Origin of the sequence: Pseudomonas sp. MD330_10, assembly GCF_042610415.1 — a bacterium.
In the GTDB taxonomy this organism is placed as follows: Bacteria; Pseudomonadota; Gammaproteobacteria; order Pseudomonadales; family Pseudomonadaceae; genus Aquipseudomonas; species Aquipseudomonas rhodesiae.
On record NZ_JBHGZU010000005.1, the window covers coordinates 233,437 to 348,779 of the forward strand.

The following is a 115,343-nucleotide window of genomic DNA, read 5'->3' on the forward strand; positions in this document are numbered from 1 at the left end:
TGCTGGTGAGTGCGAGCATTCTGGTGAGTTCTCTTTCATCACGCCTGGGCATCCCGATTCTGGTGATTATCCTGGCCGTGGGCATGGTCGCCGGCGTCGACGGCGGCGGCATCATCTTCGACAACTATCCGACCGCCTACCTGGTGGGCAACCTCGCATTGGCCGTGATCCTGCTCGACGGCGGCTTGCGAACCCGAGTGGCGAGTTTCCGCGTGGCGCTGTGGCCGGCCTTGTCGCTGGCCACGGTGGGGGTGTTGATTACCACCGGCCTCACCGGCATGGCGGCGGCCTGGCTGTTCAACCTCAACATTATCCAAGGCTTGCTGATCGGCGCGATTGTCGGCTCCACGGACGCCGCGGCGGTGTTCTCGCTGCTGGGCGGCAAGGGTTTGAACGAACGGGTCAGCGCCAGTCTGGAAATCGAATCCGGCAGCAACGACCCGATGGCGGTGTTTCTCACTGTCACCCTGATCGACATGCTCGCCAGTGGCCAGACCGGCCTGCACTGGAGCCTACTGACCCACCTGGTGCGCGAATTCGGCATCGGCGGCCTGGTCGGATTGGGCGGCGGCTGGCTGATGTTGCAGATGGTCAATCGCATCAACCTGGCCACTGGCCTCTATCCGATTCTGGTGATCGCCGGCGGCCTGTTCGTCTTTGCCCTGACCAACGCCTTCCACGGCAGCGGCTTCCTCGCCGTGTACCTGTGCGGCCTGGTGATCGGCAACCGCCCGGTGCGCAGCCGTCACGGCATCTTGCATATGCTCGATGGCATGGCTTGGCTGGCGCAGATCGGCATGTTCCTGGTGCTGGGCCTGCTGGTCACGCCCCACGATCTGCTGCCCATCGCCCTGCCGGCCCTGGGCCTGGCGCTGTGGATGATCCTCCTCGCGCGACCGTTGTCGGTGATGGTCGGCCTGCTGCCCTTCAAGGCCTTCCACGGCCGTGAAAAAGCCTTTATCGCCTGGGTCGGCCTGCGCGGCGCGGTGCCGATCATTCTGGCGGTGTTCCCGTTGATGGCTGGCCTGCCCCATGCCCAGCTGTATTTCAACCTGGCGTTCTTTATCGTGCTGGTGTCGCTGCTGGTACAGGGCACGAGCCTGCCGTGGGTGGCCAAGCTGCTTAAAGTCACAGTGCCGCCGGACCCGGCGCCGATCTCCCGCGCGGCGCTGGAAGTGCATGTCACCAGCGAGTGGGAGCTGTTCGTCTACCGCCTGGGCGCGGAGAAATGGTGCATCGGCGCGGCCCTGCGCGAGCTGAAAATGCCCGAAGGCACGCGCATCGCCGCCCTGTTTCGTGGCCAGCAACTGCTCCATCCGTCGGGTAGTACGGTGCTGGAAGTCGATGATCTGCTCTGCGTAATCGGCCACGAACACAACCTGCCGGCCCTGGGCAAGCTGTTCAGCCAGGCGCCGCAGCGTGGTCTGGACCTGCGCTTCTTCGGCGATTTCGTGTTGGAAGGCGACGCCCAGCTAGGCGCGGTGTCGGCGCTGTATGGCCTCAAGCTCGAAGGTATCGACCCGGATACGCCGCTGAGCCAGTTCATCACCCAAAAGGTCGGGGGCGCCCCGGTGGTGGGCGACCAGGTGGAGTGGAACAACACCATCTGGACCGTCGCGGTCATGGACGGGAACAAGATCGGCAAAGTGGGCGTCAGATTCCCCGAAGGAAGTCGCCCGGGCCCCGGACTCTTCCTCTAAACTGCGGGGCGACAACGCCCCCGATTCTTCACTAGCTCGACCGGTCTCTATGCCAATCCTGCGCTCTTTTCTCGCCACTGCCCTGCTGGGTCTGACCCTTTGCGTCGGTAATGTTTACGCCGCCGACCCGCCCAGCGCCGACGCCATCCAGCAATCCCTGGACAAGCTGCCCGACCGCAAACTGCCCGACGCCGATATGAAGGCGCTGCAGACCATCCTGCAGCAAACCCTCACGTATCTGAGCAACAAGCAGGATTACGAGCAACGCCTGGTCGATCTCAAGCGCCAGCTGGACGACGCCCCGCGCCAGACCAGCGAAAACCAGCGCGAGCTGACACGGCTCAAGGCCACCAAAATCATTCCCGTGGCCCAGCGTTATGCCAGCCTGCCGATCCCGCAGTTGGAACAGCTGCTGGTGCAGCGCAGCACTCAGCAAGGCGACCTGCAAAAAGAACTGGCCGACGCCAACAGCCTGACCATCGCCGCCCAAACCCGCCCAGAGCGCGCCCAGACCGAAATCAGCAGCAGCCAGACGCGCATCCAGCAGATCAACGCCACCCTCAAGTCCGGCAAGGACAACGGCAAAGCCCTGAGCAGCGACCAACGCAATCAGTTGAACGCTGAATTGGCGGCCCTGAATGCACTGATCCCGCTGCGTCGTCAGGAACTGGCGGGCAACAGTCAGTTGCAAGACCTGGGCAACAGCCAGCACGACCTGATCCAAGAAAAGACCGCGCGCCTGGAACAGGAAATCCAGGACCTGCAAACCCTGATCAATCAGAAGCGTCTGGCCCAGAGCCAGCAGACGGTGACCCAACAGTCCATCGAGGCGCAGAAAGCCGGCGGCAGCAGCCTGCTGGCCACGGAAAGCGCAGCCAACCTGAAGCTGTCCGACTACCTGCTCAAAAGCACCGACCGTCTCAACGACCTGACGCAGAAAAACCTGCAAACCAAGCAACAGCTGGACGCCGTCACTCAGAGCGATTCAGCACTGGACGAGCAGATCAACGTGCTCAAGGGCAGCCTGCTGCTGTCCAAGATTCTCTACAAACAGAAACAAGCCCTGCCGCGTCTCACGGTGGACCGCGACCTGGCGGACGATATCGCCAACATTCGGCTGTACCAGTTTGAGGTCAACCAGCAGCGCGAGCTGATCAGCTCCCCCAGCGCTTATGTGGATAACCTGCTGGCCAACCAGCCCCCGGACGACGTGACTCCGCAACTGCGGCGCACCCTGCTGGAACTGGCGATCACCCGCAGCGACTTGCTTGAACGCCTGAGCCGCGAGTTGAGCGCGTTGCTGAACGAATCCATCACCCTGCAACTGAACCAGAAACAACTGCTCAGCACCGCCACCACCCTGCGCGCGACGCTGGACGAGCAGATGTTCTGGATTCCCAGCAACAAGCCGCTGGACACCGAGTGGCTGGAAACCGTACCGGCGCACCTGAGCAAGCAAATCACCACCCTGCCATGGGCGTCCAGCGTCAGCGAATTGTATGACGGCCTGACCCAGCGCCCGCTGCTGTTCCTGCCGCTGCTGCTGTTGATCGGCGCGCTGCTGTGGCGCCGCAAGGCTCTGTATCAGCGCCTGAATAAGGTCCATCTGGACATCGGCCACTTCAAGCGCGACAGCCAGTGGCATACGCCGCAGGCCATTTTGATCAATATTTTGCTGGCAATGCCGGTGTCCCTGGGCCTGGCCTTGTGCGGCTACGCGCTGCAGATCGACGCACGCGGGCAGAACGCCAACCTGGGCTCGGCCCTGCTGCAATTGGCCCAGGCGTGGTTGGTTTTCTACACCGCTTACCGGATTCTCGCGCCCGGCGGCGTGGCGGAACTGCATTTCCGCTGGGAAAAACCCCAGGTCGAATTCCTCCAGGGCTGGGTGCGCAAACTCGGTCTAGTGGTATTGGCCCTGGTGGCCGTGGTCGCTATCGCCGAGCACCAACCGGCGGCGCTGGCCGACGACGTGCTGGGCATCGGCGTGGTGCTGACCTGCTACGCGCTGATGGCCTGGCTGCTGGGTCGCCTGCTGCTCAACAGCCCCACCCATGAAAAGGCATCGTTGTTTCGCAAAGCCGTGGGCCTGTTGTTTACCGCGCTGCCTATCGCACTGTTTATCGCGGTGTGCTTCGGCTACTACTACACCGCCCTCAAACTCAGCGACCGCTTGATCAATACCCTGTACCTGCTGATGTTCTGGCTGGTGATCGAAGCCACCTTCGTCCGCGGCCTCGGCGTGGCGGCCCGTCGCCTGGCCTACTCCCGCGCCCTGGCCAAACGTCAGGCGGCCAAAGAGGCCGGCGATGGCGAAGCGGTGATCGAAGAGCCGACGCTGGATATCGAACAGGTCAACGAACAGTCCATGCGCCTGATCCGCCTGGCCCTGCTCGGCGGCTTTATTGCGGCGTTGTACTGGGTGTGGTCGGACCTGATCTCGGTATTTTCCTACCTGGACAACGTTACCCTGTACGAATACACCAGCGGCACCGGTGCGAATATCAGCATGGTGCCTATCAGCATCGGCGATTTGCTCGGCGCGCTGATCATCATCGGCATCACCTTCGCCCTGGCGCGCAACCTGCCCGGCCTGCTGGAAGTGTTGGTGCTGTCCAAACTGGATCTGGCCCAGGGCAGCGCCTACGCCACCACTACCTTGCTGTCCTACATCATTGCCGGCGTGGGCTTTGTCTCGACCCTGTCTACCCTCGGCGTGAGCTGGGACAAGTTGCAATGGCTGGTGGCGGCGCTGTCGGTGGGGTTGGGCTTCGGTATGCAGGAGATCTTCGCCAACTTTATCTCCGGCATCATGATTCTGTTCGAACGCCCGGTGCGTATCGGCGACACCATCACCATCGGCAACCTGTCGGGCACGGTGAGCAAGATCCGCATCCGCGCCACAACCATCACCGACTTCGATCGCAAGGACATCATTGTCCCGAACAAAACCTTCATCACCGGGCAACTGATCAACTGGTCGCTGACCGACACCATCACCCGCGTGACCTTGAAACTGGGGGTGGACTACGGCTCCGACCTGGACCTGGTGAAGGAATTGTTACTCAAGGCCGCCAGGGAAAACCCACGGGTTCTGAAAGATCCGGAACCCCACGTGTACTTCCTCAACTTCGGCGAAAGCACCCTGGACCACGAACTGCGCATGCATGTGCGCGACCTGGGCGACCGCAACCCGGTGCTGGACGAGGTCAACCGCTACATCAACCGCGAATTCAAGAAACAGCACATCAACATCTCGTTCCGGCAGATGGAGGTGTACCTCAAGAATATGCACGGCCAGGAGTACAAACTGGTGCCGGTGGAAGACGAGCGTAAGACCATCGTCGGCGCGCAACCGAGCACGGATGCCCCCGAGCCGCCCGCCGGCAAAGTCGTCGATGCACCGGAACCGCCGCCAAGCAAACTCGACTAAACCCTCTATCCCCAGCAGAATGCTCGGACATTCTGCTGGAGATGGCCGGTGAAAGCCCTCGACGACCTGACCTTCGACAACCGCTTCGCACGCCTGGGCGACGCGTTTTCAACCCACGTTCTGCCCGAACCTCTCGACAAGCCGCGCCTGGTAGTGGCCAGTCCTGGGGCCATGGCCTTGCTCGATCTCGACCCATCGGTGGCCGACACGCCGCTGTTCGCCGAGCTGTTTGGCGGCCACAAACTGTGGGCCGAAGCAGAGCCGCGGGCGATGGTGTATTCCGGCCATCAGTTCGGCGGCTACAGCCCACAACTGGGCGATGGCCGCGGCTTGCTGCTGGGCGAGGCATACAACGCCGCCGGCGAGCACTGGGACCTGCACCTCAAAGGTGCGGGAATGACACCTTACTCACGCATGGGCGATGGCCGCGCGGTTTTGCGCTCGTCGATCCGTGAGTTTCTGGCATCCGAGGCGCTGCACGCGCTGGGCATCCCCAGCAGCCGCGCGCTGTGCGTGATCGGCTCCGACACACCGGTATGGCGCGAGAAACAGGAGCGCGGCGCCATGCTGCTGCGCCTGGCGCCGAGCCATATCCGCTTCGGGCATTTCGAATATTTCTATTACACCCAAAAGTCCGAGCAGTTGGCGCAACTGGCCGAGCACGTACTCAACCTGCACTACCCCGAATGCCGCGAACAGCCGGAGCCGTACCTGGCGATGTTCCGCGAAATCGTCGAGCGCAACGCCGAACTGATCGCTAAATGGCAGGCCTATGGTTTCTGCCACGGGGTGATGAACACTGACAATATGTCGATCCTGGGCATTACCTTCGACTTCGGGCCGTTTGCGTTTCTGGATGATTTCGACGCGCACTTCATCTGCAACCATTCCGACCATGAAGGGCGCTATTCCTTCAGCAACCAGGTGCCGATTGGCCAGTGGAACCTCAGCGCGCTGGCCCAGGCGCTCACGCCGTTTATCAGCGTCGATGCCTTGAAGGAAACGCTGGGTTTATTCCTGCCGCTGTACCAAGCCCATTACCTGGACTTGATGCGCCGCCGCCTGGGCCTTACCACGGCCGAAGAGGCTGACCAGAAACTGGTGGAACGCCTGCTGCAACTGATGCAGAACAGTGGCGTGGACTACACCTTGTTCTTCCGCCGCCTGGGGGATGAACCGGCCGCGCTGGCCGTGAGCCGCTTGCGTGATGACTTTGTCGACCTGGCCGGGTTCGATGCCTGGGCCAAGCTGTACACAGCGCGGATCACACGGGACGGCGACTACACCGAAGAACAACGCCGCGAACGCATGCACGCGGTCAACCCGCTGTACATCCTGCGTAACTACCTCGCACAAAACGCCATTACCGCCGCCGAGTCAGGCGATTACAGCGAAGTGCGGCGGCTACATGAGGTGCTGAGCCAGCCGTTCGAGGTGCAGGCAGGCATGGAACAGTACGCGCAACGGCCTCCGGATTGGGGCAAACACCTGGAAATCAGTTGCTCGTCGTGAAATCGAGAGGTAGCCCGCTGCTGGCTACCTTGATAAACACCGGCGGCGGCGCCAAATAGAATCCATTGGCCATCCCAGGAGCCCATCATGTCCGAACCTCTTGTCATCCCTTGCCCCCATTGCAACGGCCTCAACCGCATCCCCGGCGAACGCCTGGGGGATGCGCCCAAATGCGGGCGTTGCAAGCAACCCGTATTGCTGAACAAGCCGTTTGAGTTGAAGCAAGGCGACTACGCCAGCCAGATCAAGGGCGATCTGCCGCTGTTGGTAGACGTGTGGGCCGACTGGTGCGGGCCATGCAAGTCGTTTGCGCCGGTGTTTGAACAAGCAGCCGGTCAGCTGGAAGGCAAGTGCCGCCTGGCCAAGCTCGACAGCGAGGCCAACCAGCAGTTGTCAGCGCAATTGGGGATTCGCTCGATCCCCAGCTTGATCCTGTTCAAGAACGGCCGCGAAGTGGCGCGCCAGAGCGGTGCGTTTCCGCTGCCGCAATTGATGAGCTGGTTGCGTAGCCAGGGGATATAACCGCACCGAGACAATGCTGGACGCCGTGGGTGGGGGGCAACCCCCCTCCCACCTTGGATCTGTGTGGCGCTTGAAGGTCAGGCGTTTTCCAGCAGGTTATGCAGTTCCACAAATTGCTGAGTCAGCTTATGCCGTGGGTCCAGGTGGATCAGCGGGCGACTTTCCTGGTGCGACTCGCGCATGCGTACCGAACTGGCCAGGTACACCGGCAGCACCGGCAGGCCTTCGGCGATCAACTCGTCGAGCATCTGTTGCGGCAAGCTGGCGCGGGCCTGGAATTGGTTGACCACAATGCCTTCTACTTCCAGCCCTTCGTTATGGTCTTCTTTCAACTCTTCGATTTCCGCCAACAGACCATACAGCGCCTGGCGCGAGAAACTGTCGCAATCGAAGGGGATCAATACGCGATCAGCGGCAATCAGCGCCGAAACCGCATAAAAATTCAAGGCTGGCGGGGTATCGAGGTAAATGCGGTCGTAATCGCCGTCCAGCTCGTCCAGCAGTTTTCGCAATTTATTGATCTTGTGCTTGGCTTCGAGCTTGGGCTGCAGGTCCGCCAACTCGGCGGTGGCAGTGATCACATGCAGGTTATCGAAGGGCGTTTCGTAGATATCCACCTTGTTCTTCTTGGAAAACGGTCCGGAAGACAGGGTTTGCTTGAAAAAATCGGCGATTCCCATGGGGATATCGTCCCCAGTCAGGCCGGTCAGGTACTGGGTAGAGTTGGCTTGTGCATCCAGGTCAACCAACAGGGTTCGATAGCCTTCGCTGGCGCTGACCGCCGCCAGGTTGCAGGCGATGCTGGATTTGCCCACGCCGCCTTTCTGATTGAACACCACACGCCGCATGGAAAAACCTCCGTGTATCAATGAATGTCCGAGTGTAGAGGGCAAAAGCGCCTGTTAGCTACCTCGTTCATCCATGCACTGCTGCATCGACCGAAAGCCGTAGTACGTCACACACGAAGGTTTAGGAAGGGTCCGACAGCCCAACTAGCGCCTGGGTAACGGACAATCTGCAAATCTTTCCCACGATTTTGTAATCGGCCTTGAACAATTTTTTACCAATGTTTGCTAGAACCCCACGGCACCCGGATAATGCGCGCCATTCGGCGCTTGCTGCCTGTCCCGGTATTCGGGGCCAAATGCCGCACATGGAAGCCCGCAGGGGCGGGATAACTTCTCAGTGATCAATTTCAACATCGCCCAATGGCGCGCCTGGGCCCCTGGCCTGGAGAGTGCGGACGACTGGCACGCGTGGTGCCAGGCCCCGGTGTTGCTGCCTGAAAGCGAAGCTTCTCCCGATGTGTCATTTCTGCCCGCAATACAACGTCGGCGTTTGAGCCGTCTGGCGCGCATGGCGTTCAGTGTGGGCTGGCCGCTGGCCGAGGGCCTTCAAGACCTGCCGCTGGTGTTCATTTCGCGCCACGGCGAAACCCCGCGCACCCTCGATATCCTCAGCGACCTGGCCCACGAACAACCGCTGTCGCCGACCCAGTTCAGCCTATCGGTGCACAACGCCGTGATCGGCCTGTGGTCGATCCTGCGCAATGAAACCAGCGAAATGACCGCCCTCGCTGCCGCCGGCGACGGCCTGGAACACGGTCTGCTCGAAGCCGCCGCGCTGCTCCAGGAAGGCGCGCCGGCGGTGCTGCTGGTGATCACCGAAGAACAACCGCCCGCCGCCTATACCAGTTGGATCCATGACGTGCCGTTTCCATATGCACTCGGCCTGTTGCTCACCCCAGGCGACGAGTGGCAACTGGAACTCACCACCGGCACTGTCCAAGCCACTCAAACCCAGTGGCCCCACGCCCTGAACCTGCTGCGCGCCCTGCTCACCGACCAGGGTGCCTGCCAACATGCCTGGAAGAACCGCGTATGGAATTGGCAACGCAAGCCATGACCAACAAGCCCCGGGACGCCTACTACTGGCGCCTGTTCGCCACCGCTGCCAGCTTCGTGCTGTTCGGTTTCGGTGGGTTGTGCTTGCGCCTGCTGGTGTTCCCCCTGCTCAGTTGCCTGCCAGGCAGTGCGGCCCGGCATCGAGGGCGCGCGCGGCACACCATCAGTTGGTTGTTCTGGTTCTTTATTCGCCTGATGCAACGCGCGGGCGTGCTGACTTATAGCGTCGAAGGCGCGGAAAAACTCGGCCGTCCCGGCCAGATGATTATTGCCAACCACCCGTCGCTGATCGATGTGGTGTTTCTGATCGGTCTGGTGCGCCAGGCCAATTGCGTGGTCAAGCAGAGCCTGTGGCAGAACCCCTTCACCCGCGGGCCGGTGCGCGACGCCGGCTATATCAGCAACGACGGCAGCGCCGAAATGCTCGATGCCGCCGCCGCTGCCCTGCAAAGCGGGCAAACCCTGATCATCTTTCCCGAAGGCACCCGCACCACTCCCGGTGCCGCGCCGGCCTTTCATCGCGGGGGCGCCGCCATTGCATTGCGAGGTGCGACAATCATCACCCCCGTTGTGATCAAGGTCAGCCCCACCACCCTGACCAAGGCCGAACCCTGGTATCGCATTCCTAAACGCCGCGTGCACTTCAGTTTGCGGGTTGGCGCCGATATAGAACCACAGGCGTTCGCTGCACTGGGCCCCGCGCCCCAGGCTTCACGCAAGCTCAACGATTACCTGCACCACTATTTCATTAAGGAGCTCGCCGAAGATGAGCGACAAACAACGCCTTGAGCACGACATAAAGACGCTGATCATCGAGGCCCTGGGCCTGGAAGACATCGGCGCGGACGATATCCCCAGCGACCAGATCCTGTTCGGCGAAGGCTTGGGCCTGGATTCGGTGGACGCCCTGGAACTGGGCCTGGCCATCCAGAAAAAGTACGGCATCAAGATCGACGCCGACGCCAAGGACACTCGCAACCACTTCACCAACGTGGCCAGCCTTGCGGCGTTCGTCACGGCCCGCCAGGCAGCTTGAGACCGGACCATGCAAACTCGTGACGATATTTTCAACACCCTGCGCGATGCCTTGGTGGAACTGTTCGAATTGGAACCTGAACGCGTGACCCTCGACGCCAACCTGTACCAGGACCTGGAAATCGACAGCATCGATGCGGTGGACCTGATCGACCATATCAAGCGCCAGACCGGCAAGAAGATTGCTGCCGAGGAATTCAAGGCCGTGCGCACCGTGAACGATGTGGTTGAGGCGGTGTACCGTCTGGTCCAACCAGCCGCATGAGCCGGCTGATCGGCCTTGGCCTGTTGCTGGCGGGGCTGCTGTACCCCTTCGCGGTGTATTACGGCACCGAGCATTTTGCGCCGTGGCAATTCGGCCTGCTGCTGGGCAGCCTATGGCTGTTGCGGGCGCTCACCGCTGCGCGGCGCCCTGGCAGCCGTTGGATGGCGGTGGCGGTGATCGTGTTCTGCCTGTTGCTGGCCTGGTTCGACAACCCGCAGCTGCTGCGCTGGTACCCGAGCCTGGTCAGCGCGTTCATGCTCACGCTGTTCGGCTTGAGCCTGAAATACGGCCCACCGATTGTTGAGCGCCTGGCGCGGATGACGGAACCGCAACTGCCCCCCGAGGCAATTGTGTACACGCGCCAGGTCACGGTGGTCTGGAGTGTTTTCTTCTTAGCTAACGGCCTGCTCGCGGCCGCCCTCACCTTGTGGGCACCGCTGAGCTGGTGGACGTTGTACAACGGCCTGATCGCCTACGGGCTGATGGGGCTGCTGTTTGCCGTGGAATGGCTGGTACGACAAAGGGTGCGGGGCCGCGTATGAATTGGTTGAACCTTGAGCATCTGTTGCTTGAGCCGGTGGCGCAGCGTTCGGTGTGCGCAGGCCTGAATCACGCCCAACTGTGGGACCAGGCCTTGCGCCTGGGCGCCGGGCTGCAACGCCGTGGCATCCAACGCGTGGCCGTGCACCTGGAAGATGCCGGCCTGCTGGCAATCGCCTTGCTGGGCGCCTGGCGTGCCGGGGCCAGCGTGTTGCTGCCCGCCGACCTGCAACCCCAAACCCGTCAACGCTGGGCCGACACCGTCGACGCCTGGCTGACCGAGGCCGCGGACCTCGACGCCTTGTATCAGGCCGCCCTGAGCCCGTCCGCGCTGGACCTGGACACCTGCCAATTGAGCCTGTGCACCTCCGGCTCCAGCGGCGAACCCAAGCGCATCGACAAGACCCTGCGCCAGTTGGCCAACGAAGTGCAGGCCCTGGAAACCTTGTGGGGCGCCGACCTCGACGGTGCCTGCATCGTCGGCAGTGTCGCCACGCAGCATATCTACGGCTTGCTGTTCCGCGTGTTGTGGCCGCTGTGCGCCGGTCGCACATTTGTACGTCAACAACTGGCCTTCCCCGAAGATTTGCAGCGCGCCAGCCGCGAACACGCCCGGTTCGCCTGGGTGGCCAGCCCGGCGCTGCTCAAGCGCATGGGCGACAACCTCGATTGGCCGGCATTGAGCCAAGTGGCGCGGGTGTTCTCATCCGGCGGTGCGCTGCCGGTGGAAGCCGCCAGCAGTCTGTATGAACGCCTGCAACAATGGCCCACTGAAATCCTCGGCAGTTCGGAAACCGGCGGCATCGCCTGGCGCCAGGGCAATCAACCTTGGCAGCCGTTTGCCGATGTGCACCTGAGCCAGGATGCCGACGGCGCCCTGCGCATCGCGTCGCCGTACCTGCCCCCTGGGCATATCGAGCAGACCGCCGACGCCGCACGCCTGCATGCCGATGGCCGCTTCGAGCTGCTGGGACGTCTGGACCGCATCGTCAAGCTGGAAGAAAAACGTATCTCCCTGCCCATGCTCGAACAGGCCTTGATGACCCATCCATGGGTCGCCGAAACGCGATTGGGCGTGGTTCAGGAAAGCCGCGCGTCCCTCGGCGCGCTGGTGGTGCTGAGCGCCGCCGGCCTGCATGCATTGCGCAATCAGGGCCGGCGCAGCGTTACCCAGACCCTGCGACAGCACTTGAGCCAACATTGCGAAGCCCTGGCCCTGCCACGCCGCTGGCGCCTGCTGAGTCAATTGCCACTCAACGCCCAAGGCAAACTGCCCCAGGCCGACGTGGCGGCGCTGCTCATGGCGCCACGGCCCAAGGCGCCGCAGGTGTTGGAACAGGTTGAAGCTAACGGCGAGTGGACACTGCAACTGAGCGTGCCGCCGGACCTAGCCTATTTCAGCGGGCATTTCCCGGTCACTCCGGTATTGCCGGGAGTGGTGCAGGTGGAGTGGGCATTCAACCTCGGCCAACAACTGCTGGATTTGCCGACGACCTTTGCCGGCATGGAAGTGCTCAAGTTCCAGCAACTGATACGCCCGGGCGACCGGATCGAACTGCACCTGCGCTTCGACGCAGAGCGCGGCAAGCTGTATTTCGCCTACCGCAACGGCATCGCGGCCTGTTCCAGCGGCCGCATCCAACTGGAAGCCGCCCATGCATAAGCCCTGCGCCCTGATCCCGGTCTATAACCACGAAGCCGCCGTGCCCGCCGTGGTCCATAGCCTGTTGAAAAGCGGCCTGCCGTGCCTGTTGGTGGACGATGGCAGCAGCCCGGCCTGCGCAGCGGTGCTGGCGCAGTTGGCCACTCTGGACAACGTCAGCCTGGTCACCCTGCCCCACAACCAGGGCAAGGGCGGTGCGGTGATGGCCGGTTTTCGTGAGGCCGCACGCCAGGGCTTTACCCATGCCTTGCAGGTCGATGCCGACGGCCAGCACGACCTGCGCGAAGTCGAGACCTTTATCGACGCCTCCCGCCGCCAGCCCGACGCGCTGATCTGCGGCTACCCCGAATACGACGACAGCGTGCCCAAAGGCCGCCTGTACGCTCGCTACCTGACCCATGTGTGGGTGTGGATCAACACCCTGTCGCTGCAGATCCGCGACTCGATGTGCGGCTTTCGCGTGTACCCGCTGGCCCCGGTGTTGGCACTGATGGACTCGGCCTACATCGGCACGCGCATGGACTTCGACTCGGACATCCTGGTACGCCTGGCCTGGCGCAACCAACCAATGCGCTGGCTGCCCACCCAAGTCCACTACCCGGCCGATGGACTGTCGCACTTCCGGCTGTTCCACGACAACGTGCGCATCAGCGCCATGCACACGCGTTTGTTCTTCGGCATGCTGGTGCGCGCGCCGATGATCCTGTGGCGGCGGTGGCAGGCATGAGCGACAGCACCAAGCACTGGGCCGACCGCGAAGAACGCGGCAGCTACTGGCTGATGAAACTCACCGCGTTCGCCGCCAAAGTGCTGGGCCGGCGCCTGCTGAGCCCGGTGCTGTACGGCATCGTGTTGTACTTCTTCGTGTTCGGCCGCACCGCGCGCCAGAGCGCCTGGCAGTACCAGCAACGCCTGGCCGAGTGGAGCGGGCGCGATGAACTGCGCCCCTCCCATAGAAAAGTCTTCGGCCAGTTCATGGCCTTCGCCGACGCCCTGCTCGACAAGCTCGATGTGTGGAACGGCAAGCTGCGCATCGAACAAATCGACATCGACGACCCGGCCAAGCTACGCGGGCAATTGCGCGGCGAGCGCGGGCAGATGCTGGTGGGGGCGCACCTGGGCAATCTGGAAGTGTGCCGCGCCCTGGCGGAAATCGGCGAACAAGTGACCATGAACGTGCTGGTACACACCAAGCACGCCGAACGTTTCAACCGTTTGCTGGGCGAAGCCGGCGCGACCCATTTGCGCCTGATCCAGGTCAGCGAGCTGGACCCGGCCACCATGCTGTTGCTCAGCCAGCGCCTGGACGAAGGCGAATGGCTGGCAATTGCCGGCGACCGCGTGCCGCTGCACGGCGGGCGCACGGTGCGCGTGGATTTCCTCGGGCATGCCGCCGCATTTCCCCAGGGCCCTTGGCTCTTGGCCGGCCTGCTCAACTGCCCGGTGAACCTGCTGATGTGCCTCAAGCACAATGGCCGTTATCGCCTGACCATCGAGCCGTTCGCGCCATTGATCGAATGGAAACGCAGCACCCGCGAGCAGGTCATCGCCCAGTGGACCTCACGCTACGCCGCGCGCCTGGCCGATTTCTGTCTGGAAGCGCCCCAACAATGGTTCAACTTTTACCCTTTCTGGAAGACCGATGACGACGCATCTTGAGCCGGTAACCTTTGGCGAACGCCCCCTGCGCATCGAAGACGTGCTGGCCCTGGCCAACCGTCAGGTGCCTACCCAGTTGCAAGGCGACGCGGCCTATCGCCAGCGCATCGCCAAGGGCGCGCAGTTCCTCGACTCGCTGCTGGACAAGGAAGGCGTGATCTACGGCGTGACCACCGGCTACGGCGACTCTTGCGTGGTGGCGGTACCGTTGCAGCATGTCGAAGCCCTGCCCCGTCACCTGTACACCTTTCACGGCTGCGGCTTGGGCAAATTGCTCGACGCCCAGGCCACCCGTGCGGTGCTGGCCGCGCGCTTGCAGTCGCTGTGCCACGGCGTGTCCGGGGTGCGCGTTGAACTGCTGGAGCGCCTGCAAGCGTTTCTGGAACACGACGTACTGCCGCTGATCCCGGAAGAAGGCTCGGTGGGCGCCAGCGGCGACCTGACGCCGCTGTCCTATGTGGCGGCGACGCTGTCCGGCGAGCGTGAGGTGCTGTTCCGTGGCGAGCGCCGCGCGGCCGCCGATGTGCATCGCGAACTGGGCTGGCAGCCGCTGGTGCTGCGCCCCAAGGAAGCCCTGGCCTTGATGAACGGCACCGCCGTAATGACCGGCCTGGCGTGCCTGGCGTTTGCCCGCGCCGACTATCTGCTGCAACTGGCCACGCGCATTACCGCGCTGAACGTGGTGGCGCTGCAAGGTAACCCCGAGCACTTTGACGAACGCCTGTTCGCCGCCAAGCCGCACCCCGGTCAGATGCAAGTCGCCGCGTGGTTGCGCCAGGACTTGGCCATCGACGCACCGACCGCGCCGCTGCATCGCCTGCAGGATCGCTACTCGCTGCGCTGCGCGCCCCATGTGCTTGGGGTGCTGGCCGACAGCCTGGGCTGGTTGCGCGGGTTTATCGAGACCGAGCTCAATAGCGCTAACGACAACCCGATCATCGACGCCGAAGAAGAACGCGTGCTGCACGGCGGGCACTTCTACGGCGGGCATATCGCTTTTGCCATGGACAGCCTCAAGACCCTGGTGGCCAACGTCGCCGACCTGCTCGACCGCCAACTCGCCCTGCTGGTGGATGTGCGCTACAACCACGGCCTGCCGAGCAACCTGTCCGGCGCGCCGGCGGATCGCGCCATGATCAACCACGGCTTCAAGGCGGTGCAGATCGGCACCAGCGCCTGGACCGCCGAAGCGCTGAAAAACACCATGCCGGCCAGCGTGTTCTCACGTTCCACCGAATGCCACAACCAAGACAAAGTCAGCATGGGCACCATCGCCGCCCGCGATGCGATCCGCGTGCTGGAGCTGACCGAGCAGGTTGCCGCCGCCACCCTGCTGGCCGCCAATCAAGGCGTGTGGCTGCGTGCCCAGGCCGACGATGCCCGCCAGCTGCCACCGGCCCTGGCGGCCATGCACGCGGAACTGGCCAAGGACTTCCCGCCGGTGATCGAAGACCGCGCTCTGGAAGGCGAGCTGCGCCTGTGTCTGCAACGCATCGCCGAACAACACTGGAGGCTGCATGCGTAGTCAGGGCGTGTTGCACTGCGACACCGAGATCCTCGTGCCGTTTTTCGATGTCGACACCATGCACGTGGTGTGGCACGGGCACTACGTGAAATACCTGGAAGTGGCACGCTGCGCGCTGCTGGACAAGATCGGTCACAACTACACGCACATGCTCGACTCGGGCTATGCCTGGCCGGTCATCGACATGCAGCTGCGCTATGTGCGCGGGGCGGTGTTCGGCCAGACCCTCAACGTGCGCGCCAGCCTGGTGGAGTGGGAGAACCGCTTGAAGGTCAATTACCTGATCACCGACCGGGCTAGCGGCGAGCGCCTGACCCGCGCCAGCACCGTACAGGTGGCGGTAGAAATCGCCACTCGCGAGATGCAGCTGGCGTCCCCCAAAGTCTTCACCGACGCCGTCGACAGGGCCTTGTCATGAAACTGATCACCTTCCTTGGCGCGTTGCTGCTGTCGCTTCAAGCCCACGCCTTCGACCTGCAACAACTCAGCGATCAGTTGGCCAAGCCCTCGGTGGTCCAAGGCAGCTTTATCCAGGAAAAACACCTGCGCGCCCTGCCGCAGCCATTGGTCAGCAAAGGCACCTTCGTCCTGGCCAAGGACCACGGCCTGCTGTGGCTGCTCAAGACGCCGCTGCAACAGGATTACCGCATCAGCGCCCAAGGCATCGCCCGCCGTGATGCCAATGGCTGGCAGCTGCTGCCGAACAAGAGCGCCGGCGCCGAGCAGAATCGCTTGTTCCTCGCCGTGCTACAGGGCGACAGCAGCGGCCTGCAACGGGACTTCGAGCTGCACCTTCAAGGCGAGGCCACGCAATGGACGCTGACCTTGATCCCACGCTCGCTGCTGCTCAAGCAGGTGTTCAACCAGATCAACATCAATGGCGGCGCGCTGGTGCAGACCATCGAATTGCTGGAAACCCAGGGCGACAGCACCGTACTGCGCATGCAGGACAGCCGCGCCGACCTTCCCCTCAGCGATGCGCAGCAGCATGACTTTGCTCTGTGAGCGCCAGTTGCCGCGCCTGTTCCTGATCCTGCTGGTGGCCGTGCTGGCCCTGGCCGGCTGGCAGTGGCGTCATGGCGCGCCGCTGTCGGCCAACCTGATGGAGCTGGTGCCCGGCAGCACGCCGGATGCCCTGGAACTGCAAGCCGAGCAGCGCATGCAGGAGCCGCTGAACCGCGAGATGCTGGTGCTGGTGGGCCACACCGACCGCCCGCAGGCGGTGGCCGTGGCCCGGCAATTGGGCGAGCGCTGGCAGGCCAGCGGCCTGTTTGAAACAGTGCAGTGGAACCTGCAAGCCGACCTGCCGGCGCTGCGCGAGCAACTGCTGCGCGGGCGCCTGGCGATGCTGTCGGGCAAAGACCGCGAACAGTTGATCGAACACCCCGACGCCTTCATTCAGCAGCGGGTGCAGGCGCTGTTCGACCCCTTCACCGGGTTCAGCCTGGTGCCCAGCCAGGAGGATTGGCTGGGCCTGACCGGACGCATACAGAACAGCCAGCCGCAACGTGGCTCGGTGCAACTGGACATCGGCAGCGGCGCGCTGATTGCCGATGCCGACGGCAAGAGCTGGGTGCTGCTGCGCGCGCGCACCACCGGCAACGCCTTCGACATGCACCTGCCACTGCGCGTGGCGGACCTGCTCCAAGCCAGCCGCGCCGAGGCCGGCGAGCATGGCGCGCAATTGCTCGCCGCCAGCGGCCTGTTGTACGCCGCCAACGGTCAGCAACAGGCCACTCGCGAAATCACCTGGGTCGGCGGCGGTGCGACCGTGGGCATCCTGTTGCTGCTGTTGCTGGCGTTCCGGCGTTGGCGCGTGCTGCTGGCATTCGTGCCGGTACTGGTGGGGATGTTGTTCGGCGCGGTGGCGTGTGTGGCGCTGTTCGACCATATGCATGTGATGACGTTGGTGCTGGGTTCCAGCCTGATCGGCGTGGCCGTGGATTACCCGCTGCACTACCTGTCCAAAAGCTGGAGCCTGCAACCGTGGCGCAGTTGGCCGGCGCTGCGCCTGACGCTACCGGGGCTGAGCCTGAGCCTGGCGACCAGTTGCATCGGCTACCTGGCGCTGGCCTGGACACCGTTCCCGGCACTGACCCAGATCGCCGTGTTCTCCGCCGCCGGGCTGGTGGGTGCCTACCTGTCGGCGGTGTGCCTGTTGCCGGCGCTGCTCAATGGCGTCGAACTGCGCCCGGCGCAATGGCCGCTGCGCATCGCCGAACGCCTGTGGCAACTGCGCGTTGCCTTGCTCAAGCGTGTCCCGAGTGCCGTATTGCTGGCACTGGTGCTGCTGTTTTGCGCGGGCGGCCTGTGGCAGCTGAACACCAAGAACGACATTCGCCAATGGATCGGCGCGCCGCCGCAGTTGCTCCAGGAGGCCCAGGCCGTGGCGCGCATCACCGGGTTCCAGCCCACCAGCCAGTTCTTTCTGGTGCGCGCGCCGGATCAACCCCAGTTGCTGGAGCGCCTGGACACGCTGGGCCAGCGCCTGGATCAACTGGTGAACATGAACAAACTGCAAGGCTACCTGGCCCTCAACCAATTGGTCAGTCGCCCCGCCGAGCAACAGCAAGTGCGTGACGCGTTGAACCGCCTGCCGCAGCATTGGCAGCCGCTGCTGGACCTCGGCGTTCCCGCCAGTGCCCTGCACGCCGAAATCGCGCAATTGCAGGCCCTGCCCACCGAAGATATCGATGCCGCCTTAGCGGGCCCGCTGGCCGAACCCTGGCGCACCCTGTGGCTGGGCCCGGTGGACGGCGGTGTGGCGGCGATGGTCAGCCTGCAAGGCTTGAACAACCCGGCGTTGCTGCACGCGCAGGCGGCGGACCTGCCAGGCGTGCAACTGGTGGATCGCCTGGGCGACTTGAATCGGGTGTTCGCCGCCACGCAGATCAGCGCCGCTGAATTGAAACTGCTGTCGTGCGGGTTGATCGTCATCCTGCTGATCGTGCCATTTGGCCTCGGCGGTGCGTTGCGTATCGTCGCGCTGCCATTGCTCGCCGCGCTGTGCAGCCTGGCCAGCCTCGGTTGGCTGGGCCAGCCGTTGACGTTGTTCAGCCTGTTCGGCCTGCTGCTGGTGACGGCGATCAGTGTCGACTACGCGATCCTGATGCGCGAACAGATCGGCGGCGCTGCGGTCAGCCTGTTAGGAACACTGCTGGCGGCGCTGACGACATGGTTGTCGTTCGGCCTGCTGGCAGTGTCGAGTACACCCGCAGTCAGTAATTTCGGTCTATCGGTCAGCCTGGGCCTGGCGTTCAGCTTTATGCTGGCGCCCTGGGCCGGCCAGCAGAAACATGCCTTATGAATGTGATTATCGCCAATGCGGCAAGGAGCCCTCGTGCCCACAGTTGAAATGGAACGCCGCCAGGTCGTGGTGATCGGTGCCGGCCCATCAGGTGCCATCGCCGCCGCGCTGCTCAAGCGCAAAGGGCATGATGTATTGATCATCGAGCGCCAGCATTTTCCACGGTTCTCGATCGGCGAAAGCCTGCTGTCCCACTGCATCGATTTCATCGAAGAAGCCGGCATGCTGGACGCTGTGCAGGCCGCCGGTTTCCAACTGAAAACCGGCGCCGCGTTCGCCTGGGGCGAGCGCTACAGCGCGTTCGATTTCAGTGACACCTTCAGCGACGGCAAGCCCACCACGTTCCAGGTGCAACGCGGCGAGTTCGACAAATTGCTGGCCGACCAGGCCGCGCTGCAAGGCGTGGACATCCGCTACGGCGAAACCATCGTCGGCGTGGATTTCAAAGGCGAATGCCGCTACCTGCATGTGCGCCGCGAGAACGGCAGCGAGTATCACCTCAAGGCCAAGTTCGTGCTCGATGCCAGCGGCTACGGCCGCGTGCTGCCACGCCTGCTGGACCTGGAAGCGCCGTCGAATTTCCCGGTGCGCCAAGCGGTGTTTACCCACATCGAGGATCGCATCGAACATCCAGGCTTCGACCGCACCAAAATCCTCGTCACCACCCATCCCACCCAGCGCGATATCTGGTTCTGGACCATTCCCTTCAGCAACGGCCGTTGCTCGGTGGGCGTGGTCGCGGCCAAGGAACATTTCGACGGCCGTGGCGATGACCTCGACGCCTGCCTGCGCGGCTTTATCGCCGAAACCCCAAGCCTGGCCGGCGTGCTGCAAAACGCCGTGTGGGACACGCCGGCGCGCACCATTGGCGGCTATTCGGCGAACGTCACGACCTTGCACGGCCCAGGCTTCGCGCTCTTGGGCAATGCGGCGGAATTCCTCGACCCGGTGTTCTCCTCCGGCGTGACCATCGCCATGCGTTCGGCCAGCATGGCCGCCGGCGTGCTACACCGCCAGTTGAGCGGCGAGGCAGTGGATTGGCAGACCGAATTCGCCGCGCCCCTCAAGCGCGGTGTCGACACCTTCCGCTGCTACGTCGAAGGCTGGTACGCCGGGACGTTCCAGGACGTTATTTTCCATCCGGGCAGTGCCCCGGAGATTCGCCGTATGATCAGCTCGATCCTCGCCGGCTATGCGTGGGACGAGCGCAACCCGTTCGTCAGCGAGCCCAAGCGACGTTTGCGGATGTTGTCGGAAATCTGTGCGAGTGAGCCGGTATGAGCACGCAATACCTGAGCAAAAACTACGTCGAGGAAACCCGCTTCGGCCTGTGGTTCCTGCGCAGCCACACCTGGCAGCACCACGTGCTGCGCGTGGCAATCAACGACCTGCGCGGCCTGTTCAGCGAGCCGCTGCCCCAGGCGCCGGTACTGCTGGACGCCGGTTGCGGCCAGGGCAAGTCGTTCACCCTGCTACAACAAGCATTCGCGCCGGCACGCCTGATCGGCCTGGATGCCGACCCTCACAGTTTGCAGATGAGCCAGGCCGAGGCCGAGCGCCAGGGTTTGAGCGTCGAGCTGATCGGCAGCGATTGCGCCACCCTCGATGTGGCGGACAACAGCGTCGACCTACTGTTCTGCCACCAGACCTTCCACCATCTGGTGGAACAGCAGCGTGCGCTGCAAGAGTTCTATCGCGTGCTCAAACCCGGCGGCTACCTGCTGTTTGCCGAGTCCACCGAAGCCTATATCGACACCTGGGTGATCCGCTGGCTGTTCCGCCACCCCATGCACGTGCAGAAAAGCGCCGAAGGGTATCTGGCGATGCTGCGCGAGCAAGGCTTTGAGTTCGGCCCGCAGAATGTCTCGTACCCGTACCTGTGGTGGAGCCGTTCGAAGGATTTCGGCCTGCTCGAACGCCTGCGCCTGCGCCGACCGAAACCGGTGGGCCAGCGCGAAGAAACCCTGGTCAACTGCGTGGCACGCAAACCCTTGGCGAGCGTCGTACCATGATCCGCGCACTGTTGATCGGCTGTCTGTTGCTGCTCAGCGCCTGCGCCAGCCAGCCACCGCTGCCCGCCACCACCCCGAGCTTGCCGCTGCCGCTGCAACTGCATGTGCAGCGCCTGGCGGATGGCCAGAGCCAGGATTGGCTGCTGGTGGTGCAACGCGAAGGCGGCGCGATTCGCTGGTCGATGATGGATCCGCTGGGCATCCCCCAAGCCCGGCAGAAACTGGTCGATGGCCAGTGGCAGGCCGATGGCTTGCTGCCGCCCAACCCCCAGGCCCGCGAGTTGTTCGCCGCGCTGTTGTTTGCCCTGACGTCGGCCGATGACGTGCGCGCGCTGTACCCCAGCGCCCAGGCACGCGACCTGACCCGCACCCTGCCGGGTCATTGGCAAATCATCTACCAGTCTTCAGAGGTGTTCAGCGTGAACATCGTCGGACAGCCCTTGAGCTACCGCATCACGCCGCTGGGTACCGCACGATGAGCGCGTACTTGAACGCCCTCGGCGTGATCTGCGCCCTTGGCCGTGGCCAGGCTGAGGTCAGCCGCCGCCTGTTCGCCGGTGACTGCTCGGGTATGCGCGCCGAAAGCGGCTGGGTGCCCGAACGCGTGTTGCCAGTGGGCGGCGTGCAGGGCGAGCTGGCGAGTATCCCGCCTGAGCTGGGCCAGCAAAGCAGTCGCAACAATCAACTGTTGCTGGAAGCGGCGCTGCAAATCGAAGAAGAGATCCGCCAGGCGATCCACACCTACGGCGCATCGCGAGTAGGCGTGGTGCTCGGCACCAGCACTTCGGGCATCGACGAAGCCAGTCGCGGCATTGCCGAGTACCTGCGCGACAACCGCTTCCCCGGCACCTATGACTATCAGCAACAAGAACTCAGCGCCCCGGCCAATTTCCTTGCCGACTGGTTGCAACTGAGCGGCCCGGCCTATGTGATTTCCACCGCTTGTACTTCCAGCGCCCGTGCGCTGATGAGTGCCCGGCGCCTGTTGGACCTGAGCCTGTGCGATGCGGTGATCTGCGGCGGCGTGGACAGCCTGTGCAAGCTGACCCTCAACGGCTTCAGCGCGCTGGAGGCGGTATCCGACACGCGCTGCAACCCGTTTTCGCGCAACCGCGACGGCATCAATATCGGCGAAGCGGCGGTGTTGTTTCTGATGAGCAGGCAACCGGCGCCCATCGCCCTGTTGGGCAGCGGCGCCAGTTGCGATGCGCACCATATCTCCGCGCCGGAGCCGAGCGGCAAAGGCGCGCTCCAGGCGATGCGCAAGGCACTGGCCTGCGCGAAACTGGCGCCGGAGCAGATCGGCTATCTGAACCTGCACGGCACGGCTACCCAACATAACGACGCCATGGAAAGCCTGGCGGTCGCCAGCCTGTTCCCCGACGGCGTGAGCTGCTCATCGACCAAACCCATGAGCGGCCATACCCTGGGTGCCGCTGGGGCGCTGGAAGCGGCGTTCTGCTGGCTGAGCCTGCGCCACGGCCAGGTGCCGCCCCATGTGTGGGACGGCGAGGCCGACCCTGCGCTCCCCGCCTTGCAGTGGGCACGGGTCGGCGAACCCTTGAAAAACACGCGCCTGATGAGCAACTCGTTTGCCTTCGGCGGTAACAACGTCAGCCTGATTATCGGAGAGGCCCCATGATCGATTGGCCACTCGCCGAACTGATCCCCCACGCGGGCGACATGATCCTGATCGACCAGGTGCTGTCGTTCGACGACGAACAGATTCATACCCGCGCCACCGTCAAGCCCGGCGGCCTGTTCAACCGCCCTGACGGCAGCCTGCCGGCCTGGGTCGGTATCGAGCTGATGGCGCAGAGCGTGGCCGCCTATGCCGGCTGCCATGCCCGCCGCAAAGGCGAGCCGGTGGCGCTGGGCTTCCTGCTCGGCACGCGTAAGTTCGAGTGCAACGTCGAGCACTTCCCGGCTGGTGCCGAGCTGAGCATCCACGGCCTGCGCTCCCTGGAAGACGACAATGGCATGGGTGTGTTCGAATGCCACCTGCGCGGCGACGGGTTCCACGCCAGCGCGCGCTTGAACGTATTTCGACCGCCCCAGGCGGCCGCCTATTTAGATGAATCGAAGGACGAAACGCCATGACTGAATCCGTACTGGTCACCGGCTCCAGCCGTGGCATCGGCCGCGCCATTGCCCTGCGCCTGGCCCAGGCGGGCCACGACATTGTGCTGCACTGCCGCAGCGGCCGCGCCGAGGCGGATGCGGTGCAGGTGGAGATCCAGGCCCTGGGCCGTCAGGCGCGGGTGCTGCAATTCGACGTGGCGGATCGCGCCAGCTGCAAGCACATCCTTGAAGCCGATGTGGAGCAACACGGCGCCTATTACGGCGTGGTGCTCAACGCCGGCCTGACCCGCGACGGCGCGTTCCCGGCCTTGTCGGAGGACGATTGGGATGTGGTGATGCGCACCAATCTGGACGGTTTCTACAATGTGCTGCACCCGGTGATGATGCCGATGATCCGTCGTCGCGCGGCCGGGCGCATCGTGTGCATTACCTCGGTATCGGGGCTGATCGGCAACCGCGGGCAGGTCAACTACAGCGCTTCGAAAGCCGGCCTGATCGGCGCGGCCAAGGCCCTGGCCATCGAGCTGGGCAAGCGCAAGATCACGGTCAACTGCGTCGCGCCGGGGTTGATCGACACGGCCATGCTGGACGAAAACGTACCCGTCGAGGAACTGATGAAAATGATCCCGGCACAGCGCATGGGCACCCCGGAAGAAGTCGCCGGGGCGGTGAACTTCCTGATGTCCGCCGAGGCCGGTTACATCACCCGCCAGGTGCTGGCGGTGAATGGGGGCCTGTGCTGATGAAGCGTGTCGTCGTCACCGGCATGGCCGGCGTGACCTCCCTGGGCAGCGACTGGCCGACCATCTCGGCCAACTTCCGCGCCAACCGCAGCGGTATCCGGCGCATGGACGAATGGGACCGTTTCACCGAACTGAACACGCGTCTGGCCGGGCCCATCGACGATTTCGTGGTGCCCTCACACTGGACGCGCAAGCAACTGCGCAGCATGGGCCGCGTCTCGCGCCTGGCGGTGTGGGCTGCGGAGCAGGCGTTGCAGGATGCCGGTTTGCTCGGGGATGAGTCGATCAAGGACGGGCGCATGGGCGTGGCCTGTGGTTCGTCCACCGGCAGCACCGATGAGATCAAAGCCTTTGGCAATATGCTGCTCAACTCGGTGGCCGAGGGGCTGAACGCCAACTCCTATGTGCGCATGATGCCGCACACCACCGCGGCCAATATCAGCATCTTTTTTGGTCTGACCGGGCGCTTGATTCCCACTTCGAGCGCCTGCACCAGTGGCAGCCAGGGCATCGGCTACGCGTACGAGGCCATCAAGTTCGGGCGCCTGCCGTTGATGCTCGCCGGCGGCGCCGAAGAACTGTGCCCCACCGAAGCCATGGTGTTTGACGCGCTCTACGCCACCAGCCTGAAAAACGACGCACCGCAAACCAGCCCACGCCCCTATGACAGCGGCCGCGACGGCCTGGTGATCGGTGAAGGCGGCGGCATGCTGGTGCTGGAAGAACTGGAACATGCGCTGGCGCGCGGTGCGCATATCCATGCGGAAATCGTCGGTTTCGGCAGCAACGCCGACGGCCAGCACACCACCCGCCCGGAACAGAAAACCATGCGCCGCGCCATGGAACTGGCCCTGGAAGACGCCGGCCTGGCACCGGCCGCCATCGGTTATGTGAACGGCCATGGCACCGCCACCGACCAGGGCGACATCGCCGAGACCCTGGCCACCAGCAGCCTGTTCGGCAGCCGCATGCCTATCAGTTCGCAAAAGAGCTTCCTGGGCCACACCCTCGGCGCGTGCGGCGCGTTGGAGTCGTGGTTCAGCATCGAAATGATGAACCGCGACCAGTACGTGCACACCTTCAACCTCGACACCGTCGACCCGCAGTGCGGCGAACTGGACTACCTGCAAGGTGGCTTTCGCCAGATGCACCACGACTACGTGATGAATAACAATTTCGCCTTTGGCGGCGTCAATACGTCGCTGATCTTTCGCCGCTGGTCCTGATTTTTAATCGATTGGAGAAAACGGAATGTCTTCCTTGCTACGCGCCACCTTCATCACGTTGGCCCTGCTGACCGCCGCCGGTTGCACCAGCAAACCGGTGCTCAACCCTCACAGTGAGCTACCGGCAGGTACTCAGGTCAGCGAAGAGAAAATGAAGCAGGTGATCGTCAACGCCTTGCAGAAACGCGAATGGACCGTGCAACGCCTGAGCCCGCAACTGGTGCAGGCCGAAATCACCGTGCGCGGCCAGTACCACGCTGAAATCGACATCCGCTACACCCGCAGCAGCTACGCCATCACCTACCGCGACAGCCGCGACCTGGGCTACAAGGACGGCAAGATCCATCGCAACTACAACCGTTGGGTGAACAACCTGGATAACGACATCAAGGCAGGCTTGCGCAGCAATGGTGTGAGTGGCGAGGCAGGGTCGGCGGCGCAGTTGTTTGAGCAGACCGGCACCTCAAAGTAGAACTGAGGCCAAGCACTACCCCCTTCGATGGTCGGCCCATCTTATGTGGTGATAAGCCGAGCATTTTTGCAGCGGCCCCTTTTTCAACCGATGCCGTTCAACTGGCACATGGGATGGGGGCGGCGGCCCAGCCCAGCGCGGGGCAAGCCCGCTCACCACAACAACCGGACTCACCGTAGGAAGCCTCACCTATGTAGTAAGACAACCTTGTGGTGAGGCAACCTATGTAGTGAGACAACCTCTGTGGTGAGCGAGCTTGCCTCGCGCTGGGGCGCGCAGCGGCCCCTTTTCGGGCGGCTCGACGATTACTGCGTGGCCTTGCGCGTGAGCAATTCCACGAATGCCTTGCCCATTGGCGTTTGTGCGCTCTTGCGTTGCACCAGCCACACTGACGTCACCGCCTCCGGGTCCAGCAAGGTGCGATACACCACGCCATCGATGCGGATGCGCTGATACGACGCCGGCAGTACCGACACGCCTAACCCCGCCGCCACCAACCCGATAATCGTCATGGCCTCACCCGCTTCCTGAGCGAAGCGCGGGCTGAAGCCTGCGTCGCGGGCCAGGTTGAGCAGTTGGGCGTATAGGCCACTGCCGTAACTGCGTGGGAAAAACACAAACGGTTCTTCCGCCAATTGCGCCAGGTGCAAACCACGCTCGGAGCCTTGCGCCAGGGGGTGGCCGGCGCTTAGCACGGCCACCAGCGGTTCTCGCATCAGCTCGATCACAGCCAACGAATCCGGCAAAGGCAACGGTCGCATCAGCCCGACCTGAATCGACTCATCCACCAGCGACTCGGCCACCTCGGTGCTGCTCATTTCCTGCAGGTTGAGGTGAACCGCTGGGAACGCCTGACGGAACGCAAAGATGGCTTGGGGAATGCTGGCATTGAACGGCGCCGATGACGTGAAGCCAATCTTCAATTCCCCCAGTTCGCCCAGCTGCGCACGCCGCGCCACGTCCGCGGCTTTGTCGACCTGGGCCAACACAAGGCGTGCCTCTTGCAGAAACAGGCGCCCGGCCTCGCTCAGCTCGACCCGACGATTGGTACGCTCGAACAACCGCGCCCCCACCTCATGCTCCAATGCCTGGATCTGCTGGCTCAGGGGCGGTTGCGAGATGCCCAGCACCTGCGCGGCGCGGCCGAAGTGCAATTCTTCGGCGACCGCGATGAAGTACCGCAGATGTCGCAATTCCATGCCTACCTCATTAGGTCGTTTAAGCTATCAAACAGGTCGAACAATATATTGGAAAGAATCATTAGCCAGCTATATTCTTTTTTCCATTGCCCGCCCTGGCAGGCTTTTGCTCCCCCGAGGTTCCTGTGAAATCTGCTGTTGCGCCACTGGCTCATGATCTTCCACCCACCGCCTTGGATGAGGTGGTGGCTCAACTCAACTACGAGTACATCGAAAAAGGCACACCGCTGTTCATGCGCACGGTACTCGCGCTGTTCTCCGGCGGCTTCGCCACGTTTGCCCTGCTGTATTGCGTACAACCGATGATGCCGGCGCTGTCCCATGAATTCTCCATCAATGCGGCGCAGAGCAGCCTGGTGCTGTCGGTTTCCACGGCGATGCTGGCGCTGGGGCTGCTGATCACCGGGCCGATTTCCGACACCCTGGGGCGTAAACCGGTGATGGTGGCCGCGTTGTTCTGTGCCGCGTTTGCCACCATCGCCAGCGGCCTGATGCCGTCCTGGGAAGGCATCCTATTGATGCGCGCGCTGGTGGGGCTGTCGCTCAGTGGCTTGGCGGCCGTGGCCATGACGTATTTGAGCGAAGAGATTCACCCTCAACACATCGGTCTGGCCATGGGTTTGTATATCGGCGGCAACGCGATCGGGGGCATGAGCGGGCGGTTGATCATCGGCGTGTTAATCGATTTCGTCAGTTGGCACACCGCGATGCTGATCATCGGCGCCCTGGCGCTGATCGCCGCGACGGTGTTCTGGAAAATCCTGCCTGAATCGCGCAATTTCCGCCCCCGTAGTTTGCGGCCGCGCAGCCTGTTGGAAGGCTTCGTCATGCACTTCAAGGATGCCGGCCTGCCATGGCTGTTCCTTGAAGCCTTTCTGCTGATGGGCGCGTTCGTGACGCTGTTCAACTACATCGGCTATCGCTTGCTGGCCGATCCGTACGACCTGAGCCAGGCCGTGGTGGGTCTGCTGTCGCTGGTGTACCTCTCGGGCATCTACAGCTCGGCGAAGATCGGCTCGCTGGCCGACCGCCTCGGACGCCGGCGCGTGCTGTGGGCCACCATCCTGGTGATGCTCGGCGGCATGGCCATGACCCTGCTATCGCCGTTATGGCTGGTGGTGCCGGGCATGTTGGTGTTCACCTTTGGCTTCTTCGGTGCCCACTCGGTGGCCAGCAGTTGGATCGGCCGCCGGGCCACCAAGGCTAAGGGCCAGGCTTCCTCGCTGTACCTGTTCTGCTACTACGCCGGCTCCAGTATCGCCGGCACGGCAGGCGGGTTCTTCTGGCACTTTGCCGGTTGGAATGGCATCGGCGCGTTTATCCTGACCTTGCTGACCGGGGCGTTGCTGGTGGCGTTGAGGCTGGCCAAGTTACCGCCGCTGGCTTCGGCCTGAGGCACCTTCGGCTGCGTAAACGACATCCGCGCCATTACCCGTTTACCGCGACGCTCATGCATCACCACCGCGCCGATATGCAGCACCAGCATCAGCAATAACGCCACGCACGACAGCACATGCACGCGGGTGTAGAGAGCGATGCGCGCCGCGTCGCTCTCAAAAGGCGCAATGGACATCAGGTTAAAGAGATTGATCGGGCGGTCCATCATCAGCACACCCGTCGCCAACACCACGGCCAGCACCAGGTACATAGCCTTGTGCACCAGCAACGCCAGGTACTCCTGCACCGTGCGTTTGCTTGAAAAATCCAGGCCGTGGCTGAAAGAGCAGAACACCCGCAACACGAAGATCGGGATATAGGCGGTGGTCAACGACACATTGAAGAACGCGACCCACGCCTTGATCGACGCCGGCACACCGAACACGGCGACGAAAAAACCGGATAACAATGCCCACAGAATGATGACGGCCGAAATCCAATGCAGGAGTTTCTGGCCCGTTGAATACGCTGAAGTGTTCATCCTGATATCACCTGACAATAAACGCCAATCACTGGCGAGCTGAAGAGTCGGGTAGGATTTTTACCGAGGCAGTTACCGAAGGCTGTAGGAGAAATCCCAACCTCGGCAGCGTACCAAGGCAGGACTTAACAAACGCTGAAGCGCAACGAGCCGCCCTCTGCCAGACAGAGGGCGGCTCGCTTGAGGCGGGATGTTACTGGTGGTATTGCGCGGACAGCTCGTGCACTGCTTGCAGGAAAGCGCCGGCGTGGTCCGGGTTTACCTCCGGGGTGATGCCGTGGCCCAGGTTGAACACATGCCCGGTGCCTTTGCCGTAGCTGGCCAGGATACGGCCGACTTCGGCGCGGATCGCTTCCGGCTTGGCGTACAGCACGGTCGGGTCCATGTTGCCTTGCAGCGCGACCTTATCGCCGACCCGGCGGCGGGCGTCGCCTATATCACAGGTCCAATCCAGGCCCAGGGCGTCCGCGCCAGCATCGGCGATGCTTTCCAGCCACAGGCCGCCGTTCTTGGTGAACAGAATCACCGGCACCTTGCGGCCTTCGTGTTCACGGATCAGGCCGCTGACGATTTTGCGCATGTAGGCCAGGGAAAACTCCTGGTAAGCCGCAGCGGACAGGTTGCCGCCCCAGGTATCGAAAATCTGCACCGCTTGCGCACCGGCCATGATCTGGCCGTTGAGGTAAGACGTCACCGACTGGGCCAGCTTGTCCAGCAGCAGGTGCATGGCTTGTGGGTTGTCGTAGAGCATGGCCTTGGTCTTGCGGAAGTCTTTAGACGAGCCACCTTCGACCATGTAGGTCGCCAGGGTCCACGGGCTGCCGGAGAAGCCGATCAGCGGCACGCGGCCGTTAAGCTCGCGGCGGATGGTGCTGACCGCGTCCATCACATAGCCCAGGTCTTTGTGCGGATCGGGAATCGGCAGGGCTTCGATGTCGGCCAGGGTGCTGACGACTTTCTTGAAACGCGGGCCTTCGCCGGTCTCGAAGTACAGGCCTTGGCCCATGGCATCGGGGATGGTGAGGATATCGGAGAACAGAATGGCCGCGTCTAGTTGTGGATAGCGGTCCAGCGGCTGCATCGTGACTTCGCAGGCGAACGCCGGGTTCATGCACAGGCTCATGAAGTCGCCGGCGTGGGCGCGGCTGGCGCGGTATTCCGGCAGATAGCGCCCGGCTTGACGCATCATCCATACCGGGGTGACGTCTACGGGCTGCTTGAGCAGGGCACGAAGGAAACGGTCGTTCTTGAGGGCAGTCATGTCGGCATCCGCAAAAAAAGTGCGGGCATTTTCTCAGAGCGCGACACAAAAGGCACGGCAAGAGCGGTGCCTTTTGTCTATCGGGTTGATTTACGACAATATCTGGAACCTATGTGGGAGGGGGCTTGCCCCCGATTGCAGTGTGTCAGCCAATGAATCTGGTGACCGTTCACCGCAGATCAAAGGGGCTGCTTCGCAGCCCGGCGCGGGACAAGCCCGCTCACCACAGCAAGCCCCCTCCCACCTTTTGATCCCATTTCAACCCGGGATCGGGGTCAGACTTGCAGGTAGTCCAGGATGCCTTCGGCGGCATTACGGCCTTCGAAGATCGCCGTCACCACCAGGTCGGACCCACGCACCATGTCGCCACCGGCGAAGATCTTCGGGTTGCTGGTCTGGTGCTTATACTGGCCTTGTTCCGGGGCGACGACGCGGCCCTGGCTGTCGGTCTGGATCTGGAACTGCTCGAACCACGGCGCCGGGCTTGGACGGAAACCGAAGGCGATGACCACGGCGTCAGCCGGGATGATCTCTTCGGAACCCGGAATCGGCTCGGGGCTGCGACGGCCACGGGCATCCGGTTCGCCGAGACGAGTCTCGACCACCTTGACGCCCTCGACGCGGTCTTCACCGACGATGGCGATCGGCTGGCGGTTGTAGAGGAATTTCACGCCTTCTTCCTTGGCGTTCTTCACCTCTTTGCGCGATCCCGGCATGTTGGCTTCGTCGCGACGATACGCACAGGTCACCGACTTGGCGCCCTGGCGGATCGAGGTGCGGTTGCAGTCCATCGCCGTGTCGCCACCGCCGAGTACCACGACCTTCTTGCCTTTCATGTCGACGAAGTCTTCCGGCGACTTTTCAAAGCCCAGGTTGCGATTGACGTTGGCGATCAAGAAGTCGAGCGCGTCGTACACGCCCGGCAGGTCCTCACCGGCAAAACCGCCCTTCATGTAGGTGTAGGTGCCCATGCCCATGAACACCGCATCGTATTCGGCGAGCAGTTGCTCCATGGTCACGTCTTTGCCGACTTCGGTGTTCAGGCGGAACTCAATGCCCATGCCGGTGAACACTTCGCGCCGGTTGCTCAGTACGGTTTTTTCCAGCTTGAACTCGGGGATGCCGAAGGTCAGCAGGCCGCCGATTTCCGGGTTCTTGTCGAACACAACCGGGGTCACGCCGCCACGCACCAGCACGTCGGCACAACCCAGGCCCGCCGGGCCCGCGCCGATGATCGCCACGCGCTTGCCGGTCGGCTTGACCTTGGACATGTCCGGGCGCCAGCCCATGGCAAAGGCGGTGTCGGTGATGTACTTCTCCACCGAACCGATGGTCACCGCGCCGAAACCGTCGTTAAGGGTGCAGGCACCCTCGCACAGACGATCCTGTGGGCACACCCGGCCGCACACTTCCGGCAAGGTGTTGGTCTGGTGCGACAGTTCGGCGGCAGCGAGGATGTTGCCCTCGGCCACCAACTTCAGCCAGTTGGGAATGAAGTTGTGCACCGGGCACTTCCATTCGCAATACGGGTTACCGCAGCCCAGGCAACGGTGGGCCTGTTCGGCCGAGTGCTGGGGTTTGAAGGGTTCGTAGATTTCCACGAACTCTTTCTTGCGTTGACGCAACAGTTTCTTCTTCGGATCTTTGCGCCCGACATCGATGAACTGGAAGTCGTTATTCAGACGTTCAGCCATGTTAAAACCTCATCAAACTCTTCAGGCGCATATCACTGCGGGTTGGCACGGATGCTGGAAAGCAACGATTTCAGGTTGGCAGCCTTGGGCTTGACCAGCCAGAAACGACGCAGGTAATCATCGAGATTCTCGGCGAGGTTGCGACCCCATTCGCTGCCGGTTTCCTCGACGTACTCGTCCAGCACATGCTGCAAGTGGTTCCGGTAGGATTCCATGGCTTCGCCGCTGATCCGCTGGATCTCGACCAACTCGTGGTTGACCTTGTCGACGAAGGTGTTGTCCTGATCTAGCACGTAGGCGAAACCGCCGGTCATGCCCGAACCGAAGTTGTAACCGGTCTTGCCCAGTACCGCGACAAAGCCCCCGGTCATGTACTCGCAGCAGTGATCGCCAGTACCTTCCACCACCGTGTGGGCACCGGAGTTACGCACGGCAAAACGCTCACCGGCCGTACCGGCGGCGAACAGCTTGCCGCCCGTGGCGCCGTACAAGCAGGTGTTGCCGATGATGGCACTGTCCTGGGTCTTGTAGATGCTGCCCTTAGGCGGAACGATGACCAGCTTGCCGCCGGTCATGCCCTTACCCACGTAGTCGTTGGCATCGCCTTCCAGGTACATATGCAGGCCGCCGGCGTTCCACACGCCGAAGCTTTGGCCCGCCGTACCCTTGAAACGGAAGGTGATCGGCGCTTTCGCCATACCCTGGTTGCCGTGCTTGCGCGCGATTTCGCCGGAGATGCGCGCGCCGATGGAACGGTCGCAGTTGCAAATATCCAGGGCGAATTCGCCACCGCTGGCGTCGTTGATCGACGATGCGGCCATCTCCACCATTTTCTCGGCCAGCAGGCCCTTGTCGAACGGCGGGTTGCGGTCGACGCCGCAGAACTGCGGTTTGTCGGCCGGGATGTGATCGCTGCCCAACAGCGGCGTGAGGTCCAGGTGCTGTTGCTTAGCGGTCTGGCCTTCAAGCACGTCCAGCAGATCGGTACGGCCAATCAGTTCTTCCAGCGAGCGCACGCCCAGCTTGGCCAGCCACTCCCGGGTCTCTTCGGCAACGTAGGTGAAAAAGTTCACCACCATGTCGACGGTGCCGATGTAGTGATCCTTGCGCAGCTTCTCGTTCTGAGTGGCGACGCCGGTGGCGCAGTTGTTCAGGTGGCAGATACGCAAGTATTTGCAGCCCAGGGCGATCATCGGCGCGGTGCCGAAGCCGAAGCTCTCGGCGCCGAGAATCGCGGCCTTGATCACGTCCAGGCCGGTTTTCAGGCCGCCGTCGGTCTGCACCCGCACTTTGCCACGCAGGTCGTTGCCGCGCAGGGTCTGGTGGGTTTCGGCCAGGCCTAGTTCCCACGGCGCGCCGGCGTACTTGATGGAGGTCAGCGGCGATGCGCCGGTGCCGCCGTCGTAGCCGGAGATGGTGATCAGGTCGGCATAGGCTTTGGCCACACCGGCGGCGATGGTGCCCACGCCGGCTTCCGCCACCAGTTTCACCGAGACCAGCGCCTGCGGGTTGACTTGTTTGAGGTCGAAAATCAGCTGCGACAAATCCTCGATCGAGTAGATGTCGTGGTGCGGCGGCGGCGAAATCAGGGTTACGCCAGGCACCGCATAACGCAGCTTAGCGATCAGACCGTTGACCTTACCGCCCGGCAACTGGCCGCCCTCACCGGGCTTGGCGCCCTGGGCGACTTTGATCTGCAGCACTTCGGCGTTGACCAGGTATTCCGGGGTCACACCGAAACGGCCAGTGGCGACCTGCTTGATTTTCGAGCTCTTGATGGTGCCGTAGCGTGCCGGGTCTTCGCCGCCTTCGCCGGAGTTGGAACGCGCACCCAGGCGGTTCATGGCTTCGGCCAGGGCTTCGTGGGCTTCGGGCGACAAGGCGCCGAGGGAAATACCCGCAGAGTCGAAGCGCTTGAGGATCGACTCCAGCGGTTCGACCTCGCTGATGTCCATCGGCGTGTCCAGTGTCTTGACCTTGAGCAAGTCGCGGATCATCGACACCGGGCGGTTATCCACCAGGCTCGTGTATTCCTTGAATTTGGCGTAGTCGCCCTGTTGCACAGCGGCTTGCAGGGTGCTGACCACATCCGGGTTGTAGGCGTGGTATTCGCCACCGTGTACGAACTTGAGCAGGCCGCCTTGCTGGATCGGCTTGCGTGCGCTCCAGGCTTCGGCCGCCAGGGCTTTCTGCTCGGCTTCGATGTCGACGAAACGCGCGCCCTTGATGCGGCTCGGCACGCCACGGAAGCTCAGTTCGCAGACTTCTTCGGACAGGCCGATGGCCTCGAACAGTTGCGCACCGCGATAAGAGGTCACGGTGGAGATGCCCATCTTCGACAGGATCTTCAGCAAGCCCTTGGTGATGCCCTTGCGGTAGTTCTTGAACACCTCATAGAGGTCGCCCAGTACTTCACCGGTACGGATCAGGTCACCTAGCACTTCGTAGGCCAGGAACGGGTAAACCGCCGAGGCGCCGAAGCCGATCAACACCGCAAAATGATGCGGGTCGCGAGCGGTGGCGGTTTCCACAAGAATGTTGGAGTCGCAACGCAGGCCTTTTTCGGTCAGACGGTGGTGCACCGCACCGGTGGCCAGCGAAGCATGGATCGGCAACTTGCCTGGGGCGATATGGCGGTCGGTCAGCACGATCTGGGTACGACCGGCGCGCACGGCTTCTTCAGCCTGGTCGGCGACATTGCGCACGGCGGCTTCGAGGCCGAGGCTCTCGTCGTAGTTCAGGTCGATGATCTGGCGGTCGAAGCCTGGGCGATCCAGGGTCATCAGCGAGCGCCACTTGGCCGGGGAAATGACCGGCGAGCTGAGGATCACGCGAGAGGCGTGCTCAGGCGACTCCTGGAAGATGTTGCGCTCGGCACCGAGGCACACTTCCAGGGACATCACGATGGCTTCACGCAGCGGGTCGATCGGTGGGTTGGTCACCTGGGCGAACTGCTGGCGGAAATAGTCGTACGGCGTGCGCACGCGCTGGGACAGCACGGCCATCGGCGTGTCGTCGCCCATGGAGCCGACCGCCTCGTAGCCTTGCTCACCGAGCGGACGCAGCACCTGGTCGCGCTCTTCGAACGTGACCTGGTACATCTTCATGTACTGCTTGAGCTGGTCGATGTCGTAGAAGGCCGAACCGTGGTCGTTGTCTTCCATGGTCGCCTGGATGCGCAGGGCGTTCTTGCGCAGCCATTGCTTGTACGGATGCCGAGACTTCAAGCGGTTGTCGATAGCGTCGGTGTCGAGGATCTGCCCGGTTTCGGTGTCCACGGCCAGGATCTGGCCAGGGCCTACGCGGCCTTTGGCGATCACGTCTTCAGGCTTGTAGTCCCATACGCCGATCTCCGACGCCAGGGTAATAAAACCGTTGGTGGTGGTGACCCAACGCGCCGGGCGCAGACCGTTACGGTCGAGCAGGCACACCGCATAGCGACCGTCGGTCATCACCACGCCGGCCGGGCCGTCCCACGGTTCCATGTGCATCGAGTTGTACTCGTAGAATGCACGCAGATCCGGGTCCATGGTCTCGACGTTCTGCCACGCAGGCGGAATGATCATGCGTACGCCACGGAACAGGTCGATGCCGCCGGTGACCATCAGTTCGAGCATGTTGTCCATGCTGGAGGAGTCGGAACCCACGCGATTGACCAGCGGGCCGAGTTCTTCCAGGTCCATCAGGTCGTTGGCGAACTTGGTGCGACGGGCCACGGCCCAGTTGCGGTTGCCGGTAATGGTGTTGATCTCGCCGTTGTGGGCGAGAAAGCGGAATGGCTGGGCCAGCGGCCATTTCGGCAGGGTGTTGGTGGAGAAGCGCTGGTGGAACACGCAGATCGCGGTTTGCAGGCGCTCATCGCTCAGGTCCGGATAGAAGGCGGTGAGGTCCGCCGGCATCATCAGGCCTTTGTAAATGATGGTCTTGTGGGAAAAGCTGCAGATGTAGTGGTCAGTGTCGGCAGCATTGGCCACGGACGAGCGACGACGGGAAGTGAACAGCTTGATCGCCATGTCCTGGTCGCTCAGGCCATCGCCGGCGATGAACACCTGTTCGATCTGCGGCAGACGCTCCAGGGCCAGACGGCCAAGTACGCTGGTATCGATCGGCACTTTGCGCCAGCCGACCAGTTGCAGACCGGCGGCGACGATTTCGCGGTTCATGTTTTCGCGAGCGGCTTCGGCTTTGACCGGGTCCTGGTTGAAGAACACCATGCCCACCGCGTATTGCTTGGGCAGATCGACTGCGAAATGCTCTTTGGCGACAGCGCGCAGGAACTGGTCGGGCTTTTGAATCAGCAAGCCACAACCGTCACCGGTCTTGCCGTCGGCGTTGATCCCACCACGGTGGGTCATGCAGGTCAGGGCCTCGATGGCCGTTTGCAGAAGGGTATGACTGGGCTCGCCCTGCATATGGGCTATCAGGCCGAATCCGCAGTTATCCTTGAATTCATCGGGTTGGTACAGACCTGCTTTCATAGACACTTTCTCACCAGGCTGCCTCTTATACCGAGGCAAATTTCTTTTCAATTCAACCGGTTACCTTCCACGCCGAACGTACGCCGGCTTAGCGGGGGCAAAAGGGAGGTCATTGTACACACCGACACAGACGCTCACAAATTTAGCGACGAAATGTCGCAAATCTATGTCGCATTTATGAAAGGTTTAAAGCGATATGCTGTGCTAGTCAAAACTTTTTTAATTCTGACCGCTACGACTCAAAAGCTACTGTGACGCAGACACCACAAAGCGCGCGGTCCCTAGAGACTGCACGCCATGCGATTTTTTTTGAGGTGCCGGGAGGGCGGCCTGGGTAAGGCCGCCGGATCTTCAGCGAGTTGCTGCCAGTTCTTGTTGAACGCTGGCAACAGTGCGAGGCCAAGGTTTACCAGCCTGAACCTTCGCTGGCAAGGCTTTGATGGCAGAATCAGCTGCCGCACGGCTGGAGAAGTTGCCGTAGGTGATCACGTAGAGAGGCTTGCCGTTGAGCACTTTCTTGAAATAACGGTACTCGCCGCCCTGCTCTTTGACGAACGCTTGGGCATTGGCTTCGGAGCTGGTGCCGAGGATCTGCACCACGAAATTGCCGCTCGGTTGGCTGGCGTACCAGCTGCTGCCGGCGGTGCCGGCCTTGGCCACGGTAGCGGCCGGCTTTTCAGCAGGCTTGGTCACTGGCGCCGGTTTGGCAGCTGGTGCTGGAGTGGGCACTGCGACCACAGGCTTGGTGACCGGTGCAGGTTTGGCGGTAGCGACAGTCGGCGCTGGGTTCGCCGCAGGCTGACCCGCAGGCACGCCTGCAGGCGGTGCGGTGGTGGTCACGGTCGGCGGCGTGGCGCTGGAGCCTTCCACCGGCACGCCGTCGTCGCCTTCGGAAATGCCGCCGGCCTCTTCGGCGAGCGGGCCACGCATCACCGGCTGGCCCACCATCGGCAGATTGGTCGGCTGACCAGAGTTGGCGAACTCCACATTCGGCGTTGGCTTGCCCAGCGGCAATTGCGCCTGCTCGGCAGGCGTGCCGGCAGTAGTAGGTGCCTTGCTGCGACCCGGGATCAACCAGGCGGCGGCAACGGCGACCACGACCACTGCGGAAATGGCCAGTACGTGCTTCTTCGGCATAGTGAACCCCATCTTTGGACGCTTGACCGCAGAGCGGCTGGCAATCATGGCTTCGATCATGGCATCGCGGGCAACCTGGTTGATGTTGCCAGGCCAGCCGCCTGCGCTTTCGTGAATATCAGAGATCTGCGCAGCGGAGAAAAGTTCGATGCCGGCCCCCGCGCCTTCGAGGCGCTGAGCCAGGTATTCGCGGGTCTCTTCTTCTTCGTAGGGCTGCAATTCGATAACGTGGAACAGCTCCTGATCGCCGCTGATCTGCTCAAGATCGGCGATCAACGAAGACTCACCAAACAGGAACACATGAGGGCGTCCCTCCGGCGTGCCCGCGGCCAGCGCCAGCAGGGCTTCCAGTGCCGACTCGTCGAGCTGCTCGGCATCGTCCACCAGCAGATAGACTTCCTGCCCGGTCAGACCCAACTGCACCACCTGCTTGAGGATTCCGTTCGGCTCGGCAGTGGACACGTCCAGCGCCTGGGCTACCTGGCTCAGAACACCGGCCGCATCGGTGGCACCACGGGCCGACACCACCACGCTCTGCACCGATTGCTTATTGGTACTGGCTACCAGAGCCTGGCGCAGCAAGGTCTTGCCGCTGCCCAAGGGACCGGTCACTACCAGCAGCAGTTGGCTATAGCGCGCGAGATGGTGAAGCTGTCCCAGCACCGGCTTGCGCTGGGCCGGGAAAAATTTGAAACCAGGCACCCGTGGAGCGAAAGGGTCGTGGCTTAACTGGTAATGGCCGAGGAACGCCTCGTCGGCATGCAAACTAGTCATGAGAATCTTATTAACCTTTAAGCTGGGCCAGGGCGCGGTAATCCGCTCCCAGCGTGGCCTGTAAAATCTCTTTCGGATAATCGTCGGTCACTACGGCTTCGCCCATGCGGCGCAGCAGCACCAGTCGCAGTCGACCGTCGATCACTTTCTTGTCTATCGCCATATGTTCGAGGAAGTCCGCCTCGGTCATCTCCTGCGGCGGAATGACCGGCAAACCAGCACGCTGGAACAGGCGGATACCGCGATCGCGCTCGTCGGCGCTGATCCAACCCAGGCGGTGTGACATTTCCATGGCCATCACCGTGCCGGCCGCCACCGCCTCGCCATGCAACCACACACCATAGCCCATGTGGGTTTCGATCGCATGCCCAAAGGTGTGGCCCAGGTTCAGGGTGGCCCGTACGCCGGATTCGCGTTCGTCGGCGTTCACCACCAGCGCCTTGGCCGCGCAAGAGCGGGAAATCGCTTCGGTGAGCGCCACCTGATCGAGACCGCGCAAGGCGTCCATGTGCTCTTCCAGCCAAGTCAGGAAGGGCTCATCGCAGATCAGCCCGTACTTGATGACTTCCGCCAGACCCGCCGACAACTCACGCGGTGGCAGGGTGTTGAGGGTGGCGGTGTCGATCAGCACAGCATTGGGCTGATAGAACGCGCCGACCATGTTCTTGCCCAGCGGATGGTTGATGCCGGTCTTGCCGCCCACCGACGAATCGACCTGGGACAACAGGGTGGTTGGCACCTGGATAAAGTCCACGCCGCGCTGGTAGCAGGCGGCGGCAAAACCGGCCATATCGCCGATCACGCCACCGCCGAGGGCGACCACCGTGGTACGCCGGTCATGGCGCGCCGTCAGCAGGCCATCGAAGATCAGTTGCAGGGTTTGCCAGTTCTTGTGGGCTTCGCCGTCGGGCAGCACCACGGAAATCACTGAGTAGGCCGCCAGACTGCGGCTCAGACGCTCAAGATACAGCGGCGCGACTGTTTCGTTGGAGATGATCGCCACTTGCCGCCCGGCAATATGCGGCGCGAGCAACTCGGGCTGGTCCAACAGACCCTCGCCAATGTGGATCGGGTAGCTGCGCTCGCCTAGATCGACCTTAAGTGTCTGCATGTGTCCCCGCGTGAGAGATGAATTGACGACCGGTAACGTCGAGGTCCGACGCTGCCTGATGGCTCTACGCCACACCGCTCAGGGTGATGGCGCGACGCCGAGAATAGCGCATTTCGCCCCTGGCTTTAACGGGGAGGCAGCCGTTGCAGGCGTTCGAGAATGTCCAGCACCACCATGCGTGGCGGCCGCTCATCGGTTTCCACCACCAGATCGGCGATTTCCCGATACAGCGGATCGCGCAGCGCCAGCAGATCGCGCAAGGTTTTCGCCGGGTCGGCGGTGCGCAGCAAAGGGCGATTGCGATCACGAGCGGTACGGCCCACCTGCTGCTCGACCGACGCATGCAGATAGACCACCCGACCACCGGCATGCAGCGCTCGGCGATTTTCATCGCGCATCACCGCGCCACCGCCGGTAGCCAATACCACGCCATCGCAGCCGCACAGTTCGGCGATCATCGCCTGCTCACGGTCGCGAAAGCCCAGTTCGCCTTCTTTATCGAAGATCCACGGGATATTGGCACCCGTGCGCAATTCAATTTCCTTATCGGAGTCTTTGAATGGCAGGCGCAGCTCTTTGGCCAGCAAACGGCCGATGGTGCTTTTTCCAGCCCCCATCGGTCCTACAAGAATCAAATTTCGCACAGAATCAACGACTCACAGCAATCGCCTGGTTATTCATAATACGCGGAGTCAGGAATACCAGCAGCTCGGATTTTTTCTCCGCCAGCATATCGCGCCGGAAAAGGCGGCCAAGATACGGCACATCGCCCAAAAATGGCACTTTATCTACCACTTTGCTTTGGGTATTGGAGAAAACTCCACCGATCACGATGGTCTCGCCATCCCTGACGAGGACCTTGGCATTGACCTCGTTTTTCTTGATCGGCGGTACGTCATTGAGCCGGTTGAGGTAGTCGGGCTCATCCTTGGTGACTTTCACCTCCATGATCACCCGGTCGTCGGGGGTGATCTGCGGGGTGACTTCCAGCGATAACGAGGCCTCCTTGAACGACACCGATGTCGCGCCGCTGGAGCTGGATTCCTGATACGGAATCTCGGTGCCCTTGAGGATGCGCGCGGTCTCCTTGTCGGAGGTCACCACTTTGGGCTGCGAGACGATTTCACCGTTGCCGGTCTTTTCCATGGCCGTCAGTTCCAGGTCCAGCAGCAGATTGTCGGTGATATAGGCCACCCCCAGACCGGACGACGCGGTCACCGCGCCCAGATCGACAAACGGCGAGCTGGGTGGGTTCTCCGGCGGTTGCGCGCCCTCCGGCAGCGGCTTAGGCATACCGCCGGCCTGCCAGTTGCCGCTCGTGAGTCGCCCACCCCAGCGCGCGCCGAGGCTTTTGTCGTAATCGACGTTGGCCTCCACGATTCGCGCTTCGATCATGACCTGGCGCACCGGAATATCCAGCTGCGCCACGATCCGCCGAAGCTCGTCGAGGCGTTCGCCGGTCTGGTAAGCGATGATGTTATTGGTGCGATCGTCCACCGCCACCGAACCGCGCTCGTCGGTAGCACCTTCCAGGCCGGTCACTGATTGGAACAGCTTGGCCAGGTCCGCCGCCTTGGCGTAGTTGACCTGCAACAGCTCGCGACGCAACGGCGCCAAGTCGGCCATTTGTTTGCGTGATTCCAGCGTCAGCAGTTCGCGGGCCGCCAACTCCTCGGCGGGCGCCACCAGCAATACCCCGGCCTTGATCCGCTTGTCCAACCCCTTGGCTTGCAGCACCAGGTCGAGGGCCTGATCCCATGGCACGCCTTTGAGGCGCAGTGTGATCGTACCCTGCACGTCGTCGCCGGCGACCAGGTTCAGGCCTGCAACATCGGCGATCTGCTGCAGCACGGCACGTACTTCGATGTTCTGGAAATTGAGGTTGAGCGGTTCGCCGCTAAAGGCACTCACCACCGCCCTGCCAGGGGGCGGCAATTGGATGAGGTCCACACGATTGGGCACAGCGGCAGCCATCGGTGCCGTAAGCGCTATCCATAGCGCTACACCGAAGGACAGGAAAGTCCTTTTCATTTGCTTAATTCCGTTATGAGTTGACGTTCAGCACGAGGGTTCGCGGGCGCTCCAGCCAGGCACCCTGTTTATCGGGAAACAGCTCGACCAATTCGATATGGTTGTCATGAATGGCCGTGACTCGACCGTAATCGGGCCCCAGGTAATCGCCGACCGCCAGGCGATGCACCGTGGACGCCACTCGCAGCAGGGCGAAGGTCTGCGCCCCACGAGAGAGCGTGCCGACCATTTCGAATCGGTCCAGGGCAAGCCCCTCCAGCAGCCCCCTTGGCCGCATCGGGTCCGGCCCAGGCGCGCGCCGCCCTGCCACATGCTCGACCTGCAAGCTCAACGGCTGGAACGGGTCGCGCAGGCCGGCCGCACGGTAGATAAAGCGCGGTTTGCGCAACGGCGACGGCTCAGCCTCATCCCTCACCGACGATGGCAGCGCACGCCGGTAGATCCTGGCCTGCAGGTCAAGCCGCAACAAGCGGCCATCCGCTTGCAGGCGCATCTCATGCACCGTGGTAAATCGCGACAGATCAGCCAAGGCACTGACGAACGAGGCGAGGTCGTGATAGGCGCCAGTGAGGCCGATCTGCACAGGCTGCTCGGCATACAGAGGGCGCAGTTGTTCATCCTGGGGGAGCACGGACTCGATCACCAAGCCATTGGCCAAGGCCAATCGGGCGATATCTTCCAGCATGCTTGGCATCTGGGGCCCACCCGGCAGTTGTCGCAACAGCCCCTCGACCTGGGCCTGCTTGAGTTGGAGCTGACGAGCGCGCTCTTCGAGTTCGGACGCTAAAACAGCTGATTCCGCGAGCTGCCGTTGCAGGGCCATCTCTTGCGCCTGCGCCTGCTGCAACCGGACGCGGGCGGGACCAAGCTGCATCAGCTCACCCATCGCCAGCACCAGGCCGCCCAGGGCACAGCCCAGCAAGACCTTGCCAGGTAGGGGCCATTTTGCAGCGCGGTGAGAGAACGCGGAAAATTCGAGCCGGGGCCGGCTCATGGCTGGGCCTCGGAGGACGCTCCCTGGCGCACCATCAGTTGGAATCCATTGCTGCCTTGCGCGCCTTCGGTGCGCACATGCTGCAAACGAGCCCCATGGGCGCCCTCCGATGCTTCCAGACGACGCATCAATTGGGCGATATCCTGGCTGGATTCGGCGGTGCCGCTGATACTCAACGTATCGCCTTTGGCCACGACCTCATGCAAATGCACGCCATCGGGCACCGCACGGGCCAACTGATCCAACAATCGGGCACCGGATGAGTGGCCGTTGTGCAGGTCCTGCACGACCTTCATCCGCTCAGCCAGTTGCTGGCTTTGCGCCTCTAGGTCGCCAAGGGTCTTGATACTGGAATCCTGAGTGGCTATGTCATTTCCCAGGTGGTTATTGCGCGTCACCTGCCGATCGATCGCTTGGTCAATCACCTGATCCGCCAACCACACGACAACCAACGCCATGCACACGAACGCCAGAAGCAGCGCCACAAAATAGTGACGGCGTCGTTCAGCCTGGGCTTGGCGCCAGGGCAAAAGGTTGATTCGTGTCTTCAAGCGAAACTCCTCAGGGCCAGCCCGCAAGCAACTCCCATCCCTTGGCCATCTACGGCCCATTGTGCGCCATCGACGCGATTGCACGGCGTGAAGCTGGCGAAATCCTGACTGCTCGCGCGCGCCAATGCAAACGCTTCAACATCGACAACCGCCGGTATGAGCCCCGCCATGGTCAAAACCGCCTCGCGCGCTTCGACATGCTCCTTCAGGCATGCCGCCAGCAACACCTCGACCCGCTCCGCCTTCTGGACCGAGCGCCCCTGGACTTGAAAGTCGATGGCCATGTCATCCAGTGGATAAGGAATGTACTGCTCGGCCTCCCGCTCGACCATCGCCAGCATCGCTTCGTCAGTAAGCCCCGCCTCCAGCTCGATGAGTCGCGTAATGACCGATGGCCCGCTCACTGCGACCGCTGCGCGCCGAACCCTCGTCTGCAACATGAGCAAAGCGGTGTGCAACGCCTGGCCGATGCCGTCCAGGTCCAGGAACGCGCCGTCGACCACTACCCCGGCGGGCAGCCCCTGCGTGACGTAACCTTTAACGCTGAAACCTGCGGGCGAGTGCCCCAGTTCGACCAGCCTGATGGCCGTGTCATTGATATCGATGCCCAGCAAGGTATCGACTTTTCGCCTGAATAATCCCTCCCATAAAACTCCCTAGAACATTGCCTGTCATACCGCCTGGTTGCCGCGGGACGCCGTGCATTCGGTCGACTTGTTGCAGAGGCGCGAATGACGCCCCAGGCCGAAAATGCTTTAATGCCCAGCGTTTTTTCCCGCTTTTTATCTGCAGCTCGGGTTGATCCATCGTTTGCCATGCATGCCCCGACGCCTAACCCATTCTTTTCTCTGGAAATCCAAAAGCCTTGATTCGTCTGCTGAAGTTTTTCGGGTACTCCATTGTCGCCATCTTCTGCGGGCTGCTGCTCGTGCTCAGCGGGGCGTACCTCTACCTTAGTCCGGGTTTGCCGTCGGTAGAGGCCCTTAGAAGTATCCAGTTGCAGATTCCTTTGCGGGTCTACAGCAGCGATGAAAAACTCATCGCGGAGTTCGGCGAAATGCGCCGCACACCGATCCGTTTTGCCGACATTCCGCCTAATTTCATCAGCGCCCTGCTGTCGGCCGAGGACGATAATTTTGCCAACCACTATGGCGTCGACCCCAGCAGCCTGGTGCGCGCCGCCACCCAGTTGGTAAAAAGCGGACACATTCAATCCGGTGGCAGCACCATCACCATGCAGGTGGCGAAGAACTTCTTCCTCACCAGCGAGCGCAGCTTTTCGCGCAAAGCCACTGAAATCCTGTTGGCACTGCAGATCGAGCGACAGCTGACCAAGGACGAGATCCTTGAGCTGTACGTCAACAAGATCTACCTCGGCAACCGCGCCTACGGCATTGAAGCCGCCTCCCAGGTGTACTACGGCAAGTCCATCCGCGACGCCAGCCTGGCGCAGATGGCTATGATCGCGGGCCTGCCCAAGGCGCCTTCGCGCTTCAACCCACTGGCCAACCCGGCGCGTAGCAAAGAGCGACGCGACTGGATCCTGGGGCGCATGTACAAGTTGGGCAAGATCGACCAGGCCGCTTACGAAAGCGCCGTGGCCGAGCCGCTGAACGCCAGCTATCACGTACCGACGCCGGAAGTGAACGCCCCGTATATCGCCGAAATGGCCCGCGCCGAGATGGTCGGCCGCTACGGCAGCGATGCCTACACCGAAGGCTTCCGCGTGACCACCACGGTTCCGAGCGACCTGCAGGAAATCGCCAACGATGCGGTGCATTCCGGTCTGATTTCCTACGACCAGCGCCACGGCTATCGCGGCCCTGAATCGCGTCTGCCGGGCAAGACACTCAGCGCCTGGACCGCAGAATTGAGCAAACAGCGCCCCATCAGCGGCTTGGAACCCGCCATCGTCACCCAGGTGAAAAAAGACGGCCTGCAAGTGCTGACCCGTACCGGCGAGGCCCATGTGGCCTGGGACAGCATGAAATGGGCGCGCCCTTTCCTGAACACCAACAGCATGGGCGCCATGCCCAAGCAGCCGTCGGACGTCGCGCAAGTGGGCGACTTGATCCGCGTGCAACGCCAGAAGGACGACAGCTTGAAGTTCAGCCAGGTGCCGCTGGCCCAGGGCGCACTGGTGTCGCTGGATCCGCAGAACGGTGCGATTCGCGCCCTGGTCGGCGGTTTCGCGTTCGAGCAGAGCAACTACAACCGCGCCACCCAGGCCAAGCGCCAGCCCGGTTCGAGCTTCAAGCCGTTCATCTACAGCGCCGCACTGGACAACGGCTACACCGCCGCCAGCCTGGTCAACGATGCGCCTATCGTGTTCGTCGACGAGTACCTGGACAAAGTCTGGCGCCCGAAGAACGACACCAATACCTTCCTTGGCCCGATCCGTATCCGCGAGGCGTTGTACAAGTCACGTAACCTGGTATCGATCCGTTTGCTGCAAGCCATGGGCGTCGGCAAGACCATCGACTACATCACGCGCTTTGGCTTCAATAAGTCGGACCTGCCGCCGAACCTGTCGTTGGCCCTGGGTACCGCCACCCTCACGCCGATGGAAATCGCCACCGGCTGGAGCACCTTTGCCAACGGCGGCTACAAGATCGCGCCGTACCTGATCGACAAGATCGAAAGCCGCAATGGCGACACCCTGTTCACTGCCAACCCGCCACGGGTGCCGGGCGATGTGGTCAACGGCGTAGTTGCCACCGATGGCCTGGCTGCGCCGAGCCACGGCGGGATCACCATCGAGCCAACGCCCGGCACGACTCCGGCAGCCGCCAACCCTAGCGCCCCTAGCGAACCGCAGGCACCGGCTGTGGCCGAACGTGTCGTGGATGGCCGTACCACCTACATCCTCAACAGCATCCTGGAAGATGTGATCAAGAAGGGCACCGGCCGCCGCGCCCTGGCCCTGGGCCGCGCAGATATCGCAGGCAAGACCGGCACCACCAACGAATCCAAGGACGCCTGGTTCTCCGGCTACAACGGCGACTACGTCACCACGGTATGGACCGGCTATGACCAGCCGGAAAGCCTCGGTCGCCGCGAGTTCGGTGGCACCGTCGCGCTGCCGATCTGGATGAGCTACATGGGCGCAGCCTTGAAGGACAAGCCGCTGCACACCCAGCCGGAACCAGAAGGCATCCTCAGCCTGAGGATCGACCCGATCAGCGGCCGCGCTGCCTCGCCAAGCACGCCGAATGCGTATTTCGAACTGTTCAAGAGCGAAGATACGCCGCCGTCGGTCAATGAGCTGGGCAACGGCGTCGTGCCGGGCAGCCCGCTGCCCGCAGACGAGTCGGCGCCGATCGATCTGTTCTAACCTGAACCTTAAGCCTACGCAGAACCCAATGTGGAAGGGGGCTTGCCCCCGATAGCACTGGACCAGCCAACTCATCGAGTGACTGACACACCGCCATCGGGGGCAAGCCCCCTCCCACATTTGATCTGCACAGGACACCCGTTAATCGCCACCCCAACAAAAAGCCCCGACTCGCGAGAGACGGGGCTTTTTTGTTGGTGCGCTACAACGGCTTAGCCGTTGAACACATCATCCACGCTTTGCAGCGGGTAGTGCTTCGGATACGGCAGGGTAGCCACACCGGTCTCGATCGCAGCCTTGGCGACGGCGTCGGAGATCACGGTGATCAGGCGCTTGTCCATTGGCTTCGGAATGATGTACTCACGACCGAATTCCAGCTTGGCGCCACCGTAGGCGTCGCAAACGTCCTGAGGGACTGGCAGTTTGGCCAGTTCACGCAGGGCGTTGGCGGCCGCTACTTTCATTTCTTCGTTGATGCGCTTGGCGCGAACGTCCAGGGCGCCACGGAAGATGAACGGGAAGCCCAACACGTTGTTGACCTGGTTCGGGTAGTCCGAACGGCCAGTGGCCATGATTACGTCGTTACGGGTGGCGTGAGCCAGTTCCGGCGCGATTTCAGGGTCCGGGTTGGAGCAGGCGAACACGATCGGGTTGGCCGCCATGGACTTGAGGCCTTCGGCGCTCAGCAGGTTCGGGCCGGACAGGCCGACGAACACGTCGGCACCGTTCAGGGCGTCAGCCAGGGTGCGCTTGGAGGACGGGTGGGCAAACATCGCCTTGTACTGGTTCAGATCGGTACGCTCGGACTGGATCACGCCCTTGCTGTCGACCATGTAGATGTTCTCCAGCTTGGCGCCCATGCTGACGATCAGCTTCATGCAGGAGATAGCCGCCGCGCCGGCGCCCAGGCAAACGATCTTGGCGTCAGCCAGGGTTTTGCCAGCGATTTCCAGGGCGTTGATCATGCCGGCCGCGGTTACGATCGCGGTGCCGTGCTGGTCATCGTGGAATACCGGAATGTCGCACTGCTCGATCAGAGCCTTTTCGATCTCGAAGCACTCAGGTGCCTTGATGTCTTCCAGGTTGATGCCACCGAAGGTGATGGAGATGCGTTTGACGGTGTCGATGAAAGCCTGCGGGCTCTCGGAATCGACTTCGATGTCGAACACGTCGATGCCAGCAAAGCGCTTGAACAGCACGCCTTTACCTTCCATGACTGGTTTGGACGCCAATGGGCCGAGGTTGCCCAGGCCGAGAATCGCGGTGCCATCGGAAATCACTGCAACCAAGTTGCCTTTGCCGGTGTACTTGTACGCCAGCTCGGGGTCGCGAGCGATTTCACGTACGGGCTCGGCCACGCCAGGGCTGTAGGCCAGCGACAGGTCGCGGGCGGTGGCGGTGGCTTTGGTGAGCTCTACACTCAGCTTTCCTGGACGAGGATGGGCATGATATTCGAGAGCGGCAGTTTTCAAATCAGACATATCGGCATTCCGCTTTTACTGTTGGTCGACGGACCGCCGAGGATACGCGTGTCGTAAAGCCCCTACAAGACTGGGCAGTCACCGGTGTCAAGGCCCCAAAGCGCCGTACTTTGGTCTAAGGCCACGGGATATAAGGGCTGGACTGTTCACAATCCCCTTAAAAAATGTCTACAATTTTTTTATTCGCGCTGCACTTTCAGCATGCTGGAATCGGTCAGCGGCAGTAACCAGCGCGCTTGATGGGTTTTAAGGCCACCCCGCCGGGAGCGATCCTGTACCCAGCCACGGGCCTCGACGGTCTTGCCTTGCAGACCAGTGAGCAGGCGCGAGTCGAATTGTCGGGCCTGATCGGGTGCAATGCGTAATACCAATGAGCCCTGTAACTCGATCCAGATTCCGCCACGATTGCGCTCGATGCTCCGGACTTGCCCGCTGATGACTGCGAACCCGGAACGCTTGATTTGCGCCACCGAGCGCACCGGCGATTGCCGCCACAGCCCCACTCGCGCTTTGCGCGCGCTGTTTTCGGCCGCCTGCTGACAGGCCACCAGATCGATATTCGGCGCGACGCCCACCTGAAACCCCAGCCCATCGGCGAGCAATTGCGCTTCCAGATTGCGGCCATTGGCGCCGTAGAGATGGGCCAGGGTTCGCCCATAGTGATCCTTTGCTTCGCGCCCCGGCACCAGGCCGACCCGCCCGTCACTGGCCTGCACCAAGGCTTGCAGACGCTCGCGCGCGGCGACGGCGAACGGCTCGTCCGGCCGCCCCTTTTTACCAGTTTCCGGCGCATTGAGGCCGATCATACGCACACTGCGGCCATCCTTGAGGCGCACGGTGTCGCCGTCCACCACGCGCTGCACTTCCACCTGGACCAAGGACGCCGGCGCCGGGCAAAACACCTCGGCCTGAACCGCCGACAGCCAAATCCCAGGCACAAAAAAGGCGCCCACAAGGGACGCCTTTTTTATCAGCATGGAAAAACCGCAGCGGCTTCCCAAGTTGATCGGCCTTAGGCCTTTTTGGCACCGAAAGCACCGAAACGGTCAGCAAAGCGCTGTACACGGCCGCCGGTGTCCAGAGTTTTCTGCTTACCGGTGTAGAACGGGTGGCACTCGTTGCATACGTCAGTACCCAGTGGCTTGCACAGGTTCGAACGGGTTTCGAACTTGTTGCCGCAGCTGCAGGTTACTTCGATAGTTTCGTACGCTGGATGGATATCGGCTTTCATGGTGACTTCCTCGGGCTAGCGTGCCGCCACTCGACACTATTGTCGAATACCGCACGTAATTAGGCCGCGGATTCTACCAGACCTTTGCAATCGCGCAAGCGGACCTTACCGTCAGCAAGCCCCTTTCATCAGAAAACCACGGCATACCCATTAACGCCCTCCTCTGCTAGGCTCGCGCCCCTGCGCCACCGCCTGCCTTTATATGAGACTCCCCGCGTGCCCGACGCCATTTTGCGCCTCGCCCTGCCTTCGCCCCTGCGCCGCCTGTTCGATTACCGGGCGCCGGCCGGCGTGTTGCGTGCGCAGTTGCAGCCGGGCATGCGGGTACGCGTGCCGTTCGGCCGGCGGGAAATGATCGGCATCTTGGTGGAAGTTGCCGACCACAGCGAAGTGCCCGCCGAGAAACTCAAGCCGGCCGTGGCGATTCTCGACGCCACGCCGCCACTGCCACCGGCGCTGTTCAAGCTGTGCTTGTGGACCGCCCAGTATTACCAGCACAGCCTGGGCGACACCTTAAGTTGGGCGCTGCCAGTGTTGCTGCGCCAGGGCGAACTGGCCGAGGCGCGCCAGGAGCGTTTCTGGTCGACGGTGCCTGGCGCGCGCCTGGACGACCCACGCATCGCCCGCGCGCCGCGTCAGCGCGAAGCCTTGGCGACGCTGGCCCAACACCCCCATGGCGTAGCCCATCAGTTGTTGAGCAAGCTGATGTTGAGCAAGGACAGCCTCGACCTGCTGCTCGCCAAAGGCCTGGTGCAGGTGGAAATCCGCAAGCATGCCCCAGACGCCCGCCACGAACATTGGCTGGCCCAACCGGAACTGCCGCTGAACGCCGAGCAACGCGCCGCCTATGAAGCCATTCGCGCCGGCTTCGACAGCTTCCACGCGTTCCTGCTGGCCGGGGTCACTGGTAGCGGCAAGACCGAAGTTTATTTGCAACTGATCCGCGAAACCCTGCAGGCCGGCAAACAAGCCTTGGTGTTGATTCCGGAGATCAACCTCGGCCCGCAAACCCTGGCGCGCTTCGAACAGCGTTTCAACGCGCGTATCGCCCTGGTGCATTCGGCGGTCAACGACCGCGAGCGCCTGGAGTCCTGGCTGGCGGCGCGGGACGGCGAGGCCGACATCATCATCGGCACCCGTTCGGCGCTGTTCACGCCGATGAAAAATCCCGGGTTGATCATCATCGACGAGGAGCACGACGGCTCCTATAAGCAGCAGGAAGGCTTGCGCTACCACGCCCGCGACCTGGCACTGGTGCGCGCGCGCCAGGAAGACATTCCGATTGTGCTGGGCTCAGCCACACCATCCTTGGAGAGCTTGCACAACGCCTATACCGGCCGGTACGGACTCCTACGCTTGAATGAGCGGGCCGGTGGCGCCAAGCAGCCACGCTTCCTGCGTCTGGACGTGAAAAGCCGTCCGCTGGACAGTGGTATTTCCGGGCCGATGCAACAAGCCATCGGCCAGACCCTTGCCGCCGGCCAGCAAGTGCTGGTGTTCCTCAACCGTCGTGGATTTGCCCCCACCCTGCTGTGCCATGACTGCGGCTGGATGTCCGAGTGCGAACGCTGCGATGCGCGCATGACCGTGCACCAGCGCTACGGCGAATTGCGCTGCCATCACTGCGGCCATGTGGAGCGGGTGCCGCGCCACTGCCCGCAGTGCGGCAAGGTGGACCTGCGACCGGTCGGCGCGGGCACCGAACGCGCCGAGGAACGCCTGGGCATTCTGTTCCCGGATTACCCGGTGCTGCGGGTCGACCGCGACAGCACGTCGCGCAAGGACGCGATGAACCAACTGTTTGCCACCATCCAGAAGGGCCACCCGTGCATTCTGGTGGGCACCCAGATGCTTGCCAAAGGCCATCACTTCCCTCGGGTGACCCTGGTGTCGATCCTGGACGCCGATGGTGGCCTGTTCTCCGGTGATTTCCGCGCCAGCGAGCGCATGGCGCAGTTGATCGTGCAGGTCGCCGGCCGCGCGGGACGGGCCGAGGAGCCCGGGCGGGTGATTATCCAGACGCACCTGGCCGACCATCCGTTGCTGATCCAACTGACCGAGCAAGGCTACTTCGCCTTTGCCGAACAGGCCCTGAGCGAACGCCGTTCCGCCGGCCTGCCGCCGTTCGCACACTTGGCGCTGCTGCGCGCCGAGGCGCATAAACCGGGGCAGGCCGAAGGTTTTCTGGATGAAGCGTGCAGCGCTGCCGAACGTTTGCTCGGTGAGTTGGGTCTGACCGGCATCGAACTGCTTGGCCCGGTGCCCGCGCCCATGGAGCGCCGCGCTGGACGTTATCGGGCACAGCTGCTGCTGCAAGCCAGCGCGCGAGCCCCCTTGCATCGCCTGTTAAGTAGCTGGTTACTTGCGCTGGAGCAAATGCCGAGCGGTCGCCAGGTGAGATGGTCGCTGGACGTAGACCCGGTAGATTTGTATTAAGCCTGGCCACAGGTCCCGCGAAGGTTGGCAAGCCCGCCCCCGCCACGGATAATGCCCAGTTTTTCCACCTGCGCATCGCGCGCCGCCGCTTGCGGTCGAAAGAGAACACCATGAAAGACACCATTCGCCAGCTGATCCAACAAGCCCTCACCCAACTCGTCAACGAAGGTGTGTTGCCTGAAGGCCTGACGCCGGCGATTCAGGTGGAGAACACCCGTGACAAGACCCACGGCGACTTCGCCAGCAATATCGCGATGATGCTGGCCAAGCCGGCCGGCATGAAGCCGCGCGACCTGGCGGAAAAAATCATCGCCGCCCTGCCGGCCGACCCGCAGGTGAGCAAGGCCGAAATCGCCGGTCCGGGCTTTATCAATATTTTCCAGAACACCCAGGCCCTGGCCTCGCGCCTGGACGCCGCGCTGGCCGATGCCCGCATCGGCGTGCGCAAGGCCGGCGACAACCAGCGCGTGGTCATCGACCTGTCGGCGCCCAACCTGGCCAAAGAGATGCACGTTGGCCACTTGCGCTCGACCATCATCGGCGACGGCGTGGCACGGGTGCTGGAATTCCTCGGCGACACCGTGATCCGCCAGAACCACGTGGGCGACTGGGGCACCCAGTTCGGCATGCTGATGGCGTACCTGCAGGAAAACCCGATCACCAGCAATGAGCTGTCGGACCTGGAGAACTTCTACCGCGCCGCCAAGAAGCGCTTCGACGAATCCGAAGAATTTGCCGACCGCGCCCGTGGCCTGGTGGTCAAGCTGCAGGCCGGCGACGAAGAATGCCTGGCGCTGTGGAACCGCTTCCGCGATATCTCCCTGGCCCACTGCCAGCAGATCTACACCCTGCTCAACGTCAAACTGACCATGGCCGACGTGATGGGCGAAAGCGCCTACAACGACGACCTGATCAATGTGGTCAACGACCTCAAGGCCAAGGGCCTGCTGGTGGAAAGCAACGGCGCGCAGTGCGTGTTCCTCGAAGAATACAAGACCGCCGACGGCGAGCCGCTGCCGGTGATCATCGTCAAGGCCGACGGCGGCTATCTGTACGCCACCACCGACCTCGCAGCCGTACGCTACCGCAGTGGCGTGCTCAAGGCGGACCGTGCGCTGTACTTCGTCGACCAGCGCCAGGCCCTGCACTTCCAGCAGGTGTTCGAAGTAGCGCGTCGCGCCGGTTTCGTCACCCACCCGATGCATATGGAGCACATGGGCTTCGGCACCATGAACGGCGCCGACGGCCGCCCGTTCAAAACCCGCGACGGCGGCACCGTCAAGCTGATCGACCTGCTCAACGAAGCCCAGGACCGTGCCTATAACCTGGTAAAGGAAAAGAACCCGGAGCTGGCCGAAGCCGACTTGCGCAACATCGCCCGCGTGGTGGGGATCGGCGCGGTGAAATACGCCGACCTGTCCAAGCACCGCACCAGCGACTACAGCTTCAACTTCGAGCTGATGCTCAACTTCGAAGGCAATACGGCGCCGTACCTGCTGTACGCCTACACCCGCGTGGCCGGCGTGTTCCGCAAACTGGGCAAGGACTTCAGCCAAGTCGAAGGCCAGATCGTGCTGGACGCTCCCCATGAACAGGACCTGGCCGCCAAGTTGGCGCAATTCGGCGAAGTGCTGAACAGTGTCGGCGAAAAAGGCACGCCGCATATCCTGTGCACCTATTTGTACGAAGTGGCCGGGTTGTTCTCCAGTTTCTACGAGAACTGCCCGATCCTCACCGCCGACGACGAAGCCCACAAGCAGAGTCGCCTGCGCCTCGCCGCACTGGCTGGACGGACCCTCAAGCAAGGCCTGGAACTGTTGGGCCTGGAAACTCTGGAGCGTATGTAAGTTGGCTGCCAAGAAAAAACCTGCACCCAAGCGCGGCGCCAGCCGCTACCAGGCCCCGGCGAAGAAGCCGATCCCGGGCTGGTTGTGGATGGCCATCGGCCTTACGGTCGGCGCCTTTATCGTGTTTCTGATGAAGCTGGACCCAGGCCAGGGCGACGACGTCAAACGGGTCAAACAAGAGCAGCAGAAAGCCTCGAAGATCGCCGAAGCCAACAAGACCACACCAAGCCCTACGGCGCCGGTGAAGCCAAAATACGACTTCTACACGCTGTTGCCGGAATCGGAAGTGATCGTGCCGCCTGACGCTGTGCCGGAGAAAACCCTGCCGACGCCGCAAGTGCCGACCACGCCGGTCACCCCGGCGGAAGCGGCGAAAATCGACACCGCGCGGGCCCAGGCGGCGTTGGCCGGGATTACTCCTCCGCCAGCACCGCCGGTTGCCGAAACCAAGGCCGCACCGGTGACCAAGTTCTTCCTGCAAGCTGGCTCGTTCCCGAAGCAGGCCGATGCGGATCGCGTGCGTGCCCAGATCATTCTGTTGGGCCAGACGGTGACGGTGGAATCCGGCACGGTGAAAGACGCAACCTGGTATCGCGTGTTGGTGGGGCCATTCAGCAACCGCGAACAGCTGACCGTGGCGCAGAAGCAATTGGCCGGCGCCGGGTTTAGCAACCTGTTGTTACAACAGCGCCAGAGCCGCTGACCCAGAATCAGCACCAAACAGTGTGGGAGGGGGCTTGCCCCCGATGCAGTGTGTCAGCCAGTACATCTGTTACTGATGCACCGTCATCGGGGGCAAGCCCCCTCCCACACTTGGTATTGCCGGGCTCTGGAATGTGTGTCAGACCCTTGAGCACCACTCGTCCGCCATCACCCCCCATGGTTGAAATCCCCCCCGCCACCCCCATATGAGTTTCCATCAGGGCATTTTCGCCCCGCTGCGTGGAGACTCTCCCCTTGACCACCATCGTTTCAGTACGTCGCCACGGCAAAGTCGTCATGGGCGGCGACGGCCAGGTTTCCCTGGGTAATACCGTGATGAAAGGCAACGCGAAAAAAGTGCGTCGCCTGTACCACGGCCAGGTACTCGCCGGTTTCGCCGGTGCCACTGCCGATGCGTTCACCCTCTTTGAGCGTTTCGAAGGCCAACTGGAAAAACACCAGGGCCACCTCGTGCGTGCCGCCGTCGAGCTGGCCAAAGAATGGCGCACCGACCGCTCCCTCAGCCGCCTGGAAGCCATGCTGGCCGTCGCCAACAAAGACGCCTCCTTGATCATCACCGGTAATGGCGATGTGGTTGAGCCCGAACATGGCCTGATTGCCATGGGCTCCGGCGGCGGCTACGCCCAGGCCGCAGCCAGTGCGCTGCTGAAGAAAACCGACCTGTCGGCGCGGGAAATCGTCGAGACCGCCCTGGGTATCGCCGGCGACATCTGCGTGTTCACCAACCACAACCAGACCATTGAGGAGCAGGACCTCGCCGAGTAAGCCGCAGGCTTATTCGCGCTTGAGGGCCGCCACACATTATGTCCATGACTCCCCGTGAAATCGTCCATGAACTCAACCGCCATATCATCGGCCAGGACGATGCCAAACGCGCCGTTGCCATCGCGCTGCGTAACCGCTGGCGCCGCATGCAACTGCCAGAAGAACTGCGCGTTGAAGTAACGCCCAAGAACATCCTGATGATCGGTCCGACCGGCGTGGGTAAAACCGAAATCGCCCGGCGCCTGGCCAAACTGGCCAATGCCCCGTTCATCAAGGTCGAAGCCACCAAGTTCACCGAAGTGGGTTATGTAGGCCGTGACGTCGAGTCGATCATTCGCGATCTGGCCGACGCTGCGCTGAAGATGCTGCGCGAACAGGAAATGACCAAGGTCAGCCACCGCGCCGAAGACGCTGCCGAGGAACGTATCCTCGACGCCCTGCTGCCACCGGCGCGCATGGGCTTCAACGAAGACGCTGCACAGGCTTCGGATTCCAACACGCGCCAACTGTTCCGCAAGCGCCTGCGCGAAGGCCAGTTGGACGACAAGGAAATCGAAATCGAAGTGGCCGAAGTGTCCGGCGTCGACATCTCCGCGCCGCCTGGCATGGAAGAAATGACCAGCCAGTTGCAGAACCTGTTCGCCAACATGGGCAAGGGCAAGAAGAAAAGCCGCAAGCTCAAGGTCAAGGAAGCGCTCAAGCTGGTGCGCGACGAAGAAGCCGGGCGCCTGGTGAATGAGGAAGAACTCAAGGCCAAGGCCCTCGAAGCGGTCGAGCAGCACGGCATTGTGTTTATCGACGAGATCGACAAGGTGGCCAAGCGCGGTAACTCCGGCGGCGTCGATGTCTCCCGTGAAGGCGTGCAGCGCGACCTGCTGCCACTGATCGAAGGCTGCACCGTCAACACCAAGCTGGGCATGGTCAAGACCGACCATATCCTGTTCATTGCTTCCGGTGCATTCCACCTGAGCAAGCCAAGCGATCTGGTGCCGGAGCTGCAGGGCCGTTTGCCGATTCGCGTGGAACTCAAGGCGCTGACACCGGGCGACTTCGAACGCATCCTCAGCGAGCCGCATGCCTCGCTCACCGAGCAATACCGTGAGCTGCTGAAAACCGAAGGGCTGGGTATCGAGTTCCAGGCGGACGGCATCAAGCGCCTGGCGGAAATCGCCTGGCAGGTCAACGAGAAGACCGAGAACATCGGTGCCCGTCGCCTGCACACGCTGCTAGAACGCCTGCTTGAGGAAGTGTCCTTCAGCGCCGGCGACATGGCCGGTGCGCAGAATGGCGAAGCAATCAAGATCGATGCCGACTACGTCAACAGCCACTTGGGCGAATTGGCGCAGAACGAAGACTTGTCGCGGTACATTCTGTAAGCCGCAAGCTGTAAGCTACAAGCCGCACGTTGAGTACATTCAACTCGCGGCTTGTAGCTCGCAGCCCAAGGGGTCCCCAATGCCGAAATTCCCTACCGCTGTTAATTTGCACAAAACCTCCAACACCCTCGGCCTCACTTACGGGCCCGATGAGGTCTACCAGCTGCCCGCCGAGTTCCTGCGGGTGCACTCGCCTTCCGCCGAGGTCCAGGGCCACGGCAAACCCATCCTGCAATTCGGCAAGCTGAACGTTCGGCTGACCAAGATCGAGCCGGCCGGCCAATACGCACTGAAATTGACCTTCGACGACGGTCATGACAGCGGGCTGTTCACCTGGGACTACCTCTACCAACTGGCAGTGCGTCAGGAAACCTTGTGGGCCGACTACCTCGCCGAACTCAAGGCCGCCGGTAAAACCCGCGACCCGAGTGAGTCGGTCGTACGCCTGATGCTCTAAGTCAGGCGTCTTGCTCTTTAGAGAGCATTTTCTAATTTCATCTGCTTGAATGCCCTGTCGCGTGGCCAATGATTGGCCTGCTTGCGAAAAAAATTAAACTCGGGTAACCAATGGAACTGGCAAGTTCCCTGCATTTGACGATGCGGTATCAACGGTCACCCGAGTCGCAGTACCTGGCTTGTGTTGTGTATCGAAACTTGGTGCGCAGCGGTAGCCGGTACTCGTCTTTCGGACAATGGAGCGTCGTAGATGAGTAACAAGAACAACGATGACTTGAAACGCCAGGCCTCGGAGAACACCCTGGGGTTGAACCCGATCATCGCGTTACGCAAAAAGGATTTATTGGCCTCGGCGAAGATGGTGCTGACCCAAGCCATCAAGCAACCGTTGCACAGCGTCAAGCATGTCGCCCATTTCGGGGTGGAACTGAAAAACGTCATGTTCGGCAAATCAGCGCTGGCGCCGGAAAGCGATGACCGTCGCTTTCACGACCCGGCCTGGAGCCAGAACCCGCTCTACAAACGTTACCTGCAAACCTACCTGGCGTGGCGCAAGGAACTGCACGACTGGATCGGCGACAGCAACCTGTCGGAACAGGACATCAGCCGCGGCCACTTCGTGATCAATCTGATGACCGAAGCCATGGCCCCCACCAACAGCGCGGCCAACCCGGCGGCGGTCAAACGCTTCTTCGAAACCGGCGGCAAAAGCCTGCTCGATGGCCTGTCCCACCTGGCCAAGGACATGGTGCACAACGGCGGCATGCCGAGCCAGGTGAACATGGGCGCCTTTGAAGTGGGCAAGAGCCTGGGCACCTCCGAAGGCGCGGTGGTGTTTCGCAACGATGTGCTGGAGTTGATCCAGTACAAACCGATCACCGAACAAGTGCATGAACGCCCTCTGCTGGTGGTGCCGCCGCAGATCAACAAATTCTATGTATTCGACTTGAGCCCGGATAAAAGCCTGGCGCGTTTCTGCCTGCGCAACGGCCAGCAAACGTTCATCATCAGTTGGCGCAACCCGACCAAGGCCCAGCGCGAGTGGGGCCTGTCGACCTATATCGAGGCGCTCAAGGAAGCGGTCGATGTGGTCACCGCGATCACCGGCAGCAAAGACATCAATATGCTCGGCGCCTGCTCCGGTGGTATCACCTGCACGGCGCTGCTGGGCCATTACGCGGCGCTGGGCGAGAAAAAGGTCAACGCCCTGACCCTGATGGTGAGCGTGCTCGACACCACCCTCGACACCCAGGTGGCGCTGTTCGTCGACGAGCAGACGCTGGAAGCGGCCAAGCGCCACTCCTACCAGGCCGGGGTATTGGAAGGTCGCGACATGGCCAAGGTGTTCGCCTGGATGCGTCCCAATGACCTGATCTGGAACTACTGGGTCAACAACTACCTGCTGGGCAACGAACCGCCGGTTTTCGACATCCTGTTCTGGAACAACGACACCACGCGTTTACCCGCGGCATTCCATGGCGACCTGATCGAACTGTTCAAGAACAACCCGCTGGTTCGCCCCAACGCTCTGGAAGTGTGCGGCACGCCGATCGACCTCAAGCAAGTGACCGCCGATATCTACGCCCTGGCCGGCACCAACGACCACATCAACCCCTGGCAGTCCTGCTACAAGTCGGCGCAGTTGTTTGGCGGCAACGTGGAGTTCGTGTTGTCCAGTAGCGGGCATATCCAGAGCATCCTCAACCCGCCGGGCAACCCCAAGGCGCGCTACCAGACCAGCGACGGCTTGGCGAGCACGGCCCTGCAATGGCAGGAAAACGCCACCAAGCACACCGATTCCTGGTGGCTACACTGGCAAGCGTGGCAGGCCGAGCGGGCGGGCAAATTGAAGAAGGCGCCGACGCTATTAGGCAATAAAACCTACGCAGCAGCAGAAGCAGCCCCGGGGACTTACGTACACGAACGCTGAATTGAAATGGGGTCACACGTGGGAGGGGGCTTGCCCCCGATGACCGTGTGTCGGTCATCCGATCCATTGGCTGATCAATTGCAATCGGGGGCAAGCCCCCTCCCACATTCGGCCTGCATTCCAACCGTCACATCTCACAGGGCTTGAGCATGGCGCAACCGTTCATCTTCCGTACCATCGACCTGGATGGCCAGACCATCCGCACGGCGGTACGTCCGGGCAAGCCTCACTTGACGCCGTTGCTGATCTTCAACGGCATCGGCGCCAACCTGGAGCTGGTGTTTCCGTTCGTGCAGGCTCTGGACCCGGACCTGGAGGTCATTGCTTTCGACGTACCGGGAGTGGGCGGTTCCTCGACGCCCAGCCGGCCGTACCGCTTCCCTGGCCTGGCCAAGCTCACCGCGCGCATGCTTGATTACCTGGACTACGGCCAGGTGAATGCCGTCGGCGTGTCCTGGGGCGGCGCGCTGGCGCAGCAGTTCGCCTATGACTACCCGGAGCGCTGCAAGAAGCTGATCCTGGCGGCGACGGCGGCGGGCGCGGTGATGGTGCCGGGCAAGCCGAAAGTGCTGTGGCTGATGGCGAGCCCGCGCCGCTATATCCAGCCGTCCCATGTGGTGCGCATTGCACCGATGATCTACGGCGGCTCGTTCCGTCGCGATTCGAAGCTGGCCGCCGAACATGCCAGCAAAGTGCGTTCGGCCGGCAAGCTCGGCTACTACTGGCAGTTGTTCGCGGGACTGGGCTGGACCAGCATCCATTGGCTGCACAAGATCCGCCAACCCACCCTGGTATTGGCCGGCGACGACGACCCGCTGATCCCGCTGGTCAATATGCGCATGCTCGCCTGGCGCATCCCCAACGCGCAGTTGCACATCATCGATGATGGCCACTTGTTTTTGATCACCCGGGCCGAAGCCGTGGCGCCGATCATCATGAAATTCCTGGAGGAGGAACGCCTGCGCGCAGTGATTCACCCACGCCCCGCGGTGTAAGGACCACACCGCCGCGCAACTTGCCAGGAACCGACTATGGTTCTGAATTGGCGTGCCTGTTGATGGCTAGACGAAGGAGTGTTGGCTCATGCGAGAAAGACCCGTGACGAACCCGGCGCCCACCCCCGCCGCGTTCATCAATGCGCAAAATGCGATCACCGGGCTGAGAGGCCGCGACCTGCTGTCGACCCTGCGCAGCGTGGCCGCCCACGGTTTGCGTAACCCGGTGCATACCGCCCGTCACGCCCTGGCCCTGGGTGGGCAACTGGGTCGCGTTCTGCTGGGCGAGACCGTGCATGAGCCCAACCCCCGCGACAGCCGTTTCGTCGACCCCACCTGGCAGCTCAACCCACTTTATCGGCGCAGTCTTCAGGCGTATCTGAGCTGGCAGAAACAGACCCGCCACTGGATCGACGACAGCACCCTGAGCGACGACGACCGGGCCCGGGCGCACTTTGCCTTGTCGCTGTTCAACGATGCGGTGTCGCCCTCCAACACCTTGCTCAACCCCTTGGCCGTCAAGGAGCTGCTCAACTCCGGGGGTAATAGCGTGGTGCGCGGGGTGAGCAACCTGTTCGACGATTTGCTGCACAACAATGGCCTGCCGCGCCAAGTGAGCAAACAGGCATTTGAAGTGGGTAAAACCTTGGCCACCACGCCCGGCTCGGTGGTGTTTCGCAACGAGCTGCTGGAGTTGATCCAGTACAAACCCATGAGCGAGAAACAGTACGCCAGGCCGCTGCTCGTGGTGCCGCCGCAAATCAACAAGTACTACATCTTCGACCTGAGCCCGGCCAACAGCTTCGTGCAATACGCGCTCAAAAACGGCCTGCAGACCTTTATTGTCAGTTGGCGCAACCCGGATGTGCGGCATCGCGAGTGGGGCCTGTCCACCTACGTGGCGGCGTTGGAAGAAGCGCTCAACGTGTGCCGGGCCATTACCGGCGCGCGGGAGGTCAACCTGATGGGCGCCTGCGCCGGCGGCCTGACCATCGCCGCGCTGCAAGGCCATCTGCAAGCCAAGCGCCAGCTGCGCCGCATCTCCAGCGCCAGCTACCTGGTGAGCCTGCTGGACAGCCAGATCGACAGCCCCGCCACCCTATTCGCCGATGAGCAAACATTGGAAGCGGCCAAACGTCGGTCCTACCAACAAGGTGTGCTGGACGGCCGCGACATGGCCAAGGTGTTTGCCTGGATGCGCCCCAACGACCTGATCTGGAACTACTGGATCAACAATTACCTGCTGGGCAAGCAACCGCCGGCGTTCGACATTCTGTATTGGAACAACGACAACACGCGCCTGCCCGCCGCCTTGCACGGCGACCTGCTGGATTTTTTCAAGCACAACCCACTGAGCCATCCCGGCGGCCTGGAGGTGTGCGGCACGCCGATCGACTTGCAAAAGGTCACGGTGAACAGCTTCAGCGTGGCTGGCATCAACGACCACATCACGCCCTGGGATGCGGTGTATCGCTCCACGCAACTGCTGGGTGGCGAGCGGCGCTTCGTGCTGTCCAACAGTGGGCATATCCAGAGCATCCTCAACCCGCCTGGCAACCCCAAGGCCAATTACGTCGAAAACCCCAAGCTAAGCAGCGACCCGCGCGCCTGGTACTACGACGCCAACCATGTCGAAGGCAGTTGGTGGCCGCAGTGGCTGGCATGGATCCAGCAACGCTCGGGCGTGCAGCGCGAAACCCTGACCGCCCTGGGCAACCAGAATTACCCACCAATGGAAGCGGCGCCGGGCACCTATGTGCGGGTGCGCTGAGCTCAACGATCAGATAAAGAAGACTGGATGAAGACCCGCGACCGTATCCTTGAATGTGCCCTGCAGTTGTTCAACCACAAGGGCGAACCGAACGTGTCGACCATGGAGGTGGCCAATGAAATGGGGATCAGCCCCGGCAACCTCTACTACCACTTCCATGGCAAGGAACCCTTGGTGCTGGGGTTGTTCGAGCGCTTTCAGAATGAACTGGCGCCGTTGCTCGACCCACCGGCCGACGCGCAACTGGAGCCCCAGGACTACTGGCTGTTCCTGCACCTGATCATTGAGCGCATGGCCCACTACCGTTTTCTGTTCCAGGACCTGTCAAACCTGGCCGGGCGCCTGCCCAAGCTGGCCAAGGGCATTCGCAACCTGCTTACGGCGCTCAAGCGCACCCTGGCGTCACTGCTGGCACGCTTGAAGGCGGCTGGGCAGTTGGTCAGCGATACCCAGGCGCTGGGGCAGTTGGTGGAACAGATCACCCTCACCCTGCTGTTTTCCCTGGATTACCAGCGCATTCTCGATCGCGAGGGCGAGGTGCGGGTGGTCGTTTACCAGATCATGATGCTGGTGGCGCCGCATCTGTTGATGCCGGCGCGACAGGCCACGGAGCGTCTGGCGCTGCGTTATCTGGACGATCACATTTAACGCTGCTCGGTGAGCATCAGCCCAGCGCGCCGAATTGTTGAGTGAACTTGAATAACTCACTGTCGTTCCTGATACCCAACTTGCGATAAGCCGATTGTTTTTGCGTGCTGATGGTACTGGCGCTGCGCGAGAACTTGGCGGCAATCGAGTTCACCGACATGCCATCCAGAAAACAGCGCAGTACTTCCTGTTCTTTTGGAGTAAGGCAGGCATTCAAGCGTAATGGCGATGCAAAATCCGTGGTGTTTTTTTGGCTGATGGCCTCCCACACCGATTGCGTACCCTGCAATGCCGGCACCATGCAGGGCTGTAAATAAATCCTTCCTTGGGCGACGGTTCGAATGGCGCTGATCAACTCGGTCAAGTTCTGGGTTTTACCGAGGATGCCCCAGCATCCCGCTTTCAACGACAGCGATACCGTCGCAGGCGTGTAGTGGGAACATACAATCAATGGTCGACACTGGCTGAAACGACGGTTCAGCGCCTGCAGCAGGCTGAGCCCATCGATTTCCGCCGGTGCCAGTATGAAGTCCATCACCACGACATCCGCCGATTGCCGGGCAAGTGCGTCCAGCAATTGCCGGCCCGTGGCAAAAGAACCGATCACCTTGATATCGGACGCTCCACTCAGGCCCAGCTCAATACCTTGCCGAACCATTTCGTGGTCATCCAACAACATGACGGTATACGCATGACTAGTTGAAGTAGGCATACAGACACCCGCATAAGTAACGCAACGATCTACACAATCCACCCTTATTACCAGCCCGGTATAGCCCAGGCCTACACAGGGTTCAATATCGCCGCACAACGGATATCGATACGCCCTACAGAAGCCCCTGACGGACAGCGCTTACAGCAACTTTCACAGCTCGAACAAGACTTGCAAAAAACCATAATTAAAACAGCACCGTTTCGAACTATCTCGAACTAAAAGTCGTGGCTTCGCTATAGAACACATTAACTTTTAGATACAAATTATTCACATCCACCGAGGCCCCTTATCGATCAATCACCCCTGGAAATACCATGAACGTCAATATTCTTTCCCCCGTCGCAGCCCTACTGGCCTTGGCCGCCGCACTCCCCCACGCTGCGTTCGCCGTCGACGGCGTGATCAATTTCAGCGGGCTGGTCACCGATGTGACCTGCACGGTCGAAGGTGCGGCGCCGGGCAGTGGCGCGGTGGTCAAAGACGTCAACCTGGGTGGCGTCTCGGCAGCGCGCCTGGCCACCGCTGGCAGCCGCGCCAACCTGACCGGTTTTACCATTCGCATTGGCGCGCCCGGAGAAGGCAGTTGCACCAACGGGCGCATCGCCATGGTCGCGTTCGACCCAACCAGCCCCGCCATCGACGTGGCTACCGGACGCCTGAACATCGATGGTCATGACGACCCGGCCGACACCACCAACGCCAAGAATGTGCAGGTCGAAGTCACCAGCCGTAGCGGCTCGCCGATCAATGTCTACAGCGAAAAATCCGAGAGCGTGGTGATCGCCGATAACCAGGCAATCATCCCGCTGGCGGCACAACTGTATGCGAGCGGACCGGCCACCGAGGGCAAGGTCAACACGCGGGTCGGCTTTATGATCGAGTACGCCGAGTAACGCCATGAGCAGCCAAACCCGACGGGTGCTGGTCACCTGGGCCTTCAGTCTGTTGTCGTGGTGGACGTCAGCCGGCCAGGCCGGCGTGATCATCCACGGTACGCGAGTGGTCTACCCGGCCGAACAGCAGGAAGTAGTCGTGCGTCTGGAGAACCGTGGCAACCGCCCGGCGCTGGTGCAAACCTGGCTGGACAGCGGTGATCGACACTCGACGCCGGCCACCGCACTCACGCCGATCAGCGTGTCGCCGCCAATCTTCCGCATCGAGCCGGGCCAGCAACAGGCCCTGCGCCTGCGCTATACCGGCGAGCCGCTGACCGAAGCGCGTGAACGGTTGTTCTGGCTGAATGTACTTGAAGTGCCGCCGCGTGCCGTGGATGCCGCGCAGAACAATCAGATCCAACTGTCGTTCCGCACCCGCCTGCGGGTATTCCTGCGCCCACCGGCTCTGCCCTATCCGGTGGAGCGCGCGGCCTCGAAACTGCAATGGACGCTGGTCCCCCATGAGCGCGGGTTTGCCCTGCAAGTCACCAACCCGACGCCGTATCACGTATCGCTCGGCCCGGTGATGTTGTTCAGCGCCGGCAAGCGCTTCAGCAAGGCACCGAGCCAAGCGGCCGACGACAGCCTGCTGCTGCCCGCCGGCGACGTAAAACGCTTTGTGCTGCCGACCCTGCAGCAGCGTCCGCACGGCGCCGCTCAGGTCGAGTTCACCAGCATCAGCGACTTCGGCGCCCGCGTGCGCCATGTGGCGGGCCTCAGCCACACGTCTGGTGGATGACCGCCCATGTCCACTCTTTCGATTCGACACACCGTGGCAGCCCTGTGCGCCATGGTCGTCGCGCTATCGGCGCAGGCGAGCGTGGTGATCAGCAGCACACGGATTATCTATCCGCAGTCCCACAAGGAAGTCACCGTCAGGCTTGAAAGCAGGAACCAAGTACCGGTGCTGATCCAGACCTGGCTCGACAACGGCGACGAACATTCGACGCCAGAACTGGCCGACATCCCGTTCGTGGTCACGCCACCGATCTTTCGCATGGAGCCGGGTAAACAGCAGGTCGTACGCGTGGCTTACACCGGCGAAGAGTTGCCGCCAGCGCAGGAGAGCCTGTTTTGGTTCAACGTGCTGGAGGTGCCGGCGCAGGCGCGAGGCGTCCAGCCCAGTAACCAGCTGCAACTGGCGTTTCGCACACGGATCAAGCTGATCCTGCGTCCCCCGGGCCTGCCCCACGGTGCCGAGGCCGCGCCCGCCAAGTTGCAGTGGCGCCGCGTGTCGAGCGCCTACGGCGAGGCGGTGGAAGTGTTCAACCCGACCCCTTACCTGGTGACCTTCGAGCGCGTCGAGGTGCAAGTCGCCGGGCAACGCCATGGGTGCCAAGCCGCTGCCTCCGGGGCCGGCAATATGGTGATGCCCGGCGCTCGCACCCGCTTCGATCTGCCTGACCTCAAAGCGCCGCCTGGAGCTACGGCCAGCGTGGAATTCCAGACGCTGGACGATTTCGGGGTGAAGGTCCTCCACAACGCCAAGGTCGCCCCATGACCCTCCCTATGCCGGGAGCCGAGCAACACCTGTTTTTGGAAACGCTTAACAATGAGTGCGATCACGCCCACCGGCGTCCGCAGTGCGCCCCTGGCACGCCGTGGTTTGAGTCTGACAATGCGTAGCCTGCTGCTGGTGAGCAGCGCCGAGGCGATGGACGCCCACGGCGCCGAGTATGTGGAGTTCAACCCGGCTTTCTTTGCCGATGGCGCGGCAGGCTTGCAGGTCGATATCGCGAAATTCAGCCAGGGCAACGTCGTGTTGCCAGGCACCTACCGTTCAGAGGTGTACCTCAACGGTCAGTGGCTCGGGCGCGAGAGCGTCACGTTTATCGCCGTCCAGGGTCAGCCGTCGGCACAGCTGTGCCTGGAACGTGAGGCGTTGCAACGCTTCGGTATCGAGGTCGACAGTGCCGACCAACAAACACCCGGCCCGCGCAAACCGTTTGACCGTTGCGCCGAGATCGCCAGCTATCTACCCGGCGCCAGCAGCCAGTTCGATATCGGCGAAACGCGCCTGGACCTGCAGATCCCCCAGGTTTACCTGACGCGCCAAGCGCGTGGCTACGTCGACCCCAGGCACTGGGAAAGTGGCGTGGACGCAGCGTTCGTGCGCTACAACGCCAACACCTTTACCACTCGCACCAACGGCCGCTCGCTGGACTCCCACTACATGGGCCTGAACACCGGGCTCAACCTGGGCGATTGGCATTGGCGACATAACGGCAGCTACAGCCACAGCCTCGGCGCCGCTGGCTATCAGAGCAACGCCACCTATGTGCAGCGCGAACTGAGTCGGTGGCGATCACAACTGATGGCCGGTGAAATCCATACCCCCGGCGAACTTTTCGACAGCATTCGCCTGCGCGGCATCAGCCTGTTCAGCGATGACCGGATGCTGCCGGATTCCATGACCGGCTTCGCGCCGGTGGTGCGCGGTGTCGCCGAAACCAATGCCCGTGTCAGCGTGCGTCAACGTGGTGTGTTGCTCAGCGAAGTGTCCGTGGCGCCCGGCCCCTTTGTGCTCGACGAGTTTTTCCCGACCGGTTACGGAGGCGACCTGAGTGTGACGATCACCGAGGCCGACGGTCGCCAGCGCGCGTTTATCGTGCCGTTCGCCGCCAATGCTCACTTGCTGCGACCGGGCTACCGGCGCTACACGCTAAGTATCGGCCAGGTGGATGAGCTGGGGCTGCGCCATCCGCCCAAGTTGATGCAGGCCACTTACCAACAGGGTCTGAGCAATCTGCTGACCGGCTACACCGGCGCGATGCTGGGCGAGGACTACCGCGCCCAATTGGCAGGCGCGGCATTCAACACGCCATTGGGCGCATTGTCCGTGGACCTGACACACTCAAGCGCCGACATTCCGAAGCATGGCTCGCGCAGCGGGCACAGCGTGCAACTGCGCTACAGCAAGAATTTCGCCGACAGCGGCACCCACTTCACCCTCGGCGCTTACCGTTACTCCACCTCCGGTTTTCTGACGGCGGGCGATGCCGCGCAACTGCGCGACCATGCCCTGGACGGACGCGACCTGGACAACGTGTCACGCCTGCGCGACAGGATGGATATCAGCCTTAATCAAAGCCTGAGCCACGGCTCGGTGTATGTGACCGGTTCTTCGCAACACTACTGGAACCGTTCAGGGGGCAACCTGACCTTCAGTGCCGGCTACAGCGGCCACTGGAAAAACCTCCACTACACCCTCAGCGTTCAGCGCGGCCGTGATGTGCTGAGTGGTGAGGTCGATCAACAGCTGGATTTGACCCTGAGCCTGCCGCTGGGCAGCGGCACGCATACGCCTACTCTGACCAGTACGGCCTACCGTGGAGACCACAACAGCGGCGAGCGGATCAGCCTGGGCGGTAGTTGGGGCGAGCACAATCAACTGAGCTACGGCCTGAGCACCAGCCGCACCCAGGGCAGCGGCAACACCCAGAGTGCCGATATGAAATACCAGGCCGATTATGGCGTGTTGTCCGCCAGCTATGGCCACAGCGAGGCGTACCGCTCGACATCGCTGGGCATGACCGGCGGCCTGGTTGCGCACGCCGACGGCCTGATCTTCGCCCCGGAGCTGGGCGACACCCTGGGGATCGTCCAGGCACCCGACGCCCAGGGCGCGAGGATCAATGGCAACCACGCCGCCCACGTCGGCAAGGACGGCCAGGCCGTGGTGAGCCACCTCACGCCCTATCGACAGAACGTGGTCGAGCTGGACCCCAAGGACTTGTCCGTGGATGTCGAACTCAAGACCGCAGCGCGCAACGTCGCGCCCCGCGCCGGCTCGGTGGTGAAGCTGCAATTCGAGACGGTCAGCGGCCAAGCCTTGTTGATCACCACACAGCGCGAGGACGGCAGCCCATTGCCGTTCGGTTCGGATGTATTCGATGAAGACGGCGCCAGTGTCGGGATCGTCGGCCAAGGTGGAAAGGCGTTTGTCCGGGTCTCCCGGGCGCGGGGCAAATTGACCGTCAAGTGGGGTTCAACCGCCACTGCCACTTGCTGGTTTACCTATAACGCCGCCATCGCGGCCACGGCGCAGAACAAGCAGCGCATGCGGCATCTGAACGCTGGCCTGTGCCAGGTCGGTGCCGACCTCGCCGCGCAGCCGCCAGCGGCCGAGCGCGATGCAAGCGGCTGAACGGCATGATCACGCGCCCCTTGATACCCGGCTTCTGATAACGAGGTTGCCCATGACGCACACTGTTAGATGTTGTTTGCTCCTGCTGATAGTCGGGGCGCCGGTCACGGTGCTTGCTGAGTGTCGGCTATATCCCAACTCCGAGCACGGCCTGTCCCTACCGGACACCATCACCGTTCCCGCCAGCCTTCCCGTGGGCAGCCTGATTATCCGGCAGGCTTTCAACGGCATCGCGCCCAGCTTTGAACTCAACTGCCGTACTTCGACCCCCAGGCAGATTATCGGGCGCTTCACCGACTCGGCGATGGTGCCGGGCGCAGGCGTCACGGCGTATCACACCGGTGTGCCAGGGGTCGGCATACGCGTGCTGGTGCGTAATCACAGAGGACTGGTTTACCCCCATCAACTGCACACCTCGCCCCCGTTCAGTCAGAGCAATGCGTTGCCGCTGTACAGCAATGTCAGCGCGGAGGCGTTGTTCTTCAAGACCGGGCCCGTCACCAGCGGCACGCTGACCAGTGGAAGCCTGGTTGAAGATCGTTGGGACGGCGGCAAAGGCCGCTTTCACTTGCTGCTCAATACATCGGTGCGTTTTGTCGCCCCTACGCCTACCTGCAACCTGGACGCCGGTGACGTCAACCGCACGATCCTGTTCGAGCCGGTGCAAGTCCGTGCATTCGACACCCAGACTGTCGTTGGCGGACGGGACTTCGAGCTGACCGCGCAATGCAGCGATGCCATGAACGTCACGTTCCGTTTTTCCGGGGCTCCGGCACCGGGCAATGATCGGATCTTCGCCAACACGGGCAGCGCCGCAGGCGTTGCGCTCTGGCTGTACTCACGCCTCGGCGGCGGCGTGCAGAACATTCTCGCCAACGGCACCGAAGACACACGCACGCTGGCGGTCTCGGGCAACCGCGCCGTGCTGCCACTCGGTAGCGCTTATCACAAGAACGGCACGGTCACTCAAGGCACCTTCATCAGCACCGTGACCGTACACATCACCTATGACTGACCGATTGAGGATCATGCGATGAACATTCGCGCGCCGGCGGTTTGGCTGGCAATCACTGTGGGCGTGGCCAGCCATGGGGTTCAGGCCGCCACCACGGGGACTTTGACTTTTGTCGGCCAGATCAACGCCGGCACCTGCAACCTGGCGGCCGGCGATGAGAACCGCACCATTACCTTGCCCACCATCAAGGTCTCGGACTTCGATACGGCGGCCAGTACGGGCGCGTTTGATTTCGAGATTTCCGCCGACTGCGAGTCGGATATCAATACTGTGATTTTTCTGTTCTCCGGCACCCCTTCAACGGGGAACGCCCAACTGTTTTCCAATACCGGGACCTCGGGGGGAACAGCCCTGCAGCTCATACACCGCGGCTCCCCCGCGTATGCCATCCCCGCCAACGGCACCGTGGACCAGCGCAGCCGTAGCATCGCAACTGCCGGCAATAAAGCAGTGATGCCGCTTACGGCGGCGTACCACAAAACCGGGGAACCCCTCACCCACGGCAGTCTGGCCAGCGCCGTTACCGTTTCGATCACTTACAACTGATGGCGCTGGCGTTGTTGCCGGCAAAGATCAGCGGGTACAAAAAAACCCGACCTTCGCAGGCCGGGTATTTTTGGATGTCCCGGAAAAATCAGGACTGACTGGAAGGCGTCGGGGTAGCCGGCGTTGCAGTCGGGGTAGCGGCAGCCTGCGTCGGCGCGGAGACCGAGTTGGCTGTAGAGGCGGTGGATGCTGGAGCTGCAGGTTTGGTTGCCGCTGCTGGTTTGGCGGCCGTAGGTTTTTTGGCGGCGGCGGGCTTCTTCGCTGCGGCGGGCTTGGCAGCAGGTTTGGCGGCGGGCTTGGCCGCTGCGGTTTTCGCCGCAGGCTTGGCGGCCGGTTTCGCCGCAGCCTTAGCTGCTGGTTTGGCTGCAGGCTTGGCGGCGGCTTTGGTCGCAGGCTTGGCAGCCGCTTTGGCAGCGACCGGTTTAGCGGCGGCTTTTGCAGCCGGCTTGGCTGCTGCGGTTTTGGCCGCAGGCTTGGCCGCCGCTTTCGCCGGCGCCTTGACCGCGGTTTTTGCTGCAGGTTTGGCGGCGGCTTTCACCAATGGCTTGGCGGCAGTTTTTGCGGCCGGTTTAGCCGCTGCGGTTTTGGCCGCAGGTTTGGCGGCGGCGGTTTTCACGGGTGCCACTTTAGCGCCGGTGAGTTTTTCGATTTGCTTGGTCAGCGTGTCGACCTTGCTGTGCAACGTCTTCAGCTCCGCTTTGCTGGGTACGCCCAAGCGCGAAATGGCACTGTTGAGGCGCTTGTCGAAGGTCTCTTCCAACTTGCCCCAGGTGTCGGAAATGCTTGCCTTGGCCGAACCTGCACTGGCCTTGGCCGCATCGACTTTCTTGCCAACGGTGGTCTTGGTCAACTTCTCGGCTTTTTCGCCGTCTTTAACCAAGGTCTCGAAGTACTTGCCGCCATCACTGCTGACCTTCGAGTACACGCCTAAACCAGCAAGCCAGATCTTACGGGAGTATTTTTCAACTTCCCCGATCCACGAGCTGCCTTCTTTCTGAGTATTCTTTTTAACAGCCATCCCGTTGTCTCCTTAATGTTTACGCGCGACACGTTCGAGCAATGCCGTCAGCTCTTCGAGCTTAGCAGAGAGTGTCTCCACGTCATGTTTAGACGCAATGCCGATTCGATTCAAGGCACTTGCAACGCGAGTATCAAAAGCTTTTTCAACTTTATCCAGCTGAACTTCTACCCGACCTTTGACCGCAGTGACATTACTCTTTACTTGGTCAATCTGACTGTTGGCGGCATCAAGTTGTTCAACGGCAACTTTTTTGCCTTTACTTTCAATATCTTGACCACTCTTAACCAGCTCTTTGAAATACTCGCTGCCCTCACTGCCGACCTTCGCATAGGCCCCCAGGCCCGCCAGCCAGATCTTGCGCGCGTAGGATTTAACATCGCTCAGGGCGCGGGTTGGAGTGTCGATTTTTTTCTTCAGGATAACGTTGGCCATGGTGCACCTCACACAGAATAGGGGGGAGGAACGGCCCGCAGGAGTTGTGGGCTTGGGCACAAAGTAGGAGGAAAAATTAGAATCGGCACCCTAACCCTAAGAAGTCAGGCCAAGGCTTTGTCCAGGGCTTTTTCGATTTCGGACTTGAGGGTGCCGCTCATGGCGGACATCAATAGGCCAAGTTCCACATCGATACGCAGCGAATCGTCAGCCACAAGTACGGTGCCTTTAACCCCGGAACGCTTGAGGCTCAAGGTATCGCCAGACCATGACGACTCCAGGCCATATTTTTCCTTGAGTTTGTTCGCCAACTTGTCGGCCTTTGCCCGTGCGCCTTCTTTACCCAGGGAGTGTGCACGCTCAACGGTGATACGGGCCATTGCGATGATTCCTCTTGCAGAGACTTGAAAAATAGAGACTTGCACAACGTGAATGCGGCAAAACGTCTCGGCGCCCTTCTATCTTACCTGCAGCCTTGCCAAGACAAAGCAAGCCTTGGGGATTATCATGTGCCGCATTCTCTTTTGGTGACAGCGATATGACTGATCAGCGCAAAGGCAGCGATGCCGAACCCACCACTCACTTCGGCTTCAAGAACGTCCCGGAAAGCCAGAAAGCGGAAAAAGTCGCTGAGGTGTTCCACTCTGTAGCCGCCAAGTACGACCTGATGAACGATGTGCTTTCCGGCGGCATGCACCGCTTGTGGAAGCGCTTCACCATCGAATTGTCGGGCGTACGCCCCGGCAATCGCGTGCTGGACATCGCCGGCGGCACGGGCGACCTGGCCGCCAAGTTCTCCAAGCTCGTCGGCCCGACTGGCCAGGTGGTGCTGGCGGACATCAACGGTTCGATGCTCAAGGTCGGCCGTGACCGTCTGCTCGACAAAGGCGTGGCCGGCAATATCGAATTCGTCCAGGCCGACGCTGAAAAGCTGCCGTTCCCCGACAACCATTTCGACTGCGTGACCATCGCCTTCGGCCTGCGCAACGTGACCCATAAAGAAGACGCGATCCGCTCGATGCTGCGCGTACTCAAACCGGGTGGCCGCCTGTTGGTGCTGGAGTTCTCCAAGCCGACCAACGCGCTGATGTCCAAGGTCTACGACACCTACTCCTTTGCCTTCATGCCGCTGATGGGCAAGCTGATCACCAATGACGCCGAGAGCTACCGCTACCTGGCCGAATCGATCCGCATGCACCCCGACCAGGAAACCCTGAAGTCGATGATGGTGGAAGCCGGTTTTGACCGTGTGACCTACCACAACATGACCTCGGGCATCGTCGCCCTGCACCGCGGCATCAAGCCCTGATGCTGCTGCAAGGTCTTCTCGCCAGCGTCGAGCACGGCCTCAACCGTGTGCTGCGCCTGGACAGCACTGCCCTGGCGCGGCTCGCACACCTTAACGGCAACGTCATCGCCGTCGACTGCCGCAGCCCCGCCTTGCAGCTGTTTATCCTGCCCAGCGATGAAGGCCTGATGCTGGCGACCCATTGGGCCGCCGACGCCGACTGCACCCTGCGTGCGCCGGCATCGAGCCTGCTGCACCTTGCGCTGAGCCGCAACAAGACCGCCATCCTGCACAGCACCGAAGTTGAGCTGGAAGGCGACAGCGCGGTGCTGATGGACCTGGCCGCCGTGCTGCAGGATCTGGAACTGGACTGGGAATACGAACTCTCGCGCTGGATCGGCCCCGTCGCCACGCAGTTGATCAGCGGTCACGTGCGCAGCCGCACGCGCTGGTACCAGCAGGGATTCGCCAGCCTTAACCAGAACCTCGCCGAATACCTGAGCGAAGAATCGCGCACTCTGGTCGGGCAACGGGAAGCGCAAGCGCGCTTTCGCGAACTCGACAAGGCCAAACTCGACCTGGAACGTCTTGAGGCGCGCTTCGAGCGCCTGAGCCGTTCCCTTGATCCAAGCGATAACGCATGAAGCTGCTCGCCGTCCGCCGTTTGTTTCGTATCCAGCGCGTCGTAATCCGCTACCGTCTCGATGACCTGCTGTTCGCCCTGCCCTTGCCATGGTTCCTGCTGGCGGTGCGCTATGTACTGCCGTGGCGCTGGCTGCCCCGCAAACGGCTGGAGCTCAGCCGTGGTGCGCGCCTGCGCCTGGCATTGCAGGACCTGGGGCCGATCTTCATCAAGTTCGGGCAAATTCTCTCCACCCGCCGCGACCTGCTGCCCGAAGACATCGCCGACGAGCTGATGCTGTTGCAGGACCGCGTGCCGCCCTTCGACTCCCAACAGTCGATGGCGCTGATCGAAGAGCAACTGGGCAAAAAGATCAGCGAGGTGTTCAGGCGCTTCGACGTCGAGCCCCTGGCCTCGGCCTCCGTGGCGCAAGTGCACGCCGCGCAACTCAAGACCGGCGAAGAAGTGGTGGTGAAGGTGATTCGCCCGGGCCTCAAGCCGATCATCGGCCAGGACCTGGCATGGCTGTTTATCCTCGCTCGCGCCGCCGAGCGTTTCAGCGCCGATGCACGCTTGCTGCACCCGGTGGACGTGGTCGCCGACTACGAAAAAACCATCTACGACGAACTCGATCTGCTGCGTGAAGCGGCCAACGCCAGCCAATTGCGGCGCAACTTCGAAGGCTCGCAACTGCTGTATGTGCCGCAAGTGTATTGGGACTGGTGCCGCCCTAAAGTGCTGGTGATGGAGCGCATCTATGGCGTGCAGGTCACCGACCTGGCCACCCTGGCCGACCAGCGCACCGACATGAAGATGCTCGCCGAACGCGGCGTGGAGATTTTCTTCACCCAGGTGTTCCGCGACAGTTTCTTCCACGCCGACATGCACCCGGGCAATATCTTCGTCAGCACCGTCAACCCGTGGAGCCCGCAGTACATCGCAATCGACTGCGGCATCGTCGGCAGCCTCACTCCGGAAGACCAGGATTACCTGGCGCGCAACCTGTTCGCCTTCTTCAAGCGCGACTACCGCCGCGTGGCGCAATTGCACATCGATTCGGGCTGGGTGCCGGCGGAGACCAAGCTCAATGAATTCGAAGCGGCGATCCGTACCGTGTGCGAGCCGATCTTTGAAAAACCATTAAAAGATATTTCATTTGGCCAGGTACTGATGCGCCTGTTCCAGACCGCGCGGCGCTTCAATATGGAAGTGCAGCCGCAGTTGGTCCTGCTGCAAAAAACCCTGCTCAACATCGAAGGCCTGGGCCGCCAGCTGTACCCGGACCTCGACCTGTGGAATACCGCGCAGCCGTTCCTGGAACGTTGGATGCGCGAGCGCATGAGTCCAAAGACCATGCTGGGCAACCTGCACAGCCAGTTCGAACAGCTGCCGCACCTGGCCAATATGACCCGTGACCTGCTTGAGCGCATGTCCCAACCCCACGCCAAAGACCCCGCGCCACCGTGGCAAAAACGCAAGGACGACTGGTTCCTGCGCCTATTGGGCGCGGCGCATCTGGTGGGTGGCGTGATGCTGGCGATCGGCGGGCCGCTAAACCAATTGGGCCATTGGCCGGCCGGGATCATGGTCGCCGTGGGTGTTTATCTGATTGTGCGGCGATAGCCGATCCAGTTATACACTGTTGCAAATTGCCGGAGCCGAACATGAAAGACTGGCTGGACGAAATCAAATGGGACAGTGACGGCCTTGTGCCAGCCATTGCTCAGGACTATAAGACCGGGCGCGTGCTGATGATGGCCTGGATGAACCGCGAGGCCCTGAGCCTCACCGCCGCTGAGCAGCGCGCCATCTACTGGTCACGTTCGCGTGGCAAACTGTGGCGCAAGGGCGAAGAGTCCGGGCATGTGCAGACCCTGCACGAGCTGCGTCTGGATTGCGATGGGGATGTCATCATCCTGAAAGTCGAGCAGATCGGCGGCATTGCCTGCCACACCGGCCGTCACAGCTGCTTCTATCGCGTTTTCGAGGACGGCGAGTGGAAAGTGGTCGAACCGGTGCTTAAAGACCCGCACGCCATTTACTCCGCAGGACACTGAACATGAGCGATACCCTGAACCGTGTGGCCCAGGTGCTGGAGGACCGCAAAGGTGCGGACGCCGACAGCTCCTACGTCGCCAGCCTGTACCACAAGGGCTTGAACAAGATCCTGGAGAAGCTCGGCGAAGAATCGGTCGAGACCATCATTGCCGCCAAGGACGCCCAGATCAGTGGCGACTGCAGCGATGTGATCTACGAGACCGCCGACCTGTGGTTCCACAGCCTGGTCATGCTCGCCCAACTGGGGCAGCATCCGCAGGCCGTGCTGGATGAACTGGACCGTCGCTTCGGCCTGTCCGGGCACGCCGAAAAGGCCTCGCGCCCGTCCGCTTGAATAACGTTGATTAGAGGATTTGCAGCATGGGCATTTTTGACTGGAAACACTGGATCGTCATTCTGGTGGTGGTGGTGCTGGTGTTCGGCACCAAGAAACTGAAAAACCTCGGCACCGACGTCGGCGAGTCGATCAAGGGCTTTCGCAAAGCCATGAACGACGATGAAAAACCCGCCGACCCTGCGGCCAATCCGGTGCCACCGGCCCAGCCTGTGCACCCCCAGGCCGCCCAGCCGATCACCGAGCGTCGCACCTTCGACGTGCAGGCTGAAAAAGTCGAAGAGCCGACCCGCAAAGACTCGTGAGCACTGACTAATGTTTGGTATCAGCTTCTCTGAACTGCTCCTCGTCGGCCTCGTGGCCCTGTTGGTGCTGGGGCCGGAACGCCTGCCCGGTGCCGCACGCACGGCCGGGCTGTGGATCGGGCGCCTGAAACGCAGTTTCAACGCCATCAAACAGGAAGTTGAACGGGAAATCGGCGCGGACGAGATCCGCCGACAACTGCACAACGAACACATCCTGTCGTTGGAGCAAGAGGCGCGCAAGATCCTGTCGCCCGTGCAGGAGCCGGCCAAACCGGTGGAGCCGGTGGCTGAACACAGCATTGCACCAGCCCCAGCCGCCGACACCGCTCCAACCCCGCCAGAGCCAGTACCGGCGCCCACCGCGTCGCCCGCTCCCCATGACCCTACATTGCCGCCGCGAGCCCCATGAGCGCTGATAAACCGGAAAACGACCAGCACATGCCGCTGGTCTCGCACCTCACCGAGCTGCGTACCCGCCTGCTGCGTTGCGTAGCGGCGATCTTCATCATCTTTGCCGGGCTGTTCGCCTTTACCCAGCAGATCTACACGTTCGTCTCCACGCCGTTGCGCCAGTACCTGCCGGCCGGCGCGACGATGATCGCCACCGATGTGTCCTCGCCGTTCCTCACGCCGTTGAAGTTGACGATGATGGTCTCGCTGTTCCTGGCGATCCCGGTGATCCTGCATCAGATCTGGGGCTTTATCGCTCCGGGCCTGTACAAGCATGAGAAACGCATCGCGGTGCCGTTGCTGGTGTCGAGCATCCTGCTGTTCTACACCGGCATGGCCTTCGCCTACTTCCTGGTGTTCCCGCTGATCTTCAAATTCTTCGCCGCCGCCACCCCGGCTGGCGTGGAGATGATGACCGACATCACCAGCTACCTCGACTTCGTGATGACGCTGTTCTTCGCCTTTGGCGTGGCCTTCGAGATCCCGGTGGCGGTGGTGCTGCTGGTATGGATCGGCGTGGTCAATGTGCAGTACCTGAAGAAGATCCGCCCGTACGTGATCATCGGCTGCTTCGTGGTCGGCATGATCCTGACCCCGCCGGACATCTTCTCCCAGACCCTGCTGGCCGTGCCGATGTGGATGCTGTTCGAGATCGGCATCCTGTTCAGCGGCCTGATCAGCAAGCGCAGCGACCACCCGGATGACCAACCCGCCGACGACGACCAGCCGCCAGCGACCCAGCCGTGAACCTGCTGCTGCTGGAAGACGCCGACTTTATCGCGGCCGACCGAGTGATCCTGCGGGATCGACGCCTGGTGCATATGCAGGACGTCCACCGCGCGGCGGTGGGCGACAACCTGCGCGTCGGCCGCATCGGCGGGCTGATGGGCAATGCGCACCTGCTGCGCCTTGAGGCCGCCGAGGCCGAGTTACAGGTCAGCTTCGACCTGCCGCCGCCGGCCAAACTGCCCTTGACCCTATTGCTGGCCCTGCCCCGCCCGAAGATGCTGCGCCGAGTGCTGCAAACCGTGGCGGCCATGGGTGTGCCCAAGGTGGTGCTGGTCAATAGCTACCGCGTAGAGAAAAGTTTCTGGCAGACCCCGTTCCTGGAGCCCGAGGCGATCCGTGAGCAACTGATCCTGGGCCTGGAGCAAGCCCGCGACACCGTGCTGCCCGAGGTCATCATCGAAAAGCGCTTCAAGCCGTTCGTTGAAGACCGTCTGCCGGCCATGACCGAGGGCACTTTGGGCCTGATCGGTCATCCGGGGGATTACCCGGCCTGCCCGCGCGGCTTGGATGAACCGGTCACCCTGGCGATTGGACCGGAAGGCGGCTGGATCCCCTACGAGGTGGAATTGCTGACCAAGGCCGGCTTGCAACCGGTGCAACTCGGTGCACGTATCCTGCGCGTCGAAACGGCCGTGACGGCTCTCCTTGCCCGCCTGTTCTGACGCCCCCAACTGCTGATTCCTACAGAAACGCCCTAGGCAGCCGATAAGGCTTGGATAAGTCCAAGCCTTGTTCCAGGGGAGTTTGCAGCATGTATCGTTGGTTAGCCGAAAAACTGGGGAATGTCAGTGTCAAAACCAAGCTGGCGGTAGGCTTTGGCCTGGTGCTGCTGCTGACCCTATTGATCATGCTCACTGGCTGGACCGGGCTGTCGGGGGTAATCAGCCGAGGGGACAAACTGGGTTATATCGCCAGCCTCAATGACTTGACCAAGGACTTGCGCATTGCGCGCCTGGACTATGAAATGCGTCGCGGCGAACAGGGAACCACCGCCGTCAGCGGGCTGCTGGGGCAACTGGACAGCGGCCTTAAAACCGCGCGCACACTGATCGAACAACCCGCCGATATCGCCTTGATCGAAGACCAACTAGCAGCGGTCGAAACCTACAAACGCGCCTTCGAGGCCATGGCACAAGCCGGTGCCAACCGAGAGAACGCCCGTAGCAAGCTGGGCGATACCGCCGACAACGCGGTGGCTAAGGTCGCTGAAGTTGAAAAGGCTCTATTGCAAGGCGACAGCGTCAGCCAGTTCAACAGCATCGTCGAACTGAGCAAGCTGATTCAGCAGGCCCGCTTCCAGGTTCGTGGCTACACCTACAGCGGCAAAGTCGAAGCCGAACAGCCCGCGCTGGATGCCATTGATAACGCCCTCAAGAAAATTGCCAGCCTCAACGGCCAGATTGGCGATCAATTCTCGAACAATCTGGGACAGGCCAGCGTCTCGTTGCAAGCCTACCGCGCAGCGGTCAGCCAATTCCGGGACTCCCAATTGGCCAGCGCTGCTGCCCTGAAAATCATGGGCGCCCAAGGCGATATCCTGATTGATCGCAGCAACAAACTGACTGACTCTCAGACTGTCGTGCGCGACACCGACGCCGCCCACGCAAAAAACCTGTTGCTGCTCGCGACCATCCTGGCAGTGATCTTCGGTCTCGCGGCCGCATGGGCCATCACTCGCCAGATCATCCTCCCGCTGGAGCAGACCCTCAAAGTCGCGGAGCGCGTCGCCTCGGGCGACTTGAGCCACAACCTGACCTCGCTGCGCCAGGACGAACTGGGCCAACTGCAACGGGCCATGCAAAGCATGACCGTGGGCCTGCGTGAGTTGATCGGCGGTATCAGCGATGGCGTGACCCAGATCGCCAGCGCCGCCGAACAGCTGTCCGCCGTGACCGAACAGACCAGTGCCGGGGTCAACAGCCAGAAGGTCGAAACCGATCAGGTGGCCACCGCCATGAACGAAATGGCCGCCACCGTGCAGGAAGTGGCGCGCAATGCTGAGGAAGCCTCCGAAGCCGCCGTGGCCGCCGACCAGCAGGCCCGTGAGGGCGACAAGGTGGTGGGCGAGGCGATTGCCCAGATCGAGCGCTTGGCCACAGAGGTCGGCAACTCCACCGAGGCCATGGGCGACCTCAAGCGCGAAAGCGACAAGATCGGCAGCGTGCTCGACGTGATCAAGTCCGTGGCCCAGCAAACCAACCTGTTGGCACTCAACGCCGCGATTGAAGCGGCACGGGCCGGTGAAGCCGGGCGCGGGTTCGCCGTGGTGGCCGATGAAGTGCGCAGCCTGGCGCAGCGCACCCAAAAGTCCACCGAAGAGATCGAAGAGCTGATTGCCGGCCTGCAAACCGGCACTCAGCAGGTGGCGGCCATCATGGACAACAGCCGCGGCCTCACCGACAGCAGTGTCGAACTGACCCGCCGCGCCGGCAGTGCCCTGGCCAGCATCACCCGTACCGTATCGACGATCCAGGCGATGAACTCCCAGATCGCCACCGCCGCCGAGCAGCAGAGCGCCGTGGCCGAAGAGATCAACCGCAGCGTGTTGAACGTGCGCGACATCTCGGAACAGACCGCCGCCGCCAGCGAAGAGACTGCCACGTCGAGCACCGAACTCGCGCGCCTGGGCACCCACCTGCAAGCCCTGGTCGGCCGCTTCCGCGTCTGACCCCCCTGTGTCACGGCGACCTGCCTCGGGTCGCCGTTGTCAGCCTGTGAAATTTCCTACGAGTTTTTCAGGCTCTCCCCACCGACAACAGAACTAGCGTTGAACTCAGTTCACCGCGTTAGCGCGCCCGTGGTGCGCCGATACGTTGACGAACGTCCCTCGTTCACTTGTCGGAGGTTAACCATGCTTCGTCGAATGACTCACCTATTGGGCGACGCCAGCGTCACCCTCAAACTGGCCCTGGGCTTCGCCCTGGTACTGGCCCTGAGCCTGGTCATCGCCGTGACCGGCTGGCAGGCCCTGGCCGCATCCCTTTACCGCTCGCAAACCCTCACCGTGCTCGCGCAATTGGCCGTGGCCGGCGAAGAACTGCGCTCCGATCGCATCGTTTACCGCACGCTGGACGATGCCAAAAGCCTCGATCGATTAAGCCACGGCATGGAAAAAGTCGAGGCCGCGCTGGCAGAGCTCTCCAACCGCCTCAAAGTCGCCCAGTCCATTCAGTATTTACAGGAGATGACGCGTCTGTCCGATGCGTTCAAAACGACCCTCAAGGACATACCCACCCGCGTGGAGAAACGGGAAAACGCCCGCGAGCAATTGAAACAAAGCACCGTGCGCATCGGCGATGTACTGGCGCAATTGGCCAGCGACCTGCCGGATCAGGAGGATGAAAAGGCCTTGGATGCTATCGAGAATCTCCGCCAGGCCATTGGGCACGCCGAAGACAGCGCCCAGAGCGCGGCCTGGGCCGCCGATTCGCTGGAGGCCTACGCCCAGGCCGTCAGCGACGCGGAGCGCAGCCTGGAACTGACCCTCGCCGCCGTGGCGAAGCTGCCGGTGGATAACAGCGCGCTGACCAACGCCGTGCAAAGCATCCGCACCCATCTCACCCGCCTCAAGGAGGCGCAACTGAGCACCGAGACCGCGCAAGCCCAGTTGGAGCAACAGCTGGATCAACTGCTCGCGCAGAGCGACCTGTTGAGCCAGGACCAGACCCAACGACGCGACCTCGCCGCCGATCACGCCCGTACCCAGACCTTGGCGACCACGGCCGCCGCGCTGATCTTCGGCGCCTTGGCCGCGTGGGTTATCGCCGGGCAGATCGTCAAGCCATTGCGCAAAGCCCTGGCGGTGGCCAATCGCATTGCCGAAGGCGACTTGAGCCATGATGTCCAGACCCGACGCCGGGACGAATTGGGCCAATTGCAGTGCAGCATGACGCAAATGACGCTCAACCTGCGCGCCCTGATCGGCAACATCAGCGACAACGCCAGGCAGATCGCCAGCGCCGCCGAGGAGCTGTCCACGGTCACCGAACAGACCCGTTCGGGAGTCAACAATCAACGCGACGAAACCGAACAGGTCGCCACCGCCATGAACGAAATGCTGACCACCGCCCAGGAAGTGGCGCGGCATGCTGAACAGGCGTCGATCGCCGCCAAGCAGGCCAACCAGCAAACCGAGCTGGGCGACCGAGTGGTGACGGATGCCGTGGCGCAGATCGAGCATCTGGCCCATGAAATGGCGCGCTCCAGCCAGGCCATGTTGGGGCTGCAACGGGAGAGCCAGAAGATCGGCAGCGTACTGGAAGTGATCAAGTCGGTGTCGCAGCAGACCAACCTGTTGGCCCTCAACGCCGCCATCGAAGCGGCCCGTGCTGGGGAGGCCGGCCAAGGCTTTGCGGTGGTCGCCGATGAAGTGCGCAGCCTCGCCCAACGCACCCAGCAGTCCGCCGAGGAAATCGAGGAACTGATCGGCGGTCTGCACAGCGGCACGCAACAGGTGGCCGACATTATGGACAACAGCCGTGCGCTGACCGATCAAAGCGTCGGCCTGACCCGCAACGCCGGCGAGGCCTTGATGGAGATCGCACGCACGGTGGGAGTGATTCAGGAAATGAACCCACAGATTGCCGCGGCGGCCGAGGAGCAGAGCGCGGTGGCCGAAGAGATCAATCGCAGCGTGTTGAAGGTGCGGGACGTGTCGGAACAGACCGCCACCGCCAGTGAGCAAACGGCCGCGGCAAGCACTGAACTGGCCCGGTTGGGCACGGATCTACAGGCATGTGTGGGGCGGTTCAAGGTCTGAACGCGCCCCGGCCGATTACAGCACCTGGCGCAGGAAGGCTTGGGCGCGCGGGTCCTTGGGGGCATCGAAGAACGCGGCGGGGGCCGCGTCTTCCAGCAACTTGCCGTGATCGAAGAACAGCACACGGTCGGCCACTTCGCGAGCAAAACCCATTTCGTGGGTGACGCAGACCATGGTCATGCCTTCCAGGGCCAGGGTCTTCATCACATCGAGCACCTCACCGACCATTTCCGGGTCGAGGGCCGAGGTGGGCTCGTCGAACAGCATCACTTTGGGGTCCATCGCCAATGCCCGGGCGATGGCTACCCGCTGTTGCTGACCGCCGGACAAGCGGGATGGAAACTCGTTGGCCTTTTGCGCGATACCGACCTTTTCCAGCAGCGCCAAAGCCTTGGCCTCACGCTCCTGCTTACCGCGCTTACGCACGACTTTCTGCGCCAGGCACAGGTTTTCCAGCACGGTCATATGGGGGAACAGGTTGAAGTGCTGGAACACCATGCCGACTTCGCGGCGATAGGCGTTCACGTCGGTTTTCGGATCGGCCAGTTGCAGGCCGTCGATGCTCACCGAGCCCGAGTCGAATGCTTCCAGGCCATTGAGGCAGCGCAGGAAGGTGGACTTGCCGGAACCGGACGGGCCGATCACCACCAGCACTTCGCCCTTGGCCACCTGGGTGGTGACGTTATCCACCGCGCGGACGACCTGCCCACGGGTATCGAAGACTTTTACCAGATCGCGGACTTCAATCACTTTGCGCGAGCCTCCGCTCAAGCCGGCTGGCCATTTTCGACAGCGGCAGGTTGATCAGCAGGTACAGGCCTGCGACGCAGAACAGGATTTCGAACGGTGAGAACGAGGTGGTGATCACTTCGCGGCCGCTCTTGAGCAGTTCGGTGATGGCGATCACCGAAACCAGCGAGGTGTCCTTGACCAGGCTGATAAATTGCCCGGCCAGCGGCGGCAACACGCGCTTGAACGCCTGGGGCAACACGACGTGACGCATCGACTGGCTGGCACTCAGGCCCAGGGATCGCGCGGCCTCGTTCTGACCACGGGTGATCGACTGCACACCGGCGCGCACGATTTCCGCCACATAGGCGCCGGTAAACAGCGACAGCGCGGCGATCCCGGCAAATTCGCGGGAAAGGTTAAGTACCGTGCCGATAAAGAAATAGAAAATGAAGATCTGCACCAGCAGCGGCGTGCCGCGCACCAATTCGACATAGATCGTCGACAGGTCGCGCAGGGTCGGGTTGCTGGACAAGCGGCACAGGCCGGTCGCCAGACCGATCACCAGGCCCAGGATGCCGGACACCACCGACAGCCACAACGTGGTCCACAGCCCCCACATCAACGGGCCCAACGCCCAGTGCCGGGTCACACCGACCACATCGCCCTCGGCCACATCATCGCCGCGGGCCACTTGCAAGCTGTTGTCGGCGACGGTGAGCTTTTGCTCGACGCCCGCGTCATTGCGCAAGGTGACTTCGGCCACGTCGCCATTGCGTACCAGCTCAACGACGGTGGAGATATCCGCCGCGCGCTGGGCAGTTTCCGCCTGATAGGCGAAGTACTGCGGTACGCGGTTCCAACGCCATTCGTAGGACATCAGCGAGGTGGCGTAATACAAGGCGCCGGCCAAGCCAACCAGCACGACCACCGTCAGCAGGTGCCAGGGCCATTGGGCTTTTTTCTGTTTCATTGATCTTTCCGGATGTGTGTTGCCTGGTAGGCCGCCATTGTGGGCAAGCCCACTCCCACACTTGACCGAGTTCCAACAGTCAAATGTGGCAGTCTTGCCCGCGATGGGCGCTACGCGGTGTTCAGTCGGACCTTATTCCATGTCCTTGAGCCACTCGGAGCTCTTGAACCACTTGTCATGGATTCGATCGTAGGTGCCGTCGTTCTTGATCTGGTGCAGGAAGTTGTTGATGAAGTTGATGCTGTCGTAGTCGCCTTTCTTCAAACCGAACGCCAGGGGCTCGAAGGTGAACGGTTCGTCCAGGAACACCAGTTTGCCATTGCCGACTTTCTTCTCGGCCACCACGTTGTACGGCGCGTCATACACAAAGGCATCGGCCTTGCCGTTGACCACGTCCAGCACACCTTCCTGCTCGTTGTCGTAGCCGTGGTACTTGGCCTTGGAGATCAGCTTCTTGGCGACCATTTCACCGGTGGTGCCGAGCTTGGAAGTCAGGCGGTATTTCTCGTCGTTCAGGTCTTTGTAGGACTTGATGGTGCCTTCCAGGTCCTTGCGGATCAGCAGGGTCTGGCCGACCACGATGAACGGTTCGCTGAAGTTCAGGCGCAGGTTGCGTTCCTGGGTCAGGGTCATGCCGCTGCCGATCATGTCGAACTTGCCGGTCAAGAAGGCCGGGATGATGCCGTCATAGCCGGTGGAGACCAGCTCCAGCTTGACGCCCATGGACTTGGCCATAGCCTTGAGGATGTCGACTTCGAAACCGATGATTTCGCCGCGCTTGTCCGTCATTTCGAACGGCATGTAAGTCGGGTCCATCCCGACTTTCAGCGTGCCGCGCTTGACCGCATCGTCGATGGCGCCGGCCTGGGCCGCAGTGGCCGCGACCAGTGCGGTGACGCCTAGCAGCAGCATCGAAAGATACTTTTTCATCATCAAGTCCCCTGAACGATTCTTATAAGGTCGGCGCACAAAAGGGCTGCACCATTTCGGGGTGCGATCCTAACCCACTCACTGCCGGTCACAAAGGTTTCACGGGTAATTGTTATTGCGTATGTCGGAAAAGGCCCACAACGGATGTTCGAGCGCAGAGGGTAGACACGCGCCCAGGTCATGAAGGCAGATAACTGTTGTGTAAGCAGTTATGACTTTCAATCGATTTCCGCCAGCCAGTCCGTGTCCTTGAACCACTTGTCATGCAGGCGATCGTAGGTGCCGTCCTGGGCGACCTGATTCAAGAAATGATTGATCCAGTTGAGGCTGTCGAAGTCGCCTTTCTTCAACCCAAAGGCCAGCGGTTCGAAGGTAAACGGCTGCTCCAGCAAGAGCAAAGCACTGTTTTCCGCACGGCTCAGGGCGATCAAGTTATAGGGCGCATCGTGGATAAACGCATCGGCCTTGCCATCCACCACGTGGCGCACACCCTCCTCCGGGGTGGCGAAACGGCTCAATCGCGCCGCCCCCAAAAAGCGCCGCGCCGCGGCTTCGCCGGTGGTGCCTTCGGTGGTGGCGATGCGGTAATGGGGATCGTCCAAGTCTTCAACACTGGTGACCTTGCCGACCAGGCTGGGATGCAGCAACACGGTTTGGCCTACCACAATGAAGGAGTCGCTGAAGTTGAGCTTCAGGTTGCGCTCCTGTGTCACGGTCATGCCACTGCCGATCATGTCGAACTTTCTGGCCAGCAACCCCGGTACCAACTCGGTGTAAGGCACCGAGACCAGTTCAAGCTCCACGCCCATGGCCTGGCTCATGACCGTGAGCAGGTCAATTTCAAAGCCGACGATACGCCCCTGCTTATCGGTCATTTCGAAGGGCACATAGGTGGGAGTGGTGCCCACTTTCAGCACACCGCGCCGTACAGCATCGTCTATAGCGCCTGCCTGCACGTCCTGTTGTACCCAGGCGACGGCGCTCAGCAGCAACGCCGCACAATACCTTTTGATCATGAATCCCCCTGTGGCCGAAACGAATTGGGGGGCGATCCTACCCCAGCCACGGGCACGTCAATACGCCCTTGGCAGGGGTATTTTGTTTCGAAATTACAAGGAGTTAGCTAGCTTTTGGAGGGAAAGAAATCGTTGTAGGAAAAGCGCTTGAAACACCCCCAAGGTAAGCCCTCGGGGGTGTTTGAATCAGGCCGGTTGGGCCTGGGACGACAGCGGTTGCAGAGGCAGCAACGGCGCGTGCGGGTCAGCCTTGATCGACTCACGCCAGGCGGCGAGCCACTCGGCGTGCCCTTCGCTCCAGACCAGCTCGTGCAGGCGGGCCAGGGCCACCGGATCACTGAGCAAGGCCACACGTTCGGCATTGTTGAGGCCGGCGGGGCCGACTTTCAGCGCATGGCGCACGCGTTCGGCACGCAGGTACTCGATCGGCTCGGCCTGACCGTGACGCGACGTCGCCAAGGCACAGGCCAGGGCGTTCTGCTGCGGGTCGACCACCGAGCGCACGAAGCCGTCGTGCAGGGCGTGCCAACGGTTTTCGTGGGTGTACTTGTCGGTCGACACCAGCGCCTGGGGCGGATTGTATTCCTCAGGGATCAGGAACAGGCTCTCGTCACGGGACTTGAGGCCCAGGTTCACCCGACTGGAGATCACCGACACCGGGATCGACAACATCAGCGACCCGACAATCGGCACCAGCCACCACAGGAAGCTTGGGTTCAACCACACCACCAGCAGAGCCCACAGGAAGCCCAGCAAGGTTTGCGTGCCGTGGCGCTTGAACGCTTCGCCCCAGGTGGTGGAGTCGTCATCACGCTTTGGCGAATTCCAGGTCGCGGCCCAGCCGAGGAACGCGGCGAGCACGAAACGGGTGTGGAAAATCATCCGCACCGGCGCCAGCAGCATGGAAAACAGCATTTCCAGCAGCATGGACATCGTGACCTTGAACTTGCCGCCGAACTCCTTCGCGCCTTTGGCCCAGATCAGGATGATGCTCAGCAATTTAGGCAGGAACAGCAACACGATAGTGGTGGAGAACAACGCCACTGCTTTGTCCGGATGCCATTGCGGCCACAGCGGGTACAACTGGCGCGGCGCCATGAAGTACTGCGGCTCCATCAGGGTGTTCACCGCCAGCAACGCGGTGGACAGCACCAGAAACAGGAACCACAACGGCGCCGACAGGTAGGACATCACGCCGGTCAGGAACACCGCACGGTGCACCGGGTGCATGCCTTTAACCAGGAACAGACGGAAGTTCATCAGGTTGCCGTGGCACCAGCGACGGTCACGCTTGAGTTCGTCCAACAGGTTCGGCGGCAGTTCTTCATAGCTGCCCGGCAGGTCGTAGGCAATCCACACACCCCAGCCGGCCCGACGCATCAGCGCCGCTTCTACGAAGTCGTGGGACAGGATGGAACCGGCGAACGCGCCTTTACCCGGCAACGGCGCCAGGGCGCAGTGCTCGATAAACGGCTTCATGCGGATGATTGCGTTGTGACCCCAATAGTGGGATTCACCCAACTGCCAGAAGTGCAGGCCAGCGGTGAACAGCGGGCCATATACACGAGTGGCGAACTGCTGCATGCGCGCATACAGGGTGTCCATGCCCGACGCACGCGGCGCGGTCTGGATAATCCCGGCATCCGGCGTGGCTTCCATCAGGCGCACCAGGCTGGTCAGGCATTCGCCGCTCATCACGCTGTCGGCGTCGAGGACCACCATGTACTTGTAGTCACCGCCCCAACGACGGCAGAAGTCGTCGAGGTTGCCGCTCTTACGTTTTACGCGACGACGGCGACGGCGATAGAAGATCTTGCCGAAGCCACCGGCTTCGCGGCACACGTCGAGCCAGGCCTGCTGCTCGGCGATGCAGATGTCGGCGTCGTTACTGTCGCTGAGCACGAAAAAGTCGAAGCGGTCCAGGTCACCGGTCGCGGCCACCGATTCGAACGTGGCGCGCAGGCCGGCGAATACCCGGGGCACGTCTTCGTTACAGATCGGCATCACCAGCGCGGTGCGGGCGTCTTTCGGGATCGGCTCGTTGCCGGCACTTTTACCGGAGATCCGGTATTTATCGTGGCCAGTGAGCAACTCCAGGAAGCCCATCAGCGCTGTCCAGAAACCGGCCGACACCCAGCAGAACAAAATCCCGAACATGATCAGGATGCTGGCTTGCAGGGCGTAAGGCAGCACCTGGGTGGCGGTCTGCAGCAGGGTCTGATTGCGGATTTCGTCGAAGTCCACCAGCGACCAGCCCTGGTACGGCATGATGCCTTTCATGTACCAGCCGGCCACGATGGTCTGGCCGAGCATCAGCACCAGCAGGATATAGCGACGGATCGAACCGACGGTGCGCCAGCGCGCGGCCGGCAATACCCGTTCATCCTTCGGCGGCTTGGGCGGGTTGCTGCGCCCGGTGAGGCGGCGCCAGCCGCGCACCAGAATATTGGTGCGCCACGGCTCCGGCACCACCCGGGTGCGATGGATCGGCGGCGTGGCTTTGAGGCATACGCGACCGGCGGCATCGACCGCAAGCATTTCGGCGTCTTGCAGCTCTTCGGCCGTGCTGAGGGTCAACCGGCGCCCCACCGACGCTTGAGCGGCGTCGACCGGTTCGTCGAAGGTCGCGGACGACAGGCGTTGATGCAATTCGGCGAAGGAGGAGCAGCCCGCCAGTTCGGCGCGCTGCTCTGCAGTCATCGGAAGATGCGCCAGATACTCGGACAGAGTCTCTGGCTGGACTTGAGAATTACTCATCGGCAGGCAACTGATAGCTCCAGGTTTCGGTCAGGACCTGTTCGGTCTTGATCGGCTCCGGTGTGGCTGGGGCAGCTTCTGGCTGCTTGGCTTCCTTGTCTTTGGCGTCTTTCTTGGCCTGCTTCTCGTGTTGCTTGGCCAATACCTTGTCGGCCTTGAGGACCTGGGTCGACACATGCTCAGGCTCTGGCTGAGCAACGTCCTGCACCAGGGCGGCACGCATTTCGGTCGGTTTGCTCGGGTCCTTGATCTTCATGCGCAGGGTCAGGCGCCAGCCTTTGGTGTGCTCGTTGTAACGCACGCTGTTTTCAACCAGTTCAGCGTTGTCACCCACGCTCACCTGGCTGCGCACAGGCGCGTCCGGCAGCAGTTTCTTCAGGGACGGGCCTTCGAAGTCCACCAGGTAAGCGACGCTGCCATCCGGCTGACGGATCAGGTTGGATTGCTTCACGTCACCAGTAGAACGCAGGGTCTGCTTGACCCAGGCGCTGTCCGGCGAATGGAACGCGGCGTCGTCCAGAGTCCAGTGCAGGCGGTAGGCTACGTCCAGCGGCTGACCGACTTCCGGCAGTTTTTCCGGGCTCCAGAACGCAACGATGTTGTCGTTGGTCTCGTCGGCGGTCGGGATCTCAACCAGGTCCACGGAGCCCTTGCCCCAGTCGCCTTCAGGTTCGATCCAGGCGCTTGGGCGCTTGTCGTAGTTGTCGTCAAGGTCTTCGTAGTGGCTGAAGTTGCGACCACGTTGCAGCAGGCCGAAACCGCGCGGGTTCTCTACGCTGAAATTGCTGACCGACAGGTGTTTAGGGTTGTTCAGTGGACGCCAGATCCACTCGCCGTTGCCGGCATGGATCGACAGACCGCTGGAGTCGTGCAGTTCGCGACGGTAGTTGAGCACTTTGGACGGCTGGTTCGCGCCGAACAGGAACATGCTGGTCAGCGGGGCCACCCCGAGTTTGCTGACCTTGTCGCGCAGGAACATCTGGGATTTGACGTCGACCACAGTGTCGGTGCCCGGACGCAGGATCAGGCGATAGGCGCCGGTCGCGCGCGGCGAATCCAGCAGGGCAAAGATCACCAGGTGCTTGTCACCCGACTTCGGACGCTCGATCCAGAACTCGGTGAACCGCGGGAATTCTTCGCCGGACGGCAGCGCAGTGTCGATCGCCATGCCACGGGCGGACAGGCCATAGACCTGGTCCTTGCCCACGACGCGGAAGTAGCTGGCGCCGAGCATGGTCATGATTTCGTCTTGCTTGTCGCTCTTATTGATCGGGAACAGAACACGGAAACCGGCATAACCCAGTTGTTCGGTGGCCTTAGGATCGAATTTCACATCACCGAAATCGAAACGCGACGGGTCGTATTTGATTTCCTGAACGCTGTCAGCGGTGACTTCGTTGATTTTCACCGGCGTATCGAAGTGCATACCCTGGTGATAGAAGGACAGCTTGAACGGGGTGTTCTGATCGGCCCACTCGGCTTTTTCATTGCGGAAACGAATTTTCTGATAGTCCGCAAACTTCATTTCGCGGAATTCGTTCGGCAGATTGCTGCGCGGAGCTTCGTACTTCTGCCCGGCCAGCTCTTTCGCCTTGGCCGACACATCATCCAGACTGAATGCCCACAGTTGACCCGCGCCGAACAGGCAAAACAGGGCAGAGCCCGTCACCAGTGCGTTTCGTAACCGTTTGGCAGACAATTTTGGTGCATTACAGGGACTAACAATCACGAGCAACCCTCGCCGAAAACAGATCAAAAAACCAACGGCCAGCTATCTATATGCCAGGTTGGCGAGCATTGTTCCGACTCCCCTGGGTCAAAATGATTCCCCAATGGTTGTCGGACAAGTCTCTACCTAAGTCAAAAATGGACCAAACAACGCTGATCCCCGTAGCGCGCGATTATCTAGTAGCCCGCGAGACAACGCATCAGGGGCAACGAAGTATTTGTAGCGAAATCCTGCGTTTTTAAGCATTAAAAGTCGTTTTCAATACATTCACGTCTGCAAGAGGAAGGTCACAGGGCCATCATTGACCAAATGCACCTGCATATCCGCGCCAAAACGCCCCGACGCCACCCTGCCATGCAATTGTTGCGCTTGTAACAGCAAGTGCTCAAAAAGCGCCGCTCCCAGGGCCGGAGGGGCCGCCGTGGAGAAGCTGGGCCGCAAGCCGCTCTTGGTATCCGCCGCCAGGGTGAATTGCGAGACCAGCAGCAAACCGCCGTCAATGTCCTTGAGCGACAGGTTCATCTTGCCTTCGTCATCGCTGAACACCCGATAGTTCAGCAACTTGTGCAGCAATTTGTCGGCACTCTCAGGGGTATCTGAAGGCTCGACGGCCACCAGCACCAGCAACCCCTGATCGATGGCCCCTACGATTTCACCTGCTACCTCGACCCGGGCACCACGCACCCGTTGCAGCAGCCCCTTCATGCTTCTTCAGGCGGCAGGTCGAGCAAACGCCGGGCCATTTCGCCGGTCGCGCGCACCAGCGCGTCGGTGATGCCAGGCTCGGACGCCGCATGCCCCGCCTCGCGGATCACCTGCAGCTCGCTGTTGGGCCACGCCTGGTGCAATTCCCAAGCGTTATCCAACGGGCAGATCATATCGTAGCGCCCATGGATGATTACGCCAGGCAGGTGCGCAATCTTATGCATGTCACGGATCAGTTGGTTGGGTTCCAGGAACGAGTGGTTAGTGAAGTAATGGCACTCGATGCGCGCAATCGACAACGCCCGCTGCGGCTCGGAAAACCGCTCCACATGCTGCGGGCTCGGGCACAAGCCGAGCATGCGCCCTTCCCAGCCGGACCACGCCTTGGCCGCGTGCATCTGGGCGATCTGGTCGTTACCGGTGAGGCGCTTGTGATAGGCCGCGATCATGTCGTGACGCTCATCGGCCGGGATCGGCGCGATGTAGTCCTGCCAGTAATCCGGGAACAAGCGACTCGCGCCTTCCTGATAGAACCAGTGGATGTCCTGCGGACGGGCCAGGAAGATGCCGCGCACGATCAGGCCATGCACGCGCTCGGGATGGGTTTGCGCGTAGGCCAGGGCCAGGGTCGACCCCCAGGAGCCACCGAACAGCACCCATTTATCGATGCCCAGGTGCTCGCGGATGCGCTCCATGTCGGCGACCAGGTCCCAGGTGGTGTTGTTTTCCAGGCTGGCGCGTGGCGTGGAGCGACCGCAACCGCGCTGGTCGAAGGTTACGATGCGGTACAGGTTGGGGTCGAAATAGCAGCGGCTCTGGGCGTCGCAACCGGCGCCAGGGCCACCATGGATGAATACAACGGGCAAGCCTTCGGGAGAGCCACTTTCATCGACGTACAGGGTATGGGTGTCATCGACGGCCAGATCGTGCCGGGCGTAGGGTTTGATCTGCGGGTACCAAGTCTGCATTGCGCGCTCCGTAGGGGGTCGGGTTCATCCCTGGGGGGACGTCTATTATTCTGCCGTCTGGCACTATAAACCCGAATTGTGCAATGAGCATGTCCTTGAGCGCTTAGACCTGTGTCAGCCCTTCGCTCCCCAGGTAAGCAAGGCTTGGGATGAGGGCTTGGCAGTGGTGAGCGGGCTCGCTCACCACAGAGTTATTTCAACCTTTGAGACTTATGTAGATACCTATGGCTATCGGGGGCAAGCCCCCTCCCACAGTTGGAACTGTATTTGGCTTAGGGCAAGGCCAGCGCTGTAGATCCTCCTAGCCGTAGCGCTTGCGTCCCCAGTCCAACAAACCTTCGAGCAACTGCTTCAATACCACTCGCGTCGGCTCAGCCAGGTCCGCGCGGTATTTGAACGGTTCGAACTCCTCCATATAGGTGCTCTGGCACAACTCCAGCTGCACGGCGTGGATATTCTCGGCCGGGTTGCCGTAATGCCGGGTGATATGCCCGCCCTTGAAGCGCCCGTTAAGCACATGGGTGTACTGCGTGTGCCTGGCGCAGATGGCTTCGAGCTGGCCGGCCAGTTCCGGGTCGCATGCCGCGCCGTTGAAGGTGCCGAGGTTGAAGTCCGGCAGTTTGCCGTCGAACAGGTGCGGGATCACCGAGCGAATCGAGTGCGCATCGAACAGCAACGCATAGCCGAACTCAGCCTTTAGCCGCGCCAACTCTTCTTGCAGCGCGCGGTGGTAGGGGCCCCAGATTTTCTGCAGGTAGGTCGCCCGTTCCTCCTCGGACGGCTCCTGGCCTTCGACAAACAACGGCACGCCATCGAACAGGGTTTTGGGGTACAGGCCGGTGGTGGCGCCGGCGTACAGCGGCGTGTCGTCGGAGGGTCGGTTCAGATCGATGACAAACCGCGAATACTCCGCCGACAAGGTGCTGGCACCCAATTGCTCGGCAAAGTCATACAGCAAAGGGATATGCCAATCGGTGTCCGGCAGGCTCTGCGCCTCGGGGATCAGCCCGGCCTTTACCGCAGGCGTGAGGCGCAGCCCGGCGTGGGGCATGCTGATCAGCAGCGGTGTGCGGCCTTGCTTGAAGTTCAGAACGTTATCCACAACGGTACTCCTTAAACGTTGACATCGACGCCATGGCGCACGACGCGTTTATCCAGTTCGCCGCCCAGCCAGTAAGCCAGGTCGGCCGGACGATCGATCTGCCAGGCGACAAAATCCGCGACCTTGCCCACTTCCAGCGAACCATGTGTGTCGCCCATGCCCAGCGCGCTGGCCGCATGTTGGGTAGCGCCGGCCAGGGCTTCTTCCGGGGTCATGCGGAACAAGGTGCAGGCCATGTTCAGCATCAGGCGCACAGACAGCGCCGGCGAGGTGCCGGGGTTGAGGTCGCTGGCGATGGCGATTTTCACACCGTGCTTGCGCAGGGCCTCCATAGGCGGCAACTGGGTTTCGCGTAGAAAGTAGAACGCCCCCGGCAGCAGTACCGCGACGGTGCCGGCGGCGGCCATAGCGATGGCGTCTTCTTCGGTCATGAATTCCAGGTGATCGGCGGACAACGCTTGGTAACACGCCGCCAGGCTGGAGCCGTGCAACGAGGACAACTGTTCGGCGTGCAGCTTCACCGGCAGGCCGAGTTGCTGCGCGACGTCAAACACTCGCGCCACTTGTGCCGGGGAAAACGCCAGGTATTCGCAAAACGCATCCACCGCATCCACCAGGCCTTCGGCCGCCAGGGCCGGCAGCATCTCCTGGCAGATATGCTCAATGTAGTCGTCGGCGCGGTCCTTGTACTCCGGCGGCAAGGCATGGGCGGCCAGGCAAGTGGCGCGCACGCTGACCGGCAGCGCCTCACCGAGACGGCGAATCACCCGCAGCAATTTGCGCTCGCTGGCCAAATCGAGGCCGTAGCCGGATTTGATTTCCACCGTGGTCACGCCGTCACGCAACAAACTGCGCAGGCGCTTATGGGCGCTGGCGAACAGTTCATCTTCACTGGCGGCGCGGGTGGCGCGTACGGTGCTGGCAATCCCACCGCCCTGCGCCGCGATCTCGGCATAGCTCACGCCTTCAAGGCGTTGCTCGAACTCACCGCTGCGATTGCCACCGAACACCGTGTGGGTATGGCAATCGATCAGCCCTGGGGTCACCCACGCGCCTTGCAGGTCGTGGACCTGGGCGTAATCCGCGCTGGGCGCCTGGCTGCGCGGGCCGATCCACTCGATCAGCGAACCGGCGGTGACCATGGCCGCATCCTCGATGATCGAGTACTTGCCCTGGGCCATGGTTGCGACGTGGCAGTGTTGCCAAAGGGTTTTCATCCGACACTCCTTGGGTTACAGGCTCGGCAGCAACTGGCCCGCGACCAGCTCATTCAGGCAGCGGCTGGCGAGCAGTTCGCTGGCGGCGAGGATGTCCGGGGCGAAGAAGCGATCCTTGTCGTAAAACGCCACTTGGCTGCGGAGGATGCCCCGGGCCTTTTCCAGTTTGGGGGAGGTTTTCAAGCCTTCGCGCAGATCCAGGCCCTGGCACGCCGCCAGCCATTCCACGGCAAGGATGCCACGGGTGTTTTCGGCCATTTCCCACAGACGCTTGCCGGCCGCCGGAGCCATCGACACGTGGTCTTCCTGGTTGGCCGAGGTCGGCAGGCTGTCGACGCTATGGGGATGGGCCAGCGCCTTGTTCTCGCTGGCCAATGCGGCGGCGGTGACCTGGGCGATCATGAAACCGGAGTTGACCCCGCCATTGCCCACCAGGAACGGCGGCAACTGGGACATGTGCTTGTCCATCATCAGCGAGATACGTCGCTCACTGAGTGAACCGATTTCGGCGATGGCCAGCGCCATGTTGTCGGCGGCCATGGCCACCGGTTCGGCATGGAAGTTACCGCCGGAGATCACATCACCCCCGGCGGCAAAGACCAGTGGGTTATCCGATACGGCGTTGGCTTCCACCACCAGCACCTCGGCAGCCTGGCGCAACTGGGTCAAGCAAGCGCCCATGACTTGTGGCTGGCAACGCAGGGAATACGGATCCTGCACCTTGTCGCAGTTCTGGTGCGACTGCGACACCTGGCTGCTTTCGCCCAGCAGATCACGGTAGGCCGCCGCCGCATCGATCTGCCCACGCTGACCGCGAGCCGCATGGATGCGCGCATCGAACGGCGAGCGCGAGCCCAGCACCGCTTCCACGGTCAGACCGCCGCACGCCAAGGCACCGGCGAACAGGTCTTCACCTTCGAACAGGCCGCGCAAGGCATAGGCGGTGGACACTTGGGTGCCGTTAAGCAGCGCCAGGCCTTCCTTCGCCGCCAGGGTCAGCGGCGCAAGGCCAGCGACCTTGAGCGCGTCTTTTGCTTCAAGCCATTCGCCTTTGTAGCGCGCCTTGCCTTCGCCGAGCAGCACCAGGGACATGTGGGCCAGGGGCGCCAAGTCACCGGACGCGCCCACGGAACCTTTCAACGGAATATGCGGGTAGACCTCGGCGTTGATCAGCGCGATCAGTGCATCGATCACCACGCGACGGATGCCGGAGAAACCACGGCTGAGGCTGTTGACCTTGAGCACCATCACCAGTCGCACCAGTGCGTCGCTGATCGGCTCGCCGACACCGGCGGCGTGGGACAACACCAGGGAGCGTTGGAGGTTTTCCAGGTCTTCGCTGGCGATGCGCGTGGAGGCCAGCAGGCCGAAGCCGGTGTTGATGCCGTAGGCGGTGCGGTTTTCGGCGAGGATTTGCTCGACACAAGCCACGCTGGCGTCGATCTGCGCCGATGCGCTGGCATCCAGGCTGAGGGTTACCGGCTGCTGGTAGATAGCCCGCAGTTGGGCGAGGCTCAGTTGGCCCGGAATCAGGTTTAGCGCAGTCACAGTGATGCTCCTTTGGAATTATTGTTCAGTGCAAATGGGGAAATGCTTGATGCAGCAAAGCGCTGTCCTTGAGCAGTGCGGCGGCGGTCGCAATCTCCGGCGCCAGCCAGCGGTCCTGCTCATAGGGCGGGATCTGTTCGCGCAGCAAACGCCAGGCACGCTCGGTGCCGGCGCCGAAGCGCTGCGTTTTTAGAAATTCAAAAGCCTGGGCCGCCAGTAAGTACTCGATGGCGAGGATCTGAGTCACGTTGGCCAACACCTGGTGCAGCTTGAGCGCGGCATTGGTGCCCATGCTGAGGTGGTCTTCCTGCAGGCCCGAGGTGACGAAATTGTCGAGCGCCGCCGGGTGCGCCAGTTGGCGATTCTGCCCACACAACGACGCGGCGACGTACTGCACGATCATCATGCCGGAGTTGACCCCGGGGTTGCTTACCAGAAACGCCGGCAGGCCACTGACATGGGGGTTGATCAAGCGATCCAGGCGGCGCTCGGCCACCGAGCCGATTTCGGCCATGGCGATGGCGAGCATATCCGCCGCCAGCGCGACCGACTGCCCGTGAGGGTTGGCCTGGGACACCACGCGGTAGTTGTCCGGCGTGCCGAGCACCAGTGGGTTATCGGTGACGCTGTTGAGTTCGGTCTCGATCTGCTGGGTGGCGTGCGCCACCTGGTCACGCGTCGCGCCATGGATTTGCGGGATCGAGCGCAAGCTCAGGGCATCTTGGGTGCGTATGCCCTGGCTGGCGGCGATCACCTCGCTGCCGTCGAGCAACGCGCGCAGGTTGGCGCCCACCAACTGCATGCCGGGGTGGGGCTTGAGGGCGATAATGGTTGCGTCGAACGCGTCGAGCTGACCGCGCTGGGCCTCGAAGCTCATGGCGCCGATCACGTCGGCCCACTGCAGCAGATGATGGGCATCGGCCAGGGCCAGGCAGCTCAGGCCGGTCATGCATGGCGTGCCGTTGACCAGGCACAGACCGTCCTTGGCGCCAAGCTCAACGGGCTGCAAGCCTTCGGCCTGCAAGGCTTGCTGCGCCGAGACAATGCCGCCGCGATAGCTCACATTGCCGACACCCAGCAACGCCACGCCGACGTGGGCCATGTGGGTCAGGTAACCCACCGAACCCTGGGACGGCACTTGCGGGGTGATGCCATGGTTGAGTAGCGCCAGCAGTGCCCGCACCACTTGAGGGTGCAGGCCGGAATGGCCGTGGCTGTAGTTGACGAGGGCCGCGCAGATGATCGCGCGGGTCTGTTCGTCGCTCAGCACCGGGCCGACGCCGCAGGCATGGCTAAGCAAGGTATTGCGCGACAATTGGCTGAGTTGCTCGCCTTGCAGCGATACATTGCACAGCGCCCCCAGCCCGGTGTTCACACCGTAGGCGCGCTCACCGCTGCTGACGATGCGCTGCACGATGGCCTGGGCGTTATCGATCCGCGCCCAGGCCTGGGTCGACAGTTCGAGCCGCGCGCCATGACGGGCCACGGCGACCACGTCCTGCCAGCGCAATGGCGTGTCGGCGATGGTGATTTTTGGTGCCTGGGACATTGTTGACCTCTTCATATTCTCTACAGCTTTGCCGGCCTCATCGGGGGCAAGCCCCCTCCCACATTGAGGCAGTGTGAACCCGATCAAATGTGGGAGGGAGCTTGCTCCGGCCTCATCGGGGAAAGCCCCCTCCCACATTGGGGCAGTGTGAACCCGATCAAATGTGGGAGGGAGCTTGCTCCCGATAAGGCCAGCAGCCTCACCACAGGATCTGGGTCAGACTACCGCCGCCCGCCGCTGAACGAACCTATCTACATACTCATCCGCCGGCGAATGCAGGATCTCGCGGGGGGTGCCGACCTGGATCAGCTTGCCGTCCTTGAGAATCGCGATGCGGTTGCCGATGCGCACGGCTTCGTCGAGGTCGTGGGTGATAAACACGATGGTCTTGTGCAGGGTCTTCTGCAGCTCCAGCAACTGGTCCTGCATCTCGGCGCGGATCAGCGGGTCGAGGGCGCTGAAGGCTTCGTCCATCAGGATGATGTCGGTGTCGGCCGCCAGGGCACGGGCCAGGCCCACCCGTTGGCGCATGCCGCCGGAGAGCTGGTGCGGGTATTTGTTTTCGTAGCCCTTCAGGCCCACGGTGTCGATCCAGTGCAGCGCGCGCTCGGCGCACACCTGCTTGCTTTCACCGCGCACCTTGAGGCCGTAGGCGACGTTGTCGAGCACGTTTTTGTGAGGCAGCAGGCCGAAGCTCTGGAACACCATGCTGATCTTGTGGCGACGGAATTGGCGCAGGGCTTCCATGTCCAGTTGCAGGATGTCTTCGCCGTCCACCAGGATCGCGCCGCTGGTGGGGTCGATCAGGCGGTTGAAGTGGCGCACCAGGGTCGACTTGCCCGAACCGGACAGGCCCATGATCACAAAAATTTCGCCGGTGCCGATGCTCAGGGACAGGTCGTTGACGCCGACCACGCAGCCGGTCTCGGCCAGCACCTGGTCCTTGGTCTTGCCCTGGCCGATCAGCGAGAGCGCGTCCTTGGCGCGATTGCCGAAAATCTTGAAGACGTTTTTTACTTCGATTTTGCTGACAGTAGTCATTTGCTCGCCTCATGCCGTGGACGACCGTAGGCCTGGGTGATGCGGTCGATGACCACCGCGAGAATCACGATTGCCAGCCCGGCTTCGAGGCCACGGCCGACGTTGAGGGTCTGGATGCCGACCAATACATCTTCACCCAGGCCACGGGCGCCGATCATCGAGGCGATCACCACCATCGACAACGCCATCATGGTGGTCTGGTTGATACCGGCCATGATGCTCGGCAGCGCCAGCGGCAGTTGCACGCCGAACAGTTGCTGCCAGCGGTTGGCGCCGAAGGCGTTGATGGCTTCCATGACTTCGCCGTCGACCTGGCGAATGCCCAGGTCCGTTAGGCGAATCAGCGGCGGCGCGGCGTAGATCACCGTGGCGAAAATCGCCGGCACTTTGCCCAGGCCGAACAGCATCAGCACCGGGATCAGGTACACGAAGCTGGGCATGGTTTGCATGATGTCCAGCAACGGCATCAGCACCGAACGCAGGCGATTGCTACGTGCCGACAAGATGCCCAGCGGAATGCCGATCAACACCGAGATCACCGTGGCGACCAGCATCAGCGCCAGGGTCTGCATCAGTTTGTCCCATAGGCCGACGGCGCCTACCAGGAACAACAACCCAACGATCACCGCCGTGGTCAGCACTTTACGGGTGGCGTGCCAGGCAACGGCGCCGACGATGGCCAGCATCAACCACCAGGGCGCGGCGCGTAGCAGGCCCTCCAGGTTGACGATGGCCCATAGCAGAGTGTCGGAGATGTGCCGGAACACATCGCCGTAATTGGTGACCAGTGAATCCACCCAACCGTTGACCCAGTCGGCGATGGAAAAGGTAAAACTCTCAGGAAACATAGCGTGCTCTCGATCCAGTGGGGTGTGGCCAGGCGCCCGGCTGCCTCTCAGGGTAGCCGGGCACGCTCGACCTACAAGGCCGCGTCGATTTTCTTGGCAGCCTCGTCGCTCACCCAGGCGTGCCAGACTTCAGGGTGTTCCTTGAGGAAGATTTTCGCCAGTTTCGGCGACTCGATGCGCTCCTTGGCCATGCGGCCCAGGTTCTGGTTCAGCAGGTCGATCGGCAGGTTGACCTTTTCCAGCACGGCCACCAGTTCCGGCGCTTGCTCGTGGAAGGTCTTGGACAGGCCCACCTTGATACTCACGCTCTTATCCACACCGGGTTTTTCTTCCAGTTTCACCAGGTCGACCTGGCCCATCAGCGGCGTCGGCGACCAGTAGTAGAACAGGATCGGCTCGCCGCGCTTGTAGCTCGACAGCACTGCCGCGTCCAACGCCGGGCCGGTGCCTGGGCGGAAGTTGGTGTAGGAACTTTCCAGGCCGTAGCTCTTGAGCATTTCGCTGTTGTCCAGCTCGCAGGTCCAACCGGCCGGGCAGTTGTAGAAACGGCCTTTGGACGGCTCTTCCGGGTCCTTGAACACGGCGGCGTACTGGCCCAGGTCAGCGATGTTTTTCAGGCCCGGCGCCTTGGCTTCCAGCTTGCGCTTGGCGTCGCCTTCGACCACATAGCGCGGCACGTACCAGCCTTCGACAGCCCCCACCACCGGAGCACCGACGCCAACCACTTTGCCGGCCTTCTCGGCCTTGTTCCACACTTCGCTGCGGCCGACCCACTCTTCGGCGAACACCTGGATATCGTTGCTGCTCAGGGCATTTTCCATGGTGATGGAGTTACCCGGCAGGCTATCGGTTTTGCAGTCGTAGCCTTTTTCCAGCACGGTTTGCAGGATATCGGTTAGCAACATGCCGCTTTCCCAGTTCAGGCCGGCGAATTTCACCGGTTTGCCGGACTCGCACCAACCGGCCGCCTGGGTGGCGCCGGCGCTGGCCAGCAGGCCCAGGGAAAGCACGGTGGTCAGCAGGGTCTTGTTCGATTTCATTGTGTGACGCTCCTAATCATGAATGGGCTTACGGCAGTCAAGAGGCATCCAGCCCTGTCCACGTCCAGTCAGGCCTGCGCCGCAGCGCGACCGGTCCCGCTTGTTTTAGGTTGTACAACGCTGCTCTGCTCAGGCGGCAGAATCAGGTGATCGGGCACGGCGGCGTGCCATTTTTTCGCGCACAGGTAGTACAGCGCGCCCGGCACGACCAGGCCGATGATCCAAGAAATATCCACGCCACCGAGCACATCCACCAGCGGGCCGGTGTAGAACTTGGTGGAGATAAACGGCAGTTGCACCAACACACCGAACACATAGACGCTGATCCCCAACAGGTTCCAGCGACCGTAACGGCCATTCGGGTCCGCCAAGGCCGGCACGTCATAGCGCTCACGGGTGATGCAGTAGTAGTCCACCAGATTCACTGCGCTCCAGGGCGTGAAGAATGCCAGCAGGAACAGGATGAATGACTTGAACGCCCCCAGGAACGAGTGCTGGCCGAGCAAGGCGATCAAGGTCGCCGCGCCGACAATCGCCAGCACAAAGGCCAGGCGCTGCCAGTGCGTAACCCGCAGGTGGCCGCGAAAGCCGCTGATGATGGTGGCGATGCACATAAAGCTGCCGTAGGAGTTCAAGGTGGAGATGGTCACCTTGCCGAACGCGATGCTGAAGTACAGCAGCGCCGCCGTGGCGCCGGTGCCGCTCAGGCCGACGATATAGGCCACTTCATGGCCGGCGAACTGACCGTTGGCCGACGCAGCAGCGAACACGCCCAGAACCATTGCCACCTGGGCGCCGATCACCGAACCGGCACCGGCGGCAAAGAAGGTCTTCACCGACGACGTCCGGCTTGGCAAGTAGCGCGAATAGTCCGCCACGTACGGGCCGAACGCGATCTGCCAGGACGCGGCCAGGGACACCGCGAGCAAGAAGCTGCTCCAGCTGAAGTGGCGAATCTGCAGAAGCGCGCCCACGTCGGTCTGGCTCATCAAACGGCTGAACAGGTACACGAAGGCGATCACCCCCATGACACTGGCCACTCGCCCAATAAAGTGGATCACGCGGTAGCCGAGCACAGTGACCAGCACAATGACGCTGGCGAAGATCAGAATGCCGACGCTGTCGCTGACCCCGAACAGCTGGCCCAGCGCCTGCCCGGACAGCACCGTGCCGGTGGCGGTGAAGCCCAGGTACATCAGGCACACCAGCACGATCGGAATGGCCGCGCCGTAGACACCGAACTGCACCCGGCTGGAGATCATCTGCGGCAGCCCCAGCTTGGGGCCTTGCGCCGCGTGCAACGCCATCACGCCACCGCCCAGCAGTTGGCCGATCAACAGACCGATCAACGACCAGAACACATCACCGCCCAACACCACGGCCAGGGCCCCGGTGACGATGGCGGTGATCTGCAGGTTGGCGCCCATCCACAAGGTGAACTGGCTCAAGAGACGACCGTGTCTTTCCGCTTCCGGGATGTAATCGATCGAACGCTTTTCGATCAACGGGGTGGTTGCACGCGTGTCAGCCATTTACTTTCAACCTCTGATGGATTGTCTTGGGTTCGCTGCCGATCAACGGTGGGAGAGGGCTTGGCCCCTCCCACATTGGGTTACTTGATCATCGGGAGATTGAGGCCCTGCTCTTTGGCGCAATCGATAGCAATCTGGTAACCGGCGTCCGCGTGGCGCATCACCCCGGTGGCCGGGTCGTTGTGCAGCACGCGGGCGATGCGCTCGGCCGCTTCGTCGGTGCCGTCGCAAACGATCACCATGCCCGAGTGCTGGGAGAAGCCCATGCCGACGCCGCCGCCGTGGTGCAGCGAAACCCAGGTGGCGCCGCTGGCGGTGTTGAGCAAGGCGTTAAGCAGCGGCCAGTCAGACACAGCGTCGGAGCCGTCCTGCATGGATTCGGTTTCACGGTTCGGGCTGGCCACCGAGCCGGAGTCCAGGTGGTCGCGACCGATTACCACCGGTGCCGACAGCTCACCGCTGCGCACCATTTCGTTGAACGCCAGGCCGAGCTTGGCGCGCTGGCCCAGGCCGACCCAGCAGATACGCGCCGGCAGGCCCTGAAAACTGATGCGCTCGCGGGCCATGTCCAGCCAGTTGTGCAGGTGCGCGTCGTCGGGGATCAGCTCTTTGACTTTGGCGTCGGTTTTGTAGATGTCCTGCGGGTCGCCCGACAGCGCCGCCCAGCGGAATGGGCCAATGCCACGGCAGAACAGCGGGCGGATGTAGGCCGGTACGAAACCTGGGAAGTCGAACGCGTTTTCGACGCCCTCTTCCTGGGCCATCTGACGGATGTTGTTGCCGTAGTCGAAGGTTGGGATGCCTTGCTTCTGGAATTCCAGCATGGCTTTGACATGCACGGCCATCGACTGCTTGGCGGCTTTGATCACGGCGGCGGGTTCGGTCTTGGCGCGGGCGCGGTACTCGTCCCAGGTCCAGCCAGCAGGCAAGTAGCCATTGAGCGGGTCGTGGGCGCTGGTCTGGTCGGTGACCATGTCCGGGCGCACGCCGCGCTTGACCAGTTCCGGCAGGATTTCCGCTGCGTTACCCAGCAGCGCGATGGAGATGGCCTTGCCTTCCTGGGTGTACTTGGCGATGCGGGCCAGCGCGTCGTCGAGGTCGGTGGCTTGCTCGTCGACGTAACGGCTGTTCAGGCGGAAATCGATGCTGACCTGCTGGCACTCGATGTTCAGCGAGCAAGCACCGGCCAGGGTCGCGGCCAGCGGCTGCGCGCCGCCCATGCCGCCGAGACCGGCAGTGAGCACCCAACGGTCTTTGAGATTGCTGTCGTAATGCTGGCGACCGGCCTCGACGAAGGTTTCGTACGTGCCCTGGACGATGCCCTGGCTGCCGATATAGATCCAGCTGCCGGCGGTCATCTGACCGTACATGGCCAGGCCCTTGGCATCCAACTCGTTGAAGTGTTCCCAACTGGCCCAGTGCGGCACCAGGTTGGAGTTGGCGATCAGCACGCGCGGGGCGTTGCTATGGGTCTTGAACACGCCGACCGGCTTGCCGGATTGCACCAGCAGGGTCTCGTCGTCGTTCAGGTGGGTAAGGCTCTCGACGATCTGGTCGTAGCACTCCCAGTTGCGCGCGGCACGGCCGATACCGCCGTACACCACCAGCTCTTTCGGGTTCTCGGCCACTTGCGGGTCGAGGTTGTTCATCAGCATGCGCAGCGGCGCTTCGGTCAGCCAGCTTTTGGCGGTGAGCTTGTTACCGCGGGCGGCGCGGATTTCAACGTCACGGTATTTTGTAGGCTTGGTCACAACTCAAACTCCTCGGCGATCGATGCGCGAACAGGGATGGTGCAAAGCAGGGTCTTACGCACACATATTTACTTGTACATACAAGCATATGCAATCAAGCGGCCAACTTTCCGAGCGAGGTGTTTGGTTATTTTTTGAAAGCGCGCGAGAGCCTTGGAAATTAAGGCTTCAAGGGATGATGAAATTTCTTACGAAGACGTTTTATTGCGCGGGAGGTGAGGCACGACAGCGGGGTTTTGCGCCACGCTGGGGCGTTCGGTAACAAATTGGTGCGAGGCCTGGAAACAGATAGCAAGAACAGTGAGAAACAAATATGGGAGGGGCTTGCCCCCTCCCACATGTTTAACCGCGCGGGGTCAGTTCGATGATGCAGCAGCGACCCGTGACGGAAATATCCAGCAGGCCGCTGTTACCGTCCACTTGCAGGCAGTCGTGATGGCCCAACACCTGGTCCAGCACCTTCACTTCATCCGCAACACTGAACACCAGCACGGTTTGCGCAGTACTAAAGAAGTGCTGCACACCATCCACCCACTGCAACCGTGCATGGTAACGCTGGGGCGAGTAGATCAGGTTGAAGTCGCGGATCGGCCCGGTAATCAAGCGGCATGAAACCTGGCTGTCGCCCTTGAAGGCGAACGGTTGCAACGGTAACAACCCGCGCTGCTCCTCACCATCCACTGTCAGCACCATGCCTGCGCCTTTGATCACGGTGATCACACGCTGGTAACCGGCAAAGGTGGAAAACCCGCCCGACTCGCCGATATCGGCAATCGACAGGCGCCAGCCGAAGCCTTCCAAGCCCTCGCCAGCATCGCGGGCGATTTCTTCGGTGCTGCCGCCGCCGTTCTTCCACGGCATGCGCACGTATTCGGTGGCGCGCCAGACTTTTACTGCACTCATTTGCTGAAACGTCCTTCCAGGCTGTGACGGGAACCGGGGTGGATTAAGCGTGCGGCGGTCACCGGTTGGCGGCCTGACCAAGTGCGACGACGAATCAACAGGCACGGCTCGCTGGGCTCAATCTGCAGCAGCTGGCATTCAGAAGCGTCGGCAAGAATGGCTTCCACCACATGCTCGCCTTCGGTCAGCGGCGCTACCTGGTTGAGGTACGCGTAAGGGGTTTGCAGGGTGAAATCCTGTTGAAGGTATTGCGGTGCGACCAGGGCGTTGACGAAACGGTCTTCGATTTGCACGGGTATGTCGTTTTCGTAATGCACGATCAACGAATGAAACACCCGCCCGCCTTCGCGCATTTCCAGGGCGACGGCGCGCTCGGAACCGGCGGCCTCCTCGCCTAGGGTGATGACCTGACAGGTATGCCGGTGGCCACGGGAGGCGATTTCATCGGCGATGTTGTGCACTTCGAACAGCGCCGACTGGCTTTTCGGCTCGGCGACGAAGGTGCCGACGCCCTGCATGCGCACCAACAGACCTTCGGCGGTCAGCTCGCGCAGGGCGCGGTTGATGGTCATGCGGCTGAAGCCCAATTGGCTGACCAGCTCGCTCTCCGATGGCACGCGATAGTGAGGCGGCCAGTTACCGTTGAGGATTTGCTGGCTGATCATGTGTTTGACGCGGGCATACAAGGGCGCCGGACTTTCGTCCATGTGGGCAGCCAGCGAAGAGTTGGCGGGCGGAGTCGGCACGGGGGATCCTTGCAGTAGGAAAAGATGCATAGATTGCCGGAGTTTACCGAGCAGGCAAACGTCTGTATATGTATATACAAATAAACACACAACCGGAGTGCTCTAATCATGTCCGCTTTCTTCGCCGAACGCGCGCTGCTGCCTAGTGGATGGGCCAACAATGTACGTCTTGAGGTCAGCGCCGACGGCCTGTTGACCCATGTTGAGTCCAATGCCAGTGCAGACCATGCCGAACGGCTAAGAGGCCCGGTGTTGGCGGGTATGCCCAACCTGCATTCCCACGCGTTCCAACGCGCCATGGCGGGCCTGGCGGAAGTGGCCGGCAACCCGAACGACAGTTTCTGGACCTGGCGCGACCTGATGTACCGCATGGTCGGCAGGATCAACCCGGAGCAACTCCAGGTGATCGCACGTCAGCTGTATATCGAAATGCTCAAAGCGGGTTACACCTCAGTCGCCGAGTTTCACTACGTGCATCACGACACCCAGGGCCAGCCCTATGCCGACCCCGCGGAACTGTCGCGACAAATCAGCCAGGCGGCCGCCGCCAGCGGCATCGGCTTGACCTTGCTACCGGTGCTCTACAGCCATTCCGGGTTTGGCGGCCAGGCGCCGAATGACGGGCAGCGGCGCTTTATCAACAGCACGGAAAACTACCTGGATCTGCAAGCGCGACTGCAACCGATCCTGACGGCACAATCGGCGCAGCATTTGGGCTTGTGCTTGCACTCCTTGCGCGCCGTCACGCCACAACAGATCAATGAAGTTCTGGCCGCCAGCGACAAGGCATGCCCGGTGCATATCCACATCGCCGAGCAACAGAAGGAAGTCGACGACTGCCTGGCCTGGAGCGGCAAGCGCCCGCTGCAATGGCTGTATGACCATGTTGAAGTCGATGAGCGCTGGTGCCTGGTGCACGCCACTCACGCCAACGCGGATGAAGTTAAACGCATGGCCAAGAGCCGCGCGATTGCCGGCCTGTGCCTGACCACCGAAGCGAACCTGGGCGATGGGATTTTCCCGGCGGTGGATTTTCTTGCACAGGGCGGGCGCCTGGGGATTGGCTCCGACAGCCATGTGTCGTTGAGTGTGGTCGAAGAGCTGCGTTGGCTGGAATACGGCCAGCGCCTACGAGATCAGCGACGCAACCGCTTGTATCGCAGCGATCAGCCGATGGTTGGGCGCACTTTATTCGATGCGGCACTGGACGGTGGCGCCCAGGCGCTGGGACAGCCGATAGGCCGGTTGGAAGTGGGTAAACGCGCGGACTGGATCGTGCTGGACGGCAATGATCCGTACCTGGCAACCGCCACAGAGGATGGCATTCTCAATCGCTGGTTATTTGCCGGCGGTGATCGCCAGGTGCGCGATGTGCTGGTCAACGGCCAGTGGGTGGTGCGCGATGGGCGGCATGCCGGGGAGGAAGATAGCCGCCGTGCATTCACGCAAGTCCTGAAGGATTTGTTGGGCTAACCGGTAGCCCATAACCAATGTGGGAGAGGGCTTACCCCTCCCACATTTTGTGGCGATCCAGGGTTACTGCGAACTCTTGGCCATCTGCTTGTCCGGCGTACGCCAGATCAATCGGGTGGTGTCGTACCCTTGCTGACGCGCCCTGCTCAGCAGGTCTTCGCGAGTGTCGGCATTCACCGTCGGCGTGCGCGAGAGAATCCACATATAGCGACGGCTTGGGCTGCCGACGATGGCGGTCTTGTAGTCATCGCTGACGTACAACACCCAGTAATCGCCCTTGGCGACGCCCGGTAACAGCGCGGTGAACCAGTTATTGAATTCGACCCAAAGCTTATCGGTCTTGCCCGGCACTTGCGGCGTGGCCGTGCCTCGGGCTTCTTCCCACTTCCACTCGTTGGTCAGGCAACGGTTGAACACCGACATGTCGCCATCAGGCAGCAAGGTGTAGCGGGCTTCGGATTGTGCGCAGTTGCGCTGGAAGTACATCGGCAAGCGAGCCAGCTCATACCAGGTGCCCTGGTAGCGATGCAGATTGACGTTGCTCGCGGTCTTGGGTTGCAGATCATCGCCAGAATGACTGGCGCAGCCCGCCAAAAACAGGCTGGCACAAAGAAACAAAACAAAACGCATCATTCTTCTTCTCCCGTAGGCTCTCGCCCCGGTTTACTTCAGGCCTTGCCCGGAAAACATCAGAACCTTGTCACCGGCATATTGAACGCTGATAAAGCTGTTTTTATCGCCCCAGGTGCAGCTGGACATGCCCAGTGCGCCGGAACAATCCGTTGGCTTACCCAATAGCGACTCCACCTCGGCCTTTGGCATCCCGGCCGACAGCTTTGCGTAGTTCTCTTGGTTGACCTTGCTGCAAGCGGCCAACACAACACAAAAAGTCAGCAGGGCGAGACGGCGTAACGACATGGGGAAACTCCTGGAGGGGCGAAGCGGCTTGGGTATCTGCCAGAAGCTTAGAAGGGAAAAGAGGTGTCTGGTTCCCGACGGACGAAAACAAAAAAAGCCCCGAAAACGCTGAAACGTTTCGGGGCTTCTTTAAGGGTGAACCGGCTCACAACCACACCGGTTACCGGTCGCAGCAGGTCACTGCTTGTGGTAGGCCGTTACGCGCTCAACCTCTTCCTTCGAACCCAGGAACACCGCCACACGCTGGTGCAGGCCCTCGGGTTGGATGTCGAGAATGCGCTGGTGGCCGTCGGTAGACGCACCGCCCGCCTGCTCGACCAGGAACGACATCGGGTTGGCTTCGTACATCAGGCGCAGTTTGCCCGGCTTGGACGGCTCGCGGCTGTCGCGTGGGTACATGAACAGACCGCCACGGGTGAGGATACGGTGCACGTCGGCCACCATCGCCGCGACCCAGCGCATGTTGAAGTTCTTCTTCAACGGGCCTTCTTCGCCTTCCATCAACTCGCTGACGTAGCGCTGTACCGGGGCTTCCCAGTGGCGCTGGTTGGACATGTTGATCGCAAATTCCTGGGTGGACGCAGGGATCGAGATGTCCTCGTGGGTCAACACGAAGCTGCCCATTTCGCGGTCCAGGGTGAAGCCTTTGACGCCATCGCCCAGGGTCAGTACCAGCATGGTCTGTGGACCGTAGATCGCGTAACCGGCGGCGACCTGCTCGGTGCCTGGCTGCAGGAAGGCCTTTTCGTTCAGCGCTTCGTTCTGGCTCAGGTATTCGTTCGGGCAACGCAGCACCGAGAAGATGGTGCCAACCGGCGCGTTGATGTCGATGTTGGACGAGCCGTCCAGTGGGTCGAACACCAGCAGGTAGGCGCCTTTCGGGTATTTGCCGGGAATCTGGTAGGCGTTGTCCATTTCTTCGGACGCCATGCCGGCCAGGTGACCGCCCCATTCGTTGGCTTCGAGCAGAATCTCGTTGGACAGCACGTCGAGTTTCTTCTGCACTTCGCCCTGCACGTTTTCAGTGCCCATGCTGCCCAGGACACCGCCCAGTGCGCCTTTGGACACGGCGTGGCTGATTTCCTTGCAAGCACGCGCCACCACTTCGATAAGGAAGCGCAGATCGGCAGGCGTGTTGTTGCTGCGGGTCTGCTCGATCAAATAGCGACTCAAGGTAACGCGGGACATGGAAGGCTCCGATGAATGGGGGGGCTTAAAAACCCGCGCAGTTTAGCGCGAGTCGGGGCTAATTTCCTCTCATCAGAGGATTTAACCCCAATAGAGTTCACGGCTGGCCCTGCGGTTTGCGCAACAAACTGTAGGCCATGGCCCCCAGCGCCGCCACGCCCAGCAGCAGCACGGCCCACAAACCGAGTTTCTTCCAGTCGCGCCCCTCCTCTGGCGCCACGGTGACGGCAGGCGCCTTGACCACTGCCGCCCCCACCACCTTGGCTTGCCCCAGGGACTTGAGACGCTCGGCGCTGTAGTCAGGAATCAGCGTGGACAACGGCAAGTTCGCCGCCTTCACCGTGGCATTGCCCAACGCCAGGGTGAACGGCGGTTCGCCCCGCGCCAGGAACACCACTTGCGTGGCGCGCACCGCAAAGCGCAAGGCCGGCGCTTCGGCGCCCAGGCCGCCGCCGCGTTCGTCGACCTGCAAGCGGATCTGGTTCAGCACCTGGCCCGGCAATGCCAACTCATCCTGCACAACATCCTGGCCGTTCTGGGTCAGGCGGTACAGCAGGCCCGAACTCAGTGGTTGCCAGGTCTGCTTGTTGTCACGGCGCCCCGACACACTCACCGGCGCCAGGGTGTTGGGCTGCGACAATTCGATGCGCACACGCTCGGCACTCAGGCCCGTGGGCAGTTGCCAGCTGTATTCACCGGCCCCCAGCCGCGTGCCCGCCAGCGGCGGCGACCACACCAACGGCTGCGGCAGGCTGCTGCGGGTGGCGCTCACCAGCTTGGCCGAAGTCAGCAGTGGCGCGGCCTGGCCCTGCCACAGCAGGCGCAGGTAACGCGCCGATTGCCCGGGCAGGCTGATGTCATGCTGCTCTACCCGCTCGTCGGCGAACGACAATCGCGCCACTTGCCCATCGCCCCAGGATTCCCAGTGCTGCAAATCATCGCTGGCTTCGATAGTGAAGCGCTGGAAGCCTTCCTGCTCACGGCTCCAGTCGAGGTTCAACTGCTGCAACGGCGCCTTGATCGCACTGGCATCCAGCACCCAGCCACGCAACACCTGCGTACCGGGCTTGGCGACCGAGGACGGTTTGATTTCCACCAGGGTGCCTTCGGTGGTGGTTTTCATCACCACGCCGGGCAAGGTTTCGCGGGTGTCGGCCGCGTACAGCGGGAACCACTTCACGTCGGTAACCGAGCGGCTTTCCGTGCTTGAGGCGGCCTGGCGCGACAACGCATACGCCTGGAGCTCACCAGCGGCGTTGAACACGCGCACGTCGCTAAGATCGGCCTGGCGCGCGTTCAGTTGCACGGCCAAGGGCAATTCCAGGCGATACCAGGGGCCGTTGCCGCTGACTGCCAGCGGCACCTGCGTAGTGAAATCAGCCGGGCCCTCCTGGGCCCCCACACACAGCGCCACACACACGCCGGCCAAGGCCACACTCAACTTACCGATCAAGAGCTTGCTCCTTCCATTTCCAACACAGGTTCGGCACGCTTGGGCGGCAGCGGCGCGAAATAACCCACCACCAGCAACAACCCGCCCACACCGATAAACGACACGATCCGCGCCAGGCCGCCACGGTTGCTCAATTCGACAAAGAACAGCTTGGCGACCACCACTGCAATCAGCGCCGCACCGATCAGCCACACGTCACGACGGTGACGCAGATGGCCGCCGATCATCAGGCCGAGGGCGATCAGCGTCCACACGATCGACAGGCTGGCCTGCACCAGCATTGACGCCAGCAGCGCATCCAGATGAAACGGCACGCCGCCCCAATGGTGCGCAGTACGCATCACCAGCGCGGTGAAGAACGCAAACAGCGACAGCCCCGCCACACCCTGTGCGATCAACTGCGCCCGCGGCCCACGCTGGGGCGCCACACTACGCGACAACAGGTACACACCCAACAAGGCGAACAGCAGGCCCAAGTCCAACGGATTGAGCAAGGGTACGTAAGGCAGCGGCTCGGCCGTGCCGTCGCTGAACGTGTTGGCCAGCCAGAACCAACCGAGCATCAGCACCGCCAACGGCAGCGCGGCCAGCACACGATATTCCCGTGAATACGCCGCCACCGGCCACGGCCATTGACGCGGCGCGGCGGCCAGCACCAGGTACAGGCTCGGCAGAATCGCCCAACCCAGCCAACGCCAGGCGTTGTATTCGCTGGATAGGCTCAACAGGCCGTAACGCAGCTCCAGGGCCAGCACGCCGATCAGCATCCAGCAGCCCAGCACATGGGCGACGCTCAGCACCTTGCCCGGCACCACTGGCGCCAACTGCCGCAGCGAGAGGAAATGCACGGCAAACACCGCCAGCCAAGCCAGCCAGCCGTAATGCGCCGCTGGGTGGTAATAGGTGTGGGCGGACACCAGCAACACCATACCCGCCGCCGGCATCAGCAAGGTGCACAGCATGCCCAGGGAAGCCCAGCGCAGGCGCGTTGCACAGACACTCCAGATCGCCACGCTGAGCGCCGCGATTCCCAGCCAGAATGCGCCCTGCAGTTCGCCGGGAATAAACCGCAGCACTTCGCCGCTCGCCGCCAGGGTCCACCAGGCCGCGCCCCACACCAGCAACAGGTCGGACAGACGTTGCAGCTTCAGGGCAGCAAACAAGGGCGCATGGGGTTGACGTTGCAGGCGCCAAGCGCCGACCAGCGCGGCCAGGCCCAGCACCATCGGGGTCCAGAAGCCGCTGTGGGCCAAGGGCCGCAGATCTTCACCGGACAACGGCCCGAGCAGCGCCGGCACCGACAGCAGGAACGAACCGCCGCCGATCAGTTGCAGCAACAACCCAAATACAAAACTCACGCGTTGTTGCAGGTACAGGCTCAGCCAGATGATCAACAGGCCACTGACCGCCCACACGCCGCTGGCGCTGGCCCAAGGCAGCACAAACAGCACCGCGAGGTTGATCAATACCAGGCCGGCGAGCAGCACCACCGACAACCCACGCAACAACCGCACATCGCCGCGCACCGTATCGTCACGTACCGCCAGCAACATGCCGCCGATCAAGGCCAGGCCGATCAATGATGCGGTCAGCAAACCGCTCCAACCGGCGTCGAACACCGCAGCGCCTTCACCGCTTCGCAGGCGCAGCAGGAACAGTGCGCCGCCCAACAATTGCACGGCGAACGCAGTAAACAGGAAAGTCCGCGAGCCGATGCGCAGGCCGACAAATAGGGTCGCCAGGCCGGCGATGGCCCAACTGATCGCGGTGCCTTGGGTCAGCAACAACAACGGTGCCAGCAGGTACAGACAGCTCAAACCGAGGCTCGCCAGTAGCGGCAGGCCCTTGCGCTCCCATTCTGCGGCCTGCTCGGCCGAGGCTTTGCGCAATTGGTCGAAGCTGAACAGCAACGCCACGCCCAGCAGCAGTGCGCCCAGTGGCGCGCCTTGCAGCAAGGTACGCTCGCCCAGCTGCAATTCGCTGAGGAACGCCAGCGCCGAACCCAATTGCAGCAACAGGCCGAATGCTCGCGCCAATGACCGCTGCTGGCGCAAGCCCAGCCAGAAGATCCCGGCGCCTTCCACGGCCCAGGCGGCAGCGGTCCAGCGTGCGTCCAGCCCCAGCGGAATAGCCAGGCTGGCGAAAATCACACCGAGGGCCAGACAGGTTTCCGCCAGCAGCAAGGCGCGCCCGCCGCTGAGCACTCGGGCCAAGCCCATATAGATGATGCCCAGGCCCAACGCGCTGAACGCCGCCGCGAATTCCAAGTGCTGCACCAACGCGAATTGCAAGCCAAAGCCCACCAGCGGCGGGCCGAACAGCATACTGCCATCGACGTAATCACCTTTGGCCGCCGACCAGCGCAACAGTGCGCAACGGCTATCGTCTTGCGGCGCGTCGCGCATCTGCAGCAATTTGCGGCGCGCGAACAACAGGCCGATGGCCAGGTACATCAGGAAGAACAACACCAGAAACGGTTCGGTGCTCCACAGCAATTCCGGGGTGTAGGAACGCAAGCCCCAGGCGAAGCCAATGCCGAAGGTGCCGACAAAACCGATCAGGTTGAGCAAGCGCCAGGCCTTGAACCAGGCGATGGCGAGGATGCCAGTGTTGAGCAAGGCAAAGTAACTGAACAGCGCCACATGATTGCCCGACCCGGTAGAGGTCAGAATCGGCGCGGCGAACCCGCCAAGCGCCGCCGCGCAGGCCAACCCCAGCGCGTCCTGGGTAATCGCCAGGATCGCCGAGAACACCGTCACCGCCACCAACAGGCCCAGCGCCGCACTCGGATCGATCAGCGGATGCAGGCGCATCGCGGCGAATACCGTGAGGTACAGCACTGCAATCCCGGTGCCTTGCAGCATCACCCCATAGTTGCTGTTGCGCAGTCGCAACCACCAGCCCAAACCCAGCAGGCCGATGGCCGCCGCCGCCACACCGGCGTAACGCACTTCGATCGGCACCACCATGCCTTCGGTGGCATAGCGCAACAGGAACGCCAGGCCGAGAAACAACAGCACCACCCCGACGCGCAGCACGGTATTGCCGCCAAACAGCCAATTCCGCGCGCCGCCGAGGGCGCGCTCGATCAGGGTGGGGCCACGGGGTACGACCGGTTCTTTGGGGAGCGGTGCAGGCGCAGGTGTTGGAGCCGGTGCCCACACGTCGGCGGGCAACGGTTGGCTGGCTTGCTTGGTAACGGCCACCGGGGCCAGTTCAGGCGGTAATTCCCAAACCAGTTCGACTGCCTTGGGTGGCGGTGCGGCTTGGGGAGCTTCGGCCACAGGCGTTTCGACAAATACCGGCGGCGCAGGTGTGGGATCAGGTTGTCGCGCGGGTCTTTCCAACTGCGCCAGACGCTGCTCGACGGCGCTCAGGGCTTTTTGCGCGGCCTCCAGCTGACGAGCCTGTTGGTCCGCTTGGGACGACAGCATCGACAGGCGGATCGCCTGGCCAATGCCCAACCCCAACAGCCCACCGATGCCCGCATCATAGAACGACTCATCGAGCGTCCAGCCGAGCACCAGCCCTATCAGCATGAAAATCCATTGCATGAACGATATTCCCTAAGCAAACCGGCGCTCAGTATATCGACGCGCAACCAATGTGGCAGGGGGCTTACCCCCAATAGCGGTGTACCAGTCCACATATCTGCAAACTGACACCCTGCCATCGGGGGCAAGCCCCCTCCCACACTTTCAAACTGCGCTGCTTAGTCGAGTGCTTTCCAGATCTCGGTAGCGTATTCGCGGATGGTCCGGTCCGACGAGAACCACCCCATTCGTGCGGTATTGAGCACCGCCGAACGCCACCACGCCTTGGAATCGTGCCAATGCGCTTCGACCCGGGCCTGGGCCTCCCAATAAGAATCGAAGTCGGCGCACACCAGGAAGCGGTCGTAATCGATCAGCCCGTCGATCAAGCCCACATAGCGGCCCGGATCGTCAGGCGAGAACACCCCGCCCCGGATCGCTTGCAGCACATCGTTGAGGCGATGGGACGCGGCGATGTCCGGCCCGGCGTGGAATTCACCGGCGTGTTTGCGCGCTTCCACCTGCTGAGCGCTGAGGCCGAAGATAAACATGTGGTCGGCGCCCACGCGCTCGTGCATTTCCACGTTGGCGCCGTCCATGGTGCCGATGGTCAACGCGCCGTTGAGACCGAACTTCATGTTGCTGGTGCCCGAGGCTTCGAAGCCTGCCGTGGAGATCTGCTCCGACAAATCCGCCGCCGGGATGATGCTCTCGGCCAGGCTGACGTTGTAGTTGGGCAAAAACACCACTTTGAGCAGGCCGCGCACGGTCGGGTCGTTGTTGACGGTGCGGGCGATGTCGTTGGTCAACTTGATGATCAACTTGGCCTGGTGATAACTCGCCGCAGCCTTGCCGGCGAAGATCTTCACGCGCGGCACCCAGTCGGTTTCCGGCTCGGCACGGATCGCCTGGTACAGCGCCACGGTGTGCAGCAGGTTAAGCAACTGGCGTTTGTATTCGTGGATGCGCTTGACCTGCACGTCGAACATCGCCGCCGGGTTCACCGAAATGCCCAGGCGCTCGTGGATGATCTCGGCCAGGGCACGCTTGCTGTGCAGACGCTGCTCGGCGAAGGATTTGCGGAACGCCTGTTTCTCGGCGAAGGTTTCCAGCTCGCCCAGGCGCGTCTCCATGTTGTCGAGGATGTCAGGACCCAAAGCGTCCACCAGCATCTGGGTGAGCTGGGGGTTGGCCTGATACAGCCAGCGGCGGAAGGTGATGCCGTTGGTTTTATTGTTGATACGTTCCGGGTACAGCTTGTGCAGTTCGGAGAACACCGTGCTGCGCATCAGTTGGGTGTGCAGGCCGGACACGCCGTTGACGCTATGGGACCCGAGGAACGCCAGGTTGCCCATGCGCACGCGGCGGCCGTTGTCTTCTTCGATCAGCGACACGGCGCGCAACACGTCGAAATCGTGGATGCCCTTGGCGCGCAGCGAGTCGATATGCTGGGCGTTGATCAGGTAGATGATCTGCATATGCCGGGGCAGCATGCGTTCCATCAATCCTACAGGCCAGGTTTCCAGGGCCTCGGGCAGCAACGTGTGGTTGGTGTAGGACAGGGTTTCGACGGTCACGTCCCACGCGGCTTCCCACGGAATATCGTGCAGGTCGACCAATTGACGCATCAACTCCGCCACGGCGATGGACGGGTGCGTGTCGTTGAGCTGGATGGCGGCGTGTTCGCCCAGGCTCAAGACCGAACCGTGCATGTTCTTGTGGCGACGCAGCAGGTCTTGCAGCGAGGCCGAAACAAAGAAGTACTCCTGACGCAGGCGCAGTTCCTGCCCCGCTTCGGTGCTGTCGGCCGGGTACAGCACGCGGGAGATGCTCTCGGCACGGGCCACTTCGGCCACCGCACCCAAGTGGTCACCGGCGTTGAAACGCTCCAGGTGCAAGTCTTCCACCGCGCGGGCACGCCACAGGCGCAGGGTGTTGACGCTTGCGCCGCGCCAGCCGACCACCGGCGTGTCATAGGCCACGGCGCGTACGGTTTCGTTGGGCGACCAGACCTGGATCATCTTGCCGGAGGCATCCGCCAATGTTTCGACGCTACCGCCAAAACCGATCGGGTAAATCACTTCTGCCCGTTCGAATTCCCAAGGGTTGCCGAAATCCAGCCAGCGTTCGGTCTGCTCTTGCTGCCAGCCGTCGACAACGGCCTGGCGGAACAGGCCGTGTTCATAGCGGATGCCATAACCGTGGCCGGCAATGCCCAAGGTCGACATGCTTTCCATAAAACACGCCGCCAGACGGCCGAGGCCCCCGTTGCCGAGGGCCGCGTCGGGCTCCAGCAGACGAATGCGCTCCAGGTCGACGCCCAGCTCGGCCAGCGCATCGCGGGCGATTTCCAGCACGCCCAGGTTGCTCAGGCTGTCGTAGAGCAGGCGGCCAATAAGGAATTCAAGGGAGAGGTAGTACACCCGCTTCTGGCCTTTACGGTAGATGCGTCGGGTGTGATCCATCCAGTGGTCGACCATTTGGTCGCGGGCGGCCAGAGCAATGGCTTCGAACCAGTCGTGGTCGAAGGCATGATC

Annotated in this window: 97 protein-coding genes and 3 pseudogenes (2 of these 100 only partly in view); 55 read left to right on the top strand and 45 right to left on the bottom strand. The window is 62.1% G+C overall.

Going from position 1 to position 115,343, the window contains the following annotated elements; all coding sequences use genetic code 11:
- The 4 genes from ACFZPT_RS10400 to trxC form a co-directional block, all read left to right on the top strand.
- Nucleotides 1-1,700: the 3' portion of a potassium/proton antiporter gene (locus ACFZPT_RS10400; RefSeq protein ID WP_034111465.1), read on the top strand. Its footprint begins 43 nt before the window's first position; 1,700 of the gene's 1,743 nt are visible here — the last part of the coding sequence; its start codon lies beyond the left edge, outside the window; the stop codon is at nucleotides 1,698-1,700.
- Between the two features lie 49 nt (nucleotides 1,701-1,749).
- Nucleotides 1,750-5,133, top strand: a complete 3,384-nt coding sequence (mscK, locus tag ACFZPT_RS10405) for a mechanosensitive channel MscK (protein ID WP_034095539.1) — start codon at nucleotides 1,750-1,752, stop codon at nucleotides 5,131-5,133.
- A gap of 48 nt (nucleotides 5,134-5,181) precedes the next feature.
- On the top strand, nucleotides 5,182-6,645 hold the full coding sequence (gene selO, locus ACFZPT_RS10410; RefSeq protein WP_099313045.1) for a protein adenylyltransferase SelO: 1,464 nt from the start codon (nucleotides 5,182-5,184) through the stop codon (nucleotides 6,643-6,645).
- Between the two features lie 87 nt (nucleotides 6,646-6,732).
- A complete protein-coding gene (trxC, locus tag ACFZPT_RS10415) occupies nucleotides 6,733-7,167 on the top strand; it encodes a thioredoxin TrxC (protein WP_034095537.1) in 435 nt (144 codons plus the stop codon).
- A gap of 77 nt (nucleotides 7,168-7,244) precedes the next feature.
- Here the strand turns inward: trxC and ACFZPT_RS10420 are convergent, their stop codons facing one another.
- On the bottom strand, nucleotides 7,245-8,015 hold the full coding sequence (locus tag ACFZPT_RS10420; RefSeq protein WP_034095536.1) for a ParA family protein: 771 nt from the start codon (nucleotides 8,013-8,015) through the stop codon (nucleotides 7,245-7,247).
- Between the two features lie 337 nt (nucleotides 8,016-8,352).
- Between ACFZPT_RS10420 and ACFZPT_RS10425 the strand changes: the two genes are divergently transcribed.
- From ACFZPT_RS10425 to ACFZPT_RS10520, 20 genes are read left to right on the top strand one after another with little or no spacing between them, the layout of a single operon-like run.
- Nucleotides 8,353-9,072, top strand: a complete 720-nt coding sequence (locus tag ACFZPT_RS10425; protein WP_034095535.1) for a beta-ketoacyl synthase chain length factor — start codon at nucleotides 8,353-8,355, stop codon at nucleotides 9,070-9,072.
- The gene (locus ACFZPT_RS10430; RefSeq protein ID WP_034136601.1) at nucleotides 9,048-9,860 is read left to right on the top strand and encodes a 1-acyl-sn-glycerol-3-phosphate acyltransferase; all 813 of its coding nucleotides are present in this window, start codon (nucleotides 9,048-9,050) and stop codon (nucleotides 9,858-9,860) included. Before ACFZPT_RS10425 ends, ACFZPT_RS10430 begins: the two co-directional genes overlap by 25 nt.
- On the top strand, nucleotides 9,838-10,107 hold the full coding sequence (locus ACFZPT_RS10435) for a phosphopantetheine-binding protein (protein WP_034095533.1): 270 nt from the start codon (nucleotides 9,838-9,840) through the stop codon (nucleotides 10,105-10,107). The genes ACFZPT_RS10430 and ACFZPT_RS10435 overlap by 23 nt, the downstream gene beginning before the upstream one ends.
- A gap of 9 nt (nucleotides 10,108-10,116) precedes the next feature.
- Complete coding sequence (locus ACFZPT_RS10440) at nucleotides 10,117-10,371, top strand: acyl carrier protein (protein ID WP_003209389.1); 255 nt, start codon at nucleotides 10,117-10,119, stop codon at nucleotides 10,369-10,371.
- Nucleotides 10,368-10,913: a membrane protein gene (locus ACFZPT_RS10445; protein ID WP_034111460.1), complete on the top strand. Its 546-nt coding sequence runs from the start codon at nucleotides 10,368-10,370 to the stop codon at nucleotides 10,911-10,913. Before ACFZPT_RS10440 ends, ACFZPT_RS10445 begins: the two co-directional genes overlap by 4 nt.
- Nucleotides 10,910-12,574: an acyl-CoA synthetase family protein gene (locus tag ACFZPT_RS10450; protein WP_099313044.1), complete on the top strand. Its 1,665-nt coding sequence runs from the start codon at nucleotides 10,910-10,912 to the stop codon at nucleotides 12,572-12,574. The genes ACFZPT_RS10445 and ACFZPT_RS10450 overlap by 4 nt, the downstream gene beginning before the upstream one ends.
- On the top strand, nucleotides 12,567-13,301 hold the full coding sequence (locus ACFZPT_RS10455; RefSeq protein WP_034095530.1) for a glycosyltransferase family 2 protein: 735 nt from the start codon (nucleotides 12,567-12,569) through the stop codon (nucleotides 13,299-13,301). The genes ACFZPT_RS10450 and ACFZPT_RS10455 overlap by 8 nt, the downstream gene beginning before the upstream one ends.
- Entirely contained in the window at nucleotides 13,298-14,233 is a 936-nt protein-coding gene (locus tag ACFZPT_RS10460; protein WP_034111456.1) for a glycosyl transferase, read from the top strand. The genes ACFZPT_RS10455 and ACFZPT_RS10460 overlap by 4 nt, the downstream gene beginning before the upstream one ends.
- Nucleotides 14,217-15,758, top strand: coding sequence for a histidine ammonia-lyase (gene hutH, locus ACFZPT_RS10465; RefSeq protein ID WP_099313043.1), 1,542 nt, complete (start codon nucleotides 14,217-14,219; stop codon nucleotides 15,756-15,758). The genes ACFZPT_RS10460 and hutH (ACFZPT_RS10465) overlap by 17 nt, the downstream gene beginning before the upstream one ends.
- Nucleotides 15,751-16,176: a thioesterase family protein gene (locus ACFZPT_RS10470; protein ID WP_034095527.1), complete on the top strand. Its 426-nt coding sequence runs from the start codon at nucleotides 15,751-15,753 to the stop codon at nucleotides 16,174-16,176. Before hutH (ACFZPT_RS10465) ends, ACFZPT_RS10470 begins: the two co-directional genes overlap by 8 nt.
- A complete protein-coding gene (locus ACFZPT_RS10475; RefSeq protein ID WP_034111453.1) occupies nucleotides 16,173-16,763 on the top strand; it encodes an outer membrane lipoprotein carrier protein LolA in 591 nt (196 codons plus the stop codon). The genes ACFZPT_RS10470 and ACFZPT_RS10475 overlap by 4 nt, the downstream gene beginning before the upstream one ends.
- Nucleotides 16,747-19,065 carry an MMPL family transporter gene (locus ACFZPT_RS10480; RefSeq protein WP_099313091.1) on the top strand — a complete coding sequence of 773 codons (2,319 nt, stop codon included), beginning with the start codon at nucleotides 16,747-16,749 and terminating at the stop codon, nucleotides 19,063-19,065. Before ACFZPT_RS10475 ends, ACFZPT_RS10480 begins: the two co-directional genes overlap by 17 nt.
- Nucleotides 19,066-19,098: 33 nt before the next feature.
- The gene (locus ACFZPT_RS10485; RefSeq protein ID WP_080758668.1) at nucleotides 19,099-20,346 is read left to right on the top strand and encodes an NAD(P)/FAD-dependent oxidoreductase; all 1,248 of its coding nucleotides are present in this window, start codon (nucleotides 19,099-19,101) and stop codon (nucleotides 20,344-20,346) included.
- Complete coding sequence (locus tag ACFZPT_RS10490; protein ID WP_034111451.1) at nucleotides 20,343-21,077, top strand: class I SAM-dependent methyltransferase; 735 nt, start codon at nucleotides 20,343-20,345, stop codon at nucleotides 21,075-21,077. The genes ACFZPT_RS10485 and ACFZPT_RS10490 overlap by 4 nt, the downstream gene beginning before the upstream one ends.
- On the top strand, nucleotides 21,074-21,556 hold the full coding sequence (locus ACFZPT_RS10495; protein ID WP_034095523.1) for a hypothetical protein: 483 nt from the start codon (nucleotides 21,074-21,076) through the stop codon (nucleotides 21,554-21,556). The genes ACFZPT_RS10490 and ACFZPT_RS10495 overlap by 4 nt, the downstream gene beginning before the upstream one ends.
- A complete protein-coding gene (locus ACFZPT_RS10500) occupies nucleotides 21,553-22,719 on the top strand; it encodes a beta-ketoacyl-[acyl-carrier-protein] synthase family protein (protein ID WP_379555189.1) in 1,167 nt (388 codons plus the stop codon). The genes ACFZPT_RS10495 and ACFZPT_RS10500 overlap by 4 nt, the downstream gene beginning before the upstream one ends.
- The gene (locus ACFZPT_RS10505) at nucleotides 22,716-23,177 is read left to right on the top strand and encodes a hotdog family protein (RefSeq protein ID WP_034111448.1); all 462 of its coding nucleotides are present in this window, start codon (nucleotides 22,716-22,718) and stop codon (nucleotides 23,175-23,177) included. The genes ACFZPT_RS10500 and ACFZPT_RS10505 overlap by 4 nt, the downstream gene beginning before the upstream one ends.
- Nucleotides 23,174-23,902: a 3-oxoacyl-ACP reductase FabG gene (fabG, locus tag ACFZPT_RS10510; RefSeq protein WP_034095520.1), complete on the top strand. Its 729-nt coding sequence runs from the start codon at nucleotides 23,174-23,176 to the stop codon at nucleotides 23,900-23,902. Before ACFZPT_RS10505 ends, fabG begins: the two co-directional genes overlap by 4 nt.
- Nucleotides 23,902-25,128, top strand: a complete 1,227-nt coding sequence (locus tag ACFZPT_RS10515; protein WP_034095712.1) for a beta-ketoacyl-ACP synthase — start codon at nucleotides 23,902-23,904, stop codon at nucleotides 25,126-25,128. The genes fabG and ACFZPT_RS10515 overlap by 1 nt, the downstream gene beginning before the upstream one ends.
- 25 nt (nucleotides 25,129-25,153) lie before the next feature.
- On the top strand, nucleotides 25,154-25,600 hold the full coding sequence (locus tag ACFZPT_RS10520) for a hypothetical protein (RefSeq protein ID WP_099313041.1): 447 nt from the start codon (nucleotides 25,154-25,156) through the stop codon (nucleotides 25,598-25,600).
- A 305-nt stretch (nucleotides 25,601-25,905) separates the two neighbouring features.
- On the opposite strand, the gene ACFZPT_RS10525 is transcribed toward ACFZPT_RS10520, so the two are convergent.
- Nucleotides 25,906-26,799: a LysR family transcriptional regulator gene (locus ACFZPT_RS10525; protein ID WP_034095518.1), complete on the bottom strand. Its 894-nt coding sequence runs from the start codon at nucleotides 26,797-26,799 to the stop codon at nucleotides 25,906-25,908.
- A 146-nt stretch (nucleotides 26,800-26,945) separates the two neighbouring features.
- Here ACFZPT_RS10525 and ACFZPT_RS10530 point away from each other — a divergent pair, with 146 nt between their 5' ends.
- A complete protein-coding gene (locus tag ACFZPT_RS10530) occupies nucleotides 26,946-28,193 on the top strand; it encodes an MFS transporter (protein WP_371918511.1) in 1,248 nt (415 codons plus the stop codon).
- A 35-nt stretch (nucleotides 28,194-28,228) separates the two neighbouring features.
- On the opposite strand, the pseudogene ACFZPT_RS10535 reads toward ACFZPT_RS10530, so the two are convergent.
- From ACFZPT_RS10535 to pilM, 11 genes and pseudogenes are all read right to left on the bottom strand, one after another.
- A pseudogene (locus tag ACFZPT_RS10535) lies at nucleotides 28,229-28,717 on the bottom strand (cytochrome b/b6 domain-containing protein); the annotation flags it as partial.
- A gap of 193 nt (nucleotides 28,718-28,910) precedes the next feature.
- A complete protein-coding gene (gene hemE, locus ACFZPT_RS10540) occupies nucleotides 28,911-29,978 on the bottom strand; it encodes a uroporphyrinogen decarboxylase (RefSeq protein WP_034095516.1) in 1,068 nt (355 codons plus the stop codon).
- Nucleotides 29,979-30,253: 275 nt separating this feature from the next.
- On the bottom strand, nucleotides 30,254-31,672 hold the full coding sequence (locus ACFZPT_RS10545) for an FAD-dependent oxidoreductase (protein WP_034095515.1): 1,419 nt from the start codon (nucleotides 31,670-31,672) through the stop codon (nucleotides 30,254-30,256).
- 32 nt (nucleotides 31,673-31,704) lie between these two features.
- Nucleotides 31,705-36,150 carry a glutamate synthase large subunit gene (gene gltB / locus ACFZPT_RS10550; RefSeq protein ID WP_099313039.1) on the bottom strand — a complete coding sequence of 1,482 codons (4,446 nt, stop codon included), beginning with the start codon at nucleotides 36,148-36,150 and terminating at the stop codon, nucleotides 31,705-31,707.
- A gap of 351 nt (nucleotides 36,151-36,501) precedes the next feature.
- Nucleotides 36,502-38,061 (bottom strand): SPOR domain-containing protein, encoded by a 1,560-nt coding sequence (locus ACFZPT_RS10555; protein ID WP_099313038.1) that lies wholly within the window; start codon nucleotides 38,059-38,061, stop codon nucleotides 36,502-36,504.
- Between the two features lie 10 nt (nucleotides 38,062-38,071).
- Nucleotides 38,072-39,172 (bottom strand): 3-dehydroquinate synthase, encoded by a 1,101-nt coding sequence (aroB, locus tag ACFZPT_RS10560; protein WP_034095512.1) that lies wholly within the window; start codon nucleotides 39,170-39,172, stop codon nucleotides 38,072-38,074.
- Nucleotides 39,173-39,297: 125 nt separating this feature from the next.
- The gene (aroK, locus tag ACFZPT_RS10565; RefSeq protein WP_003187914.1) at nucleotides 39,298-39,816 is read right to left on the bottom strand and encodes a shikimate kinase AroK; all 519 of its coding nucleotides are present in this window, start codon (nucleotides 39,814-39,816) and stop codon (nucleotides 39,298-39,300) included.
- Between the two features lie 4 nt (nucleotides 39,817-39,820).
- Nucleotides 39,821-41,077 (bottom strand): annotated as a pseudogene (locus ACFZPT_RS10570) (type IV pilus secretin PilQ); the annotation flags it as partial.
- 139 nt (nucleotides 41,078-41,216) lie between these two features.
- Nucleotides 41,217-42,197 carry a pilus assembly protein PilP gene (locus ACFZPT_RS10575; protein ID WP_099313037.1) on the bottom strand — a complete coding sequence of 327 codons (981 nt, stop codon included), beginning with the start codon at nucleotides 42,195-42,197 and terminating at the stop codon, nucleotides 41,217-41,219.
- Nucleotides 42,194-42,748, bottom strand: coding sequence for a PilN domain-containing protein (locus ACFZPT_RS10580; RefSeq protein WP_034095509.1), 555 nt, complete (start codon nucleotides 42,746-42,748; stop codon nucleotides 42,194-42,196). The genes ACFZPT_RS10575 and ACFZPT_RS10580 overlap by 4 nt, the downstream gene beginning before the upstream one ends.
- The gene (gene pilM, locus ACFZPT_RS10585; RefSeq protein WP_256593266.1) at nucleotides 42,745-43,362 is read right to left on the bottom strand and encodes a type IV pilus biogenesis protein PilM; all 618 of its coding nucleotides are present in this window, start codon (nucleotides 43,360-43,362) and stop codon (nucleotides 42,745-42,747) included. The genes ACFZPT_RS10580 and pilM overlap by 4 nt, the downstream gene beginning before the upstream one ends.
- 254 nt (nucleotides 43,363-43,616) lie before the next feature.
- Here pilM and ACFZPT_RS10590 point away from each other — a divergent pair, with 254 nt between their 5' ends.
- Nucleotides 43,617-46,082 carry a penicillin-binding protein 1A gene (locus ACFZPT_RS10590; protein WP_371918510.1) on the top strand — a complete coding sequence of 822 codons (2,466 nt, stop codon included), beginning with the start codon at nucleotides 43,617-43,619 and terminating at the stop codon, nucleotides 46,080-46,082.
- A 212-nt stretch (nucleotides 46,083-46,294) separates the two neighbouring features.
- On the opposite strand, the gene ACFZPT_RS10595 is transcribed toward ACFZPT_RS10590, so the two are convergent.
- From ACFZPT_RS10595 to rpmE, 3 genes are all read right to left on the bottom strand, one after another.
- On the bottom strand, nucleotides 46,295-47,563 hold the full coding sequence (locus tag ACFZPT_RS10595) for a malic enzyme-like NAD(P)-binding protein (protein WP_034095507.1): 1,269 nt from the start codon (nucleotides 47,561-47,563) through the stop codon (nucleotides 46,295-46,297).
- Between the two features lie 179 nt (nucleotides 47,564-47,742).
- Nucleotides 47,743-48,540: a thermonuclease family protein gene (locus ACFZPT_RS10600; RefSeq protein ID WP_034111422.1), complete on the bottom strand. Its 798-nt coding sequence runs from the start codon at nucleotides 48,538-48,540 to the stop codon at nucleotides 47,743-47,745.
- A gap of 35 nt (nucleotides 48,541-48,575) precedes the next feature.
- Complete coding sequence (gene rpmE, locus ACFZPT_RS10605; RefSeq protein ID WP_010213765.1) at nucleotides 48,576-48,794, bottom strand: 50S ribosomal protein L31; 219 nt, start codon at nucleotides 48,792-48,794, stop codon at nucleotides 48,576-48,578.
- A gap of 216 nt (nucleotides 48,795-49,010) precedes the next feature.
- Here rpmE and ACFZPT_RS10610 point away from each other — a divergent pair, with 216 nt between their 5' ends.
- The 10 genes from ACFZPT_RS10610 (at nucleotide 49,011) to ACFZPT_RS10655 (ending at nucleotide 61,741) form a co-directional block, all read left to right on the top strand.
- Nucleotides 49,011-51,230 (top strand): primosomal protein N', encoded by a 2,220-nt coding sequence (locus ACFZPT_RS10610; protein ID WP_034095505.1) that lies wholly within the window; start codon nucleotides 49,011-49,013, stop codon nucleotides 51,228-51,230.
- 110 nt (nucleotides 51,231-51,340) lie between these two features.
- Entirely contained in the window at nucleotides 51,341-53,077 is a 1,737-nt protein-coding gene (argS, locus tag ACFZPT_RS10615; RefSeq protein WP_099313035.1) for an arginine--tRNA ligase, read from the top strand.
- Between the two features lies 1 nt (nucleotide 53,078).
- A complete protein-coding gene (locus ACFZPT_RS10620; RefSeq protein ID WP_034136576.1) occupies nucleotides 53,079-53,780 on the top strand; it encodes an SPOR domain-containing protein in 702 nt (233 codons plus the stop codon).
- A 254-nt stretch (nucleotides 53,781-54,034) separates the two neighbouring features.
- Nucleotides 54,035-54,565, top strand: a complete 531-nt coding sequence (gene hslV, locus ACFZPT_RS10625; protein ID WP_003171209.1) for an ATP-dependent protease subunit HslV — start codon at nucleotides 54,035-54,037, stop codon at nucleotides 54,563-54,565.
- A gap of 38 nt (nucleotides 54,566-54,603) precedes the next feature.
- On the top strand, nucleotides 54,604-55,941 hold the full coding sequence (gene hslU, locus ACFZPT_RS10630; protein WP_034095502.1) for an ATP-dependent protease ATPase subunit HslU: 1,338 nt from the start codon (nucleotides 54,604-54,606) through the stop codon (nucleotides 55,939-55,941).
- Nucleotides 55,942-56,020: 79 nt separating this feature from the next.
- Complete coding sequence (locus tag ACFZPT_RS10635) at nucleotides 56,021-56,398, top strand: gamma-butyrobetaine hydroxylase-like domain-containing protein (protein WP_034095501.1); 378 nt, start codon at nucleotides 56,021-56,023, stop codon at nucleotides 56,396-56,398.
- A 249-nt stretch (nucleotides 56,399-56,647) separates the two neighbouring features.
- Nucleotides 56,648-58,327 carry a class II poly(R)-hydroxyalkanoic acid synthase gene (gene phaC / locus ACFZPT_RS10640; protein ID WP_379555186.1) on the top strand — a complete coding sequence of 560 codons (1,680 nt, stop codon included), beginning with the start codon at nucleotides 56,648-56,650 and terminating at the stop codon, nucleotides 58,325-58,327.
- Between the two features lie 149 nt (nucleotides 58,328-58,476).
- Entirely contained in the window at nucleotides 58,477-59,322 is an 846-nt protein-coding gene (gene phaZ / locus ACFZPT_RS10645) for a poly(3-hydroxyalkanoate) depolymerase (RefSeq protein WP_034095499.1), read from the top strand.
- 88 nt (nucleotides 59,323-59,410) lie between these two features.
- The gene (phaC, locus tag ACFZPT_RS10650) at nucleotides 59,411-61,093 is read left to right on the top strand and encodes a class II poly(R)-hydroxyalkanoic acid synthase (RefSeq protein WP_099313034.1); all 1,683 of its coding nucleotides are present in this window, start codon (nucleotides 59,411-59,413) and stop codon (nucleotides 61,091-61,093) included.
- 27 nt (nucleotides 61,094-61,120) lie between these two features.
- On the top strand, nucleotides 61,121-61,741 hold the full coding sequence (locus tag ACFZPT_RS10655) for a TetR/AcrR family transcriptional regulator (RefSeq protein WP_034095497.1): 621 nt from the start codon (nucleotides 61,121-61,123) through the stop codon (nucleotides 61,739-61,741).
- Nucleotides 61,742-61,757: 16 nt separating this feature from the next.
- Here the strand turns inward: ACFZPT_RS10655 and ACFZPT_RS10660 are convergent, their stop codons facing one another.
- A complete protein-coding gene (locus tag ACFZPT_RS10660) occupies nucleotides 61,758-62,453 on the bottom strand; it encodes a response regulator (protein WP_371263971.1) in 696 nt (231 codons plus the stop codon).
- A gap of 317 nt (nucleotides 62,454-62,770) precedes the next feature.
- Between ACFZPT_RS10660 and ACFZPT_RS10665 the strand changes: the two genes are divergently transcribed.
- The 6 genes from ACFZPT_RS10665 (at nucleotide 62,771) to ACFZPT_RS10690 (ending at nucleotide 69,099) form a co-directional block, all read left to right on the top strand.
- Nucleotides 62,771-63,349 carry a fimbrial protein gene (locus tag ACFZPT_RS10665; RefSeq protein ID WP_034111416.1) on the top strand — a complete coding sequence of 193 codons (579 nt, stop codon included), beginning with the start codon at nucleotides 62,771-62,773 and terminating at the stop codon, nucleotides 63,347-63,349.
- A gap of 4 nt (nucleotides 63,350-63,353) precedes the next feature.
- Entirely contained in the window at nucleotides 63,354-64,130 is a 777-nt protein-coding gene (locus ACFZPT_RS10670) for a molecular chaperone (protein WP_034095494.1), read from the top strand.
- A gap of 6 nt (nucleotides 64,131-64,136) precedes the next feature.
- Nucleotides 64,137-64,892, top strand: a complete 756-nt coding sequence (locus tag ACFZPT_RS10675; protein WP_099313033.1) for a molecular chaperone — start codon at nucleotides 64,137-64,139, stop codon at nucleotides 64,890-64,892.
- Nucleotides 64,893-64,943: 51 nt separating this feature from the next.
- Nucleotides 64,944-67,538: a fimbria/pilus outer membrane usher protein gene (locus tag ACFZPT_RS10680; protein ID WP_099313032.1), complete on the top strand. Its 2,595-nt coding sequence runs from the start codon at nucleotides 64,944-64,946 to the stop codon at nucleotides 67,536-67,538.
- A gap of 76 nt (nucleotides 67,539-67,614) precedes the next feature.
- The gene (locus ACFZPT_RS10685) at nucleotides 67,615-68,553 is read left to right on the top strand and encodes a fimbrial protein (RefSeq protein WP_256593265.1); all 939 of its coding nucleotides are present in this window, start codon (nucleotides 67,615-67,617) and stop codon (nucleotides 68,551-68,553) included.
- Between the two features lie 18 nt (nucleotides 68,554-68,571).
- Complete coding sequence (locus ACFZPT_RS10690; protein ID WP_047881450.1) at nucleotides 68,572-69,099, top strand: fimbrial protein; 528 nt, start codon at nucleotides 68,572-68,574, stop codon at nucleotides 69,097-69,099.
- An 88-nt stretch (nucleotides 69,100-69,187) separates the two neighbouring features.
- Here the strand turns inward: ACFZPT_RS10690 and ACFZPT_RS10695 are convergent, their stop codons facing one another.
- The 3 genes from ACFZPT_RS10695 to ACFZPT_RS10705 all read right to left on the bottom strand — a co-directional run bounded on the left by ACFZPT_RS10695 (nucleotide 69,188) and on the right by ACFZPT_RS10705 (nucleotide 70,932).
- Nucleotides 69,188-70,117, bottom strand: a complete 930-nt coding sequence (locus tag ACFZPT_RS10695; RefSeq protein ID WP_099313030.1) for a phasin family protein — start codon at nucleotides 70,115-70,117, stop codon at nucleotides 69,188-69,190.
- A 12-nt stretch (nucleotides 70,118-70,129) separates the two neighbouring features.
- Nucleotides 70,130-70,552, bottom strand: a complete 423-nt coding sequence (locus tag ACFZPT_RS10700) for a phasin family protein (RefSeq protein ID WP_034095488.1) — start codon at nucleotides 70,550-70,552, stop codon at nucleotides 70,130-70,132.
- A gap of 104 nt (nucleotides 70,553-70,656) precedes the next feature.
- On the bottom strand, nucleotides 70,657-70,932 hold the full coding sequence (locus ACFZPT_RS10705; protein ID WP_034095487.1) for a polyhydroxyalkanoic acid system family protein: 276 nt from the start codon (nucleotides 70,930-70,932) through the stop codon (nucleotides 70,657-70,659).
- Nucleotides 70,933-71,090: 158 nt separating this feature from the next.
- On the opposite strand from ACFZPT_RS10705, the gene ubiE reads away from it, so the two are divergent.
- The 12 genes and pseudogenes from ubiE (at nucleotide 71,091) to ACFZPT_RS10765 (ending at nucleotide 81,157) form a co-directional block, all read left to right on the top strand.
- A complete protein-coding gene (ubiE, locus tag ACFZPT_RS10710; protein WP_034095486.1) occupies nucleotides 71,091-71,861 on the top strand; it encodes a bifunctional demethylmenaquinone methyltransferase/2-methoxy-6-polyprenyl-1,4-benzoquinol methylase UbiE in 771 nt (256 codons plus the stop codon).
- On the top strand, nucleotides 71,861-72,484 hold the full coding sequence (locus tag ACFZPT_RS10715) for an SCP2 domain-containing protein (RefSeq protein WP_099313029.1): 624 nt from the start codon (nucleotides 71,861-71,863) through the stop codon (nucleotides 72,482-72,484). The genes ubiE and ACFZPT_RS10715 overlap by 1 nt, the downstream gene beginning before the upstream one ends.
- Nucleotides 72,481-74,085, top strand: coding sequence for a ubiquinone biosynthesis regulatory protein kinase UbiB (ubiB, locus tag ACFZPT_RS10720; RefSeq protein WP_034095484.1), 1,605 nt, complete (start codon nucleotides 72,481-72,483; stop codon nucleotides 74,083-74,085). Before ACFZPT_RS10715 ends, ubiB begins: the two co-directional genes overlap by 4 nt.
- 41 nt (nucleotides 74,086-74,126) lie before the next feature.
- Nucleotides 74,127-74,519, top strand: a complete 393-nt coding sequence (gene hisI / locus ACFZPT_RS10725; RefSeq protein WP_034095483.1) for a phosphoribosyl-AMP cyclohydrolase — start codon at nucleotides 74,127-74,129, stop codon at nucleotides 74,517-74,519.
- Nucleotides 74,520-74,521: 2 nt separating this feature from the next.
- Nucleotides 74,522-74,854, top strand: a complete 333-nt coding sequence (locus ACFZPT_RS10730) for a phosphoribosyl-ATP diphosphatase (protein WP_003209299.1) — start codon at nucleotides 74,522-74,524, stop codon at nucleotides 74,852-74,854.
- A gap of 26 nt (nucleotides 74,855-74,880) precedes the next feature.
- Nucleotides 74,881-75,159 (top strand): twin-arginine translocase TatA/TatE family subunit, encoded by a 279-nt coding sequence (locus ACFZPT_RS10735; RefSeq protein WP_017738835.1) that lies wholly within the window; start codon nucleotides 74,881-74,883, stop codon nucleotides 75,157-75,159.
- Between the two features lie 10 nt (nucleotides 75,160-75,169).
- A complete protein-coding gene (gene tatB / locus ACFZPT_RS10740) occupies nucleotides 75,170-75,568 on the top strand; it encodes a Sec-independent protein translocase protein TatB (protein ID WP_034111411.1) in 399 nt (132 codons plus the stop codon).
- Nucleotides 75,565-76,356, top strand: a complete 792-nt coding sequence (gene tatC, locus ACFZPT_RS10745; protein WP_034095481.1) for a twin-arginine translocase subunit TatC — start codon at nucleotides 75,565-75,567, stop codon at nucleotides 76,354-76,356. The genes tatB and tatC overlap by 4 nt, the downstream gene beginning before the upstream one ends.
- Nucleotides 76,353-77,060 (top strand): 16S rRNA (uracil(1498)-N(3))-methyltransferase, encoded by a 708-nt coding sequence (locus tag ACFZPT_RS10750; RefSeq protein ID WP_034095480.1) that lies wholly within the window; start codon nucleotides 76,353-76,355, stop codon nucleotides 77,058-77,060. The genes tatC and ACFZPT_RS10750 overlap by 4 nt, the downstream gene beginning before the upstream one ends.
- Before the next feature lie 185 nt (nucleotides 77,061-77,245).
- A pseudogene (locus tag ACFZPT_RS10755) lies at nucleotides 77,246-78,208 on the top strand (methyl-accepting chemotaxis protein); the annotation flags it as partial.
- A gap of 144 nt (nucleotides 78,209-78,352) precedes the next feature.
- Nucleotides 78,353-79,066, top strand: a complete 714-nt coding sequence (locus ACFZPT_RS10760) for a methyl-accepting chemotaxis protein (RefSeq protein ID WP_371263977.1) — start codon at nucleotides 78,353-78,355, stop codon at nucleotides 79,064-79,066.
- Between the two features lie 183 nt (nucleotides 79,067-79,249).
- Nucleotides 79,250-81,157 carry a methyl-accepting chemotaxis protein gene (locus tag ACFZPT_RS10765; RefSeq protein ID WP_177449836.1) on the top strand — a complete coding sequence of 636 codons (1,908 nt, stop codon included), beginning with the start codon at nucleotides 79,250-79,252 and terminating at the stop codon, nucleotides 81,155-81,157.
- A 15-nt stretch (nucleotides 81,158-81,172) separates the two neighbouring features.
- Here ACFZPT_RS10765 and ACFZPT_RS10770 read toward each other — a convergent pair whose 3' ends face one another.
- From ACFZPT_RS10770 to hutC, 19 genes are all read right to left on the bottom strand, one after another.
- A complete protein-coding gene (locus ACFZPT_RS10770; RefSeq protein WP_099313026.1) occupies nucleotides 81,173-81,907 on the bottom strand; it encodes an amino acid ABC transporter ATP-binding protein in 735 nt (244 codons plus the stop codon).
- A complete protein-coding gene (locus ACFZPT_RS10775; RefSeq protein ID WP_034111406.1) occupies nucleotides 81,900-82,859 on the bottom strand; it encodes an amino acid ABC transporter permease in 960 nt (319 codons plus the stop codon). The genes ACFZPT_RS10770 and ACFZPT_RS10775 overlap by 8 nt, the downstream gene beginning before the upstream one ends.
- 132 nt (nucleotides 82,860-82,991) lie before the next feature.
- A complete protein-coding gene (locus ACFZPT_RS10780) occupies nucleotides 82,992-83,789 on the bottom strand; it encodes a transporter substrate-binding domain-containing protein (protein ID WP_034095475.1) in 798 nt (265 codons plus the stop codon).
- 218 nt (nucleotides 83,790-84,007) lie between these two features.
- On the bottom strand, nucleotides 84,008-84,805 hold the full coding sequence (locus ACFZPT_RS10785; RefSeq protein WP_034095474.1) for a transporter substrate-binding domain-containing protein: 798 nt from the start codon (nucleotides 84,803-84,805) through the stop codon (nucleotides 84,008-84,010).
- A gap of 186 nt (nucleotides 84,806-84,991) precedes the next feature.
- On the bottom strand, nucleotides 84,992-87,562 hold the full coding sequence (gene mdoH / locus ACFZPT_RS10790; protein WP_379555183.1) for a glucans biosynthesis glucosyltransferase MdoH: 2,571 nt from the start codon (nucleotides 87,560-87,562) through the stop codon (nucleotides 84,992-84,994).
- Nucleotides 87,555-89,234 (bottom strand): glucan biosynthesis protein G, encoded by a 1,680-nt coding sequence (locus ACFZPT_RS10795; RefSeq protein ID WP_256593268.1) that lies wholly within the window; start codon nucleotides 89,232-89,234, stop codon nucleotides 87,555-87,557. The genes mdoH and ACFZPT_RS10795 overlap by 8 nt, the downstream gene beginning before the upstream one ends.
- 324 nt (nucleotides 89,235-89,558) lie before the next feature.
- Nucleotides 89,559-89,996 (bottom strand): D-aminoacyl-tRNA deacylase, encoded by a 438-nt coding sequence (gene dtd / locus ACFZPT_RS10800; RefSeq protein WP_034095472.1) that lies wholly within the window; start codon nucleotides 89,994-89,996, stop codon nucleotides 89,559-89,561.
- Complete coding sequence (gene pip / locus ACFZPT_RS10805; RefSeq protein ID WP_034095471.1) at nucleotides 89,993-90,964, bottom strand: prolyl aminopeptidase; 972 nt, start codon at nucleotides 90,962-90,964, stop codon at nucleotides 89,993-89,995. The genes dtd and pip overlap by 4 nt, the downstream gene beginning before the upstream one ends.
- Nucleotides 90,965-91,265: 301 nt before the next feature.
- Nucleotides 91,266-92,066: an N-formylglutamate deformylase gene (gene hutG, locus ACFZPT_RS10810; RefSeq protein ID WP_034095470.1), complete on the bottom strand. Its 801-nt coding sequence runs from the start codon at nucleotides 92,064-92,066 to the stop codon at nucleotides 91,266-91,268.
- Nucleotides 92,067-92,077: 11 nt separating this feature from the next.
- Nucleotides 92,078-93,283: an imidazolonepropionase gene (gene hutI, locus ACFZPT_RS10815; protein ID WP_099313025.1), complete on the bottom strand. Its 1,206-nt coding sequence runs from the start codon at nucleotides 93,281-93,283 to the stop codon at nucleotides 92,078-92,080.
- A 15-nt stretch (nucleotides 93,284-93,298) separates the two neighbouring features.
- On the bottom strand, nucleotides 93,299-94,831 hold the full coding sequence (gene hutH / locus ACFZPT_RS10820) for a histidine ammonia-lyase (protein WP_099313024.1): 1,533 nt from the start codon (nucleotides 94,829-94,831) through the stop codon (nucleotides 93,299-93,301).
- A 25-nt stretch (nucleotides 94,832-94,856) separates the two neighbouring features.
- Nucleotides 94,857-96,380 carry a histidine ammonia-lyase gene (gene hutH / locus ACFZPT_RS10825; RefSeq protein WP_099313023.1) on the bottom strand — a complete coding sequence of 508 codons (1,524 nt, stop codon included), beginning with the start codon at nucleotides 96,378-96,380 and terminating at the stop codon, nucleotides 94,857-94,859.
- A 216-nt stretch (nucleotides 96,381-96,596) separates the two neighbouring features.
- Entirely contained in the window at nucleotides 96,597-97,421 is an 825-nt protein-coding gene (locus ACFZPT_RS10830) for a glycine betaine/L-proline ABC transporter ATP-binding protein (protein WP_052202157.1), read from the bottom strand.
- Entirely contained in the window at nucleotides 97,418-98,269 is an 852-nt protein-coding gene (locus ACFZPT_RS10835; RefSeq protein WP_034095466.1) for a proline/glycine betaine ABC transporter permease, read from the bottom strand. Before ACFZPT_RS10835 ends, ACFZPT_RS10830 begins: the two co-directional genes overlap by 4 nt.
- A gap of 71 nt (nucleotides 98,270-98,340) precedes the next feature.
- Complete coding sequence (locus tag ACFZPT_RS10840; RefSeq protein WP_034095465.1) at nucleotides 98,341-99,309, bottom strand: ABC transporter substrate-binding protein; 969 nt, start codon at nucleotides 99,307-99,309, stop codon at nucleotides 98,341-98,343.
- A gap of 68 nt (nucleotides 99,310-99,377) precedes the next feature.
- Nucleotides 99,378-100,841 carry a cytosine permease gene (locus ACFZPT_RS10845; RefSeq protein ID WP_034111393.1) on the bottom strand — a complete coding sequence of 488 codons (1,464 nt, stop codon included), beginning with the start codon at nucleotides 100,839-100,841 and terminating at the stop codon, nucleotides 99,378-99,380.
- Between the two features lie 80 nt (nucleotides 100,842-100,921).
- Nucleotides 100,922-102,592 (bottom strand): urocanate hydratase, encoded by a 1,671-nt coding sequence (hutU, locus tag ACFZPT_RS10850; protein ID WP_379555182.1) that lies wholly within the window; start codon nucleotides 102,590-102,592, stop codon nucleotides 100,922-100,924.
- 342 nt (nucleotides 102,593-102,934) lie between these two features.
- The gene (locus tag ACFZPT_RS10855) at nucleotides 102,935-103,495 is read right to left on the bottom strand and encodes a HutD family protein (RefSeq protein WP_034095462.1); all 561 of its coding nucleotides are present in this window, start codon (nucleotides 103,493-103,495) and stop codon (nucleotides 102,935-102,937) included.
- Nucleotides 103,492-104,202 carry a histidine utilization repressor gene (gene hutC / locus ACFZPT_RS10860; protein ID WP_371263978.1) on the bottom strand — a complete coding sequence of 237 codons (711 nt, stop codon included), beginning with the start codon at nucleotides 104,200-104,202 and terminating at the stop codon, nucleotides 103,492-103,494. The genes ACFZPT_RS10855 and hutC overlap by 4 nt, the downstream gene beginning before the upstream one ends.
- Nucleotides 104,203-104,349: 147 nt before the next feature.
- Between hutC and ACFZPT_RS10865 the strand changes: the two genes are divergently transcribed.
- Nucleotides 104,350-105,714, top strand: a complete 1,365-nt coding sequence (locus ACFZPT_RS10865) for a formimidoylglutamate deiminase (RefSeq protein ID WP_099313022.1) — start codon at nucleotides 104,350-104,352, stop codon at nucleotides 105,712-105,714.
- Between the two features lie 63 nt (nucleotides 105,715-105,777).
- On the opposite strand, the gene ACFZPT_RS10870 is transcribed toward ACFZPT_RS10865, so the two are convergent.
- From ACFZPT_RS10870 to ACFZPT_RS10895, 6 genes are all read right to left on the bottom strand, one after another.
- Nucleotides 105,778-106,347, bottom strand: a complete 570-nt coding sequence (locus tag ACFZPT_RS10870; protein ID WP_034095459.1) for a lipocalin family protein — start codon at nucleotides 106,345-106,347, stop codon at nucleotides 105,778-105,780.
- Nucleotides 106,348-106,377: 30 nt separating this feature from the next.
- Nucleotides 106,378-106,632 carry a lipoprotein gene (locus tag ACFZPT_RS10875; protein WP_034095458.1) on the bottom strand — a complete coding sequence of 85 codons (255 nt, stop codon included), beginning with the start codon at nucleotides 106,630-106,632 and terminating at the stop codon, nucleotides 106,378-106,380.
- A 177-nt stretch (nucleotides 106,633-106,809) separates the two neighbouring features.
- Nucleotides 106,810-107,820 (bottom strand): class 1 fructose-bisphosphatase, encoded by a 1,011-nt coding sequence (locus tag ACFZPT_RS10880; protein WP_034095457.1) that lies wholly within the window; start codon nucleotides 107,818-107,820, stop codon nucleotides 106,810-106,812.
- Nucleotides 107,821-107,917: 97 nt separating this feature from the next.
- Nucleotides 107,918-109,270, bottom strand: a complete 1,353-nt coding sequence (locus ACFZPT_RS10885; RefSeq protein WP_034095707.1) for a DUF3999 domain-containing protein — start codon at nucleotides 109,268-109,270, stop codon at nucleotides 107,918-107,920.
- A complete protein-coding gene (locus ACFZPT_RS10890; RefSeq protein ID WP_099313021.1) occupies nucleotides 109,270-112,827 on the bottom strand; it encodes a DUF2339 domain-containing protein in 3,558 nt (1,185 codons plus the stop codon). Before ACFZPT_RS10890 ends, ACFZPT_RS10885 begins: the two co-directional genes overlap by 1 nt.
- A gap of 158 nt (nucleotides 112,828-112,985) precedes the next feature.
- Nucleotides 112,986-115,343, bottom strand: the 3' portion of a protein-coding gene (locus ACFZPT_RS10895) for a glycogen/starch/alpha-glucan phosphorylase (RefSeq protein WP_034095455.1). Its footprint extends 93 nt past the window's final position; only the last 2,358 of its 2,451 coding nucleotides appear in the window; its start codon lies off the right edge, out of view — the gene reads right to left on this strand; the stop codon is at nucleotides 112,986-112,988.

Bases quoted from the DNA above. Each gene is read 5' to 3' on its own strand.
- mscK (WP_034095539.1), top strand. From the start codon at position 1,750: ATGCCAATCCTGCGCTCTTTTCTCGCCACTGCCCTGCTGGGTCTGACC.
- trxC (WP_034095537.1), top strand. From the start codon at position 6,733: ATGTCCGAACCTCTTGTCATCCCTTGCCCCCATTGCAACGGCCTCAAC.
- ACFZPT_RS10420 (WP_034095536.1), bottom strand. From the start codon at position 8,015: ATGCGGCGTGTGGTGTTCAATCAGAAAGGCGGCGTGGGCAAATCCAGC.
- ACFZPT_RS10430 (WP_034136601.1), top strand. From the start codon at position 9,048: ATGGAATTGGCAACGCAAGCCATGACCAACAAGCCCCGGGACGCCTAC.
- ACFZPT_RS10435 (WP_034095533.1), top strand. From the start codon at position 9,838: ATGAGCGACAAACAACGCCTTGAGCACGACATAAAGACGCTGATCATC.
- ACFZPT_RS10440 (WP_003209389.1), top strand. From the start codon at position 10,117: ATGCAAACTCGTGACGATATTTTCAACACCCTGCGCGATGCCTTGGTG.
- ACFZPT_RS10445 (WP_034111460.1), top strand. From the start codon at position 10,368: ATGAGCCGGCTGATCGGCCTTGGCCTGTTGCTGGCGGGGCTGCTGTAC.
- ACFZPT_RS10450 (WP_099313044.1), top strand. From the start codon at position 10,910: ATGAATTGGTTGAACCTTGAGCATCTGTTGCTTGAGCCGGTGGCGCAG.
- ACFZPT_RS10455 (WP_034095530.1), top strand. From the start codon at position 12,567: ATGCATAAGCCCTGCGCCCTGATCCCGGTCTATAACCACGAAGCCGCC.
- ACFZPT_RS10460 (WP_034111456.1), top strand. From the start codon at position 13,298: ATGAGCGACAGCACCAAGCACTGGGCCGACCGCGAAGAACGCGGCAGC.
- hutH (WP_099313043.1), top strand. From the start codon at position 14,217: ATGACGACGCATCTTGAGCCGGTAACCTTTGGCGAACGCCCCCTGCGC.
- ACFZPT_RS10470 (WP_034095527.1), top strand. From the start codon at position 15,751: ATGCGTAGTCAGGGCGTGTTGCACTGCGACACCGAGATCCTCGTGCCG.
- ACFZPT_RS10475 (WP_034111453.1), top strand. From the start codon at position 16,173: ATGAAACTGATCACCTTCCTTGGCGCGTTGCTGCTGTCGCTTCAAGCC.
- ACFZPT_RS10480 (WP_099313091.1), top strand. From the start codon at position 16,747: ATGACTTTGCTCTGTGAGCGCCAGTTGCCGCGCCTGTTCCTGATCCTG.
- ACFZPT_RS10490 (WP_034111451.1), top strand. From the start codon at position 20,343: ATGAGCACGCAATACCTGAGCAAAAACTACGTCGAGGAAACCCGCTTC.
- ACFZPT_RS10495 (WP_034095523.1), top strand. From the start codon at position 21,074: ATGATCCGCGCACTGTTGATCGGCTGTCTGTTGCTGCTCAGCGCCTGC.
- ACFZPT_RS10500 (WP_379555189.1), top strand. From the start codon at position 21,553: ATGAGCGCGTACTTGAACGCCCTCGGCGTGATCTGCGCCCTTGGCCGT.
- ACFZPT_RS10505 (WP_034111448.1), top strand. From the start codon at position 22,716: ATGATCGATTGGCCACTCGCCGAACTGATCCCCCACGCGGGCGACATG.
- fabG (WP_034095520.1), top strand. From the start codon at position 23,174: ATGACTGAATCCGTACTGGTCACCGGCTCCAGCCGTGGCATCGGCCGC.
- ACFZPT_RS10515 (WP_034095712.1), top strand. From the start codon at position 23,902: ATGAAGCGTGTCGTCGTCACCGGCATGGCCGGCGTGACCTCCCTGGGC.
- ACFZPT_RS10520 (WP_099313041.1), top strand. From the start codon at position 25,154: ATGTCTTCCTTGCTACGCGCCACCTTCATCACGTTGGCCCTGCTGACC.
- ACFZPT_RS10525 (WP_034095518.1), bottom strand. From the start codon at position 26,799: ATGGAATTGCGACATCTGCGGTACTTCATCGCGGTCGCCGAAGAATTG.
- hemE (WP_034095516.1), bottom strand. From the start codon at position 29,978: ATGACTGCCCTCAAGAACGACCGTTTCCTTCGTGCCCTGCTCAAGCAG.
- ACFZPT_RS10545 (WP_034095515.1), bottom strand. From the start codon at position 31,672: ATGGCTGAACGTCTGAATAACGACTTCCAGTTCATCGATGTCGGGCGC.
- gltB (WP_099313039.1), bottom strand. From the start codon at position 36,150: ATGAAAGCAGGTCTGTACCAACCCGATGAATTCAAGGATAACTGCGGA.
- ACFZPT_RS10555 (WP_099313038.1), bottom strand. From the start codon at position 38,061: ATGACTAGTTTGCATGCCGACGAGGCGTTCCTCGGCCATTACCAGTTA.
- aroB (WP_034095512.1), bottom strand. From the start codon at position 39,172: ATGCAGACACTTAAGGTCGATCTAGGCGAGCGCAGCTACCCGATCCAC.
- ACFZPT_RS10575 (WP_099313037.1), bottom strand. From the start codon at position 42,197: ATGAGCCGGCCCCGGCTCGAATTTTCCGCGTTCTCTCACCGCGCTGCA.
- ACFZPT_RS10595 (WP_034095507.1), bottom strand. From the start codon at position 47,563: ATGTCTGATTTGAAAACTGCCGCTCTCGAATATCATGCCCATCCTCGT.
- ACFZPT_RS10600 (WP_034111422.1), bottom strand. From the start codon at position 48,540: ATGCTGATAAAAAAGGCGTCCCTTGTGGGCGCCTTTTTTGTGCCTGGG.
- rpmE (WP_010213765.1), bottom strand. From the start codon at position 48,794: ATGAAAGCCGATATCCATCCAGCGTACGAAACTATCGAAGTAACCTGC.
- argS (WP_099313035.1), top strand. From the start codon at position 51,341: ATGAAAGACACCATTCGCCAGCTGATCCAACAAGCCCTCACCCAACTC.
- hslU (WP_034095502.1), top strand. From the start codon at position 54,604: ATGTCCATGACTCCCCGTGAAATCGTCCATGAACTCAACCGCCATATC.
- ACFZPT_RS10635 (WP_034095501.1), top strand. From the start codon at position 56,021: ATGCCGAAATTCCCTACCGCTGTTAATTTGCACAAAACCTCCAACACC.
- phaC (WP_379555186.1), top strand. From the start codon at position 56,648: ATGAGTAACAAGAACAACGATGACTTGAAACGCCAGGCCTCGGAGAAC.
- phaZ (WP_034095499.1), top strand. From the start codon at position 58,477: ATGGCGCAACCGTTCATCTTCCGTACCATCGACCTGGATGGCCAGACC.
- phaC (WP_099313034.1), top strand. From the start codon at position 59,411: ATGCGAGAAAGACCCGTGACGAACCCGGCGCCCACCCCCGCCGCGTTC.
- ACFZPT_RS10655 (WP_034095497.1), top strand. From the start codon at position 61,121: ATGAAGACCCGCGACCGTATCCTTGAATGTGCCCTGCAGTTGTTCAAC.
- ACFZPT_RS10660 (WP_371263971.1), bottom strand. From the start codon at position 62,453: ATGCCTACTTCAACTAGTCATGCGTATACCGTCATGTTGTTGGATGAC.
- ACFZPT_RS10665 (WP_034111416.1), top strand. From the start codon at position 62,771: ATGAACGTCAATATTCTTTCCCCCGTCGCAGCCCTACTGGCCTTGGCC.
- ACFZPT_RS10670 (WP_034095494.1), top strand. From the start codon at position 63,354: ATGAGCAGCCAAACCCGACGGGTGCTGGTCACCTGGGCCTTCAGTCTG.
- ACFZPT_RS10675 (WP_099313033.1), top strand. From the start codon at position 64,137: ATGTCCACTCTTTCGATTCGACACACCGTGGCAGCCCTGTGCGCCATG.
- ACFZPT_RS10680 (WP_099313032.1), top strand. From the start codon at position 64,944: ATGAGTGCGATCACGCCCACCGGCGTCCGCAGTGCGCCCCTGGCACGC.
- ACFZPT_RS10690 (WP_047881450.1), top strand. From the start codon at position 68,572: ATGAACATTCGCGCGCCGGCGGTTTGGCTGGCAATCACTGTGGGCGTG.
- ACFZPT_RS10695 (WP_099313030.1), bottom strand. From the start codon at position 70,117: ATGGCTGTTAAAAAGAATACTCAGAAAGAAGGCAGCTCGTGGATCGGG.
- ACFZPT_RS10700 (WP_034095488.1), bottom strand. From the start codon at position 70,552: ATGGCCAACGTTATCCTGAAGAAAAAAATCGACACTCCAACCCGCGCC.
- ACFZPT_RS10705 (WP_034095487.1), bottom strand. From the start codon at position 70,932: ATGGCCCGTATCACCGTTGAGCGTGCACACTCCCTGGGTAAAGAAGGC.
- ubiE (WP_034095486.1), top strand. From the start codon at position 71,091: ATGACTGATCAGCGCAAAGGCAGCGATGCCGAACCCACCACTCACTTC.
- ACFZPT_RS10715 (WP_099313029.1), top strand. From the start codon at position 71,861: ATGCTGCTGCAAGGTCTTCTCGCCAGCGTCGAGCACGGCCTCAACCGT.
- ubiB (WP_034095484.1), top strand. From the start codon at position 72,481: ATGAAGCTGCTCGCCGTCCGCCGTTTGTTTCGTATCCAGCGCGTCGTA.
- hisI (WP_034095483.1), top strand. From the start codon at position 74,127: ATGAAAGACTGGCTGGACGAAATCAAATGGGACAGTGACGGCCTTGTG.
- ACFZPT_RS10730 (WP_003209299.1), top strand. From the start codon at position 74,522: ATGAGCGATACCCTGAACCGTGTGGCCCAGGTGCTGGAGGACCGCAAA.
- ACFZPT_RS10735 (WP_017738835.1), top strand. From the start codon at position 74,881: ATGGGCATTTTTGACTGGAAACACTGGATCGTCATTCTGGTGGTGGTG.
- tatB (WP_034111411.1), top strand. From the start codon at position 75,170: ATGTTTGGTATCAGCTTCTCTGAACTGCTCCTCGTCGGCCTCGTGGCC.
- tatC (WP_034095481.1), top strand. From the start codon at position 75,565: ATGAGCGCTGATAAACCGGAAAACGACCAGCACATGCCGCTGGTCTCG.
- ACFZPT_RS10760 (WP_371263977.1), top strand. From the start codon at position 78,353: ATGAACGAAATGGCCGCCACCGTGCAGGAAGTGGCGCGCAATGCTGAG.
- ACFZPT_RS10765 (WP_177449836.1), top strand. From the start codon at position 79,250: ATGCTTCGTCGAATGACTCACCTATTGGGCGACGCCAGCGTCACCCTC.
- ACFZPT_RS10775 (WP_034111406.1), bottom strand. From the start codon at position 82,859: ATGAAACAGAAAAAAGCCCAATGGCCCTGGCACCTGCTGACGGTGGTC.
- ACFZPT_RS10780 (WP_034095475.1), bottom strand. From the start codon at position 83,789: ATGAAAAAGTATCTTTCGATGCTGCTGCTAGGCGTCACCGCACTGGTC.
- ACFZPT_RS10785 (WP_034095474.1), bottom strand. From the start codon at position 84,805: ATGATCAAAAGGTATTGTGCGGCGTTGCTGCTGAGCGCCGTCGCCTGG.
- mdoH (WP_379555183.1), bottom strand. From the start codon at position 87,562: ATGAGTAATTCTCAAGTCCAGCCAGAGACTCTGTCCGAGTATCTGGCG.
- dtd (WP_034095472.1), bottom strand. From the start codon at position 89,996: ATGAAGGGGCTGCTGCAACGGGTGCGTGGTGCCCGGGTCGAGGTAGCA.
- pip (WP_034095471.1), bottom strand. From the start codon at position 90,964: ATGCAGACTTGGTACCCGCAGATCAAACCCTACGCCCGGCACGATCTG.
- hutI (WP_099313025.1), bottom strand. From the start codon at position 93,283: ATGAAAACCCTTTGGCAACACTGCCACGTCGCAACCATGGCCCAGGGC.
- hutH (WP_099313023.1), bottom strand. From the start codon at position 96,380: ATGTCCCAGGCACCAAAAATCACCATCGCCGACACGCCATTGCGCTGG.
- ACFZPT_RS10830 (WP_052202157.1), bottom strand. From the start codon at position 97,421: ATGACTACTGTCAGCAAAATCGAAGTAAAAAACGTCTTCAAGATTTTC.
- ACFZPT_RS10835 (WP_034095466.1), bottom strand. From the start codon at position 98,269: ATGTTTCCTGAGAGTTTTACCTTTTCCATCGCCGACTGGGTCAACGGT.
- ACFZPT_RS10840 (WP_034095465.1), bottom strand. From the start codon at position 99,309: ATGAAATCGAACAAGACCCTGCTGACCACCGTGCTTTCCCTGGGCCTG.
- ACFZPT_RS10845 (WP_034111393.1), bottom strand. From the start codon at position 100,841: ATGGCTGACACGCGTGCAACCACCCCGTTGATCGAAAAGCGTTCGATC.
- ACFZPT_RS10855 (WP_034095462.1), bottom strand. From the start codon at position 103,495: ATGAGTGCAGTAAAAGTCTGGCGCGCCACCGAATACGTGCGCATGCCG.
- hutC (WP_371263978.1), bottom strand. From the start codon at position 104,202: ATGGACGAAAGTCCGGCGCCCTTGTATGCCCGCGTCAAACACATGATC.
- ACFZPT_RS10865 (WP_099313022.1), top strand. From the start codon at position 104,350: ATGTCCGCTTTCTTCGCCGAACGCGCGCTGCTGCCTAGTGGATGGGCC.
- ACFZPT_RS10870 (WP_034095459.1), bottom strand. From the start codon at position 106,347: ATGATGCGTTTTGTTTTGTTTCTTTGTGCCAGCCTGTTTTTGGCGGGC.
- ACFZPT_RS10875 (WP_034095458.1), bottom strand. From the start codon at position 106,632: ATGTCGTTACGCCGTCTCGCCCTGCTGACTTTTTGTGTTGTGTTGGCC.
- ACFZPT_RS10880 (WP_034095457.1), bottom strand. From the start codon at position 107,820: ATGTCCCGCGTTACCTTGAGTCGCTATTTGATCGAGCAGACCCGCAGC.
- ACFZPT_RS10890 (WP_099313021.1), bottom strand. From the start codon at position 112,827: ATGCAATGGATTTTCATGCTGATAGGGCTGGTGCTCGGCTGGACGCTC.